This window comes from Serratia sp. JSRIV006 (assembly GCF_019968685.1).
Classification (GTDB): Bacteria; Pseudomonadota; Gammaproteobacteria; order Enterobacterales; family Enterobacteriaceae; genus Chania; species Chania fonticola_B.
This window is the reverse complement of the sequence record NZ_CP074137.1, coordinates 3,103,067-3,218,409: the sequence shown is the minus strand read 5'-3', so window position 1 is coordinate 3,218,409 and position 115,343 is coordinate 3,103,067. Positions and strand designations below refer to the sequence as shown.

At 52.0% G+C, this 115,343-nt stretch carries 105 protein-coding genes and 1 pseudogene (2 of these 106 running past the window's edge); 64 read left to right on the top strand and 42 right to left on the bottom strand.

Annotated elements, in window-relative coordinates; genetic code table 11:
• Both grxB and mdtH read right to left on the bottom strand, forming a co-directional pair.
• Nucleotides 1–82, bottom strand: the start of a protein-coding gene (grxB, locus tag KGP16_RS14870; protein ID WP_021806674.1) for a glutaredoxin 2. It extends 566 nt beyond the left edge of the window; only the first 82 of its 648 coding nucleotides appear in the window; the start codon lies at nt 80–82; its stop codon lies off the left edge, out of view.
• Nucleotides 83–251: 169 nt separating this feature from the next.
• The gene (gene mdtH / locus KGP16_RS14865; RefSeq protein WP_021806673.1) at nt 252–1,457 is read right to left on the bottom strand and encodes a multidrug efflux MFS transporter MdtH; all 1,206 of its coding nucleotides are present in this window, start codon (nt 1,455–1,457) and stop codon (nt 252–254) included.
• 334 nt (nt 1,458–1,791) lie between these two features.
• On the opposite strand from mdtH, the gene rimJ reads away from it, so the two are divergent.
• From rimJ to KGP16_RS14825, 7 genes are all read left to right on the top strand, one after another.
• Nucleotides 1,792–2,376, top strand: coding sequence for a ribosomal protein S5-alanine N-acetyltransferase (gene rimJ / locus KGP16_RS14860; RefSeq protein ID WP_021181129.1), 585 nt, complete (start codon nt 1,792–1,794; stop codon nt 2,374–2,376).
• A 10-nt stretch (nt 2,377–2,386) separates the two neighbouring features.
• Complete coding sequence (locus tag KGP16_RS14855; RefSeq protein ID WP_024486701.1) at nt 2,387–3,031, top strand: YceH family protein; 645 nt, start codon at nt 2,387–2,389, stop codon at nt 3,029–3,031.
• Nucleotides 3,024–3,941 (top strand): Gfo/Idh/MocA family protein, encoded by a 918-nt coding sequence (locus tag KGP16_RS14850; protein ID WP_223499912.1) that lies wholly within the window; start codon nt 3,024–3,026, stop codon nt 3,939–3,941. Before KGP16_RS14855 ends, KGP16_RS14850 begins: the two co-directional genes overlap by 8 nt.
• A gap of 119 nt (nt 3,942–4,060) precedes the next feature.
• Complete coding sequence (murJ, locus tag KGP16_RS14845; protein WP_037376007.1) at nt 4,061–5,596, top strand: murein biosynthesis integral membrane protein MurJ; 1,536 nt, start codon at nt 4,061–4,063, stop codon at nt 5,594–5,596.
• A gap of 889 nt (nt 5,597–6,485) precedes the next feature.
• Nucleotides 6,486–7,625: a glycosyltransferase gene (locus tag KGP16_RS14835; protein WP_223499911.1), complete on the top strand. Its 1,140-nt coding sequence runs from the start codon at nt 6,486–6,488 to the stop codon at nt 7,623–7,625.
• Nucleotides 7,626–7,640: 15 nt separating this feature from the next.
• Nucleotides 7,641–8,003: a hypothetical protein gene (locus tag KGP16_RS14830; protein WP_059201000.1), complete on the top strand. Its 363-nt coding sequence runs from the start codon at nt 7,641–7,643 to the stop codon at nt 8,001–8,003.
• A complete protein-coding gene (locus KGP16_RS14825; RefSeq protein ID WP_223499910.1) occupies nt 7,996–8,250 on the top strand; it encodes a hypothetical protein in 255 nt (84 codons plus the stop codon). The genes KGP16_RS14830 and KGP16_RS14825 overlap by 8 nt, the downstream gene beginning before the upstream one ends.
• Before the next feature lie 496 nt (nt 8,251–8,746).
• Here KGP16_RS14825 and argS read toward each other — a convergent pair whose 3' ends face one another.
• Nucleotides 8,747–10,477: an arginine--tRNA ligase gene (gene argS, locus KGP16_RS14820; RefSeq protein ID WP_059200999.1), complete on the bottom strand. Its 1,731-nt coding sequence runs from the start codon at nt 10,475–10,477 to the stop codon at nt 8,747–8,749.
• An 847-nt stretch (nt 10,478–11,324) separates the two neighbouring features.
• Between argS and KGP16_RS14815 the strand changes: the two genes are divergently transcribed.
• From KGP16_RS14815 to KGP16_RS14805, 3 genes are all read left to right on the top strand, one after another.
• Nucleotides 11,325–11,894 (top strand): VOC family protein, encoded by a 570-nt coding sequence (locus tag KGP16_RS14815; protein ID WP_223497797.1) that lies wholly within the window; start codon nt 11,325–11,327, stop codon nt 11,892–11,894.
• Nucleotides 11,895–12,127: 233 nt separating this feature from the next.
• The gene (gene cutC, locus KGP16_RS14810) at nt 12,128–12,877 is read left to right on the top strand and encodes a copper homeostasis protein CutC (RefSeq protein WP_037376006.1); all 750 of its coding nucleotides are present in this window, start codon (nt 12,128–12,130) and stop codon (nt 12,875–12,877) included.
• A gap of 745 nt (nt 12,878–13,622) precedes the next feature.
• Nucleotides 13,623–14,120: a hypothetical protein gene (locus KGP16_RS14805; protein WP_223499908.1), complete on the top strand. Its 498-nt coding sequence runs from the start codon at nt 13,623–13,625 to the stop codon at nt 14,118–14,120.
• A 59-nt stretch (nt 14,121–14,179) separates the two neighbouring features.
• Here the strand turns inward: KGP16_RS14805 and cmoB are convergent, their stop codons facing one another.
• From cmoB to KGP16_RS14780, 5 genes are all read right to left on the bottom strand, one after another.
• A complete protein-coding gene (gene cmoB / locus KGP16_RS14800; protein ID WP_021181137.1) occupies nt 14,180–15,151 on the bottom strand; it encodes a tRNA 5-methoxyuridine(34)/uridine 5-oxyacetic acid(34) synthase CmoB in 972 nt (323 codons plus the stop codon).
• Nucleotides 15,148–15,891, bottom strand: a complete 744-nt coding sequence (gene cmoA, locus KGP16_RS14795) for a carboxy-S-adenosyl-L-methionine synthase CmoA (protein WP_021806664.1) — start codon at nt 15,889–15,891, stop codon at nt 15,148–15,150. Before cmoA ends, cmoB begins: the two co-directional genes overlap by 4 nt.
• A 95-nt stretch (nt 15,892–15,986) precedes the next feature.
• Nucleotides 15,987–16,382: an MAPEG family protein gene (locus KGP16_RS14790; RefSeq protein ID WP_021806663.1), complete on the bottom strand. Its 396-nt coding sequence runs from the start codon at nt 16,380–16,382 to the stop codon at nt 15,987–15,989.
• Between the two features lie 101 nt (nt 16,383–16,483).
• The gene (locus tag KGP16_RS14785; RefSeq protein ID WP_021806662.1) at nt 16,484–17,299 is read right to left on the bottom strand and encodes a DUF72 domain-containing protein; all 816 of its coding nucleotides are present in this window, start codon (nt 17,297–17,299) and stop codon (nt 16,484–16,486) included.
• Between the two features lie 246 nt (nt 17,300–17,545).
• The gene (locus KGP16_RS14780; protein ID WP_223499907.1) at nt 17,546–18,118 is read right to left on the bottom strand and encodes a hydrolase; all 573 of its coding nucleotides are present in this window, start codon (nt 18,116–18,118) and stop codon (nt 17,546–17,548) included.
• A gap of 201 nt (nt 18,119–18,319) precedes the next feature.
• Here KGP16_RS14780 and KGP16_RS14775 point away from each other — a divergent pair, with 201 nt between their 5' ends.
• From KGP16_RS14775 to ruvB, 7 genes are all read left to right on the top strand, one after another.
• A complete protein-coding gene (locus tag KGP16_RS14775; protein ID WP_021181142.1) occupies nt 18,320–18,550 on the top strand; it encodes an FmdB family zinc ribbon protein in 231 nt (76 codons plus the stop codon).
• An 82-nt stretch (nt 18,551–18,632) separates the two neighbouring features.
• The gene (gene aspS, locus KGP16_RS14770) at nt 18,633–20,417 is read left to right on the top strand and encodes an aspartate--tRNA ligase (RefSeq protein ID WP_021806659.1); all 1,785 of its coding nucleotides are present in this window, start codon (nt 18,633–18,635) and stop codon (nt 20,415–20,417) included.
• A complete protein-coding gene (gene nudB, locus KGP16_RS14765) occupies nt 20,417–20,863 on the top strand; it encodes a dihydroneopterin triphosphate diphosphatase (RefSeq protein ID WP_021181144.1) in 447 nt (148 codons plus the stop codon). Before aspS ends, nudB begins: the two co-directional genes overlap by 1 nt.
• 21 nt (nt 20,864–20,884) lie before the next feature.
• Nucleotides 20,885–21,628 (top strand): YebC/PmpR family DNA-binding transcriptional regulator, encoded by a 744-nt coding sequence (locus KGP16_RS14760; RefSeq protein ID WP_021181145.1) that lies wholly within the window; start codon nt 20,885–20,887, stop codon nt 21,626–21,628.
• A gap of 67 nt (nt 21,629–21,695) precedes the next feature.
• On the top strand, nt 21,696–22,217 hold the full coding sequence (gene ruvC / locus KGP16_RS14755) for a crossover junction endodeoxyribonuclease RuvC (protein WP_021181146.1): 522 nt from the start codon (nt 21,696–21,698) through the stop codon (nt 22,215–22,217).
• Nucleotides 22,218–22,373: 156 nt separating this feature from the next.
• On the top strand, nt 22,374–22,988 hold the full coding sequence (ruvA, locus tag KGP16_RS14750; RefSeq protein ID WP_094981360.1) for a Holliday junction branch migration protein RuvA: 615 nt from the start codon (nt 22,374–22,376) through the stop codon (nt 22,986–22,988).
• An 18-nt stretch (nt 22,989–23,006) separates the two neighbouring features.
• Nucleotides 23,007–24,014 carry a Holliday junction branch migration DNA helicase RuvB gene (gene ruvB, locus KGP16_RS14745; RefSeq protein ID WP_021806657.1) on the top strand — a complete coding sequence of 336 codons (1,008 nt, stop codon included), beginning with the start codon at nt 23,007–23,009 and terminating at the stop codon, nt 24,012–24,014.
• A 42-nt stretch (nt 24,015–24,056) separates the two neighbouring features.
• Here ruvB and znuB read toward each other — a convergent pair whose 3' ends face one another.
• Nucleotides 24,057–24,842 carry a zinc ABC transporter permease subunit ZnuB gene (znuB, locus tag KGP16_RS14740; protein WP_021181150.1) on the bottom strand — a complete coding sequence of 262 codons (786 nt, stop codon included), beginning with the start codon at nt 24,840–24,842 and terminating at the stop codon, nt 24,057–24,059.
• A complete protein-coding gene (gene znuC, locus KGP16_RS14735) occupies nt 24,839–25,597 on the bottom strand; it encodes a zinc ABC transporter ATP-binding protein ZnuC (RefSeq protein ID WP_021181151.1) in 759 nt (252 codons plus the stop codon). Before znuC ends, znuB begins: the two co-directional genes overlap by 4 nt.
• A gap of 78 nt (nt 25,598–25,675) precedes the next feature.
• Between znuC and znuA the strand changes: the two genes are divergently transcribed.
• From znuA to lpxM, 3 genes are all read left to right on the top strand, one after another.
• Nucleotides 25,676–26,617 (top strand): zinc ABC transporter substrate-binding protein ZnuA, encoded by a 942-nt coding sequence (gene znuA / locus KGP16_RS14730; RefSeq protein ID WP_094981408.1) that lies wholly within the window; start codon nt 25,676–25,678, stop codon nt 26,615–26,617.
• Nucleotides 26,618–26,638: 21 nt separating this feature from the next.
• The gene (mepM, locus tag KGP16_RS14725; protein ID WP_037376005.1) at nt 26,639–27,961 is read left to right on the top strand and encodes a murein DD-endopeptidase MepM; all 1,323 of its coding nucleotides are present in this window, start codon (nt 26,639–26,641) and stop codon (nt 27,959–27,961) included.
• Between the two features lie 192 nt (nt 27,962–28,153).
• The gene (gene lpxM / locus KGP16_RS14720) at nt 28,154–29,122 is read left to right on the top strand and encodes a lauroyl-Kdo(2)-lipid IV(A) myristoyltransferase (protein WP_037376004.1); all 969 of its coding nucleotides are present in this window, start codon (nt 28,154–28,156) and stop codon (nt 29,120–29,122) included.
• A gap of 221 nt (nt 29,123–29,343) precedes the next feature.
• Here lpxM and KGP16_RS14715 read toward each other — a convergent pair whose 3' ends face one another.
• The 4 genes from KGP16_RS14715 to KGP16_RS14700 all read right to left on the bottom strand — a co-directional run bounded on the left by KGP16_RS14715 (nt 29,344) and on the right by KGP16_RS14700 (nt 33,245).
• Complete coding sequence (locus KGP16_RS14715) at nt 29,344–29,496, bottom strand: Hok/Gef family protein (protein ID WP_021181155.1); 153 nt, start codon at nt 29,494–29,496, stop codon at nt 29,344–29,346.
• Nucleotides 29,497–29,788: 292 nt separating this feature from the next.
• A complete protein-coding gene (locus KGP16_RS14710) occupies nt 29,789–30,670 on the bottom strand; it encodes a leucine-rich repeat domain-containing protein (RefSeq protein ID WP_223499906.1) in 882 nt (293 codons plus the stop codon).
• Nucleotides 30,671–30,745: 75 nt separating this feature from the next.
• Nucleotides 30,746–32,188 (bottom strand): pyruvate kinase, encoded by a 1,443-nt coding sequence (gene pyk, locus KGP16_RS14705; RefSeq protein WP_021181157.1) that lies wholly within the window; start codon nt 32,186–32,188, stop codon nt 30,746–30,748.
• Nucleotides 32,189–32,378: 190 nt separating this feature from the next.
• Nucleotides 32,379–33,245, bottom strand: coding sequence for a MurR/RpiR family transcriptional regulator (locus KGP16_RS14700; RefSeq protein WP_037376120.1), 867 nt, complete (start codon nt 33,243–33,245; stop codon nt 32,379–32,381).
• A 392-nt stretch (nt 33,246–33,637) separates the two neighbouring features.
• Between KGP16_RS14700 and zwf the strand changes: the two genes are divergently transcribed.
• The 4 genes from zwf to KGP16_RS14680 all read left to right on the top strand — a co-directional run bounded on the left by zwf (nt 33,638) and on the right by KGP16_RS14680 (nt 39,799).
• Entirely contained in the window at nt 33,638–35,113 is a 1,476-nt protein-coding gene (gene zwf, locus KGP16_RS14695; RefSeq protein WP_021181158.1) for a glucose-6-phosphate dehydrogenase, read from the top strand.
• 343 nt (nt 35,114–35,456) lie between these two features.
• Nucleotides 35,457–36,098 (top strand): bifunctional 4-hydroxy-2-oxoglutarate aldolase/2-dehydro-3-deoxy-phosphogluconate aldolase, encoded by a 642-nt coding sequence (locus KGP16_RS14690; RefSeq protein ID WP_021181159.1) that lies wholly within the window; start codon nt 35,457–35,459, stop codon nt 36,096–36,098.
• A 322-nt stretch (nt 36,099–36,420) separates the two neighbouring features.
• Nucleotides 36,421–37,707 carry an HlyD family secretion protein gene (locus tag KGP16_RS14685; protein WP_223499905.1) on the top strand — a complete coding sequence of 429 codons (1,287 nt, stop codon included), beginning with the start codon at nt 36,421–36,423 and terminating at the stop codon, nt 37,705–37,707.
• Nucleotides 37,700–39,799, top strand: coding sequence for a peptidase domain-containing ABC transporter (locus KGP16_RS14680; protein WP_223499904.1), 2,100 nt, complete (start codon nt 37,700–37,702; stop codon nt 39,797–39,799). The genes KGP16_RS14685 and KGP16_RS14680 overlap by 8 nt, the downstream gene beginning before the upstream one ends.
• Before the next feature lie 445 nt (nt 39,800–40,244).
• Here KGP16_RS14680 and KGP16_RS14675 read toward each other — a convergent pair whose 3' ends face one another.
• The 6 genes from KGP16_RS14675 to KGP16_RS14650 form a co-directional block, all read right to left on the bottom strand.
• Nucleotides 40,245–41,819 carry a TcdA/TcdB catalytic glycosyltransferase domain-containing protein gene (locus KGP16_RS14675; RefSeq protein WP_223499903.1) on the bottom strand — a complete coding sequence of 525 codons (1,575 nt, stop codon included), beginning with the start codon at nt 41,817–41,819 and terminating at the stop codon, nt 40,245–40,247.
• 48 nt (nt 41,820–41,867) lie between these two features.
• Nucleotides 41,868–42,044, bottom strand: a complete 177-nt coding sequence (locus KGP16_RS14670; RefSeq protein WP_173409193.1) for a hypothetical protein — start codon at nt 42,042–42,044, stop codon at nt 41,868–41,870.
• Between the two features lie 286 nt (nt 42,045–42,330).
• On the bottom strand, nt 42,331–46,473 hold the full coding sequence (locus KGP16_RS14665) for a non-ribosomal peptide synthetase (protein WP_223499902.1): 4,143 nt from the start codon (nt 46,471–46,473) through the stop codon (nt 42,331–42,333).
• 4 nt (nt 46,474–46,477) lie between these two features.
• Nucleotides 46,478–50,293: an AMP-binding protein gene (locus KGP16_RS14660; RefSeq protein WP_223499900.1), complete on the bottom strand. Its 3,816-nt coding sequence runs from the start codon at nt 50,291–50,293 to the stop codon at nt 46,478–46,480.
• Complete coding sequence (locus KGP16_RS14655) at nt 50,290–50,760, bottom strand: toxin-activating lysine-acyltransferase (protein ID WP_209523624.1); 471 nt, start codon at nt 50,758–50,760, stop codon at nt 50,290–50,292. Before KGP16_RS14655 ends, KGP16_RS14660 begins: the two co-directional genes overlap by 4 nt.
• A gap of 20 nt (nt 50,761–50,780) precedes the next feature.
• On the bottom strand, nt 50,781–52,310 hold the full coding sequence (locus KGP16_RS14650) for a hypothetical protein (protein ID WP_179247580.1): 1,530 nt from the start codon (nt 52,308–52,310) through the stop codon (nt 50,781–50,783).
• 820 nt (nt 52,311–53,130) lie between these two features.
• Here KGP16_RS14650 and KGP16_RS14645 point away from each other — a divergent pair.
• The 9 genes from KGP16_RS14645 to mdtI all read left to right on the top strand — a co-directional run bounded on the left by KGP16_RS14645 (nt 53,131) and on the right by mdtI (nt 61,731).
• Nucleotides 53,131–55,941 carry a sigma 54-interacting transcriptional regulator gene (locus KGP16_RS14645; protein WP_223499898.1) on the top strand — a complete coding sequence of 937 codons (2,811 nt, stop codon included), beginning with the start codon at nt 53,131–53,133 and terminating at the stop codon, nt 55,939–55,941.
• A 137-nt stretch (nt 55,942–56,078) separates the two neighbouring features.
• Complete coding sequence (locus KGP16_RS14640; RefSeq protein ID WP_371822638.1) at nt 56,079–56,495, top strand: PTS sugar transporter subunit IIA; 417 nt, start codon at nt 56,079–56,081, stop codon at nt 56,493–56,495.
• Between the two features lie 5 nt (nt 56,496–56,500).
• Complete coding sequence (locus KGP16_RS14635) at nt 56,501–56,986, top strand: PTS sugar transporter subunit IIB (RefSeq protein WP_021806650.1); 486 nt, start codon at nt 56,501–56,503, stop codon at nt 56,984–56,986.
• Nucleotides 56,987–57,018: 32 nt separating this feature from the next.
• The gene (locus KGP16_RS14630) at nt 57,019–57,765 is read left to right on the top strand and encodes a PTS sugar transporter subunit IIC (protein ID WP_021806649.1); all 747 of its coding nucleotides are present in this window, start codon (nt 57,019–57,021) and stop codon (nt 57,763–57,765) included.
• Entirely contained in the window at nt 57,765–58,625 is an 861-nt protein-coding gene (locus KGP16_RS14625; protein WP_161629439.1) for a PTS system mannose/fructose/sorbose family transporter subunit IID, read from the top strand. The genes KGP16_RS14630 and KGP16_RS14625 overlap by 1 nt, the downstream gene beginning before the upstream one ends.
• Before the next feature lie 10 nt (nt 58,626–58,635).
• Nucleotides 58,636–59,760: a DgaE family pyridoxal phosphate-dependent ammonia lyase gene (locus KGP16_RS14620; protein WP_094981349.1), complete on the top strand. Its 1,125-nt coding sequence runs from the start codon at nt 58,636–58,638 to the stop codon at nt 59,758–59,760.
• Complete coding sequence (locus KGP16_RS14615; RefSeq protein WP_223497791.1) at nt 59,747–60,493, top strand: KDGP aldolase; 747 nt, start codon at nt 59,747–59,749, stop codon at nt 60,491–60,493. Before KGP16_RS14620 ends, KGP16_RS14615 begins: the two co-directional genes overlap by 14 nt.
• A 553-nt stretch (nt 60,494–61,046) precedes the next feature.
• On the top strand, nt 61,047–61,415 hold the full coding sequence (gene mdtJ, locus KGP16_RS14610) for a multidrug/spermidine efflux SMR transporter subunit MdtJ (protein ID WP_021181165.1): 369 nt from the start codon (nt 61,047–61,049) through the stop codon (nt 61,413–61,415).
• Entirely contained in the window at nt 61,402–61,731 is a 330-nt protein-coding gene (gene mdtI, locus KGP16_RS14605) for a multidrug/spermidine efflux SMR transporter subunit MdtI (RefSeq protein ID WP_021181166.1), read from the top strand. The genes mdtJ and mdtI overlap by 14 nt, the downstream gene beginning before the upstream one ends.
• A 63-nt stretch (nt 61,732–61,794) precedes the next feature.
• Here mdtI and KGP16_RS14600 read toward each other — a convergent pair whose 3' ends face one another.
• Entirely contained in the window at nt 61,795–62,139 is a 345-nt protein-coding gene (locus KGP16_RS14600) for a RidA family protein (RefSeq protein ID WP_021806645.1), read from the bottom strand.
• 133 nt (nt 62,140–62,272) lie between these two features.
• Between KGP16_RS14600 and KGP16_RS14595 the strand changes: the two genes are divergently transcribed.
• From KGP16_RS14595 to rnd, 5 genes are all read left to right on the top strand, one after another.
• Nucleotides 62,273–64,174, top strand: a complete 1,902-nt coding sequence (locus KGP16_RS14595; RefSeq protein ID WP_021181168.1) for an ATP-dependent DNA helicase — start codon at nt 62,273–62,275, stop codon at nt 64,172–64,174.
• 72 nt (nt 64,175–64,246) lie between these two features.
• A complete protein-coding gene (tsaB, locus tag KGP16_RS14590) occupies nt 64,247–64,948 on the top strand; it encodes a tRNA (adenosine(37)-N6)-threonylcarbamoyltransferase complex dimerization subunit type 1 TsaB (RefSeq protein WP_037376119.1) in 702 nt (233 codons plus the stop codon).
• Between the two features lie 105 nt (nt 64,949–65,053).
• Nucleotides 65,054–65,644, top strand: a complete 591-nt coding sequence (locus KGP16_RS14585; protein ID WP_046808505.1) for a Slp family lipoprotein — start codon at nt 65,054–65,056, stop codon at nt 65,642–65,644.
• A 230-nt stretch (nt 65,645–65,874) separates the two neighbouring features.
• Nucleotides 65,875–67,563 carry a long-chain-fatty-acid--CoA ligase FadD gene (fadD, locus tag KGP16_RS14580; RefSeq protein WP_021806642.1) on the top strand — a complete coding sequence of 563 codons (1,689 nt, stop codon included), beginning with the start codon at nt 65,875–65,877 and terminating at the stop codon, nt 67,561–67,563.
• A gap of 89 nt (nt 67,564–67,652) precedes the next feature.
• On the top strand, nt 67,653–68,774 hold the full coding sequence (rnd, locus tag KGP16_RS14575) for a ribonuclease D (protein ID WP_039996064.1): 1,122 nt from the start codon (nt 67,653–67,655) through the stop codon (nt 68,772–68,774).
• A 234-nt stretch (nt 68,775–69,008) separates the two neighbouring features.
• Here rnd and minE read toward each other — a convergent pair whose 3' ends face one another.
• From minE to minC, 3 genes are read right to left on the bottom strand one after another with little or no spacing between them, the layout of a single operon-like run.
• A complete protein-coding gene (gene minE, locus KGP16_RS14570; protein WP_021181173.1) occupies nt 69,009–69,278 on the bottom strand; it encodes a cell division topological specificity factor MinE in 270 nt (89 codons plus the stop codon).
• A 3-nt stretch (nt 69,279–69,281) separates the two neighbouring features.
• Nucleotides 69,282–70,094, bottom strand: a complete 813-nt coding sequence (gene minD / locus KGP16_RS14565; RefSeq protein WP_021806640.1) for a septum site-determining protein MinD — start codon at nt 70,092–70,094, stop codon at nt 69,282–69,284.
• A gap of 25 nt (nt 70,095–70,119) precedes the next feature.
• Nucleotides 70,120–70,812 (bottom strand): septum site-determining protein MinC, encoded by a 693-nt coding sequence (gene minC, locus KGP16_RS14560; RefSeq protein WP_021806639.1) that lies wholly within the window; start codon nt 70,810–70,812, stop codon nt 70,120–70,122.
• 135 nt (nt 70,813–70,947) lie between these two features.
• Here minC and KGP16_RS14555 point away from each other — a divergent pair, with 135 nt between their 5' ends.
• The 4 genes from KGP16_RS14555 (at nt 70,948) to KGP16_RS14540 (ending at nt 73,747) form a co-directional block, all read left to right on the top strand.
• Entirely contained in the window at nt 70,948–71,220 is a 273-nt protein-coding gene (locus KGP16_RS14555; RefSeq protein WP_021181176.1) for a YcgL domain-containing protein, read from the top strand.
• Between the two features lie 87 nt (nt 71,221–71,307).
• On the top strand, nt 71,308–72,342 hold the full coding sequence (locus KGP16_RS14550) for a lytic transglycosylase domain-containing protein (RefSeq protein ID WP_223499896.1): 1,035 nt from the start codon (nt 71,308–71,310) through the stop codon (nt 72,340–72,342).
• 89 nt (nt 72,343–72,431) lie between these two features.
• A complete protein-coding gene (locus KGP16_RS14545; RefSeq protein WP_021181178.1) occupies nt 72,432–73,088 on the top strand; it encodes a fumarylacetoacetate hydrolase family protein in 657 nt (218 codons plus the stop codon).
• Between the two features lie 212 nt (nt 73,089–73,300).
• Complete coding sequence (locus KGP16_RS14540; protein ID WP_021181179.1) at nt 73,301–73,747, top strand: YcgN family cysteine cluster protein; 447 nt, start codon at nt 73,301–73,303, stop codon at nt 73,745–73,747.
• 26 nt (nt 73,748–73,773) lie between these two features.
• Here KGP16_RS14540 and KGP16_RS14535 read toward each other — a convergent pair.
• A pseudogene (locus KGP16_RS14535) lies at nt 73,774–74,451 on the bottom strand (site-specific integrase); the annotation flags it as partial.
• Nucleotides 74,452–74,796: 345 nt separating this feature from the next.
• Here KGP16_RS14535 and KGP16_RS14530 point away from each other — a divergent pair.
• From KGP16_RS14530 to KGP16_RS14520, 3 genes are all read left to right on the top strand, one after another.
• The gene (locus tag KGP16_RS14530; RefSeq protein ID WP_223499895.1) at nt 74,797–75,600 is read left to right on the top strand and encodes a hypothetical protein; all 804 of its coding nucleotides are present in this window, start codon (nt 74,797–74,799) and stop codon (nt 75,598–75,600) included.
• Nucleotides 75,597–76,466, top strand: a complete 870-nt coding sequence (locus KGP16_RS14525; protein ID WP_223499894.1) for a hypothetical protein — start codon at nt 75,597–75,599, stop codon at nt 76,464–76,466. The genes KGP16_RS14530 and KGP16_RS14525 overlap by 4 nt, the downstream gene beginning before the upstream one ends.
• A gap of 166 nt (nt 76,467–76,632) precedes the next feature.
• Nucleotides 76,633–77,166, top strand: coding sequence for a hypothetical protein (locus KGP16_RS14520; protein WP_223499893.1), 534 nt, complete (start codon nt 76,633–76,635; stop codon nt 77,164–77,166).
• 132 nt (nt 77,167–77,298) lie between these two features.
• Here KGP16_RS14520 and KGP16_RS14515 read toward each other — a convergent pair whose 3' ends face one another.
• From KGP16_RS14515 to nhaB, 4 genes are all read right to left on the bottom strand, one after another.
• Nucleotides 77,299–77,736, bottom strand: a complete 438-nt coding sequence (locus tag KGP16_RS14515; protein WP_094981347.1) for a universal stress protein — start codon at nt 77,734–77,736, stop codon at nt 77,299–77,301.
• 140 nt (nt 77,737–77,876) lie between these two features.
• Nucleotides 77,877–78,776: a Kdo hydroxylase family protein gene (locus KGP16_RS14510; protein ID WP_021806635.1), complete on the bottom strand. Its 900-nt coding sequence runs from the start codon at nt 78,774–78,776 to the stop codon at nt 77,877–77,879.
• 669 nt (nt 78,777–79,445) lie between these two features.
• Entirely contained in the window at nt 79,446–79,976 is a 531-nt protein-coding gene (gene dsbB / locus KGP16_RS14505; protein WP_021181182.1) for a disulfide bond formation protein DsbB, read from the bottom strand.
• A gap of 122 nt (nt 79,977–80,098) precedes the next feature.
• Entirely contained in the window at nt 80,099–81,673 is a 1,575-nt protein-coding gene (gene nhaB, locus KGP16_RS14500; protein ID WP_021806634.1) for a sodium/proton antiporter NhaB, read from the bottom strand.
• Between the two features lie 243 nt (nt 81,674–81,916).
• Here nhaB and fadR point away from each other — a divergent pair, with 243 nt between their 5' ends.
• Complete coding sequence (gene fadR / locus KGP16_RS14495; RefSeq protein ID WP_021181184.1) at nt 81,917–82,636, top strand: fatty acid metabolism transcriptional regulator FadR; 720 nt, start codon at nt 81,917–81,919, stop codon at nt 82,634–82,636.
• A gap of 67 nt (nt 82,637–82,703) precedes the next feature.
• Here the strand turns inward: fadR and KGP16_RS14490 are convergent, their stop codons facing one another.
• On the bottom strand, nt 82,704–84,239 hold the full coding sequence (locus KGP16_RS14490) for a SpoVR family protein (protein WP_223499892.1): 1,536 nt from the start codon (nt 84,237–84,239) through the stop codon (nt 82,704–82,706).
• Nucleotides 84,240–84,765: 526 nt separating this feature from the next.
• Between KGP16_RS14490 and KGP16_RS14485 the strand changes: the two genes are divergently transcribed.
• Together KGP16_RS14485 and dadX are read left to right on the top strand one after the other, a co-directional pair.
• The gene (locus KGP16_RS14485; protein WP_021806631.1) at nt 84,766–86,070 is read left to right on the top strand and encodes a D-amino acid dehydrogenase; all 1,305 of its coding nucleotides are present in this window, start codon (nt 84,766–84,768) and stop codon (nt 86,068–86,070) included.
• Between the two features lie 23 nt (nt 86,071–86,093).
• Complete coding sequence (gene dadX / locus KGP16_RS14480; RefSeq protein ID WP_059200982.1) at nt 86,094–87,170, top strand: catabolic alanine racemase DadX; 1,077 nt, start codon at nt 86,094–86,096, stop codon at nt 87,168–87,170.
• A gap of 2 nt (nt 87,171–87,172) precedes the next feature.
• Here dadX and KGP16_RS14475 read toward each other — a convergent pair whose 3' ends face one another.
• The 3 genes from KGP16_RS14475 to KGP16_RS14465 form a co-directional block, all read right to left on the bottom strand.
• A complete protein-coding gene (locus tag KGP16_RS14475; protein WP_021806629.1) occupies nt 87,173–88,366 on the bottom strand; it encodes a multidrug effflux MFS transporter in 1,194 nt (397 codons plus the stop codon).
• 122 nt (nt 88,367–88,488) lie between these two features.
• Nucleotides 88,489–89,049 (bottom strand): 3'-5' exonuclease, encoded by a 561-nt coding sequence (locus tag KGP16_RS14470; protein ID WP_021181189.1) that lies wholly within the window; start codon nt 89,047–89,049, stop codon nt 88,489–88,491.
• Between the two features lie 295 nt (nt 89,050–89,344).
• The gene (locus tag KGP16_RS14465; RefSeq protein ID WP_037375999.1) at nt 89,345–89,827 is read right to left on the bottom strand and encodes a hypothetical protein; all 483 of its coding nucleotides are present in this window, start codon (nt 89,825–89,827) and stop codon (nt 89,345–89,347) included.
• A gap of 324 nt (nt 89,828–90,151) precedes the next feature.
• Between KGP16_RS14465 and KGP16_RS14460 the strand changes: the two genes are divergently transcribed.
• Nucleotides 90,152–92,269, top strand: a complete 2,118-nt coding sequence (locus KGP16_RS14460; RefSeq protein ID WP_218519267.1) for a TonB-dependent siderophore receptor — start codon at nt 90,152–90,154, stop codon at nt 92,267–92,269.
• Nucleotides 92,270–92,314: 45 nt separating this feature from the next.
• Here the strand turns inward: KGP16_RS14460 and KGP16_RS14455 are convergent, their stop codons facing one another.
• Nucleotides 92,315–92,491, bottom strand: a complete 177-nt coding sequence (locus KGP16_RS14455) for a GhoT/OrtT family toxin (protein WP_021181193.1) — start codon at nt 92,489–92,491, stop codon at nt 92,315–92,317.
• Between the two features lie 358 nt (nt 92,492–92,849).
• Between KGP16_RS14455 and cspA the strand changes: the two genes are divergently transcribed.
• From cspA to KGP16_RS14420, 7 genes are all read left to right on the top strand, one after another.
• Nucleotides 92,850–93,062: an RNA chaperone/antiterminator CspA gene (gene cspA / locus KGP16_RS14450; RefSeq protein WP_024485401.1), complete on the top strand. Its 213-nt coding sequence runs from the start codon at nt 92,850–92,852 to the stop codon at nt 93,060–93,062.
• Between the two features lie 412 nt (nt 93,063–93,474).
• A complete protein-coding gene (locus tag KGP16_RS14445) occupies nt 93,475–94,035 on the top strand; it encodes a fasciclin domain-containing protein (RefSeq protein ID WP_021181194.1) in 561 nt (186 codons plus the stop codon).
• 60 nt (nt 94,036–94,095) lie between these two features.
• Nucleotides 94,096–94,650 carry a sigma-70 family RNA polymerase sigma factor gene (locus KGP16_RS14440; protein ID WP_021181195.1) on the top strand — a complete coding sequence of 185 codons (555 nt, stop codon included), beginning with the start codon at nt 94,096–94,098 and terminating at the stop codon, nt 94,648–94,650.
• On the top strand, nt 94,647–95,309 hold the full coding sequence (locus KGP16_RS14435) for an anti-sigma factor domain-containing protein (protein WP_223499891.1): 663 nt from the start codon (nt 94,647–94,649) through the stop codon (nt 95,307–95,309). Before KGP16_RS14440 ends, KGP16_RS14435 begins: the two co-directional genes overlap by 4 nt.
• 97 nt (nt 95,310–95,406) lie before the next feature.
• Nucleotides 95,407–95,658 carry a hypothetical protein gene (locus KGP16_RS14430; RefSeq protein WP_021806622.1) on the top strand — a complete coding sequence of 84 codons (252 nt, stop codon included), beginning with the start codon at nt 95,407–95,409 and terminating at the stop codon, nt 95,656–95,658.
• A 247-nt stretch (nt 95,659–95,905) separates the two neighbouring features.
• Entirely contained in the window at nt 95,906–96,340 is a 435-nt protein-coding gene (locus KGP16_RS14425; protein ID WP_094981341.1) for a DUF2570 family protein, read from the top strand.
• Between the two features lie 518 nt (nt 96,341–96,858).
• The gene (locus tag KGP16_RS14420; RefSeq protein ID WP_094981339.1) at nt 96,859–97,146 is read left to right on the top strand and encodes a hypothetical protein; all 288 of its coding nucleotides are present in this window, start codon (nt 96,859–96,861) and stop codon (nt 97,144–97,146) included.
• Between the two features lie 155 nt (nt 97,147–97,301).
• Here KGP16_RS14420 and KGP16_RS14415 read toward each other — a convergent pair whose 3' ends face one another.
• Together KGP16_RS14415 and yeaG are read right to left on the bottom strand one after the other, a co-directional pair.
• Nucleotides 97,302–98,570 carry a YeaH/YhbH family protein gene (locus KGP16_RS14415; RefSeq protein WP_037375997.1) on the bottom strand — a complete coding sequence of 423 codons (1,269 nt, stop codon included), beginning with the start codon at nt 98,568–98,570 and terminating at the stop codon, nt 97,302–97,304.
• A 117-nt stretch (nt 98,571–98,687) separates the two neighbouring features.
• Nucleotides 98,688–100,622, bottom strand: coding sequence for a protein kinase YeaG (gene yeaG / locus KGP16_RS14410; protein ID WP_021806619.1), 1,935 nt, complete (start codon nt 100,620–100,622; stop codon nt 98,688–98,690).
• Between the two features lie 493 nt (nt 100,623–101,115).
• On the opposite strand from yeaG, the gene KGP16_RS14405 reads away from it, so the two are divergent.
• Nucleotides 101,116–101,820 carry a MipA/OmpV family protein gene (locus tag KGP16_RS14405; RefSeq protein WP_305802312.1) on the top strand — a complete coding sequence of 235 codons (705 nt, stop codon included), beginning with the start codon at nt 101,116–101,118 and terminating at the stop codon, nt 101,818–101,820.
• 120 nt (nt 101,821–101,940) lie between these two features.
• On the opposite strand, the gene KGP16_RS14400 is transcribed toward KGP16_RS14405, so the two are convergent.
• Nucleotides 101,941–102,816, bottom strand: a complete 876-nt coding sequence (locus KGP16_RS14400; RefSeq protein WP_046808300.1) for a D-hexose-6-phosphate mutarotase — start codon at nt 102,814–102,816, stop codon at nt 101,941–101,943.
• Between the two features lie 84 nt (nt 102,817–102,900).
• Nucleotides 102,901–103,896 carry a glyceraldehyde-3-phosphate dehydrogenase gene (gene gapA, locus KGP16_RS14395; RefSeq protein WP_021181204.1) on the bottom strand — a complete coding sequence of 332 codons (996 nt, stop codon included), beginning with the start codon at nt 103,894–103,896 and terminating at the stop codon, nt 102,901–102,903.
• Nucleotides 103,897–104,243: 347 nt separating this feature from the next.
• On the opposite strand from gapA, the gene msrB reads away from it, so the two are divergent.
• Nucleotides 104,244–104,657: a peptide-methionine (R)-S-oxide reductase MsrB gene (gene msrB, locus KGP16_RS14390; RefSeq protein ID WP_021181205.1), complete on the top strand. Its 414-nt coding sequence runs from the start codon at nt 104,244–104,246 to the stop codon at nt 104,655–104,657.
• 64 nt (nt 104,658–104,721) lie between these two features.
• Nucleotides 104,722–104,994, top strand: coding sequence for a YeaC family protein (locus tag KGP16_RS14385; RefSeq protein ID WP_021181206.1), 273 nt, complete (start codon nt 104,722–104,724; stop codon nt 104,992–104,994).
• Between the two features lie 41 nt (nt 104,995–105,035).
• Here KGP16_RS14385 and KGP16_RS14380 read toward each other — a convergent pair whose 3' ends face one another.
• The 4 genes from KGP16_RS14380 to sppA form a co-directional block, all read right to left on the bottom strand.
• The gene (locus KGP16_RS14380) at nt 105,036–106,316 is read right to left on the bottom strand and encodes a glycoside hydrolase family 18 protein (protein ID WP_223499890.1); all 1,281 of its coding nucleotides are present in this window, start codon (nt 106,314–106,316) and stop codon (nt 105,036–105,038) included.
• 242 nt (nt 106,317–106,558) lie between these two features.
• Nucleotides 106,559–107,191, bottom strand: coding sequence for a bifunctional nicotinamidase/pyrazinamidase (gene pncA, locus KGP16_RS14375; protein WP_021806615.1), 633 nt, complete (start codon nt 107,189–107,191; stop codon nt 106,559–106,561).
• Nucleotides 107,192–107,209: 18 nt separating this feature from the next.
• Complete coding sequence (gene ansA, locus KGP16_RS14370) at nt 107,210–108,226, bottom strand: asparaginase (RefSeq protein ID WP_021806614.1); 1,017 nt, start codon at nt 108,224–108,226, stop codon at nt 107,210–107,212.
• Nucleotides 108,227–108,318: 92 nt separating this feature from the next.
• Complete coding sequence (gene sppA, locus KGP16_RS14365; RefSeq protein ID WP_021806613.1) at nt 108,319–110,172, bottom strand: signal peptide peptidase SppA; 1,854 nt, start codon at nt 110,170–110,172, stop codon at nt 108,319–108,321.
• A gap of 193 nt (nt 110,173–110,365) precedes the next feature.
• On the opposite strand from sppA, the gene KGP16_RS14360 reads away from it, so the two are divergent.
• The 5 genes from KGP16_RS14360 to KGP16_RS14340 form a co-directional block, all read left to right on the top strand.
• Complete coding sequence (locus KGP16_RS14360; protein WP_059200975.1) at nt 110,366–110,917, top strand: NAD(P)H nitroreductase; 552 nt, start codon at nt 110,366–110,368, stop codon at nt 110,915–110,917.
• 171 nt (nt 110,918–111,088) lie between these two features.
• Nucleotides 111,089–112,132, top strand: a complete 1,044-nt coding sequence (gene selD / locus KGP16_RS14355) for a selenide, water dikinase SelD (protein ID WP_021806611.1) — start codon at nt 111,089–111,091, stop codon at nt 112,130–112,132.
• Nucleotides 112,132–113,250, top strand: coding sequence for a tRNA 2-selenouridine(34) synthase MnmH (gene mnmH / locus KGP16_RS14350; protein ID WP_223499888.1), 1,119 nt, complete (start codon nt 112,132–112,134; stop codon nt 113,248–113,250). The genes selD and mnmH overlap by 1 nt, the downstream gene beginning before the upstream one ends.
• Entirely contained in the window at nt 113,250–115,175 is a 1,926-nt protein-coding gene (locus KGP16_RS14345) for a DNA topoisomerase III (protein WP_021806609.1), read from the top strand. The genes mnmH and KGP16_RS14345 overlap by 1 nt, the downstream gene beginning before the upstream one ends.
• On the top strand, nt 115,172–115,343 hold the 5' portion of the coding sequence (locus KGP16_RS14340; RefSeq protein WP_223499886.1) for a DUF1496 domain-containing protein. 110 nt of this gene lie beyond the right edge of the window; 172 of the gene's 282 nt are visible here — the first part of the coding sequence; the start codon lies at nt 115,172–115,174; its stop codon lies off the right edge, out of view. The genes KGP16_RS14345 and KGP16_RS14340 overlap by 4 nt, the downstream gene beginning before the upstream one ends.

The window sequence follows — 115,343 nt, the reverse complement described above, 5'->3', positions numbered from 1 at the left end:
AACGCACCGGCAAATCCTTGAGGCCGAATATCATGCGGGCCTTTACGCAGAACGGGCAGTGATCGTAAATAAACAGTTTCATGCTTGCTCCTGTTGTCGGGTTTAGCAGCCAGTCTGGGCCGCTGCGCAGGTTGTTGTGGGATGATGCTCCATCATAAGCCTTTCTGCGCCGTTTTTTGTACTATCAGGATAGCAACTTTGGCAGATTAGGTCGCCAGAGACTGGGCGCAAGGGAGGCGCCCGGGCAAAAATCAGCCACCACGGAGGATTGCGGGGGCCGCAGTACGCGGATTAAATTGCCAGTACAAGGCAAACAGCGTGATAAAGCCCACCAGCCCCAGCAGGAACCAGGGCAACTCCGGCATGCCCATCGCATTGCCAGTGTCATACATCCAGCCACCGCCGGTATAACCCAATGCGCCGCCGAGTGCCAACCCCAGGCGGCTAAAGCCCATGTAGCTGCCGCGTGCCCGTGAGTCGGCCAGCGAGGCGCTCAAGGTCTCACGCGCCGGTTCAGCGATGATCGATCCCAGATAGAAGCAGCAGATCAGAGTAAACACCGCTTGCAGGCTGGTGGCAAAGCCGACAGGCAATAGGCTGAGGGTCATCAGCAGCAAGCCGGCCATCAGGCGTTGTTCCAACCGGAAGTGTTTTTCGCTCCAACGTGCCAGCGGGTATAGCAATGAAAGCGATAGCGCAGCTTCTATGGCGTACATCCATTTGACCGCCGCCGGCGAACCGGCGATTTCGTTGACCACGATTGGCAGCATCAACATTACCTGTACCGATAACATGTAATAGCCGGTCAACGTCAACACATAGGTCAGGAAGCGGCGATCGCGCAGCACGCGCATCATGCCATCTTTCATCGGTGCGCGTATGGTGGAGATCCGGTAGTTGGGTAACAGCCAGGCATTCCAACCGGCGGCCAGTACGAAAATACCCGCGCCCACCCAGCAGACGAAATGAAAATCGTACTGCAGCAGCCAACTGCCGATTAACGCACCGATCACGGCACCGGCGCTGTCTTGCATCATCAGCAGCGAATAGAAACGGCTGCGCTCATGTGGGCGGGTCAGCTTGATCACCAGCGCGGTACGGGGCGGATCGAACAGGGTGCCGCCAATAGCGGACAGCGCGCAGGAAAACCACAGTATCCAGGGTTGATCGGCCATCGCCATGGTGGCAAAGCCCGCAGCGCGCAGCAGCATACCGGTGACGATCATCGGTTTGGCGCCAAAACGGTCGGCAATTGCCCCGCCAAAGATCCCCAATCCCTGCTGAATGAGCTGGCGTAATCCCAGAGCCAGCCCCACGACCACGGCCGCCCAGCCAAGTTGATCGACAAAGCGAATAGAAATAAGTGGGAAGACGACGAAAAAGCCTAAAACCACCAACAGGTTATCGAACAATAAAAAATACTTACCCAAGCTCCGAGCTTGCGATACCAGAGACATGCTTCACCACGAGCAGTTAAAAGGAGAGAAAGACTACCCGGTTATTCTCTACCCAATACATGATGGCTGATAGGGGGGAGATAGATAATATTTTTTAATCGTCAATACGTTACCTGAGTGGCAAAACTACACTTAAAACTGGGCAAAACGGCTAACTGGCGATTTACTGAGCGCTCAGGGGCTTACCTGCCGGGCGGGCTACGGTTATATTACCGGGGGAATACGCGGTTTTACGCCGATAGTCTGCCATGAGTCATGCGAGATAACGCCTGGGCCCGTAGACGTTGACCCAATCAATACTTCTTATCGAACCGTTCAGACCGCGGGGGAAATGATGTTTGGCTATCGCTCTGCATCACCGAAAATACGCCTTACCACCGACCGGCTGGTTGTCCGTTTAGTTCACGAACGTGATGCCTATCGCCTGGCCGAATACTATGCCGAAAACCGGGCGTTCCTGAAGCCCTGGGAGCCGGTGCGCGATGATAGCCACTGTTACCCTTCCGGCTGGCAAGCTCGCCTGGGTATGATCACGGAAATGCAAAAGCAGGGCAGTGCCTACTATTTTATCCTGCTCGATCCGGAAGAACTCCATGTGTGCGGCGTCGCCAACTTCAGCAATGTGCTGCGTGGATCGTTCCATGCCTGCTTCCTGGGGTACTCCCTGGGTGAGAAGTGGCAGGGGCAGGGGCTGATGTACGAAGCGTTGCAAACGGCCATCCGTTATATGCAGCGCCAACAGCGGATGCATCGCATCATGGCCAACTATATGCCGCATAACCAACGCAGCGGAGCGTTGCTGACCCGGCTCGGTTTTGAACGCGAAGGCTATGCCAAGGATTACCTGCTGATCGACGGACAGTGGCAGGATCATGTACTCACCGCATTGACCAATAAAGAGTGGCAACCACCACGCTGAGGCCGTACCAATGAAATATGAATTAAATGCCAAAGAAGCCCGAGTGATTGGCTGCATGATGGAAAAGCAGGTGACCACCCCTGACCAATATCCGCTTTCCCTCAATGCCATAACGCTGGCCTGCAATCAAAAAACCAACCGCGAGCCGGTGATGGACCTGTCGGAAAGCGAAGTCCAGCAGCAGCTTGATTTACTGTTAAGAAGGCACTTCCTGCGTACCTTAAGTGGTTTTGGTAATCGGGTAGTGAAGTATGAACAGCGTTTTTGCAACTCCGAGTTCGGCCAACTGAAACTGTCACCGGCCGAAGTGGCGGTGATTGCTACCCTGTTATTACGCGGCGCGCAGACGCCGGGTGAACTGCGCACCCGCACCAACCGGATGCATGAATTCAACGACGTCAGCGAAGTGGAAGAAGTGTTGCAACAGTTGACGACCCGTGAGGATGGGCCGTTCGTGGTGCGTTTGCCGCGTGAGCCAGGCAAGCGTGAGAGCCGGTTTATGCACCTGTTCAGCGGCCAGATCGATGCGGCTCCGGCTGAAGCTGAGGAGGCCAATGCGGGTGAATTGACTGAACGGGTGGTGCGTTTGGAGGCCGAAGTTGCCGAATTGAAACAGCAGGTGCAGCAGCTACTGGCGCGGGGTTCACATGAGTAAACTACGTATCGGAGTAGTGGGTTTAGGCGGTATCGCGCAAAAGGCTTACTTGCCCATTCTTTCTCAAGCGGTGGACTGGCAGCTTGTTGGCGGCTTTTCACCGAATCAGCAAAAAGCCCAGCCGGTATGCGACAGCTATCGTATGCCCTATTTCTCTCGCCTTGATAGCCTGGCGAAACAGTGTGATGCGGTGTTCGTACACAGCAGCACTGCCAGCCATTTTCAGGTAGTGGGTGAACTGTTAGCGCAGGGCGTACACGTCTATGTGGATAAACCACTGGCGGAAACGTTGGAGCAGGGCGAACAGCTGATCGAACTGGCCGCAAAGCAGGGCGTAGCATTGATGGTGGGTTTCAACCGCCGTTTTGCGCCGCTGTATCGCCAGTTGAAACAGCAAATGCAGCTACCGGCCTCGATCCGCATGGACAAACACCGCGCTGATAGCGTCGGGCCAAATGACCTGCGATTCACCCTGCTGGATGATTATCTGCACGTGGTGGATACCGCGCTGTGGTTAGGCGGCGGTAGCGCCAGCTTGCAGAGTGGCCAGTTGCGCGCAAACGAAGCGGGCGAGATGCTTTACGCGGAACACCACTTTGTCTGCGGTGACACCATCGTTACGACCAGTATGCACCGGCGTGCTGGCAGCCAACGGGAGAGCGTGCAGGCAGTCACCAACGGTGCGGTCTATCAACTGAACGATATGCGACAATGGCTGCGGGAAGACCCGCAAGGCGTGCTCGAGAAACCAGCCCCAGGCTGGCAAACCACGCTGGAACAACGAGGTTTTGCCGGTGCAGTTCACCATTTTATTCAGTCCATCAGCAACCAGACCGCGCCGGAAACTGCCGGAGAACAGGCCATTTACGCCCAGCGATTGATCGAGAAAATGCTGCGTGATGCCAGTTAACCCCATGTAACATATGGCGGTAGCTATTAATGGCGTGGAGCCGTAGACTAACGCCACTCAACTGACGCCTGCCGATGCAGGCGTTGATATTTACCCGTCGTACTCATCAGAAAAACCACATGAATCTACTTAAATCACTGGCAGCCGTTAGCTCGATGACCATGTTTTCACGGGTGCTGGGCTTTGCGCGTGATGCCATCGTGGCACGCGTTTTTGGGGCAGGGATGGCTACGGATGCTTTCTTTGTGGCGTTCAAGCTGCCAAACCTTTTACGCCGCATCTTTGCGGAAGGGGCTTTCTCCCAGGCGTTTGTGCCGATCCTGGCGGAATACAAAAGCCAGCAGGGTGAAGAGGCAACGCGCACCTTTGTTGCCTACGTTTCCGGCCTGTTGACGCTGGTGCTGGCGGTAGTGACCGTGCTTGGCATGCTGGCCGCGCCCTGGGTGATCTTTATTACGGCTCCGGGGTTTACCGATACGCCGGATAAGTTTGCCCTGACCTCGTCGCTGTTGCGTATCACCTTCCCTTATATCCTGTTGATTTCGCTGGCCTCGCTGGTGGGGGCGATCCTCAATACCTGGAACCGTTTCTCCATTCCGGCCTTTGCGCCAACGCTGTTGAACGTCAGCATGATTGGCTTTGCGTTGTTTGCCGCGCCGTACTTCAATCCACCGGTGCTGGCTTTGGCCTGGGCGGTGGTAGTGGGGGGCGTGCTGCAACTGGGGTATCAATTACCGCACCTCAAGAAAATTGGCATGCTGGTATTGCCACGCCTGAAGCTAAATGACGCGGGCGTATGGCGCGTGATGCGTCAGATGGGGCCCGCAATCCTGGGGGTTTCGGTCAGCCAGATTTCGCTGATCATCAACACTATCTTTGCCTCTTTCCTGGTCTCCGGCTCGGTGTCGTGGATGTATTATGCCGACCGCCTGATGGAGTTCCCGTCCGGGGTGCTGGGCGTAGCATTGGGCACCATCCTGCTGCCGTCCTTGGCGAAGAGTTTTTCCAGCGGTAATCATGAACAATATAACCGCCTGATGGACTGGGGCCTGCGTCTGTGCTTTGTGCTGGCTTTACCGAGTGCCATCGCGTTGGGCATCCTGGCCAAGCCGCTTACCGTCTCGTTGTTCCAGTACGGCAAGTTCTCCGCCTTTGATGCGGCGATGACCCAGCGTGCGCTGGTGGCCTACTCGGTTGGCTTGATGGGCCTGATCGTGGTGAAAGTGCTGGCACCGGGTTTCTACTCGCGCCAGGACATCAAAACCCCGGTGAAGATTGCCATCATTACGCTGATCCTGACCCAGGTGATGAACCTGATATTTATTGGCCCACTGAAGCATGCCGGGCTTTCGCTGTCGATTGGTCTGGGGGCCTGTCTGAATGCTTCGCTGCTGTATTGGCAACTGCGCAAGCAGGATATTTTCCAACCGCAGCCTGGCTGGGCGATGTTCTTGTTCAAGCTGGTAGTCGCCGTGCTGGTGATGGCTGCGGTACTGCTTGGCGTGATGTGGCTGATGCCGGAATGGGATCAGGGCAATATGCTGGCTCGCTTACTGCGTCTGTCGGTCGTGGTGGCTGCGGGGATTGTTGCCTACTTCGCGGTGTTGGGGATCCTCGGGTTCCGTCCTCGAGACTTCGCTCGGCGGGTAGACTGATACCCCACCGCTAATCATCAGATAAAAAAGGTCGCTAACGCGACCTCAGACTGCTTACTAACTCTACTTTTTCAGGTGGGGTTATTCTTTTTTAGCGACCGCAGGTCGCGATCACGATATTTTTCCATAAACACATCAGTTGACCTGTCTTCTCGTCTATAGAAGCCTTCTGCTTTTCCTGAACCTCGTTCAGCCACATATAAAGACGATAAAGAAGCGCCAACAGCACCAGGTTCTTCTGCGCCTTGCTGTTCTGCGTATACTGCTGCCTCTGCTCACACTGTAGGAGCTGAACGGTAATACTGATAGCGGTTGCGGTCCGTTATGCCCTATATCAGCAGTTCTTCTGCCGGGCACACATACACCTCACGCGCCTCGTCATACCCGAAGTACTTTTTCTGGAAGTTATTTAGGCCTTTGTGTGGTCTGCGATAGCCGGGTACCAACGTGATATCCATTTCCTGCGTCAGATGGCACACCGCCGAGGTAAAATAACCCGCATCTACACTATGTTGATCATGTAGAAACCAGACTTTTGAAGACTTTAAATCTTCGATGGAAAACAGGGGGTTAAATAAGCTAATAGCTGCGAATATGACTCACGCCGGGGGCTAAATCGCTTTGCTTAAAATAGTGTATTTTGACCAATATTAAATTAGGTATGTGTTTATGAAGCATGGCGAGCTTGAAGTTAGAAGGATAGTGATTTTATAAGTCAGAATAGCTGTTACTGATGTGTTCATTGTTAGTGAAAAAACGCAATAACATGAAGTGCATCACGTTTTTGACTTTAAAATGCGCTTTTAGGTGTATTTTACACGGCGTTATTGATAATGATAATAGATATCATCTACGGAAGGCGATAGGGATCAGTAAAAGGGAGGCTTGAATGAATGACTTTGAAAGCAACGTGACAGTGGCCGCGGCGATTATTGTCAAAAATGAAGAGCGCTGTATTGCTCGCTGCATCGACAGTTTACTTCCACTTTTTCAAGAAATAATCGTTGTTGATACAGGGTCAACAGACAATACGCATAGAATATTAAATGGCTATTTAGTGGATGGAGTTAAAATATTTTATACGGAATGGGAAGATAGTTTTTCAAAGCCAAGAAATCTTGCTATAAGCAAATCATTATCTAATTATATTTTTTTTGTTGATGCAGATGAGTATGTTGTTTCTCCAAAGCATGAAGTTTCAAAAGTATTTGATAAAATAAATAATAACAACAATAGAAACATTATTGCGGTTTGTCCAAAAATTAAAAACCATGATGGTGATATATCAAATACTATACGAAGAGGATTTGCTAATAATGGAGAGTTTTTCTATTTTGGATATGTCCACGAAGAGTTAAGGCGAAAAGACAGAAATAGGATAATTGACATCAGTGTTGATATTATGATTAATCATGATGGTTATACTCATGATGTTGTAAAATCCAAGGGGAAATACAATAGAAATAAACGGCTGAATATAAAAAACTTATCTAAAGAGCCTTTGTATCTTCGCTGGAAATTCTTTTACTACCGAGACTGCTTCGAGGGGATTCCACCCGATGAAATTTATAAAGACTTAGCGAAAGCAATAAAATGTGAAGAGTTAGAACCGTTAAGCATGACAAATATAAAGATGGAAGCCTATACCTTTTCCATCCTTGATCTGATGGCGAAAGCAAAGCTAAGTATGATGGATAATGATAACGAATTTTATGAGGTGATCGAGCTAATGGATACTATCATTCCTTATAATAGCAATAGTTTTTACTATAAACTTATTTATGAGTTATTTAAATGGAAATACAAGTGTAGAATATCAATCAAAGAAATTCTAGAGTATAAAAGAAAAAATAAAAAAGTCCATGAGGGAATGGTTCATTCAGAGGGATTACATATTGATGCTGCGCTTTCATTTTATCTTAATGAGATTGGTATGGTGAAACAGGCAAGAAAGCTATTGCTAAGTGTTAGGGATAATGGATTTTCCACGGAAATTGTTAATCAATACTTGAACAGTAAAATACACTAAATTATGAGAATGATAATGGTAAGTAAAAGAATTTACTTTATTTACAGACCCAGTCCGACATTTGGTCGCTCTCCTATCCAAGGTGCCGGTGGCGGTTTGTTCGGTTTTTACAAAGAAGATAAATACATTACAGCTTTGCAGGATTATCTAAATAAAAAAAATCTCAACTGGCTCGTTGAGCGGGATGATACTGAAGCAGATATAGAGAAACTTATAGAGCAAAATGCTCATTTGCTGGTTTGCGCACCCGGATTACGCTTCCAGTTCTATCGTAATGGTTTTGATAGAAAAAATATTATTTATCTTAGTGCAATGGAATATGTGAGTAACAATATTAATCCTGTTGTTAAACGAATAAGGGAAATAAATAATGAATAAATATCATGATTTAGTTTTAAGAGAAATAACAGATGAAATTGAATTGATATCCGTTAGTGGCAGTGGTGGTGGCAGTGGGCAATGGGAAACTGGAGCCGCAGGGGTTTGGGCTGGAGTTATGGATGGGTTAGGTTATAGTTGTTCATTACCTGGTGGATTTTATGGTCCAGGTACTTCTGTAGCAACAGGTTCCGGAACTTGTGTAGGAGGTAACATGGGATCGTCTGACCCCATATGGGGAAATTGAGAGGAGCCTAATCAAACAAACGTAAACTGATAGGATTATATTAAAAATGATTAACGGAATGCCATTGTAAATAAATTCTAATTCTACTTTTTGCAATACTAGCCCGGCATTTTTCCGGGCTAACCACCAACCTGACTATTGGGGAAGATAAACACACTAAGATATCCTGCGATATTGAGCAATTAGGCTAAAACCGACTGGGCTTATTGAAACACGCGCCAACAGCGTGGAGGAACAAGACTGATGATAGTATCAATTGTACATATCAGAAGTCCTTTGGGGTGTCATTAGCATCAAGGATCATGAGTTCAAATTGGTACTGATGAGTGAGAGTTTTTTTATATGGAAGCCAGTCCCGTTATTTGCACTGGCTTTAGTAGAGTCAAGTTCTGACCGTCAGATAAGAACTTTGCCAGCAACCTGAGAAGTCGGTAACGAGAACTTTTTCAGATTGATGACAAAGGCTAGATGGGAGCACATGCAGCGTCCCTACATGTTACATGCGTTCGACGGTTTCGATCCCGAGCGTATCCAGGCCGGTTTTCAACGTCTTGGCGGTCAGCAGGGCCAGCTTCAGGCGGCTCTGACGTGCCTCTTCGCTTTCGGCGTTGAGGATCTGGCAATGCTCGTAGAAGCCAGAGAACAGCCCCGCCAGATCGTACAGATAGGTACACATCACGTGCGGTGTACCTTCACGGGCGACCACGGTAAGGGTTTCTTCGAACTGTAGCAGGCGAGTTGCCAGCGCGACTTCACGCTCTTCGGTCATCACCAACGGTAGCGTCAGGTTGCTTTCATCCACGCCAGCACGCTTGAACACCGAGGCAACGCGGGTATAGGCATACTGCATATACGGCGCAGTGTTGCCCTCGAAGGTCAGCATGTTATCCCAATCGAAGATGTAGTCCGTGGTGCGGCTTTTCGACAGATCGGCATATTTCACCGCACCGATGCCGACCGCGTTCGCCACGTTCTGCATTTCATCGGCAGGCATGTCCGGGTTCTTCTCGGCAATCAGTTTGCTGGCACGTTCAACGGCTTCATCCAGCAAATCGGAAAGTTTGATGGTGCCGCCTGAACGGGTTTTGAACGGTTTGCCGTCTTTACCCAGCATCATGCCGAACATGTGGTGTTCCAGCGAGACGGAGTCTGGCACGTAACCTGCTTTGCGCACGATAGTCCAGGCTTGCATCAGATGCTGATGCTGGCGCGAGTCGATGTAATAGAGAACACGATCGGCACCCAGGGTCTCGAAACGGTATTTGGCGCAGGCGATATCGGTAGTGGTATACAGGTAACCGCCGTCTTTCTTCTGGATGATGACACCCATCGGATCGCCGTCTTTATTTTTATACTCGTCCAGGAACACCACGGTAGCGCCTTCGCTTTCTACCGCCAACCCCTTCGCCTTGAGATCGGCAACGATGCCCGGCAGCATGGCGTTGTACAGGCTTTCGCCCATCACGTCATCTTCGGTCAGGGTGACATTCAGACGGTTATAGGTCAGTTGGTTCTGCGCCATGGTGATATCCACCAGCTTGCGCCACATCTTCAGACAGTATTGGTCGCCGCCTTGCAGTTTGACCACGTAACCACGGGCGCGCAGAGCGAAATCTTCGTCTTCGTCGTAGTTTTTCTTGGCTTCGCGGTAAAATTGCTCCAGATCCGACAGCCCCATATCGCTGGCATGCTCGTTTTGCATCTTTTCCAGGTAGGCGATCAGCATGCCGAACTGGGTACCCCAGTCGCCCACATGGTTGGCGCGTATCACTTTATGGCCCAGGAATTCCTGAGTACGGGCAGCGGCATCGCCAATAATGGTGGAGCGCAGGTGACCCACATGCATTTCTTTCGCCACGTTGGGCGCAGAATAGTCGATCACGATGGTTTGCGGCTTAACGGGGGCAATGCCCAGCTTCTCTGCGCCCAGGGTGGCATCGGCCTGGCGGGCAACCCATTCGCTGTTCAGGAAGATATTGATAAAGCCTGGGCCGGCGATTTCCACTTTGCTGCTGATGTCACCCAGGTCAAGCAGTTGGACTACTTTCTCTGCCAGTTGTCGTGGCGGCATACCAAGAGTTTTGGCAACGGACATCACGCCGTTGGCTTGGTAGTCACCAAACTGTGCTTTCGCGGACTGACGAACCTGAGCTTCGCAATCGGCAGGCGCACCTGCGGCAATCAGCGCCTGGCTGACTTTATCTGATAGAAGAGCCTGAATATTCACCGGGTTACCTTAAATGACAAACGAGGGCCGTGCAGTACGCCCTCCGGATCAAAAGGTGGTTTTACTCTATTGGTTTGCAAAACGCCTTGACGCACAACTTGCAATCCAGCAGGGACGACGCCACGTATCGCAGGCGACGCTCAACCACAAAACAGCCTGCAATTGTACCCGATTGACGGCACCGCGTCAGTAGTTGACGCGGGCTGGCATGGTGAAAGATAGGGAAAAGTGAAGACCAAAAAGGTAAGTAGGTGAATCAAATCGTCCGCTGTCATTGGTTTGATGGGAGCGGATTAATGGACGCTTTAACGCTTTTTATTGCCTCGGCCAGAACGTAACACACTATTCTGGCGAGTTTTGAAATGGCGATAAATCGCGTAGCCAGCAATGGCTATTAAAACAAGGGATATACCTAACAGGGTCATGTTTATTTATCCAAAATCAAATGCTCTCCTAACCTAACTTATTAACGCCACCTAATCAATTGTAATGCCTCTGTTTAGGATTTCTCGCATCATTATTATTTTTTTTGAATAAAAACATAGTGTTAAATTTTACTCTGGCTGAGGTGTCAGTTTCATTGTCAGCGATTGGCCTTGTGGAAACTAAAACGATTAAACATTAATCATTCTTAATGGTTTTGATGCGAATTAATGGAGTGCGATATAAGAAGATTCTTGATTGTTTCTTTCCTCATGAAGGATAGTTCGGTCTTAAATAGGTCGTTGCGCACCAAATGCAACATTATCTTTATCCTCTAGGTTTTTATTCTCTGATCCATAGCCTCCAGGAGATTCGACGTGTAGATTATTGGCCTGCCAAAGATCCTGGAGAACCTGAGAAACTTATGACTACCTTGTCATCGATCGCCGAACTTAACGACCTGACGCTGGATTTACCTCGCTTTGAACTGGCTCTGGAGCAGTTTGCACAACGGCTCCATCTTGAGCTGGCAACATTCAGCGCAGACCATATCTCGCTGCGTTGCCATCAGAACAGCACCGCCGATCGTTGGCGGCAAGGGTTACTGCAATGCGGATCGCTACTTTCGGAAACGATGATTAACGGCAGGCCGATTTGCCTGTTTGATCTCCATGAGCCGTTGAAGGTTGGCCCTTGGCAGATTGACTGTATCGAGCTGCCATACCCCGGTGAGAAGCGCTATCCGCATGAAGGATGGGAACATGTAGAGCTGGTGCTAAGCGGCGATCCCGCTACCCTGTATGCCCGCGCCCTGGAACATCTGGCGGACGAAGCCTTGCTGCTACCTGGCATCAAACTCAAGCAGAGCTCACCTAAAGGTGAGGGCGAACGCCTGGCCAATCCGACCTTGGCGATCAGCGATGGCAATGTCACCATCAAATTCCATCCGCATCATATTCGTGACATCGTGGCCAGTGAACGGGTGAAACCGTAGCGTGTCGTTTGTTGCCGATTTCGAATGGGGTGTCAGGGAGAAAAATGATGCGTTCGCGTTATTTATCCGACTTAACGCCGCCACTGTGACTGCGATCGATCCATTAATCAAAATTGAGTGCCATAGTTAGCACCTTGTGCCATTAAGACTTTTATCAGATTGTCATCCTGTGGCCTGTAGGGCGGCGGGTAAACGTTTGCTGTAGCATTTTTGACCGTTATCTGGGGGTAACAATAATGAAGCTGGAAGTTTGTTGCTATAGCGTCGACTGTGCCATGACAGCAGAGCATGCGGGCGCTGACCGCATAGAATTGTGTGCCAGTCAGAGTGAGGGCGGGTTGACGCCGAGCTTTGGATCGTTGCGGCTGGCTCGGGAGCGGGTAACGATACCCGTTCATCCAATAGTGCGGCCGCGCGGGGGCGATTTCTGCTACAGCGCCGTCGATTTCGAGATTATGAAGAACGACGTGGCGCAAATCCGCGAGATGGGTTTTGCCGGTGTGGTCATCGGCATGTTGGACGATGAAGGGCATATCGATCTTGCGCGGATGCGCGAGGTGATGAAATTAAGCGGTAATATGGCGGTGACCTTCCATCGCGCGTTCGATATGTGTCAAAACCCGATGGTGGCGCTGGAACAACTGACGCAGCTCGGCGTGGCGCGCATTCTGACCTCTGGGCAGCAGCAGAATGCCGAGTTGGGCTTACCGCTGTTACGCGACTTGGTGCATGCCAGCAACGGTCCGGTGATCATGGCCGGTGCCGGTGTCCGTTTGAGCAATATGCATAAGTTTGTGGATATCGGTATTCAGGAGTTGCATAGCTCGGCTGGGCATACGGTGCCTTCCACCATGCGTTACCGCAAGGCGGGTGTCACCATGTGTGCCGACAATGAGTTTGACGAATTCAGCCACTACTGCGTGGACGGGGAAACGGTAGAGGCGATGAAGAACGCGTTGGCCATGCTGACTCCTGTCGAATGAGATCGTAGGGAGCCGTATGCTGAGAGCGTTTAGCAATGGTCCAACGTTGTGAGCCTGGTTTGAAGCCCCGAATATTCGGGGCTTTTTGCATTTGTGCGCAAAAAAAGCCCTGAACAGGGTAGAGGTGCTCAGGGCAAACAGGTTCATACTTCTCTGGTGTTGGCGCGATACCAACACTTTAACTTTAGTTAACGATGAGCCACTGCCTTAAGTTTAAATGTTGATAAAATGTAACCGGCTGTTGTCGCTTATCGCAGACTCTCCACCCAGTGACAAATGGCCGAGAGTATTTGCACGGTGCCGCCGATATTGAATATGACGGCAATCCCTATGCCGGTCATTATGGTCAGCAATGCCATCAACAGTCTGTCAACACCTCGCATTAATCATCCTTATGAATTTGTTGAGTTTTTCCAGTCTACTAAAAGCGTTCAGTCTTCAACGCTGAGCCTCGATAGGATTTCCCCACGATTGTATTGCCAGCGCTGACACACATGACAGGAGGCGACACGTTGATGTGTAGACGATACCGTTTGATGGTGCTGTTACTAAACAAGTTCAACCGCTTTTGGTCAGGAGGATACATGAGAGTTTATGTTGTGTGGTTAATGCTGGTTTGTTGTTCATTATCGGGCTGTGTTGCGGCTTATTATCGTTAACGGAGGAGGGGGAGATGCGTTATTTACTGATTGTCGGCCTTGTCATGTCGTTAACGGCCTGCGCAACGCTGTATTACAGGTGAGTGATGAGACATTTATTTATTTTGCTGGCCTTGGCATTGAGTGGTTGCGTCTCGGTGTATGGGCCAACTAAAACCGGTAACCAGCCCGGCAGTGCGGCTGAAACTGCCGCTGGCGAGCCGACTGCTGGTGCGAAGCCCACCTTGATAGGCAACCGTAAGCCAGATGAGCTGTTAACCCGTACTGAGGAAATTTTTGCGCAGAAAGGGTTAGTGGCCACGGTTGTCGATCCGCATCTGGGGATCGTTGGTGCGACGGGCAATGACGCTGAACTGGCCAGCCTGTATCTGACTTGTTCAGACCAGCCAGGGCCATCTAATCTGAATGTTACCTACCGGATCCTGGTGCAGACTTTTAGCGCTGGAGAAGGGACTAACGTGATGGTGCAAGTCAATGGCGTTGCGGGGCTGGTGGCTGCGGATGGTAACGATAAGGTCAAGCCCTTCGAATGTTCATCCAGCGGGGTGTTTGAAAAGGATCTGCTACAGGCTTTGAGAAAATAACGGTGGCAACTAAAAGGGCGTAGCATTGCTACACCCTTACATAATGAGTTGGTTATGGCTTACGGTTTTTTGGCGATCAGCACGGCGCGGATCGGTGCCGGGTAACCTTCAATCGTTTTGGTTGGATCCTGGGGATCGAGGAACTCGGCCAGTGACTCGCTGGTCATCCAGTCGGTGCGGCGCTGCTCTTCGGTGCTGGTTGGGCAGATATCGGCAATGCTGACGTCGACAAATCCGCATTTTTCCAGCCAGCACTTCAGCGCTTCGGCAGACGGAATAAAGTAGACGTTACGCATCTGCGCGTAGCGGTCGCCCGGCACCAATACCTGATGGCGATCGCCTGGCACGACCAGCGTTTCCAACACTAGCTCGCCCTCGGAAACCAGCTGGTTCTTCAACTGATACAGGTGATCCAGCGGGGAACGGCGGTGATAGAGCACGCCCATCGAGAAAACGGTGTCGAAAGCGGCCAACTCGGGCAGTTGTTCGATACCCAGCGGCAACACATGGGCGCGTTGATCGCCACCCAGCAGTTTTCGCACCGCTTCGAACTGGCACAGGAACAGCTGCATTGGATCGATACCGACCGCCAGATGTGCTCCAGCACCGACCATGCGCCACAGATGGTAACCGCTGCCGCAACCCACATCCAGGATGGTACGGCCAGCCAGCGGGGAAATATGCGGCAGCACGCGATCCCACTTCCAGTCGGAATGCCATTCGGTATCGATATCAATGCCGTAAAGCGAGAACGGCCCTTTACGCCACGGCATCAGCGTACGCAGCATTTTCTCAATGCCTTCGAGCTGGCCAGGTGACAGCGGTTGTTCCATCTCGGCACGTACGCCATGCAATAAATCCAACTGGGTCGGCGTCAGGGAAGGCAGGTGCTCTACCGAATTGAACCACTGCTTGAACTTGCCATGCAGCGATTCGCGCTGCCAAGCGGTGATTTGGGCCGGCAGCGTATCCAGCCAGTGGCTCAGCGGGCTTTTGGCGATGCGCTGGTAGAAGTCTCCAAACTCGATCATGCGGTTTCTCCTGATTTCAGGGCGATCAATGAGCCGAAGTTGAAGCATTGGAACCAGACTTCTGCATGTTCAAAACCGGCTTGCCGAAGGCGCGCTTTATGCGCTTCGACCGAATCGGTCAGCATCACGTTTTCCAGCATGCTACGCTTTTGGCTGATTTCCAATTCGCTGTAGCCGTTGGCGCGTTTGAAATCATGGTGCATGTTGAACAACAGTTCACCGACGTCCGCATCCTCAAAGCTGAATTTCTCTGACAGCACCAAGGCACCGCCCGGACGTAGCCCACGATAAACCTGTTCGAGCAGGCGCAGCCGGTCAGCCGGTTCAAGAAACTGTAGGGTGAAGTTCAACACCACCATCGAGGCATTTTCGATGGTAATGTCTAAAATGTCCGCCTCAATGACGTCGACGGGCGTATCGGCGCGAAAAGCATCAAGATGGCGGCGGCAGCGCTCTACCATCGCGGGGGAATTATCGACCGCAATAATCTGACAACCTTCGACGCTGATGTTCCTGCGCATCGATAGCGTGGCCGCGCCGAGCGAGCACCCCAGGTCATACACCCGGCTGTGCGGCTGGACAAAACGTTCGGCCAGCATGCCAATCATCGAAATGATATTGGAGTAGCCCGGAACGGAGCGCTGGATCATGTCTGGGAAGACTTCAGCAACGCGCTCGTCGAAGGTCCAGTCGCCCAGTTTGGCGATCGGGGCGGAAAAAAGAGTATCGCGGTTTGGCATAGCGGCAAATCAGGTCAGAATTCGAAGGGGCGTATACTAACAGAAAAGCGGCGCAGGCAGAAGCAGGCGGCGTGGCCGCCTGAACAGAGGGGATATCAGTGTAAACTAAAGATAATGTCCCACGGCAGATAAACGATATTGGCTATCACCATCAGTATCAAAGAAAGATAGGTAGCCGCCATACCCGAACGGCGCCAGCGGACTTCACGGTTACGTAAACCGTAGTAGTGAACCAGCCGGCCTGCCATCAGCAGCAAACCACACAGATGCACCATCCAGACTTCAGCACCGTTCATCTCCATGATCACCAACAGGATGGCGGCGATCGGTATGTACTCCACGGCGTTACCGTGTACGCGGATCGCGGTTTGCAGCTCGTAGAACCCACCGTCACCGTAGGCAACCCGGTACTGCATTCTCAACCTGACCACGTCAAAAGAGAGTTTGATCAACAACAATGCGCCAAGCACCACATAGAGCGCGCTTACCATTCTTAACTCCATTCGTAACCAAATCTGGCAACGAGCATCATAACTGCCATCCTCGCGGCTGTCGCGAGGAAATATCCGATAGGACCCATCAGATTAATAGGTTAAAACAAGGCTTCTTGCTCAGGCCAGTCCGGAGGCATCGCTAAATTCGGAATTATGCCGTGTAGCCCTTGCCAGATTTTCTGTGCCTGCTGAGGAGAATCGCTGTTATCTGGCGTGTGAATAAACAGATAAGGCTGATGTTGTTGCGCCCAGTCAGGCAGCCTCTGTTGCCATGAATCAAACCAGCGCTGATTGTCCGCCAGCACGTCACCGCCGATAAAGCGGATCAACGGGTTGTCAGCCGTTATCACTGCATGTACCGGCAGCTTGGGCTTTTTCTGCTGCGCATCGCGGATCGCTGGGCTGTGCGGTTTGGCATGGTGCAGCGGGCGGCTATCGAGGATGGTCCGGTTAATGCCGCGTTGGTGCAAACCCTGATTCAGTTGGCGCTCTGCGTCACCCTTGGCGAAAAATTCCAGATGACGGACCTCGACTCCGTAGGTGAACTCCGGCGGTAAGGCATCAAGAAATGCCCACAGAACACCCAGATGCTCGGGTGCAAAGGCGGCGGGCAACTGCAGCCACAGTTGTCCGATACGCCCTTCGAGGGGGCGCAGGCAGTCATAAAATGCCTTGATATCGGCCTCACAGCCACGCAGTGCTGCTTTATGGCTGATCGCTGACGGGAATTTAAAGCAAAAACGGAAATCATCGCCGGTCATATCGCGCCAGCGATGCACAATTTCCGCCTTTGGCAGGGCATAGAAGGTGGTGTTACCTTCCACGCAGTTGAAGTAGCGGCTGTAGTCTGCCAGATCGCGCAGGCCGATACGGTTCCAGGCTGGATGTTGCCATTGCGGTAGTCCGATATACATCAAACGCTCATCTTCCCTGTTTTACATTTTGGCAACAACGGTAGCGTCATCCTGCCTTGCTTTCAAGTGCCTAAAACTGCGTTCACCACCGCAACACCTGAGCTTGAGGCGGGTGGAGGTCAATGCAGGTTAGCCGACCGTTGAGCGCAGGGATGCGCGATACGAGCCTCCATGGACGGATTTACGGCGTGTCGGCGTCCTGCATGACTTCCACCTGTTACTCTTTATCAACAGCTAGATGAGCTTTTACAGCGCAGCAAGGATCTCACTGGTGCTACGCACACGGGCAATACGCGGGAAGATATTATCGAAGGCGAATTGGTGCATCTCGGCGCTGTAGGTGCTGCACATGTCTTCGGCGATCACCAACTCGTAACCATGTTCCCAGGCCGCGCGCGCGGTAGACTCCACGCCAATATTGGTGGCGATACCGCCCAATACCAGCGATTTGATGCCCCGACGGCGCAGTTGCAGGTCCAGGTCGGTGCCATAGAATGCTCCCCATTGACGCTTGGTGATCAGCACATCGCTGTCTTGTACCGCCAGCGCTTCGGGGAATTCCCACCAGGAGGCTGGCAGCCCGCCGACCGGAGACGGTGAAGGCTTATCTACCGGTTGCTTGAGCGCTTCGGCAAAGGAATCAGACCAGCCGACGCGCACCAGAAACACGGGGGCATTCAGCGCGCGGAAACGCCCTGCCAGACGGGCCGCATGGGTGACGACTTGGCTGGCACTGTGCGGACCAGCGGCGTAAGGTAGAATGCCGTTTTGTAGATCGATCAGGACCAAGGCGGTGGTTTGGGCATCAAGTTTCAACATTGGGAGCGTCTCTGGGTTAAAGTGGATTTAAGGTTGTGCTACCGGCTTTTGAAAGACGACGGAGACATAGGCTACGTGATAAAACTGCTGCCAGTTAATGGGAAATTTGTTAACCGATGTGTTGTTTGCTACCGCTAGGTGCGATTTAGCATTGCAACAATGCCGTGTTCGCTCTTATCTGGCGCATGAATTTCCTTTATAATGACCGCCTTTTTTCACCAATCTTTAATCCAGCGATCTATGCCGATTTATGAATATGCATGTGGCTCATGCCAACATCGATTAGAGAAACTACAAAAATTTTCCGACGCGCCGTTGACTCAATGTCCGGCGTGTGGGCAGCCCGCACTGACCAAGTTGATCTCTGCCAGCGGTTTCCAGTTAAAGGGCACCGGCTGGTATGCAACAGACTTCAAACCGGGTGATAAATAACAATTCGTCAGATAATAGCCGTGCGGAAACAGCAACTGCTGCCAACCTCCGGCCGAATCGGCTTAAGTCAAAAGGATAGCGTATGCGTACTGAATATTGCGGGCAGTTGAATCTGGCCCACGTCGGCCAGGAAGTCACTTTGTGTGGTTGGGTCAACCGCCGCCGCGATCTGGGTGGCCTGATCTTTATTGATATGCGTGACCGCGAAGGCATCGTGCAGGTGTTCTTCGATCCGGATCAGAAAGTGGCCTTCGACAAAGCCTTCGAACTGCGTAACGAGTTCTGCATCCAGATCGTCGGTACCGTGCGTGCGCGCCCGGAAAGCCAGGTCAACAAGGATATGGCGACTGGCGAAGTTGAGGTGTTCGCTCATCAGCTTGAGATCATCAACCGCTCCGAACCGCTGCCGTTAGACTCGAATCAGACCAACAGCGAAGAAGCGCGTCTGAAATATCGCTACCTGGATCTGCGTCGCCCGGAAATGGCCGACCGCCTGAAAACCCGTGCCAAGATCACCAGCTTTGTGCGCCGCTTTATGGACAGCCACGGCTTCCTGGATATCGAAACCCCAATGCTGACCAAAGCCACGCCGGAAGGTGCCCGTGACTATCTGGTACCAAGCCGCGTACATAAAGGTAAATTCTACGCGTTGCCACAGTCCCCACAGTTGTTCAAACAGCTGCTGATGATGTCTGGCTTCGACCGTTACTACCAGATCGTCAAGTGTTTCCGTGACGAAGACCTGCGCGCCGATCGCCAGCCGGAATTCACCCAGATCGACGTGGAAACCTCTTTCATGAGCGCCGAGCAGGTGCGTGAAGTGATGGAGCAACTGGTGCATGAACTGTGGCTGGACGTGAAGGGCGTCGATCTGGGTAAATTCCCAATCATGACCTTTGCCGAAGCGATGCGCCGTTTCGGTTCCGATAAGCCAGACCTGCGTAACCCGCTGGAGCTGGTGGACGTTGCCGACCTGGTTAAAGACGTTGAGTTTAAAGTGTTTTCTGGCCCGGCGAACGATGCCAAAGGCCGCGTGGCCGCGATTTGTGTTCCGGGTGGCGCGCAGCTGACCCGTAAGCAGATCGACGAATACGGCGCTTTCGTGAATATCTACGGTGCCAAAGGTTTGGCATGGCTGAAGGTTAACGATCGTGCTGCGGGTATGGAAGGCGTGCAAAGCCCGATTGCCAAATTCCTCAGTGCCGAAGTGCTGGAAGCGATCCTGGCGCGCACCAATGCGCAAACCGGCGACATTCTGTTCTTCGGTGCCGACAGCTTTAAAATCGTTACCGACGCCATGGGCGCGCTGCGCTTGAAAATCGGCCGCGATCTGGGCCTGACCAAGCTCGACAGCTGGGCACCGCTGTGGGTGGTCGATTTCCCAATGTTCGAAGAGGACGGCGAAGGTGGCCTGGCGGCGATGCACCATCCGTTTACCGCCCCGCGCGATATGAGCCCGGAAGAGCTGCAAAAAGATCCTACCTCAGCTATCGCCAATGCCTACGATATGGTGCTGAACGGCTATGAAGTGGGTGGTGGTTCCGTGCGTATTCACCGCAGTGAAATGCAGCAAACCGTCTTCGGTATTCTTGGCATCAACGAACAAGAACAACGTGAGAAGTTTGGCTTCCTGCTGGATGCGCTGAAGTACGGTACTCCTCCGCACGCCGGTTTGGCCTTCGGTCTGGATCGTCTGGTGATGTTGGTAACCGGTACCGAGAACATCCGTGATGTTATCGCTTTCCCGAAAACCACCGCGGCAGCCTGTCTGATGACCGATGCACCAAGCTTCGCCAACCCGGCTTCGTTGCAGGAACTGGCGATCAGCGTAGTGAAGAAAGCCTCAGCCGAACAAGAGAGCGAGTGATGAATTACAAGCGGCCCGAGTCTATTCTGGTGGTGATTTATGCAAAATCCAGTGGCCGGGTGCTGATGTTACAGCGGCGTGACGATACGGAGTTCTGGCAGTCGGTCACCGGCAGCCTTGAAGACGCCGAATCGCCGCCGCATGCCGCACAGCGCGAAGTCATGGAAGAGATTGGCATCGATATCGCAGCAGAGGGTCTGCCGTTGTTCGATTGCCAGCGCTGTGTGGAATTTGAACTCTTTGTCCATTTGCGACACCGCTATGCGCCGGGAACCACGCGTAATAAAGAGCACTGGTTCTGTCTGGCGTTACCTGATGAGCGCGATCCGGTCTTGACCGAACATCATGCTTACCAATGGCTTGAGGCGTCCGAGGCGGTCAAACTGACCAAGTCCTGGAGTAATCAGCAGGCGATTGAAGAGTTTGTGATCCATTCTGTCCAGTAGTTCTTTTTGGAGATATTTTTTATGGCAGGTCATAGTAAATGGGCCAACACCAAACACCGCAAAGCTGCACAAGATTCCAAACGCGGTAAGATTTTCACTAAAATTATCCGTGAGCTGGTGACTGCAGCCAAATTGGGCGGCGGCGATCCGGGTTCGAACCCGCGTCTGCGTGCGGCTATTGATAAAGCGCTGTCCAACAACATGACGCGCGATACCCTGAACCGTGCTATCGCCCGTGGCGTAGGCGGCGATGATGATACCAATATGGAAACCATCATCTATGAAGGTTACGGCCCTGGCGGCACTGCGGTAATGATCGAATGCCTGAGTGACAACCGTAACCGTACCGTGGCAGAAGTGCGCCATGCCTTCACCAAGTGTGGTGGCAACCTGGGTACCGACGGTTCCGTGGCCTATCTGTTCACCAAAAAAGGCGTGATCACCTATGCACCGGGTCTGGATGAAGACACGGTGATGGAAGCCGCATTGGAAGCGGGTGCTGAAGATATCCAGACCTATGACGACGGTGCCATTGACGTCTTCACCGCCTGGGAAAATCTGGGTGAAGTGAAAGACGCGTTGACCGCGGCAGGCTTTGAGGCAGACTCGGCGGAGGTTTCCATGATCCCGTCCACCAAAGCGGACATGGATGCTGAAACGGCGCCTAAGTTACTGCGCTTGATCGACATGCTGGAAGACTGTGACGACGTGCAGGAGGTTTACCATAACGGTGAGATCTCCGACGAGATCGCTGCAACGCTGTAATGCAGGTGAATGATGGCGTTGCCAACCGGCAACGCCAGGCAACAATCAATGCAGGGTGGTGGTAGCAATGGCGATCATACTGGGTATCGATCCCGGCTCGCGCGTCACCGGCTATGGCCTGATCCGCCAGCAGGGCCGCCAACTGACCTATGTTGCCAGCGGTTGTATTCGTACCGTGGTGGATGATATGCCAACGCGCCTGAAGCTGATTTATGCTGGCGTGAGCGAAATCATCACCCAGTTTCAACCGGACTTCTTCGCCATCGAACAGGTGTTTATGGCCAAGAACCCGGACTCGGCGCTGAAGTTGGGGCAAGCGAGGGGCGTGGCGATCGTTGCCGCCGTCAATCAAAACCTGGAAGTGTTTGAGTATGCGGCGCGTCAGGTGAAACAGACGGTGGTCGGTACCGGTGCGGCGGAAAAGTCTCAGGTGCAGCATATGGTTCGCTCACTGCTGAAGCTGTCTGCCAATCCTCAGGCGGATGCCGCGGATGCGTTGGCTATCGCCATTACCCACTGCCATCTCAGCCAGAACGTGCTGCGTATGAGTGAAGGGCGGTTGAATCTGGCGCGTGGGCGTTTACGTTAGGGGTCTGTAACGTAGAGGCTGCATGCTGGCCCGCCGAGGCATGGCCATTTTGTTATCGTTCGGAGGCTGGATATTCATCCAGCCTTTTTTATGGTATAAGCTGTATCAATACTGCGTGGCAGTGCGCCACGTACAGGGATCCATTCAGGAGGGGTAATGATAGGTCGTCTCAGAGGAATTATTCTGGAAAAGCAGCCACCGCTGGTGTTACTTGAAACCAATGGCGTCGGGTATGAAGTGCATATGCCGATGACCTGCTTTTACGAGCTGCCGGAACTGGGGCAAGAGGCTATCGTGTTTACCCAATTCGTGGTGCGTGAAGATGCACAGCTGCTGTATGGGTTCAATGATAAACAAGAGCGTGCGCTGTTCCGTGAGCTGATTAAAGTGAACGGCGTGGGGCCAAAACTGGCACTAGCGATCCTCTCCGGCATGTCTGCCCAGCAGTTTGTCAGCGCGGTGGAACGTGAAGAGATCACTACGTTGATCAAATTGCCAGGCGTGGGTAAGAAAACCGCCGAGCGTCTGGTCGTCGAAATGAAAGACCGCTTCAAAGGCCTGAACGGCGATCTGTTCAACAACAGCAGCGAAATCCCTCTACCGACCAGTGCGGCCAAAGCGGCGGAGATGGATATTGAAGCCGAAGCGGCCTCAGCACTGGTGGCCTTGGGCTATAAGCCGCAGGAAGCCAGCCGCATGGTCAGCAAGGTTGCCAAGCCGGGTGCGGATTGCGAGGCATTAATCCGCGAAGCATTACGTGCCGCACTGTAGGCCGGAAAGGGGTAGACCATGATTGAAGCCGACCGCCTGATCTCTGCCGAGCCGTTCAATGAAGAAGAGGTGCTGGATCGTGCGATCCGCCCTAAGCTGCTGACGGAGTACGTTGGCCAGCCGCACGTGCGTGAGCAGATGGAAATCTTTATTCAGGCTGCCAAACAGCGCGGCGATGCACTGGACCACCTGTTGATCTTCGGGCCGCCTGGGTTGGGTAAAACCACCTTGGCCAACATCGTGGCTAATGAGATGGGCGTTAACCTGCGTACCACTTCTGGTCCGGTGCTGGAAAAGGCGGGGGATCTGGCGGCAATGCTCACCAACCTGGAGCCCCATGACGTCCTGTTTATCGACGAAATCCACCGTCTTTCGCCGGTAGTGGAAGAGATCCTGTATCCAGCGATGGAAGACTATCAGTTGGATATCATGATCGGTGAAGGTCCGGCGGCGCGCTCAATCAAGCTCGACCTGCCACCGTTCACCCTGGTTGGAGCCACCACGCGGGCCGGTTCCTTGACCTCTCCATTACGCGATCGCTTCGGCATCGTGCAGCGTCTGGAGTTTTATCAGGTGGCCGATCTGGAGCATATCGTTTCCCGCAGTGCCAACTGCCTGGGGCTGGATCTGTCTCCCGATGGGGCGCATGAAGTGGCACGTCGCGCCCGCGGTACGCCGCGTATTGCCAACCGTCTGCTGCGCCGCGTGCGCGACTTTGCCGAAGTCCGTGCCAACGGAGTGATCAATGGTGAAGTGGCCATGCAGGCATTGGATATGCTGAACGTCGATGCGGAAGGTTTCGACTATATGGACCGCAAGCTGTTGCTGGCGATCATCGACAAGTTTACCGGTGGCCCGGTGGGGTTGGATAACCTGGCGGCGGCAATCGGTGAAGAGCGTGAAACGATAGAAGACGTGATCGAACCCTTCCTGATCCAACAAGGGTTTATTCAGCGTACTCCGCGTGGCCGAATGGCGACCAATCATGCCTATAAGCACTTTGGTATCGAGCGAGAAGAGAAGTAGCAATCCAGGAGTTACGCCAGGGGAGACCCTGGCGTAATGAGATCAAGCCTGCTGCTTTTTCGACAGGCTCAGTACAAACAGCACCGCAGCGCTTAACACTACCGAGGGCCCAGCTGGCGTATCGTAGAATGCCGAGAAGGTTAGCCCGCCGGTGACCGCAATTATCCCTATCAATACCGCATAACCGGCCATTTGTTCAGGAGTGCGGGCAAAACGCCGTGCGGTTGCGGCTGGGATAATCAGTAGCGACGTAATAATCAGCGCACCGACAAATTTCATGGCCAGCCCGATGGTCAAGGCGGTGACCAGCATTAAAATGGTGCGTGCGCGTGGCAGGTTAACGCCGTCGACATGAGCCATCTCCGGGCTGATGGTCATCGACAGCAGATCGCGCCATTGCCACCAGAGCACCAACAGCACAATCACCACGCCAGTACCGATCATCCAGATATCGCCGATCGTCACCGACAGCAAATCCCCAAACAGATAAGCCATCAGATCTACGCGCACGTTGGACATCAGCGCGACCACCACCAGACCCAGCGATAGCGCACTATGCGCCATAATGCCGAGCAGCGTATCTATCGACAACTGCGGGCGGCGCTCCAGCCAAACCAGTACTAAGGCTAACAGCAGCGTGACGGCAATCACGGCGTAAAACGGATTGACGTCCAGCAATAAGCCGAAGGCAACGCCAAGCAGCGATGCATGTGCCAGCGTATCGCCAAAGTATGACATTCGGCGCCAGACCACAAAGGAACCCAACGGACCCGCCGCCGCAGCCAGCAGCACACCGGCCAGCCAGCCGGGCAATAACAGTTCAATCATGCCTCACGGCCCCCGGTTTTTTTCAGCACAATTCTGCCTTGCAGGTCGTGACGGTGATTATGGTGATGGCGATAGATCGCCAACTGCTCAGCGCCCCGGTTACCGAACATGGCGATAAACTCCGGGTGCATTGACACCACTTCCGGTGTGCCAGAGCAGCAGATATGTTGGTTCAGGCACAGGACGTCGTCGGTTTTGGCCATCACCAGGTGCAGGTCATGGGAAACCATTAGCACCGCGCAGCCCAGCTCTTTGCGCAATTGGTCGATCAGGTCATATAACGCCAACTGGCCGTTAACGTCCACCCCTTGCGTGGGCTCATCCAGCACCAGCAACTGCGGTTGATTCAACAGCGCTCGTGCCAGCAACACCCGCTGGTTTTCGCCGCCGGACAGCTTTTGCATGGGCTGATCCAACAGGTGCGCGGCATGCACGCGTTTGAGCGCGGGCAAGATATCGGCCTTTTTCACCCCGGGTTTGAGCCGCATAAAGCGGTTGACGGTCAAGGGCAGGGTGGCATCGAGATGCAGCTTTTGCGGCACATAGCCAATGCGCAGCCCCGGCAGACGTTCCAGCGTGCCTTCCGTTGGGGCAATTAAGCCCAGCACTACGCGAACCAGCGTTGACTTGCCGGCTCCGTTAGGCCCGAGGAGCGTCAGAATACGACCCGGTTGCAGGTTAAGAGAGATATTTGTCAGTACCCGCCGGGTACCAAAAGAAACAGAGATATTTTTTAGCGTTGCCAGTGTAGACATATCGTGATTACATTTTGCAGAACTAACCGAATGTTATAATATCACGCTTCTTTGCTGAAAACGACGGGATTACTGATGATGGTACAGAAAAATAAATGGCTGCAACGCACTCTGCTGGCGACGGCTTTGGTAATGGCTGGCAATGCGACGGCCGCCGTAGTGACCTCTATCCGCCCGCTGGGCTTTATCGCATCCGCTATCGCAGATGGGGTCACGCCTACCGAGATTTTATTACCGGACGGTGCCTCGCCTCATGACTTCGCCTTACGCCCGTCGGACATTCAGCGGCTGCGTAGCGCCGACCTGGTGCTGTGGGTTGGGCCAGATATGGAGGCTTTTCTGACCAAATCTTTGACGCAACTGCCCGCCAATAAGCAGTTGGCGATCGGTGAACTGCCTGCGGTACAGCCGTTGTTGATGAAAGGCGATGACGATCATGACCATGATCATGCAGCCGAAGCGCATAGTCATGCGGATGGCGACGAGGGGCACGACCATCATCACGGTGACTATAATATGCACGTTTGGCTGTCGCCAGAGGTGGCAAAAGTGACCGCGATCGCGATTCACGACAGATTATTGGAACTTATGCCGCAAAAGAAGGACAAATTAGACGCAAACCTGCGCCAGTTCGAGGATCAGCTAGCGCAAACTGATAAAAATCTTGTTAAGATGCTAACGCCTGTGCAAGGTAAGGGATATTTTGTTTTTCATGACGCTTATGGCTACTTTGAAAAACACTTTGGCTTGAGCCCACTGGGCCATTTTACCGTTAACCCCGAAATTCAACCTGGCGCACAGCGTTTACACCAAATTCGAACACAGTTGGTTGAGCAGAAAGCAGTCTGCGTTTTTGCTGAGCCACAATTCAGACCGGCCGTAATTAATGCCGTTGCCAAGGGGACCAATGTGCGTTCTGGAACGCTGGACCCGCTGGGCACCGGCATCGCACTGGGGAAAGACAGCTACGGGAACTTCCTGACAGCGCTGTCCAACCAGTACGTGAGCTGCCTGAAGTAAAGATTATGAGGATATTATTGAGTGCAGAAGATAGTCCGAACTATCACTCTGGCGTATAACAACCTGCCTCGGCCCCATCGCGTAATGCTAGGGTCGTTGACAGTCGTTACGTTGGCCGTCGCTGTTTGGCGGCCTTCCGTTTATCACCCAGAACATAACCCTATCGTTAAAAGCGTCGAGTTGGAAGCCAACCAGTTAAGGGCATTGCAGCCCGAAGCCAGTGAACCTATTGATGCCGACCAACCCACCCCCGATGATGACATCCCTGAGGATGAGCTGGACCAGAAGGTCGCCGGAGAGGAAGGTGTGCATGAATATGTGGTTTCTACCGGTGATACGCTCGGTAGTATTCTGACTCAGTACGGCATCGAAATGTCGGATGTCTCACTGCTGGCTTCGCAGAACCGCGATTTGCGTAACCTGAAAATCGGCCAGCAACTCTCCTGGACGCTTACCGAAGATGGCGATCTCAAGCGCCTGACCTGGGAAGTTTCACGCCGTGAAACCCGCACCTATGACCGTGTGGGCAATTCCTTTAAAGAAACCAAGGAAACTCAAAAGGGCGAATGGCGCAACAGCGTGTTGACCGGCAAGCTGAACGGCAGCTTTGTCAGCAGCGCCTCGGCGGCTGGCCTGAGCCGTGCCGAGATCAATGCGGTAATCAAAGCCCTGCAGTGGCAGCTTGATTTTCGCAAGCTGCGCAAAGGCGATCAGTTCGCGGTGTTGATGTCGCGCGAAGAGTTTGACGGCAAGAGCGAGCAAAGCCAACTGTTGGGCGTGCGTATGCGCAGCAGCGGCAAAGACTACTTCGCCATCCGCGCCGATGACGGCAAGTTCTACGATCGTCAGGGTTCCGGGTTGGCGCGTGGCTTTATGCGTTTCCCGACCATGAAGCAGTTCCGTATTTCTTCCAACTTTAACCCACGCCGCGTAAATCCGGTGACCGGGCGCATTGCACCGCATAAAGGCGTCGACTTCGCCATGCCGGTCGGCACGCCAGTGTTGGCGGTGGGTGACGGTGAAGTGGTGATCGCCAAGCGCAGTGGCGCGGCAGGTAACTATGTGGCGATCCGTCATGGCCGCCAATATACCACGCGCTATATGCACTTGAAAAAGCTGTTGGTCAAGCCAGGGCAGAAGGTGAAACGTGGCGATCGCATTGCGCTTTCCGGTAACACCGGCCGCTCTACCGGCCCACATTTGCATTATGAAATGTGGACTAACCAGCAAGCGGTTAACCCATTGACGGCTAAGTTGCCTCGCTCGGAAGGGCTGATGGGCAAAGATCGCAGCGATTACCTGGCACAGGTGAAGGAAGTGGTGCCACAGCTGCAGCTGGATTAACCATCGCTATCCCTTATGATTTCCCATCGGCCTGATTTCGGGCCGATGTTTTTTTATTAATGCCTGCTCAAGATAACGATAGCTGCATTTTGTCAGTGAACGGTGCTGGTTTTAACCTGACTCACCCGCCTGACTGCAACTAGGTATATAGTTTATATCTTCCGAGCAGGTGCGTTGAATAAAGAGCAGGTCATGCAAAACGAGAAGAAATCGAACGTAGAGTTCATCCCACAATTTGATAAAGCCTTCTATCATCCGCGCTACTGGGGCGTTTGGTTGGGAACCGGGCTGATGGCCGGTATTTCTCTGGTCCCTGCTCGAATGCGAGACCCATTACTGGGTGCGATTGGTAAACTGGCTGGCAAGGTTGCTAAAGGGGCACGACGCCGCGCCCGTATCAATCTGCTTTATTGCATGCCGGAACTGCCAGAACAGCAACGCGAGCATATTATCGATGAGATGTTTGCTACCGCGCCGCAATCGATGATCCTGATGGCGGAACTGGCCTGTACCAAACCGGAGAAAGTACTCAAGCGCGTGCGTTGGCACGGTGAAGAAGTGCTGGATAAAATCCGTGAGGAAGGCCGCAACGTGATTTTCCTGGTGCCGCACGGCTGGGCCGTTGATGTGCCAGCGATGCTGATGGCTGCGCGCGGGCAACCCATGGCAGCGATGTTCCATAACCAGAGCAACCCATTGGTCGACTATCTGTGGAATAGCGTGCGCCGCAAGTTTGGTGGCCGTATGCATGCCCGCAACGATGGCATCAAGCCTTTTATCAGTTCGGTGCGCCATGGTTATTGGGGCTATTATCTGCCTGACCAGGATCACGGTGCCGAGCACAGTGAATTCGTGGATTTCTTTGCGACCTATAAAGCCACATTGCCTGCAGTCGGCCGCTTGATGAAAGTCTGCAAAGCGGCGATCGTGCCGCTATTCCCGGTTTATGACGGTAAAACCAGCATGCTGGACATTTATATCCGTGAGCCGATGGATGATCTGGCCGAAGCCGACGATGTTCGCATTGCGCGCCGCATGAACGAAGAAGTGGAAAACCTGGTGGGCCCTAATCCAGAGCAATATACCTGGATTTTGAAGCTGCTGAAAACGCGCAAGGAAGGTGAGATTGAACCTTACTCGCGGGACGATTTATATCGTTAATGTCGCTTATCAACTCTCTACCGGGCGTTACACTCTGCTAAATAAGCGCAGTATGCGGCGCCCCTACGCTCTAACCTGTTCGTTTCCTACAATTTCAGCAGCTTTTGGCAAACTGTAACGACGGGCTATAACCTGTCCTTTTGGTTTGTAGGAGAAGGGTGCTCCTAGATCTACACGCCAACAACCAACGGGCGGGAGCAGGCCCCCGCCGTTGGGTTGCCTTACCGTTCGGATTCGTAGGCCAAAATGGCCGCAACCTCCGTGTTGCCCGATCGAATACGCAGCTCACAAAGTTTGCTGCGCGTTAGCCATACCAGCAAAATAACGGTGGTACAGATAACGACCAGTTTGACGATGTTTCCTTTATTCAACATTGTGTTTCCTTCTCCTTGCCTCTCGGCAGGTAAGAAGCTAACCTAACGTTGTCTGGCGTTAGAGTTGGCCTCGGGTTGATGTTATCGACTCGGGGCTTTTCTCTTTGTATCCATCACCTTGGCTTTTGGCTCCAGATACAAAGATCCAGAGCACCCACGCGTAGTATATTCATCACACCCGTCTGGCTCGTGTCTGTTTTATTCCCAAATACCAACTCTGCGCAGCGTTACGCAATGCTCTGCAACGGCCTGAAAAACCCACTGTTCACCGTTGCAGATTTTAGTCAGGCAATTAGCAATGAACCATACAGCCCTGCTGGATTAGCGGTTCAAGCACCGCTGGATAATGGTCGAAGTCATTCCAACGCAGGTCCAGTCGCCGTAGGTTTTTCATTTGCGCCATGCTGGTCGGTAATTGACTTAATCGGTTGGCACGCAAGTCTAATGAAACCAGTGAACTCAATGCACCCAAGTCTTCAGGCAGCTGGGATAATTGGTTGAAACGCAGATTGAGCGTAGCTAACTTGGGCAATTGGCAGAATTGATCGGGTAAGTACGCAATGGCGTTGTTTTCCAAATCTATCACCTGTAACTCTGACAGTTGAGCGATCTCGCTGGGCAGGGTAGTGAGACGGTTTTTCATCAGGTGTAATTCACGCAACTGGTCCAATAAACCGATCTCCGAGGGTAATGCGGTGATGGCATTATTGTAGAGACGCAGCTCTTGTAGCGCCGTCAGGCCGCACAGTGCCGTAGGGAATTCCACTAGCTGATTATCCGTCAGATTCAGATAACACAACGCTTGCAGCTGGCGCAGCGAATCGGGTAGCTGGCTGAAACCGTTATCACTCAAATACAGATACTTTAATTCACGCAATTCCCCGATTTCGGCGGGAATTGATGTTGCCTGGTTGTGACCAAAATCGAACATTTGCAACTGGCGGAGCAAACCGATTTCCGTCGGCAGTTCGGCAATCTGGTTGCAGGAAATGTTGAGCACTTTCAGGTCACGATGGTGAAAAATCTGCTCGGGGAAGCGGGTCAGGCAATTATTGTACAGGCTGATTTTTTGCAGGGAGGTGCCGCTGAGATCTTCACTCTCCAGATTGGCCAATTGCCGCCCATCAAGATCCAGCGAGCCACGAGTATATTGCTGATGATGTTGATGTAGCATGAAGAGGTTCCCCAAATAGCAATAAAAAAGCCAGTCAGCGTAAACCGACCGGCCTTAACATTAAATGCGCGGTAATCAGTCTACGCGCAGGATACGGCTGGTATTGGTGGTGCCCACGGTGCTCATGACGTCACCTTGGGTAACCAGCACCAGATCGCCAGACACCAGGTAACCTTTATCACGCAGACGGGCGATAGCGTCATTAGCGGCGGCAACGCCATCGCTGTGGCTGCCAAAGTAGACCGGGGTGACACCGCGATACAGCGCCGTCAGGTTCAGCGTGTGCTCATGGCGAGACATGGCGAAGATCGGCAAGCCGGAGCTGATACGTGACATCATCAGCGCGGTGCGGCCAGATTCGGTCATGGCGATGATGGCGGTAACCCCTTTAAGGTGGTTAGCGGCATACATGGTCGACATGGCGATGGCTTCTTCGATATTGTCGAACTGCACGTCCAGACGGTGCTTGGACACGTTGATGCTTGGGATTTTTTCTGCACCCAGGCAAACACGCGCCATGGCGGCTACCGTTTCGGCTGGATACTGGCCCGCAGCGGTTTCGGCAGACAGCATGACCGCATCGGTACCATCCAGCACGGCGTTCGCCACGTCCATCACTTCGGCGCGGGTCGGCATCGGGTTGGTGATCATCGATTCCATCATCTGCGTGGCGGTGATCACCGCACGGTTCAGCGTACGGGCGCGACGGATCAGTTTCTTCTGGATGCCCACCAGCTCCGGATCGCCGATTTCGACGCCCAGATCGCCACGGGCAACCATGACCACGTCGGAGGCCAGGATGATGTCATCCATCGCTTCGTCGCTGCATACGGCTTCAGCACGTTCAACTTTCGACACGATTTTGGCGTTGCAGCCAGCGTCACGTGCCAAGCGGCGAGCATAGTTCAGGTCTTCGCCGGTGCGCGGGAAGGAGACAGCCAGGTAGTCGACGCCAATTTTGGCGGCGATCAGGATATCGGCTTTGTCTTTCTCGGTCAGGGCTTCGGCAGAGAGACCACCGCCCAGTTTGTTGATGCCTTTATTGTTCGACAGCGGGCCACCTACGGTGACTTCGGTGAACACTTTCATGCCCTGAACTTCCAGCACTTTCAGCTGTACACGGCCATCGTCCAGCAACAGGACATCGCCAGGCACCACGTCCGCAGGCAGGCCTTTATAGTCGATACCGACTTTTTCTTTATCGCCTTCCCCCTTGGTCAGGTTGGCATCCAGCAGGAATTTATCGCCGATGTTAAGGAAAATCTTGCCTTCCTTAAAGGTGGAAACGCGGATTTTTGGCCCTTGAAGATCGCCCAGGATAGCGACATGACGCCCCAGCTTGGCCGCAATCTCACGCACTTTATCTGCCCGTGCCTGATGGTCTTCTGCATTGCCGTGGGAAAAGTTAAGCCGAACTACGTTCGCACCAGCAGCAATAATCTTTTCCAGATTATTGTCGCGGTCGGTAGCCGGACCCAGTGTGGTAACGATTTTGGTTCTTCTGAGCCGTCTGGTCATGTATTACTCCGTTGACTTGTGACGCAAGTATTGGTGTTGCTGAACGTCAGATAACGAAACCGGATGAGGGAGCCGACGCTTTTCGCCTACCCAATTTTCATCAGGGTTATCTGTATGAACGAGCTATCAGGGTACAACTATAATCCCGCGGGTCAACTTGTGATCTGACCGGCGGTTTTTAAAACCGTTTTCAGTCGAAACTGTTGGGGACGATCCCTTTATCAAAGCGCGATTCTTTCAACGCTTCCTTGACCCGCTTCAAGTTATCTCTGAATTTAGCCCCTCGACGCAAGGTAAATCCGGTGGCCAGCACGTCAATCAGGGTTAACTGTGCAATTCGGGACACCATTGGCATATAAACATCGGTATCTTCCGGCACGTCCAGCAGTAGGGGGAGGGTCGCAGCCTGGGCCAGTGGAGTATCTTTCGAGGTGATGGCGATGACCGTGGCGTCATTCTCTCGTGCCAGATGCGCCATCTCGACCAGATTCTTGGTGCGCCCGGTATGGGAGATCAGTACCACGACATCCCCCTCGACGGAGTTCATGCAGCTCATGCGCTGCATGACGATATCGTCAAAATAGACCACCGGAATATTGAAGCGGAAAAATTTGTTCATGGCATCATGCGCCACGGCGGCAGAGGCCCCGAGCCCGAAGAACGAGATTTTTTTTGCCTGGGTAAGCAGATCAACCGCACGATTGATTGCGGTAATGTCGAGATTTGCCTTTACTGTATCCAGGCTGGCCATCACCGACTCAAAGATCTTACTGGTGTAAGCGGCAACGGTGTCGTTTTCTTCGACATTGCGGTTTACATAGGGCGTACCGTTAGCCAGGCTTTGTGCCAGATGCAGTTTGAAGTCGGGGAACCCTTTGGTTTCCAGGCGGCGGCAAAAGCGATTAACGGTCGGCTCACTGACATCGGCCAGTTTGGCCAGCCGGGCGATGCTGGAGTGAATAGCGGTTTGTGGGGAGGCCAGGATCACCTCGGCGACTTTCCTTTCCGATTTGCTCAGGAGCTCCAGATGGCTCTGGATTTTTTCCAGCGTATTCATATAACGGGAGTCACTCATGGTTTATACCTGCCGGACACCGGCTTTCACGGGTGATCCATCGGGTATGTCGATTTCAATCAAAGGAGAAATCAATCCGGTTTAATGAAAATATACTACGTGCTGGTAAGCGTTGGCAGTGTCGACAAGGGATAAGCTGGCTTTTTTCACCAGAACATGACCTGTGTCTAACTTTCATAATGGTAAAAGAGTGTCAAAAAAGACAGAAAATTACAGTTTTCCCTGTTGCCAACAGCGTTCGCGCTGCACCAGGGATAACGCCGTAGTTTCTGGGGCTTTTTTTCTGCTTTTGATCCGGGTTTACTGGCCGTAGCGAAAGAGAGTACATTAGTAATGTAAGAAAATTACAAATATCCTGCATCGAGGAGATGAACATGGCGGTAACCTCTACAGCCCAGGCCTGTGACCTGGTTATTTTCGGCGCGAAAGGCGATCTGGCGCGTCGTAAACTGCTGCCTTCCCTGTACCAGTTAGAGAAAGCCGGTCACATCCACCCGGATACCCGTATCATCGGGGTAGGCCGTGCCGAGTGGGATAAAGAAGCTTATACCAAGGTGGTCAAGGAAGCCCTGGGCACCTTTATGAAAGAAAAACTGGACGATGAGCTTTGGGCCACGCTGAGCGCACGCCTGGACTTCTGTAATCTGGACGTCAACGACAGCAAGCACTTCGCTGAATTGGGCAAGATGCTGGACCAGAAACATCGTACCACCATCAACTATTTCGCCATGCCGCCAAGCACCTTTGGCGCCATCTGCAAGGGCCTGGGCGAGGCCAAGCTGAATAAAGAGCCGGCGCGCGTGGTGATGGAAAAGCCACTTGGTACTGACCTGGCATCCTCACGGGTGATCAACGATCAGGTTGCTGAGTACTTTAACGAATCCCAGGTTTACCGTATCGACCACTATCTGGGCAAAGAGACTGTACTGAACCTGCTGGCGTTGCGCTTTGCCAACTCCCTGTTTGCTTCCAACTGGGATAACCGCACTATCGATCACGTGCAGATCACCGTGGCGGAAGAGGTGGGTATTGAAGGGCGCTGGGGTTACTTCGATCAGGCCGGGCAGATGCGCGACATGATCCAGAATCACCTGTTGCAGATCCTGACCATGATCGCCATGTCGCCACCGGCGGACCTGACCACTGACCGTATCCGTGATGAGAAAGTGAAAGTGCTGCGCTCGCTACGCCGTATCGATCAGACCAATGTCCGGGAAACCACCGTGCGCGGCCAGTACACCGCAGGCTTTGTGCAGGGTAAAAAAGTGCCGGGCTACCTGGAAGAGGAAGGGGCAAACAAGAGCAGCAACACCGAGACTTTTGTGTCCATCCGCGTCGATATCGACAACTGGCAATGGGCCGGGGTGCCGTTCTATCTGCGTACCGGTAAGCGTTTGCCGACCAAATGTTCAGAAGTGGTGGTGTACTTTAAAAACCCACCACTGAACCTGTTCCGTGACTCCTATCAACAACTGCCACAGAACAAGCTGACCATTCGCCTGCAGCCGGACGAAGGGATCGAAATCCAGGTACTGAACAAGGTGCCGGGGCTGGATCACAAACATCGTTTGCAAACCACCAAGTTGGATCTGAGCTTCTCGGAAACCTTTAACCAGGAACACGTGGCCGATGCCTATGAGCGTCTGCTGCTGGAAACCATGCGTGGTATCCAGGCGCTGTTTGTGCGCCGTGACGAAGTGGAAGAGGCCTGGAAGTGGGTTGACTCAATCATGGATGCCTGGAAAGCGGACAACGAAGCGCCTAAGCCCTACCAGTCTGGGACTTGGGGGCCGGTGGCTTCCGTCGCGATGATCACGCGTGATGGCCGTTCGTGGAACGAATTCGAATAAGCAGCAATTAACCTGTTCCCTCTCCCTCACCCTAACCCTCTCCCAAAAGGAGAGGGAACCGATCGAGCTCGCCGCTGCCTAGGTATTCTTTCTGAGGCCAGAGGTAGATTGAGACCGATTTATTATTGGAGCGGTAGGGGGCTTATTGAGAGCACCGTTCAGCTCCCTCTCCTTGGGGAGAGGGCTGGGGTGAGGGGCTGGTAACACGTCAACAGAATTAGCCTAGGTGACCGGCGTCAGCCTGTCTGCTGGCTTTTAGCGGTGCGATCGGAATCTGCAGCGATGCGGAGCCCTGTGGCAGGGGCGTGCCATACACCAACCGAAAGTAATGGAGAGAATGACGATGAAAAACTGGAAAACCAGTGCAGAACAGATCCTGACGGCAGGCCCCGTAGTTCCGGTGATTGTGATTAACAAACTGGAACACGCTGTGCCGTTGGCTAAAGCACTGGTTGCAGGTGGCGTGCGCGTGCTGGAAGTGACGCTGCGTACCGCCTGTGCGATGGACGCGATTCGTGCGATCGCCAAAGAAGTTCCTGATGCCATCATTGGTGCGGGCACGGTGATCAATCCGCAGCAGCTGCAAGAAGTGACCGAGGCTGGCGCTCAGTTTGCCATCAGCCCTGGCCTGACCGCCGATCTGCTGAAAGCTGCTACCGCAGGCAGCATTCCGTTGATCCCGGGTATCAGCACCGTTTCCGAGCTGATGTTGGGGATGGATTATGGCCTGCGCGAGTTTAAATTCTTCCCAGCGGAGGCCAACGGCGGCGTCAAGGCGCTGCAAGCCATTGCCGGGCCGTTCTCACAGGTGCGCTTCTGTCCAACGGGTGGCATCACGCCGAACAACTATCGTGACTATCTGGCACTGAAAAGCGTGCTGTGCATCGGTGGTTCCTGGTTAGTGCCTGCGGATGCGCTGGAAAGCGGCGACTATGCACGTATCACCGAATTGGCGCGTGAAGCCGTCAAGGGTGCTACCGCCTAAACCCGCGTTCGCTCCTGCTGATGCCAATCCTCTGTGATTGGCATTTTTTTTGCCTGTAAATACCACAACTTCACATATTGCGGTGGTTGCTATCAACTTACTGAATGGATTCCCTGATGAAGCGGGCCTAAAGCTATGGGGCGTGAAAAAGATTGAATTATGGCAGATCGCTATATATGATAATGAGAATGGTTATCCTTACGATGCTGTTTGCAAAATGAGTCAGCATATCTAACCCGCTGGGTACATTTCTGGCAGTATCTTAACGTATATATTTTCGGGTCAGGATTGGCTTGAAATATTTTTCCGGTAAATAGATTTTATGCGGGATTTATTCAGACAGGAAGTCACAGAACATCAACGGGCCAAATGGGCTGGCAAAGCGTTATTGATAACGGGTATGCCTGCTTGGTGCTTCGGCGTTTTATCACTATTCTTTCTTCTTGTTTTTCTTGCCTTCCTTATATTGGGTAGCTACACCCGCCGCATCAATGTGTATGGAGAAATAACTACCTTTCCTCGCTCGGTAAACGTGTTTGCGCCACAACAGGGATTCATCGCAGAGCGATTTGTCGGCATTGGCGATGTGGTCAAAAAGGGTCAGCGCCTATATCAACTAGATGTCAGCCGTGTGACGGATACCGGTAAAGTCAGCGCCAATACGCGTTTGGCGCTGGAAAACCAGGTACAGCATGTCGATAGCATTATTTTGAAGCTACAAGACAATAAACGTATGACGTTGGAGAATCTACACCAGCAAAAGCAGCAGTATCAAGCGGCCCATTCGCAATCCAAACAGTTGCTGAATAACGCACGTGAAGGGGTCGGCTTTGCTCAAGATAACATGCGCTCATATAAGGAATATCAACGACGCGGCCTGATAACCAAAGATCAGCTTAACGGGCAGACTTATTCATTTTATCAGCAACAAAGCCTGTTCCAAAATTTGTATAGTCAGCATATCCAGGAATCACTGCAAATCACTAATCTGGAGAGTGATATTGTTACGCGCGCAGCGGATTTTGATAACCAGATTTCTCAGTACCAGTTTCAGCGTAATGATTTACAGCGTCAATTGGCTGAAGCAGATGCCAGCGGAGCGTTGATAGTTAACGCACCAACCGATGGTCGTATCGAGTCTCTAAGCGTTACGCCAGGACAAATGGTCAATAGTGGCGATAGTTTGGTGCAGATTATCCCTCGTAGCGATGCGATTTATCAGTTAGTGCTGTGGTTGCCGAACAGTAGCGTACCCTATGTCTCTGCGAATGATGCCATCAACATTCGCTATGACGCCTTTCCCTACGAAAAATTTGGACAATTTCCCGGCAAGATCGAAAGCATTGCTTATGTTCCTGCCTCCGTTCAAGAAATGTCCACTTACAGCAGTTCCCCCGTGCATCAAACGGCCGCGCAGACCGCATCTTATTACAAAGCCATCATCGCGCTGGAAAAAATGCACATCAGTTATCAGGGCAAAGTGCTGCAGTTGACTAACGGTATGTATGCCCAGTCGACGCTTTTCCTGGAGAAAAGGCCCTTATATCAATGGATGTTTTCGCCTTTTTACGATATGAAAAAAAGTCTGATGGGACCGATAAATGACTGATTCTTATTTCGCGACGCTGACTGGAAGATTGAACTTGGCACTTGGTAGAAAGGTGCCGCAGATCCTGCAAGCGGAGGCATCTGAATGCGGTTTGGCTAGCTTGGCGATGGTGTGTCATTACCACGGGTTGCAAATCGACCTGTTCAATCTGCGCAACCGCTACGGCTTTTCTTCACGTGGGGCAACGATGGCCTCATTGATCGATATAGCAAATGCACTGAGGTTACAATCGCGCGCACTGTCACTGAACATCGACGAACTTAAGGTGTTGAAAATGCCCTGTATCCTCCATTGGGATATGAAGCACTTCGTTGTGCTGGTCAGTATCAGCCGCGGACGAGCGGTGATCCACGATCCGGCTTTCGGGCGTAAGGTGATGGAATTGCATGAGCTCTCGCGGCACTTCACCGGGGTAGCACTCGAACTGTGGCCTGACAGCGAATTTCAACCAATCAAGCAGCAGAGCAGGTTACGTTTTCGCAAGCTCATGGCCAACGTGCGCGGCCTCAAGGGGGCATTGTTTAAGATCTTCTGTCTTTCGATAGTGATTGAAGCCATCAACCTGTTGCTGCCAGTTGGCACGCAGTTGGTTATGGATCATGTCATCCTGGCTGGTGACCATGACCTTTTGGCTTTGATATGCATAGGATTGTTGTGCTTCATTTTATTCCGTACTGGCGTATCCATGCTGAGAACGTGGATTTCCATTGTTATGGGGGCGCTGATAGACGTACAGTGGAAAGCGGGGGTTTTCGATCATCTGCTGAAACTGCCTCTTTCTTTTTTCGAAAAGCGCAAGCTGGGTGATATTCAATCCCGCTTCGGTTCGCTGGATACAATCAGAACCACCTTTACCACCAGCATCGTTAGCAGCATTATCGATGGCATCATGTCAGTAGGCGTGTTTATTATGATGTTGCTTTATGGCGGTTGGCTAGTGTGGGTAGTGCTCGGCTTCACGGCGGTATACATCATCTTACGGCTATCGACATACCAATATCATCGGCAACTGTCGGAAGAGCAACTGGTAAAGGGCGCGCGGGCAAGTTCTCACTTTATGGAGACGTTGTATAGCATTGGTACCTTAAAAGCATTGGGATTATCCGAGACTCGGGCACAGTTTTGGTTAAACCTGAATGTGGAAACGATTAACGCTGGCATCAAGTTAACCAAGCTGAATATGATGTTTGGCGGGCTTGGCGCGTTTATTGCGACCTGCGATCAGGTGATCATTCTGTGGTTAGGGGCTGCGTTAGTGATCGACAATCAAATGACGCTCGGGATGTTTGTTGCTTTCAACGCTTATCGAGGCCAATTTTCTGACCGTGCCAGCAGCCTGATCGACATGATGCTCCAGTTGCGTATGCTAAGTTTGCATAATGAAAGGATAGCGGATATCGTATTATCGCCGCCGGAACAGCAAATGCCAATTCGCCAGCTATTTGCCAAAGGCCAGGCGGTGGAACTTCAGATTCGAAATCTGCGTTATCAATACGATCGTCAAACCAAGCCTATTATTGCCGACTTAAACCTCAGCATAGCAGCGGGTGAAAGTGTGGCGATCGTCGGTCCATCCGGTGTGGGTAAGACCACGTTGATGAAATTGATGTGCGGATTGCTGACGCCGGATGAAGGCGCGATTCTGGTTGACGGTCTGGATATCAGTAATATCGGTGTGAATAATTATCGCCAGTGTATTGCCTGCGTGTTGCAGGATGACAAGTTGCTGGCAGGTTCGATTGCTGAAAATATTTCGGGATTTGATGCTGAGTGGGATTTTCAGCGAATTGAGGCTTGTGCCCGCCGATGCAATATGCATGACGATATTCAAAATATGCCAATGGGATACGAAACGTTAATTGGGGAGTTGGGGGGCAGTTTATCTGGTGGACAGAAGCAGCGATTGTTGATCGCGCGTGCACTTTATCGCAGGCCAAGTATATTGTTTATGGACGAGGCAACTAGCCATTTGGATCTGAAAAACGAGCTGCATATTAATGATGCTATTGCGAAAATGAATATTACCCGCGTTATCATCGCGCATCGCCCTTCGACGATTGCCTCAGCGGATAGAGTCATTACGTTAGTGTGAAAATAGAGATGGTGTGATCAAATACTTTTATCTCTATGTGTAAATATTAATTTAAGGTGGCGTAAAGCTATGAAACCCTATGTATTAATAATTTCACATAATCCTGATAATACAAGCGGTATCATTTATGCTAAACAGTGGTGCGGGTGAGGCATTGAGCTTCTTGGCCAATAACGGCTGAACTTGGCTATTATTTATAATGCATTTAAACGTATGTAAGTGATCTAAATAACATGTTTTCGGTGGTTTATTTATTGAACTATCATCTTTAAAATGTTATCTTTTCTATTCCATTAATAGGAAATGGAGGTTTTATGTTTTTAGTTCTAATGGTCTTACAGTTCGTTGTCGCTTTTTTCGCATATGATTATTGTGAAAAAAGATTAGATAAATTAAATAGTAAATAACCTAAACAAGCAGGGTCGTCATTTTTCGACTCTGCTTTCTATTTCATCCACGATGAAGCTAGGCCTGACTCTGTTTCCATCGTCTGTTCGGTGAAGGATAAGTGAGTATTTAAAAAACCTAATAATGCAGACTCCGGTATATCTTGTGGTAATTCTAAGGTGTCAATTATTGTTAAGAAAATTGCTCTTAGTAGAACCCCAGGGCCTGAGATATTCAACGTTAGCCTCGAATTGTTTTTGTATCCATCAAGAGCATAATTGAAAATAAAGTCATTCTGGATGTTGCTTTCTACCAACAAAAATATTTTTCTATAATTTTCATTTATAATCTTTAGCGAGAGGTCTATTGCTGCTGAATTACTGTTGGCGACTATAACGTTACTAAAAAACACATTGTTCTTTTTTTTATGTCTGCTGAGTAGAGGTATGTCGAAAGGGATTCTTATTTCTTTCAAACTGCAGAATATACTGTTATTTCCAGTGTTGCGTAAATCCTTTTTCATGGCATTGAACAATGCTGAGCTATCGAAGCAGTCATTGCTCTCAAACATTTTTCTTTCTTTATGTTCTATCTCCCAAAATTTTTCAAATGTCATTGTGTTTTTCATTGCCTCTATTTTTTCATTGTGTTGATCATGCAGGTTATTATCAGTTAAATATCTGTCAGTATGTGGGAAATCAATGTTTATTTTAGGTAGCGTATCGATATCAATGTAAATTCCACCGAACTCTGATAGAACCAGTAGTCTTATCACATCCGATGCTGCGGCGAGATTAGTTCTATAGAATATTTCAAAATTGTAAATTTTAAGTCTCCCTCTGTTTTCATATTTACTAATTAGGGTGTTAATATCCATTATTTTTATGTTGCGATAGCTTGACTTGATGTTAATAAATTCCTTACGTGCTTTATTTATATAACGACTCGAGAATTTTTTACCTGATACATCAGTAAGATATTCTGCTATTATTTCGTCATTAAATATATTTCTCTCCTGTGAAAAGTACCAACATTGGCGTTGTGCTCGCAATGCTTCGTCCTTTGAAGTTTCATCGGGACGCAATGTTGCTTTTTTTGCTTTCAATAGCTCACCTGCTAAGAGTGTTTTGGGATCCATCCATAACATAACACGATAGTCATTATTACGCTTTGCCCATAACTCAACATGCTTGAGTTGAATTTTTGATATTTCACCAATCCAAATAAAGTGAATTAATTTGTTGTTTAATTCTTTGTGTGTATTTGAGTTAAAAGCGAGTTGGTATAAGACTAATAGCTTTTTTTTCAGGATGTACATAGGAATGTCATGAAAATTATTTTCTATAGAAATAAGTAACTCATCGATAAAAATAAGACTTTTCAAAATATTGCTGGTGATCTCTGACTCATAAGCGATAGCTGCATGGCTAAATGTTTCGGCGATGGAGTTTATGTTGGCTTCTTTACTGTTGTACGATGACTTAGATATAATTTCAACGTAAACAGTTTCAAGTATGTCTAATAGGATTAATAGTTCATTACTGTGTTTCCCTTTTATTTCATTAGGTTTAATTTTATAGCTATAAAAAAATTTTTCTCGCAGTGTGGCTATTTTATCGCTTAGCTTTTTCATTTGTCATAATGCCCTCCTTTAAGGAGGGCATTCTCAATGGTTAAATGTTCAGTTCTGGTTAAAATGGCTGTTATTTGAAGAGCCATTATTACTAGGTACTCTTGAGCCTATAATGGTTCCAGCATTTGTGCTCGGGCTGTTATTGCCTAAACCAGATGCTCCAGCAAGAATACCGCTGTAACCACCAGAAACGTTTTCAAGAAATTCCTTATCTAATTCTTTCATGTTAATCTCTCTCTATTTAGTGTGTTATTTCGTGGGTTGGTGTGCATAACCCGCATGTTGCAATGCTCTGACTGAATTGGTTTTTTACATAAGGATTAGATTTATCGAATGTTCGATTTTCTCTAATTAAGTAAAAACCAAGCGAAATCAGACACGGATAGGATTGATTTTTTGGTACACCTCCTGTTATAAGATAGTATTTGATAATATTAAAAACCAAATGTGTCAAATAAAAATAGCTGCAAAATATTTGGTATGTTCTCTATCGCATTTCTCCTATCAGACATTACAAATTGAGCAATAGAGATTTCAACGTATTATGAAGCAATGTGCTGTCAAGAATGCTGTAATGCGTTTCTGCGCAACAGGTGATACTAACATTATGAGATGATTGTGCTCTCCACCTCTGTGAAAGGTCGGGTTGTTTACGTAATCGTTCTTGGTTAAGCCATAACGTCAACGGAATGTTGAGTTTCGGTAGTTCACCTGCGCTATCAGTCAGTTCGAACGCTTTTTTTATCGCCAAACAAAAGGCTTCAGCATGCTCAAGCGTAATTTTTTCAGCAAGGACAGACTGATTCAAAACGAAGTGCCCCCTGACTTCGTCGATAGTATTGCTCTGAGGTGGCGTTTTTCCAGGCTGGTATAAACGACGAGCTATACCGAGAGAGTCGAAAAGGTTTAGATAACACTGTGCGACGCTAAAGTGACGTTTCTTCGACGGGGATGACGACGGTAAACTGCTGTCGATGACGACAGCATGCGCAAATGACTCGCCTTGCTGTGTGGCTAAGGCTGCCATATGGATGGCTAATTGACCGCCCAACGACCAACCTGCGATCACTGCCGATGCACGTTCGCTTTGTGGAATGCTAGCTAAATGTTCGGCAGCCAACTGCTGCATGGTCACGGAGACGCTGTCTCCTGGCCCCGCCAATCCCGGACTGGCGATCGTTCTGACGTTGGCATAAGGAGACAACTTCCGTATCAATCTGCTGTATTGGTGAATTTGTCCGCCAGCACCATGTACCAAATACAGCGTAGGTAGTGAAGGACGGTTTACTGTCTCGGACAGTACCGACAGCGCTAACGGGCTATTCTGATGAATGCGTTCGGCAAGAGACGTTAGCTGTTGGTAGCTAAGAATTTCGGCAAGCGTCAACTCGACGTTCAAGGCTCGTTTAATTTTCCCCAAGAAGGTAATGCCGGACAGCGAACTGCCGCCATTGCGGAAGAAACTAGCGTGGGGATCTATCTGATTGGGCTCGCAACCCAGCGTTTCTGCCAGTAGCATCTGTAGATGCTGCAACTCAGCCGCGATTGTTGGAGAGATTGGGCCTGGTTGGGCCTGTAAGAGAACGTCGTTCGAGGATAATAATGAACGATCCAATTTTCCATTGTGCGAGAGTGGGAAGTGTTCGATGACGTGGTATCGCGTTGGCGCCATATAGGCAGGTAGCGCGGAGGCCACATGTTCTCGCAGTTGCACTTCCGCTTGCGCACTCGATTTTCCCTCTGGCGTCAATACTATATAAGCTTCTAGGTGACGTATGCCACTGTCTGGATCGTTGCAGCATACTACGCATGCTTCCGAAACCAGTGCGTTGTTTTTAATAACGAACTCGATATCGCCCAGTTCGACACGGAATCCTTGTAATTTAACCTGTTGGTCTTCGCGGCCAAGAAATTCGATATAGCCGCAGCGATTCCAACGACCGCGATCGCCTGTGCGGTACAGACGGCCACCGAGCTCTGAGCACGTAATAAAACTGGCGGAGGTGGTTTGCCGATCGCGCCAATATTCGCGTGCTACCCCAGTGCCACCGATATAGATATCACCCGTTGCGCCATAGCCGCACGGCTTATGATTTTCATCCAATACCCACATGTTCTGGTTGGGCAGAGCTACACCATAAGGTATTGCTTTTCTGAATTGTGTATCTCGCGTAAGAGGATGATAAATCGACCAGATCGCCCCTTCAGTCGCACCGCCCAAGCTGGTGATGCACGCGTTAGGGCATAGTCTGTGCGCTTGTGCGATCAACCGTGGCGAAATGCGATCTCCGCTCAACCAGATTTGTCGCAATTCAGGCAAGGAAGCGATGTTTTCCTGCTCACAATATTGCATCAGCATTTGCAATATGGCGGGGACAGAGTTCCAGATGCTAATCTGGTTTTGCCGTATTGCAAACAGCCATGAGGCTGGTTCTTTGGCGTCTTGCGCCGACAAACTGATGACCGTGGCACCTGCTAACCAACTGCCGAATAGGTCATAAACCGACAGGTCGAAAGCCAAATCCGCGATGGCTAATATGTTGTCCCGAGGAGAAACATGGAACAGCCAGTTCATAGTTAACAGGGTGTTGGTGACGGCACCATGCTCGATTGCCACGCCTTTCGGCGTTCCTGTTGTCCCCGAGGTGTAAATGACATAAGCGAGATCATGCGCTTTCCCTGGAGTGAAATGAAATTCATCATGCAAGCGGAATGTGGAAAATATCGTATCCAGATCCTGACAATGGGTATCCAACGGATAGCGAGAGTGCCGATGTGATGCGTTATTGATAACCCAATTGCAGCCCGACAATCGGATAACGTCAGCGACGCGTGCGTCCGGCAGTCCCTCTGCGAGAGGCAAATAAGCGCGGCCTGACAGAAGGATACCGAGCGCCACGATGGCTTGCAGCGCACCACGAGGGAGATCGATAGCGATCAGTGCTTCCTGAACAGTGTGAGTTTCCAGCCAATATGCGACTGTACTAGCATGATGAAGCAGTTCATCGTAGCTCCACACGCGCTCACCTTCGATCAATGCTGGCAGGGCTGCATGTTCGTTACCAGCGCGCCACAGCTGCTGTGATAGGTTTTGGTGAAGAAACTCCGGCATCTCCACGCCCGTAGAAAGCTTGCGCAATTGCGCGATATCGTCAGTTGGCGTTAGGGAGTAACGGCCGACGGCTTGCATGGGATCGTGTGAAATTTGCTCCAGCAGTAGCGCGTAAGCCTGCGACAATGCTTTGATGCGCTGAGGTGCGAACAGCTTGGCGTTGTATTGCCATTCAAATTGAATGCCGTCCATGGTGGAGATGACTTCCAGCACCAGATCAAATTTAGGTGGGGCATAATTTCTCGGCAGCGTATCAACCTGTGCTGAACCAAAAATCAGTTCGTTGCTTTTGCGATGTTGGCAAACGAACATGATCTGGAAAATGGGATGAAATTTGCCGCGTGCAGGTTTCAATTGTTCAACCAAATAGGAGAAAGGCAGTCCCTGATGCTTAAACGTGCGGGCAAATTTATCGGCGCTTTTTTGCAATAAAGTACTGAATTTGTCGTCTGTGTTGATATGAAATTGGTGAGCTACAGTGTTAACGAAACTTCCAACGGCAGAGTTTAATGCCGGTTCGTTTCTGTTGGCGACCGGGCTGCCGATGACCACTCGTTCCGAAGCCGACTCCCTGGCGATGAGCAGAGCGAAGGCTGTGTGCAGCAATGCAAATAGTGACGTACCGGCGCGTTTAGCCTGTTGCGTCAAGGCTTGCTGCAAATCGCCAGCCAGCGTTTCTCTGACGATGTTTTGCGCTTTATCCGTTGCAGTAATGGCAATGTCATAGTCCAATGTGTGTTTTTCAGGAGCATAGCGCAGCTCATCAAGCCAAAACTCAAGGCTATCATTGACGTTTGCGACGGTTAGAAAAGGATCTTCAAGGAAGCGGAAAAAAGCATGGCTGTCGTCATACTGAGGACGATGTTCTTCATCAGAACAGTAGTCACGGCTGAGTTCGTCAACCAGTAAGTTGGCAGTCCAGCCATCCACTATGCAATGGTGGAAGGTCAAAAACAGATAGTGGTGCTGCGCGTTTTTTCTCAGGATACGGCAACGCAGTGGGAGTTCTGCGCCAAGATTGAACGGAACGCTGCATTGTGCTTCCAGAGCGGACATCACGCTGTTTTGCTGCGCCTCTTCATCAAGCGTGTTGATATCTTCCAGGCAACGTTCAAAAATGGTCGTATCGGGGGAAACGATATCGACGGCGATGTTTTCACCGTCAAGCTGATAGCGACCGCATAGCGCAGCATGACGTTTAAGCATTTTTTTCAACGCGGAAATCAAGCGTGCGGGCTCAAAGGTTCCGATGATCTCCTTGGCTATCGGGATATTATACATGGGGCTATTTTTCGTGAAGTTTTCGTATAGCCAGAGGTATTGTCCCGCATAACGGTTGACGAGATAGTTCGGTTTTTTCCCTTCATCCTGCGCGGATTTAGCCGCTGTGCATGTAGAAAGAAATGCTGCTATGTCTGGTTGCGCGGCATTGATTTCGGTATCGGTGATATTGCTGATTTCCAGATGCTGTGGCGATAGCTTGCCGAAGTTGGCACCTTTTTTTGCCATTTCCATCAGATGTATCAGGCCTGCTACGCTCATAAACTCACTCCTTCCCTAAGGGGGGTACGTCTTGCTTGTCACTGCGTCCATGACATGGCTGCTGCTTGCTGTTCGCGGCAATTAAATTGAGCCAGTAAGACAAGTCGCAAAGTTGTACCCCAGGGTTCCTTTGTTGTACCGCAGCGAAAGCGGTTTGGTGATCGGTACTCTCTCTATCGTCGATGCCGAGACTCTTAAGTACGCAACCTCGCAGCCTCTCATTGGTGGTATCAAATCGAATATGGGGAAAGTATCCCAACTGTGCTGAAAGGGCGATCAGTTCGATTAAGCCATCATCGATGAACCTAAGACTGTGATCGGCTTTGCGCAGCAACAGCAGCTTTTCGTGCCGATATCCGTTCAATAGATCTTGCGTGATCTTGGTACTGCTTGAAGCGTTACACAGAAAGATCATTTTTTGCACTTTCCCCGCCAGTGCGTGCAACAATAGAGGTAGGGTGTTGAGCCAGCTTGCATATTGCAAAGGTGCTTCCGGCACGTTAAATACTGCGGCGGCCAGCAGTTGACCTGTGTAGCAATGAGCATCTTCCTGCGACGTGAGAATGCGCGCGTTATGTTCGGAGGGGAGGGTCTCCAGCAAACGGCGTTCGTCTAGGCCTTCGGGCTGTTGGAAAAACAGCACGGGGCTTGTCGACGAGTTCGCATTGACGGATAGACAGCGGCTGATGGCGCAGCGAATATCCAGATGGTGTTGACTTAGCCCATAACGTAAGAGTGCCAGCTGTGTAATATGTTGGCAAAATTCTGCGAGGCTCGGGTGTTCAAAGATATCCCGCAGGTTCAAATCGAACTGACAGTAAGCGTTAAGTGCATTAATGATTTTTATCGCTTGCAAGGACTCACCGCCGAGAGTGAAAAAATCGCCATCTTCACTGCCCAACGTCCTCAGCCAAATTTCCTGGACTAATGCGTTGAACGTCGTTGAGTGCAACTCATCTTTCAGCGTTGATTCCACGGAGTGCCGTTCAAGCGTGCGATAATCGATCTTGCCGTTAGGTAGTTTTACCAGTGGCGTTTGATGGTGTATGAAGCTTTTGGGAATGTGCGAGTTGGGCAGCATCCCGAACAGCGTGCGTCGGCCAAGCTCATCCAGCGGTTGCGGGCTGTGATAATGCGCGTAAAGCACCGCGCCAGTGTCCCCACTTTTTGCCAACACGGCGACTTCGACAACGCCTGGGAGTCTGCCGATGCAAGCTTCTATTTCGCGCATGTTGACTCGCTTGCCTGCGATTTTTGTTTCGTGAACTTTGCGCCCAAGGAATAATAACTGCCGGTCCTGATCCAAGCAGGCGATATCACCGGTGCGATAGGCGAGTATTTGTCGATCGCCCATCTCAATCGTCACGAATTTTTCCGCGCTCAGTGCTGGCTGATTTAGGTACCCCAAGCAGACAGTAGCCCCGGCGATTAACAGTTCGCCGCTGCACCCCAGTGGAACCGTTGCGAGATTCTCGCCGACGATCGCTACGAATACGCCGCTGAGCGGGGAGCCGATTGTAATGGCGGCATCATCGTTTTTGACCTCTGCGGCTGTAGCCACCACTGTTGCCTCGGTCGGGCCATAGGTATTGATTAACCGCCTACCGCAGGGAGGCTGTAAGAACCAGAGCTCCTTGGCGCGTGCCGAAAGGCTTTCCCCTCCGACGATCACTGTTTTGACCGATGCCGGCAATTGCAGTTCTCCTCCGAGTGCAAACAGTAACTCGTTAAAATAGGCGGTGGGGAGATCCAACAGGCTAAGGCGATGCGTTGCGCAGAATTCTAACAAGTCAGGAAAACTGTGCGCCGAGGCGTCGGGAGCTATATACAGACTGGCGCCAACTGCTAACGTCATAAAAATTTCTTCTATGCTGGCGTCAAAATGCAGAGGAGCAAATTGCAAGACGCGATCGTGCGCTTCAATGTTGTAGCGTTCGATTGCAGCGGCGGTGAAAACGTTAAGCGCCCATCTGCCGCAGATAACACCTTTGGGTACCCCGGTGGTGCCGGATGTAAACATGATATAGCCGATCCCGGCGGGAAACTCGGTATTGTTGGCAGGCATCCGACGATGGAAAAAGGCGCAATGCGTGAAAACCTTTGGTACAGCCAGCGCCAAACTTTGCCAGTGGCACGAGGCGCGGAGCAGTGAATGGCGATTCAACGTGCGCTCGGTTATCAAAATGGCATCGTCAAATTGCTCTAGCAAACGACGATATTCTGCGTCATCGGCGTTCGAGTTCAGATTAACGAACGGCATATTCAATTGCAGTGAGGCCAGCATAAAGATCACTGCCTCTGGCCCTTTGGGCAGGTCGATCAACAGAGCCGTATTTGTTGCGCGGACAGGGGCCAGCAAATTGGACCAGATGCTCACTTGCTGCTGCAAAAGCGCGTAAGACAGTTCCCTAAGAGACTTTGAAGGATGTTCCGGCGTACAAATAGCGAGGTTCTGTGGTGCATGAGTAGCCGTGCGTTCAATGCGTTGCATGACATCAACGACATCGCTATCGTGTTCTTTACCGTACAAAGAAAGTGGGAAATGCTGCCTTAGTTGTCGAACAGAGGCGTTTTCTTGTTCGCTGTGCAGCAATGAGCACAGCTTTTGTACCGCCAGGCTGTGTCGTGCCAGGCTAGCTCGATCATAAAGACCCGAGTCGGCGTCGATTTCCAAGCGAAGTGTCTGGCTATTGATATCGGGACGTAAATTGAATACCAGATCCTGAGCGCCTCCCGAGCGTATGTTGCGTACTACGCTGCGCTGCGTGGGAGAAAACGAAGCCGATGCCTCGAAGGGAATGATATTGACCACTATATTGAACAACGGCAAGTGGCTGGCGTTGCCCCGCATGCTTTTTATCTCTTCATAGCGAAATGCCTGATGTTTTTTGATCTGTTTAAGTTTGCGCTCTACTTCATGCGCCAACTGTAGCCCGGTAGCGGTTTCTTTAATGTCTATGGCCAGCGGGAGTACGTTGGTTTGGCAGGTTAATGCTTGGCGTGCAAGATGCCCCTTGCGCGCCATCATGGGGATGCCGATCACCGGTGCGCTTTCGCCAGTGCAAAAATACAGATGGACCATCACAGCAGCCAGGATCTTCGCCATCCAGGAAGGCTGGTTGGTTTGCAGTGAGAAGAGACTAGCCGAGCACAGAAAAGACTCTGTGTGACGGATAACCCGCCCCGACGGCATGTTGGTACGTGCTAGTGTCGTTGGGACTGGTAGCTGGGAACAGGTCTTATGCCAAAATTGTTTGTCCGCCTGATAGCCCGCTGAAAATTTGTATTCGGACTCTGCTTTGAGCAGTTCATTGAGTGTTGGAGTTTCGGATAACCTCTGTGGCTGCAAGGGCAAATTTCTGTAGGTTTCAGCGACTTGATGAATCAGCAGATAGGCGCTATAGCCATCAAGCAGCAGATGATGACTGCAGAAATACCATAGAAAATGGTTTTCACCCAGCGACAGGATTTTTTGTCTGAATAGTGGTGGTGTATTCAACAAAAATGACTGCCCGGCATCTTCCTCCATTAGCGCAAGAGCAACGGCCATGCTATCGTCATGATGCGATAGGTCCACTAACTCCACCGCAGCTTTACACACTGTGGTGCATTGATAAGGAACCCCATTATCTTCTGCAAACATTGTATAAAGCGTTGGCGTTTGGCTGAACACCCAATCAATGGCGTCCTTCATTCGCGCGATATCTAGCGGGTGACTTATTTCAACATATTCAGCGATGTTATAAATAGACTTGTCGTTGCTGATCTTGTTGCCGTAATAAAACCCAACCTGCGGATCCAGTAATTTATTTTTGATCATGTCTCATCCCCCGACTTTGTCGTTGTTATTTTTTTCACAACCATCAGCTTTCCGGATCTTTTTGCACGCCAAAAAACGGTGTCGTTATCTATTATCGGTGCTATGCCTGCAAGATAGTCCATGCACAGTCGGGCACTACCAGGTTGGCAACAAAAGTCCAAAATGCATAGCGCACCTCCTTCGTTCCATTCGGAGCTATGGGGGATGAATGAGGGTTCGCTGATGAAACGTGCCAATGTGTCTTCTCTAAAATAGGCCCAGGTAATATATCCTAAAGGGTTGTCCAGATGATCGAACAGGATCTTGAACTGGTTCTGATTGATGGCTTGTTGAGTCCATAGTTGCAGTGTTTTGACATGATACAAACTGTAATTGCTATTCATTAGCATGCAACTAAGGGCAAAACCCAAGTTTTCATATTGGTTGAATTCACTTCTACCGTGGCAGTTTTCTTTGACAAAGCTCACTAAATCTCTCCTTAGACTTATTATTGCAACACATTTATCGCCTGGCGCTCGAAGCGCATTTGGTATGTCTGCAATTGTTCGGTGATCTTATCTATTTCACCGTGCCAACCTGCTATTTCCTGATAGATGGTTTCACGGTTCATAAAGGCACGAGAACCCAGCCTCCTGCTGACGGTATCTTTCATCTCTTTATGCAGTTCAGTTCTGCTTTTGCCCTTTGACCGCGATTCGTGGAGATATTTCTCACATAGTAGATGGAAAGTTTGCGAGAATCGCTCCTCCGCTGTCGCAGAATTTTGTGTAGAAACGCCGTTTGCGGAAGCGTCGACCAACTGGTGTAGCAGGGTGATAGCCGGATGCGTATTTCCCTGGCCCAGACCTTGCCGCTGGGTGAAGATGCCAGCGGACAAGTCAAATATGTTTTGCAGGCGCACGCCGAACGCTATCAAGTCATCGGTAAGTATCAAAGTTTGTAAAAACGTTTTATCAAAACCCGCTATTGCGAGATTCTCTAGCAAACAAGTCTGCCCATAGGTGAAGTTGAAAGAAGCATTAATACCCTGTTGTGTTGCAGCAAGAAATTCTGGGCCGAACCGGTACTTGGCCAGATAAAAGCCAAGATCCAGTACGCCTTGCAGCAGTAACGGCGCATCCTCGTTCAGCTTTTTGTGCTGAATATAGCTGCGGCCAGCCTCTTGTCGTTCACCGGGAAACACGCTGCGCATGCCATGAAAATCGAGCAGTCGACCTTGCATATCGCAATTGGATGGCGATGTCATCATCACCAGATGACGACTGCGACAATAGGCGATCTGGGTAGCAAGACGTTGGGCCAGTTCACAAAGGCCATATAAGGCCCGTTCTTCTTGCGGCAACGTAAGCCATTGTTCTTCATCTAGCGTCAAAGGGCGCGGTAATAGAGAGGGAACGACCGTGATCAATTTCTCCACTCGGATAGCATCCGCTGGCTGCGAGAGCATTGCTGCATGGGGTTGGTAGTACGGAGCGCGGCAAAAATGGGCGGGGCGAATCACGGGTTCGCGCACCAATAAAGCCCGACGTTCATGCACCGTTGACGACACCGATGGCGCATTTTTAACACTGATATTGTCAGCCAGTAATATCGCTTTATTGGGTACAGCACCATATGGAAGCAACTTGGCCATTAAGTTTCCCCATAGCGCTTCTAGCACTGCCCCCGTCAACGTTAGTTCACCATTGACCTGTTTGGACCCTCTACCGACCAATGCATTGGCACCGATGCCTTTAACCTGCCAGCGGCCATCGAAACCGCAGCGAGCACCGCCGCCGTTGCGTGAGATAGCTCCTCCGCCATAGCGTTCGGCATAAAATAATTTTTCATCTGCTAAAAGCGGGGTGCAGGGATCGAAAAGAGAATGCTGTTTATTATCTTTGATAAGATAACTGGCTGCCGTTTTCAGTTCTGCCAATTCATCATCGTCTAAAACATTGCTCCAAAGGAGTTGGGTATCTATCTTTTTTGCCGTAAAGGGAACTAGACACTCATTAAGTGCAGAGAGGCTGATCATTTTAATTTCCTTATTATCATTTTTCCAGCATCTGAGGACTTCGCTTAGTAACCTGTTACTGTTGCAACTCGGCAGCTAATGAAATTGACGAAGTTCACTTTGTTATTGTGCTTACGTGCCGTCAATCAAAGATATGATTTATCGCCATCAGAACCATGGGGAAACGACAGTTCAATCCCTGGTTAATGTTCACATGTAGACTCCTTTCTTGTGAGAGGTGACATACAAAAGAAAATGCCATATTGAAAAGCCATAAATTTTCGATGTCATAACTGCAATCACGTATTTAAGCGTTTTCTGTTTCTGCAATAGTAAAACAAAGATCTTTCGATAATGAGTATGGGAATGATAATCATGCTCATTTACGTATAAAAGTTACAGCGCTTAATCTGAAAAGTCAATAGGGTATTCTCATTATTGTTTCCAAGGTCCGTTTGGAAAACGGAATATCCAGCAACCTGGGCTTCCTCATAAAATCAATACTGGGATATATATTGCTGAAGGGAGGGGTAATACTTATAACTATAACTGGTATCTATAATTACTAGCGATTGGGGTCTTGATGAAAGGAGTAATGGTGATAACGTTCCCTCAAGGGAAGCGCGTGTGACCTGAATTTTTCGCATTTTAAGGCTGCTGAAGTTGTCCGAAGGCTCGGACAAAAATCTGAACTTTATTGCCTGTAAATGCCACAACACCACCATTTCGCGGTGGCCGTCTTCCACAACCCTGTATTAGGATGACCTGTGGCGAGATGGCTCGTCAGCTTGCCAATTACCGTCTATTTCTTCTTTATAACTAATAATAACAACAGGTTAAAATGAAACGTAAAGATGCGGTTCGCCAGGAGCTGGAACGTCTTACCCTTACGCTTAACCGGGAAACGCTTGAACAAAGCGCTGGCGGTTTTGCCGCGGAAACCATCGCTTTTAACCTGGGATTGGCACGTAACTCTGTCAGTAAAGAACTTAACGAGCTACACGCTGAGCGATTGGTCATCAAGATTAAATCCCGTCCGGTGCTGTTTTTGCACCGGGCAGTCTGTGAGCAGTTGATTGAGCAATCTTTGCCAGATGACAGGCTGGAAGCCAAAGATTTACTGGCGCTATTACCCGCCAAAGCCTTGCCGCAGCCAGCCAGTGATGATCCTTTTCATACGGTGATTGGCTATGACCGCAGCCTGCGGTTGTCGGTAGAGAAGGGTAAGGCGGCGGTGCTTTATCCCGGTGGATTGCATGTGTTGCTTACTGGGCCTTCCGGGGTGGGGAAAACCTTCTTTGCCGAGGTGATGCACCAATTCGCCATGGTGCAACAGCCCCAGCGCCAAATCCCGTTGGTGTATTTCAACTGTGCCGAGTACGCCCATAACCCGGAGCTGCTTTCATCCCATCTGTTTGGTCACAAACAGGGCGCGTTTACCGGCGCGATTGAAAGCAAACGTGGCCTGATCGAACAGGCGGACGGTGGCTTTCTGTTACTCGATGAAGTCCACCGCTTGCCCTACGAAGGGCAGGAGAAACTGTTTTCGATCCTGGATAAAGGTGAATATCGGCCACTGGGTTCAAGCGAGAAAGCCCGACCCATCAGCGTACGGCTGATCTGCGCTACCACCGAAAGCCCAGACTCAACACTGCTACGCACTTTCCTGCGGCGTATTCAGGTATCGATTGCCATACCGGCGTTGCGGGAGCGCTCATTGGAGGAACAGGTAGAAATCATTACCGGTTTCTTACAGCTCGAGAGCCGCAAGATTGGCCGCATTATCCGTTTGGATAAGGGGTTGCTGCTCTATCTGCTGGAGAAGCCGCTGAGCGGCAATATCGGCCAACTTAAAAGCGATATCCAGTTTCTCTGTGCCCAGGCCTGGGCCAGCGGTATGGGGCACAGTAGCCCGAGGCTGTTGCTGGATAAGCGGCTGATGGATGTCCCGCACTCTGCTAGCGCAAGCAGTCGCCTGCTGGTTGATGCGCTATTTGGTCAGCAGGAGTATCTGGATATCAGTTCACAGCCTCTTGAGCAGCTTAAGCAGCATCTGAGCGCCTTGAGCAGCGAGCAGGACAGCGATCTGTTTTACACCTATCTGACGCGCGAATACGTCAACCTGCGCAATAGCAACGTGCCGCCGCAGGAAACCCTGTCGATCCTGAAGAACAAGCTACGCACCATTTTTGAATATGGGCTGTACAGCCGCAACGGTGGGGAAAGTGAGGAGCGCTATTATGGCGGTCAGGTCGAGCAACGCATTACGTTGTTGATTGGCTGCATTGAACAGGTGTTGGGTTTCCCACTGCCACAGAATATGGCCGGTCATCTGCGTAAACACCTGCTGGCGCTGCTTTCCTATGTGCAGAAAGGCCTGATCCCCAACCTGTACTCCTCTAGCCTGATCCTGGATTACTGCAAGGATGAGTACGATAACGCCAACCAGCTATGCCGCAAAATCAATGAAATCTTCCATATCCAATGCCCATCGACGGAAATCGTCTACCTGTGTCTGTTTTTGAAGGAGTGCCGCAGTTTCCGCCAGCGCAAGGAGGTTAGCCCTGACTGCGGTGCCATGTTGATCGGCCACGGCACCACCACGGCCAGCAGCATGGCGCACTATGTCAATCGGGTACTGGAATGTGAGCTGTTTACCGCCATCGATATGCCGTTCGAGCAGTCGGTGCATGACACATTGGAATTACTGATCGCCACACTGCGGGAAAAGCGCTATCAGCGCTTGATCCTGATTGTGGATATCGGCTCGTTGGTGCACTTTGCCAGCACCGTCAGCAAACTGTTCCACATTGATGTGCTGCTGATCCAGAACATCACCATGGGGGCGTTGCTGGAGATTGGGCTGGATCTGACCTATGAAACCAGTGATTTCGCCCCCTTGATGGAACTGATGGCCAGCAAAGGGATTGCCCATCAGCTTTACGACCAGCGTGAAGATGAGATCGGCAAGGTGTTGGCAATCTCCTGTATTACCGGGATGGGCACGGCGGTGAAGATCAAGAAAGTGCTGGAGGAAAGCTTCGGTGAGCTGATGGCGGAAGACACCCGCATGGTATTGGTGGATTACAACGAAGTGCGCAGCCTGGAGCGATTGCGTCATGCGATAGGCGGTAACGAACGTCTGGTGGGTATCGTGGGGACCTTCCAGCCCGGCTTGCCGGATATCCCGTTTATCGCGTTGGAAGAGCTGTTCTCCGAACAGGGGCCGGAACTGGTGCTCAGCCTGTTGAACCCGGACCTTGGCAGCGCCGAACGCCAGTTGCAGGTCGAGCGCTGTTCAATGCGTTTTATCAGCGCGCTGACGCTGGAGAGCATCATCAACCATATTTCCGTGCTCAATCCTCAACGTATCCTGCAAGAGATCGAAGCGGTGTTGCATCAGATTTGTCGCACGCTGGATTTACAGCCATCAAGGCAAGTGACACTTCGCTTCCTGATCCACTGCTGTTGCATGGTGGAGCGTATCGTTTTAAGCCACAAACCGTTACAGATTGCCCTGGATGCCCAGCAGGATATCGACCAACAGGCGTTTTCTGTCATCAAAGACGCGTTTTCGCCGATTGAACGTGCCTATTCTATCCGCCTGTCCGATGCGGAATATTTTTATATCTACGAGCTTCTCTACCGCTAGACCCTGCCATAGCGGGCCTTCACGGCCCGCTCACCACTGACCTCCCTCCGGTGTGCCACAAAATTGGCACAGGCATTGCTATATCTCTAGGGAACGGAAATTTTCAATGACTTTCAATAGATTGCCAGGAGGCCATTTTGGCTGCATTACCACAGATTTTACTACTGACCCACGGCGGCTGGGGCCAACAACTGCGTGAAAGCGTCCGCATGGTGATTGGCGAAACCAGCGGGATATTCGATATCGCGCTGATGCCGGTCGACACGCTGGCGGAGTTCCATAAACGCGTTGAACAACAGGTGAAAACCATGCCGGAGGGTTCATTGATCCTCACCGACTTTATCGGCGGCACTACCTCCAACGTGGCGGCTCGCTTGAGCCGTGACTACGCCATCGGTGTGATTTCCGGCCTGAATGCCACCTTGCTGCTGGCTGCCATCGATTTACGTGAGCAGGGCAATTTTCTCAACCATCTCGACGAGTTGGTTGAACTGGGGCGCAACAGCTGCCTCGACGTAGTTAAACAAATTAAATCAATAACATCAGGGGAATAATCATTATGGCCAACATCGTTTTATGCCGCATTGACAGCCGTTTGATCCACGGCCAGGTCGTTACCAAGTGGGTTGGGCAGTCGCAGGCCAACCGTATCGCGGTAGTGAGTGATGAGCTGGAAGCCGATCCGTTTATGAAAAGCATCTATCTGATGGCCGCTCCGCCGAATGTGAAAGTGGATTGCTATGGCAACCAGAGTTTTGCGGCGGCTTGGCGGGAGAATCAACTGGGGGAGGGCAACGTATTGGTCTTGTTCCCGAACCTGGTTACGGTGCAACAGGCGGTGGTCGACGGGTTTGACGTCAAAAATATCCAGGTGGGTGGCCTGGGTGGTGGGCCGAACCGTAAAGCGGTATTCCAGAACATTACGCTGGATGAGGCAGATGTGGCGATCCTGCGTGACTTACAGCAACGCGGTGTGACGGTGTTCTTCCAGACCATCCCGGAAGACAAGCCGCAGGCACTGGCAGATATTTTGAAGAAGTTCTGATATTCGGCATCTGATCGATTAGGAGCAATACCATGGATAACTTGACCGTTGCCATTTGTATGGGGCTGTATTATTGGTTTGCCCGCCTGCGCTTGGGCTACACCCTCTCGGGGATGTTGGTGCAACCCATCGCCATCGCGGTATTCGTCGGCTTCCTGCTGGGGGATATGAAAACGGCGATGATTATCGGCGCCGGGATGCAGTTGGTGTATCTGGGCGTCACCTCTACGCCGGGTGGGAACGTCCCTTCAGATCCGGCGCTGGCGGCCTGTATCGCGCTGCCGATCGCCGTGAAAGCGGGGATGGATCCTAACCTGGCGATCGCGTTGGCAATCCCGTTTGGGGTGATTGGCGTGTTCGTTGACCAGTTACGCCGTACCGTGAACGCCGTTTGGGTACATATGGCCGATAAGCACGCGGAAGAGGCCAATATCAGCGGGATCATGCGCTGTGCCTTCCTGTATCCGGCACTGCTTGGCCTGGTGATCCGCTTCCCGGTGGTGTTTGCCGCCAACTATTTCGGCCAGGGCGTGGTCGAGAAGTTCCTGGCGTTGATGCCACATTGGCTGACCCACTCGTTCGAAATCATGGGCGGCATCCTGCCTGCGCTGGGCTTTGCGATCACCATCATGGTTATCGGCAAGAAAAGCCTGCTGCCTTACTTCATTGCCGGGTTCTTCGCGGTGTTGTATCTCAAGGTCGACATCATGGCGATGGCCATCTTCGGTACCTGCGCGGCATTCCTGGTTAAAAACATGGCCAAAGGTGAGGGAGCCTGATCATGAGCAGCGACATCATGCAACACGAGCTGGTGGAAAGAGCACGCCAAACCAACGTGCTGACCAAGCGGGACATCACCAAAGCCTGGTTTATTTACTGGCTGGGAGCCGAAGTCTCCAACTCTTATGAACGTTTACAGAGCCTGATTTTCTGCGCCTCAATGACGCCGATTATTAAAAAGCTCTATCCGCAGAAAGAAGAGCAGGTTGAGGCGCTGAAACGCCACCTGAACTTCTTCAACAGCGAACAGACCTTTGGTGCGGTGATCCAGGGCGTTGCCATCGCCATGGAAGAACAGAAGACCCGTGGAGAGCCGATTTCCGATTCGTCCATCACCGGGATTAAAACCGGCCTGATGGGGCCGCTGGCCGGAATTGGTGACTCGGTGGTCTGGGCGGCGATCATGCCGCTGTTGATCGCCATCTTCATACCCTTCGCGGCCAACGGCAGCGCCATGGGCGGCATCATGCCGGTGGTGTTGTATACCGTGATCACCATGGCGATCAGCTACGGCTTGGCCCACAAAGGCTACACGCTAGGGCGGGAATCGATCATCGGGCTGCTGCAAGGGGGCAAGATAAAAGAGCTGATCTACGGGGCCAACGTGCTCGGGCTGATCATGATGGGAGCGCTGTCTGCCAGCTACGTCAAGATCACCTCGCCGCTGAAAATCAGCGCGTTGGAAGGTTCTGAGGTGGTAGTGCAACAGATCCTGGACTCCATCGCCCCCGGCCTGTTGCCGCTGGCTGCGGTGTTCTCGATCTACTTCTATCTGGTCAAAAAAGGGCCGCGCTATACCACCATTCTGCTTTCGGTAGTGGTACTGAGCGTGGTGTGTTCCCTGTTAGGCATTTTGTAATGGAGCAGCGATGAATATTTATCAACGGCTCGGGCTGAAACGGGTGATCAACGCCAGCGGCAAGATGACCATCCTTGGTGTTTCTTCGGTGCCGAAAGAAGTGATGGCGGCCACGGCCGAGGCGGCGTCGGCCTTTGTGGAAATTGATGCGCTGGTGGATCGCGTTGGCGAACTCATCTCTCAGCATACCGGTGCGCAAGACAGCTATGTGACCTCCTGCGCCTCCGCCGGGGTGGCTATTGCGGTCGCGGCAGCCATTACCCGGGGGGAGCCGGAGCGGGTGGCACTGATGCCATGTAGTGAAGGTTTGGCGAATGAAATCGTCATGCTACGTGGCCACAATATTGACTACGGTGCGCCGATCACCACCGCTATCCGGCTGGGCGGCGGTAAGGTGGTTGAGGTGGGGCAAAGCAATCTGGCGGCCCGCTGGCAACTGGCAAAGGCCATCACGGCGCAGACGGCGGCGCTGTTTTACGTCAAGTCGCATCACTGTGTGCAAAAGGGCATGGTTGCGCTGAGCGATTTTGTCGCCGTGGCCCGTAACGCCGGGTTGCCGCTGATTGTGGATGCGGCTGCAGAAGAGGATTTGCGGGCCTATGTGGCGGCCGGGGCCAACATGGTGGTGTATAGCGGGGCCAAAGCGCTGGACGCACCAACCTCCGGTTTTGTCACCGGCGACCAGCATTGGATCGCCTGTTGCAAGGCCCAGCATAACGGCATTGCGCGTGCGATGAAGATCGGCAAGGAGAACATGGTGGGGCTGGTGATGGCGCTGGATCATTATCAGCAACATCAACCGGACTGGAGCCGCCAATTACCGGCATTGCGCGAATTGGCACAGCAGATTTCCGCGCTGCCGGGCCTACAGGCGGAGATCGAACAGGATGAAGCCGGGCGAGCGATTTATCGAGTGCGGGTAAGCGTGGACGCCTCCAGGCTAGGATTAACCGCCTATCAGGTGGAAGAGCAACTGCGCACTGGCGAGGTGGCGATTTACACCCGCCATTACTGGCTGAATCAGGGCGTCTTCAGCTTCGATCCACGGGCGCTGCGCGACGACGACTTTGCGTTGATTGTGGAGAGGTTGACGGAAATTGTGCAACAGGCCAGGGGGCAACATGCAACAGCTTGATTTTTACCAGGGGCGAGTGGCTATCAACGTGCTGGCCAAAGATATCCCTAACGCATTACAGGTACACCATGCCGCTGAAGGACATGCCGCTATTGGCGTGATCTCGGCGCAGTTCACCAACGTCGAACAGGGTGTGGCCGAGGTGAAGCGCTGGATGGAGCACATCCCGGCTATTTCCGTTGGCTTGGGGGCAGGGTCGGCGGCACAGTTTTATAAGGCGGCAATGATTGCGGCGGCCACCGCGCCTGCACACGTCAACCAAACCTTCACAGGCTGTGGTTTTGCCGCGGGTGCATTGGCGGCCCGTGGCATCAGCAATACCTGCATCAATGCCTTGATCTCGCCAACCGGCACGCCAGGGAAGGTGATCATTTCCACCGGAGTTCACAGCAGCCAGGGCGAGCCTGCCGTGGTGAGCTGTGACAGCGCGGTACGTATGATCCTCGATCTGGGTGGTCATGCGGCCAAATTCTTCCCGATGGGGGGGTTATCGTCGCTGGCAGAACTGCGCGCATTGGCGGAAAGTTGCGTGCGCAATGGCATGACCATGATCGAACCCACCGGCGGGATCGATACGCGAAACTTCCTGCCAATACTGGAAACCTGCCTTGACGCAGGAGTCGCAAAGGTGATGCCACACGTTTACAGTTCCATCATCGATCCACTCAGTGGAGAGACCCGTGCCGAAGAGGTCGAGTTGCTGCTGGAAGGCATCAAACAGATCCTGCGCTAAGGCGCGTAGCGCCTGAATTTGCCGCACTTACCGGCTAGCGAAATTCTCACAAGGCTCAGGTGTCAATCTGAGCCTTTTTTTAATTTTTAAAAACATTAAGGCTCTTATTTATAACTCATTTTTTTTCGCTAAATGTGAAAACGGCGGTTTGCTTTCTGATTTTCGCTATGGTAAAACTAATGCAGTTGAAAATTTTACATTCATGAGGATATTGGGCAAATCGCACGGTGTGCGGCTGAAGATAGAGAATAATTATGATGAAACTTAATGGAACGCCTCTCAGAACATCTTGTTGCCAACTTTTCCTTTCTGCCATTCTTGCCAGTGAGCATCACTGGTGCAGCGAGCTATAGCGTCTTTCTCCCTTTACCGGTGCTGATGACTGGGTTCACTTCCCGTCTTTTGGCGTTGCCGGGCAAACTTCTTTAATACGTTTGGGTAGGTTTATCCCCAGAGATTTCTATATCTCAAGCGCCGCCGTGCGCCTGTTTGATGAGATAGATTGGGATAAATACGCCTTAGCGTGCGTGATTCGCCGTTTGGGAGAAAAATTATGATTTATTGGATCTTTTTAGGCTTTGCCATTACCGCCGAAATAATCGGCACTCTGTCCATGAAATACGCTAGCGTCAGCGGCGGTATGACCGGACATATCGTCATGTATGTGATGATCACCCTGTCTTACATCATGCTGTCATTAGCGGTAAAACGCGTGGCCTTGGGCGTTGCTTACGCCTTATGGGAAGGGATCGGCATCCTGTTTATTACCCTGTTTAGCGTGATGCTGTTTGATGAGCCAATCTCGGCGCTGAAAGTGCTGGGTCTGGTGGCGTTGATTGCCGGGATCCTGCTGGTGAAATCCGGCACCCGCAAGCCACGAAAACAGGTCAGCCCGCGAGGTAACAACCATGCAACAGCTTGAGTTGTACCACATTGGGTTTCTGGCCTTGGCCATCGTACTGGAGATTGTGGCCAACATCTTTCTGAAGATGTCTAATGGTTTTAGCAGGGTTTGGCTGGGGCTGCTGTCCCTGGTATCGGTATTAGGGGCGTTCAGCGCGCTGGCGCAGGCGGTGAAGGGGATCGATCTTTCGGTCGCTTATGCGCTGTGGGGCGGTTTCGGTATTGCCGCCACCATCGCTGCCGGTTGGATCCTGTTCGGTCAACGGCTCAATGCCAAAGGCTGGATGGGGCTGGCCCTGTTATTGACGGGTATGGTCATCATCAAACTGGCTTAACGGCCAAATAAAAACCGCAGGTAGCTACTCTTGGATTAAGGGTATGACCTGCGGTTTTTTGTTTTACAGCGCCGCGATGATCTTGATTTCAACTTTGTATTTAGGATTCATCAGACGCGCTTCTACGGTACAACGTACCGGCGCGCTGCCTGCAACTACCCAGGCATCCCAGGCGGCATTCATGGCGGCAAAATCATCGCCGTTGGCCAGGAAAATGGTGGCGTCTAAAATCCGGCTCTTGTCCGAACCCACTCGCTCCAACAGCACATCGATAGCGGCCAAGGCGTTGGCGGTTTGCGCCGTAGCGTCATCGTCCAGATTTTCCGGGACGCTGGTGTAATAAACGGTGTCATTGTGGATCACCGCTTCTGACCAGCGCTGTGCCGGATCAATTCGTTCGATATTCATGCAATTATCTCCTTATCATCAACGTCATAAGCGTATCACAGCCAGCAATGGATGTGTGTGTGGATAAAGTCGGTGGTAGCGGCGTGGCAGGCTTGGCATAATCACCGCTGAATGATACCGGCAGAGAGATAGCGTGGCAGACGATTTCGCACCAGAAGGCGCATTGGCGCAGGCAATTAAAGGGTTCAAACCCCGTGAACCGCAAAGATTGATGGCAGAGGCGGTAACGGAAGCCATCAATTTCAAACAGGAACTGGTCGTCGAGGCAGGAACCGGCACCGGTAAAACCTACGCCTATCTGGCACCGGCGCTGCGTTCAAAGCGCAAGGTGATTATTTCCACCGGCTCCAAAGCCTTGCAGGATCAGCTTTACGCCCGAGATCTGCCCACCGTGGCCAAGGCATTAAAATACAAAGGCAAGCTGGCGCTCCTCAAGGGGCGTTCCAACTATCTGTGCCTGGAACGTCTGGAGCAGCAATCCATGGCTGGTGGCGATTTGGCTGGCCAGACGCTGATCGATTTGGTGCGGCTGCGCAGCTGGTCAACCCTGACGGAAGAAGGGGATATCAGCTCCTGTAGCGATGTGGCGGAAGACAGCTTTGTCTGGCCGCTGGTGACCAGCACCAACGATAACTGTCTGGGCAGTGATTGCCCGCTGTATAAAGAGTGCTTCGTGGTCAAGGCACGGCGCCGGGCAATGGATGCCGACGTGGTGGTGGTTAACCATCATCTGTTTCTGGCGGATATGGTGGTCAAGGAGGGCGGTTTTGCCGAACTGATCCCGGAAGCGGACGTGATGATCTTCGACGAAGCGCATCAGATCCCGGATATCGCCAGCCAATACTTCGGCAAGCAGCTCACCAGCCGTCAACTGATGGATCTGGCTAAAGACATCACCATTGCTTACCGTACCGAGGTGCGCGATAGCGCACAGTTGCAAAAGAGCGCCGATCGCCTCAGCCAGAGCACGCAGGATTTCCGTTTGGCGCTGGGAGAACCGGGTTTTCGCGGTAACCTTCGGGAGGTGCTCACTCAACCTAACGTCCAGCGTGCCTTGCTGCTGCTCGATGATGCGTTGGAACTGTGTTACGACGTGGTCAAGCTTTCCCTTGGCCGTTCGGCGTTGCTGGATGCCGCCTTCGAGCGTGCGACGCAGTTCCGCGCCCGCCTTAAGCGGCTCAAAGAGGTCAACGAACCCGGCTTCAGCTATTGGTATGAATGTAACTCGCGCAGTTTTGTGTTGGCGCTCACACCATTGACGGTATCAGACCGCTTCCGCGAGATGCTGGACGAAAAGCCGGGCAGTTGGATTTTCACCTCGGCAACGCTGTCGGTGAATGAGCAAATGGGCCATTTTACCGATCGTTTGGGGCTGAATAAGGCCAAAACCCTACTGCTACCCAGCCCGTTTGACTATGCCAATCAGGCGTTGCTCTGTGTGCCACGTTTCTTGCCCTCGCCGAATCAACCCGGTGGCGCACGTCAGTTGGCCCGAATGCTGCGGCCAATGATTGAGGCTAACCAGGGCCGCTGTTTCTTCCTGTGCACTTCGCATCAGATGATGCGTGAGCTGGCCGAAGAGTTCCGCGCCACCTTGACGCTGCCGGTGCTGTTGCAAGGGGAAACCAGCAAGGGTCAACTGTTGGCGCAGTTTGTCGAAGCGGGCAATGCGTTACTGGTGGCAACCAGCAGCTTCTGGGAAGGGGTCGACGTGCGCGGTGATGCGCTCTCTTGCGTGATTATCGATAAGCTGCCGTTTACCTCGCCGGACGATCCGTTGCTGAAGGCGCGCATTGAAGATTGCCGTTTACGCGGCGGTGACCCGTTCAATGATGTGCAACTGCCCGATGCTGTGATTACGCTCAAGCAGGGAGTTGGCCGTCTGATCCGCGATACCGACGATCGGGGCGTGCTGGTGATTTGTGATAACCGCCTGGTGATGCGTCCTTATGGTGAAGTGTTTCTCAACAGCCTGCCACCAACGCCACGTACCCGCGATCTGGCACAGGCTATTGCCTTCCTCAAGGGTGAATAGGCGCGACTTCTGGGGTGTGCTACAATGCGCGCCCTGTATGAAACCACTGATATTTCCCGCCTGAGGTTTGGCATGTCCACGCGAATTTTAGCGATCGATACGGCGACGGAAGCATGTTCTGTCGCTATCTGGAATCAAGGCGAAGTTCACGCCCTGTTTGAACTGTGCCCACGCGAGCATACCCAGCGCATTTTGCCGCTGGTGCAGCAGGTGCTGGCCGAAACCGGATTATCCCTTTCACAACTCGATGCCTTGGCCTTTGGTCGTGGCCCTGGGAGCTTTACCGGCGTGCGTATCGGCATTGGTATTGCCCAAGGGTTGGCGCTCGGCGCCGAACTGCCGATGCTCGGGATTTCTACCTTGCAAACCATGGCGCAAGGTGCCTGGCGCATGACTGGCGCGCAACGAGTGTTGGCGGCGATCGATGCCCGTATGGGCGAAGTCTATTGGGGCCAGTTTGAACGCCAGCCTGATGGCCAGTGGCTGGAAAGCGCAGGGGAAGCGGTGCTGTCTCCACAGCAGGCTCTGGAGCGAGCGCAACATTTGCAAGGCGATTGGGCCCATGTGGGGACCGGTTGGCAAACCTACCCAGATTTGGTTGCAGGTTCCTCGCTGCACGTTACCGACGGGCAAATGCTGTTGCCGCAGGCCGAAGATATGCTGCCTCTGGCGCTACAGGCTTGGCAACAAGGCCTGGCGGTTAGCGTGGAGAATGCCGAACCGACCTATTTGCGTAACGAAGTCACCTGGAAGAAGCTACCGGGACGCGAATAGTTTCCTATAGTTAATCTAAAGTTGCCGCCGATAGAAAACAGCTCCGCTTGCAACTTGCACTGATGAACGTTGTCGAAGTTACAGCTAATTCAGGAGATTGCGATGATCTTAACCCGTACTGTGAGTAAAAAGCTGTTAACGCTGGCAATCGCAAGCAGCGTGTTGGCGCTCTCTGGCTGTGTGACCATTCCGGATGCCATCCAAGGCACCAGCCCTACGCCGGTCGATCGACTGTCGGTGGTGCAAAACGCACCGAAACAGTTTACCGGCGCGGAGGCTCGCTTCGGCGGTACCGTGGTTGCGGTGGCTAATGAACGTGGGCGTACCATTCTGGAGATTGCGGCGGTGCCGCTGGATTCTGGCGCTCGCCCGATATTGGGGGAGCCTTCGCAAGGCCGTTTGCTGGCTTCGGTTAACGGCTTCCTCGATCCGGTCGACTTCAGAGGACAACTTGTTACCGTGGTTGGGCCGATTACCGGCCTGCGGGATGGTAAGATTGGCATGACGCCTTACCGCTTTGTCACCATGGATGCGACCGGTTTCAAGCGTTGGCGCATCGCTCAGCAGATTGTGATGCCGCCACAGCCAATGGGGCCGTGGGGCTGGCATAATGGCCCATGGGGCCCAGGTTGGGGCGGGGGTTATGGCTGGTATAATCCAGGTCCGGCGCAGGTGCAAACTTTCGTTACGGAGTAAGGACGCAGATCTGAGGCTTCGGCAAGTAGGATAGTTTTTATACTTTAGGGCGGCTTAATGGCCGCCTTAACTTTTTTTGTTGTGCGGTTGCGTCGGCAATTAGTGACGCACATCGCAACCTGAATATTGTTTAAAACCCAAACTGGTACGCTGAGTTAAAATATTGTTAAAGTTTGGCTGCAATTTTGGGGGCTACGATGATAATTAGTAATGATTTCAGGAGTAATAGCTTGGAAAAGGTCTGGTTAAAACGTTACCCGGCGGATGTTCCGGCAGAAATCGATGCCGATCAATACTCATCCCTGATCGAAATGTTTGAGAATGCGGTTGCCCGTTACGCGGATCAACCCGCCTTTATCAACATGGGTGAGGTGATGACCTTCCGCAAGCTGGAAGAGCGCAGCCGAGCATTTGCCGCCTACCTGCAAAACGAGTTGGGGCTGAAGAAGGGCGACCGTGTGGCGCTGATGATGCCCAACCTGTTGCAATACCCGATCGCTCTGTTCGGTATTTTGCGGGCGGGGATGGTGGTGGTTAACGTCAACCCGCTGTATACCCCTCGTGAGTTGGAACATCAACTGAACGACAGCGGTGCCAGCGCGATTGTCATCGTTTCCAATTTCGCCCACACCTTGGAAAAGGTGGTGTTCAAAACCCAGGTTAAACACGTCATTCTGACCCGCATGGGCGACCAGCTTTCTGCAGCCAAAGGCACGTTGGTCAACTTTGTGGTGAAGTACATCAAGCGGCTGGTGCCCAAATACGACCTGCCGGATGCCATCTCGTTTCGCAGCGCGTTGCAGCGTGGCCGCCGCCTGCAATACGTGAAGCCAGATATTATCAATACCGATCTGGCCTTCCTGCAGTATACCGGCGGTACTACCGGCGTGGCGAAAGGGGCGATGCTGACCCACCGCAACATGCAGGCCAATCTGGTACAGGCCAAAGCGGCTTATGTGCCGTTACTGCGTGAAGGGCAGGAGTTGGTGGTTACCGCCTTGCCGCTGTATCACATCTTTGCGTTGACGGTGAACTGCCTACTGTTTATCGAGTTGGGCGGCCGTAGCCTGCTGATCACCAACCCACGTGATATTCCGGGGCTGGTGAAGGAGCTGGCAAAATACCCGTTCAGCGCCATGACCGGGGTAAATACCCTGTTTAATGCGTTATTGAACAATGAAGATTTCCAGAAGCTGGACTTCTCCACGCTGCGGCTTTCCGTTGGCGGAGGGATGTCGGTGCAGAAATCGGTGGCGGAAAAGTGGGAAAAGCTGACCGGCCATCATTTGCTGGAAGGCTATGGGCTGACGGAGTGCTCTCCGCTAGTCTCTGGCAACCCGCATGATTTGAAACACTATAGCGGCAGCATTGGCCTGCCGGTGCCATCTACCGATATCCGTTTGGTGGATGATGAAGGCAAAGATGTGCCGGTCGGTCAACCCGGTGAACTTTGGGTTAAAGGGCCGCAAGTTATGTTAGGCTATTGGCAACGCCCTGACGCGACGGACGAAGTGTTGCGCGATGGCTGGCTGGCGACTGGGGATGTGGTTACCGTGGATGATGAGGGCTTTATCCGCATCGTTGACCGTAAGAAAGATATGATCCTGGTTTCTGGTTTTAACGTCTACCCGAACGAGATCGAAGAGATCGTTAGCCAGCACCCTAAAGTGCTGGAATGTGCGGCCATTGGGGTACCCAGCGATGCTTCCGGTGAAGCGGTGAAGATTTGTGTGGTGAAGAAAGATCAGACACTCACCAAAGAAGAGTTGCTAACCCATTGCCGTCGGCACCTGACAGGGTATAAAGTGCCAAAAATTGTTGAGTTCCGTGACGAGTTGCCGAAGTCGAACGTCGGCAAAATCTTACGACGGGAACTGCGTGACGAACAGAAAAAGCCCAAGGCTGACGATGCCGCCTAGGCCAATCGTTGCTCCCCTTTTCAACAGCGCCGGTGAATAAGCCGGCGTTGTTGTGTTTGAATCCTAAAAATGACCAAGAGAATGATGTTTTGAATTATCAGTTGATCACTACCGACGCCGGATTGCAGCAGGTCTGCGAGCAGGCAAGAAACTACGCCCAGGTGGCGCTGGATACCGAGTTCGTCCGCACGCGTACCTATTATCCGCAGTTAGGCCTGATCCAGTTATATGATGGTGAACAACTTTCCCTGATCGATCCTCTCCCCATCAAGCAGTGGCAACCCTTTATCGACCTGCTGGCCGATACCGCCGTCGTGAAATTCCTGCACGCTGGTAGCGAAGATCTTGAGGTGTTTCTGAACGCCTTCAAGACGCTGCCGACACCGATGGTCGATACCCAAATCCTGGCGGCCTTCAGCGGCCATACGCTGTCCTGTGGCTTTGCCAAGCTGGTGACGGAGTACATGAAGGTCGATCTCGATAAGAGTGAATCGCGTACCGACTGGTTGGCGCGGCCATTGACCGAGCGCCAATGCGTTTATGCCGCAGCTGATGTGTTCTACCTGTTGCCGATGGCCAAGCAACTGGTGCAGGAGACCGAGGAGGCGGGTTGGACCGCTGCAGCCGATAACGAGTGCCGTTTGCTCTGCCAACGGCGCAGTGAAGCGCTGGCGCCGGAATTGGCCTATCGCGAAATCACCAATGCCTGGCAGTTACGTCCGCGTCAGTTGGCTTGCCTGCAAAAACTGGCCGAGTGGCGTTTACGTCAGGCGCGTGAACGCGATCTGGCGGTGAACTTTGTCGTGCGTGAAGAGAACCTATGGGCCGTGGCGCGCTATATGCCGGGTTCGCTGGGTGAACTGGAGGCGCTGGGGCTGAGTGGTCCGGAGATCCGCTATCATGGTAAAACCCTGGTGGCGCTGGTGGCGGAGGCTAACGCTCTCGAAGAATCAGCCTTGCCGGCACCGTTGAGTAACCTGGTCGATCATCCTGGCTATAAGAAAGTGTTCAAGGAGATTAAGGCTGCCATTACGTTGGTAAGTGAGCAGAGTGGCCTTAGCGTCGAACTGCTAGCTTCGCGGCGGCAGATTAACCAGTTGCTGAATTGGCACTGGAAATTGAAAGAGAGCGAGTCACAGCCTGAGTTAATCAGTGGTTGGCGTGGTGAGCTATTGGCCGCGCCGTTGCAGGCGATCCTACAGGATTATTAATCGTTAAAGATCGGGCGGGGCAGTTTAAATCAAACTGTTCCGTTTTATCTCGCTAAAAATAAGGCGAAGAAAATATTAATCGCCAGCCTTCACCATAAAGAAAGTGGTGTCAAAAAGAACTGAGAGTCGTCTCAATAGTGCGGAGTTTTTATTTTTGCACGCGCGTTTATAACTGGACGAATATACAGTTGCCCCCTGTATAAAAATATACAGGGGGCACTCATTGCATCGCAATCATTTAGGTGTTTCTTCCGATTCCGGTAGCGTCACGTTAAGTTCAAGTACCGAAATATCGTCCCCTTTCTGCTCGAATTGCACGTGCAGCATTTCGGGGTCGATCTGAATGTATTTACAAATTACCGCTAGAATATCGCGCTTTAAATCAGGCAGATAGTGGGGTTCGCTGTCCCCACGACGACGTTCTGCGACGATAATCTGTAGCCGTTCCTTGGCTACACTGGCTGTCGATTTTTTGCGGGACAGAAAGAAGTCTAACAGAGCCATGGTTTATCCCCCAAAAAGGCGTTTCAGGAAGCCCTTTTTCTCTTCTTCGATGAAGCGGAACGGGCGTTCTTCCCCTAACAGGCGGTGAACGGTATCGTCATAGGCCTTACCGGCATCGGACTCACTATCAAGAATAACAGGTTCACCCTGGTTAGAGGCACGTAATACCGACTGATCTTCCGGGATCACGCCAAGCAGCGGGATACGCAGGATTTCCAGCACGTCTTCCATGCTCAACATGTCGCCACGGCTGACGCGGCCTGGGTTGTAACGGGTTAGCAGCAGATGTTCCTTGATCGGGGATTCCCCTCTCTCGGCACGGCGCGATTTGGAAGCCAGAATGCCCAGGATACGGTCGGAGTCACGTACTGAAGACACTTCCGGGTTGGTGGTGATGATGGCTTCATCGGCAAAGTACAGCGCCATCAAGGCACCGGATTCGATCCCTGCGGGTGAGTCGCAAACCACAAACTCGAAGGCCATCTCGTCGAGATCGCTGAGTATTTTTTCCACGCCTTCACGGGTCAGGGCGTCTTTGTCACGGGTTTGCGAAGCGGGCAGAATGTAGAGGTTGTCGGTGCGCTTGTCTTTGATTAACGCCTGGTTCAGCGTGGCGTCACCTTGGATAACGTTCACGAAATCGTAAACGACCCGGCGTTCACACCCCATGATGAGGTCAAGATTACGCAGACCGATATCAAAGTCGATCACCACGGTTTTCTTGCCTTTCTGGGCCAAGCCGGTCGCAATGGCCGCACTTGATGTGGTCTTGCCAACGCCCCCTTTACCCGATGTAACAACAATAATGCGTGCCATGAAATGGATTCCTTGTCAAAAGGGCTTAATTTAAAGGTTGTATGGTTAAAGCATTATCCAACAGGCTGAGCCTTGCTGCCTGCCCGAGGTACTCGGACGGGATCTGATCGCTCAACCAGTACTGCCCTGCGATAGAGACTAGCTCAGCACCCAGGTGCGTGCAAAAAATCTGACACTGGGTATCGCCAGAGGCGCCAGCCAGTGCGCGGCCACGCATGCTACCGTAAATATGAATATTGCCGTCGGCAATCAGTTCTGCACCGGCGCTGACGCTGCTGGTGACGATCAAATCGCTGTTACGGGCGTAAATCTGTTGGCCTGAACGGACTGGAGTACTGATGATGCGCGTTTTGGCTGGGGCATTATCAGGGACCGGCGCAATCACCGGAGCCTGCGGGGCCGCCTTCTGGCCTTTGCCTTCATTGAGCAGTGGCAAACCGGCGCGGGCGATGGACCGCTTCTGCCGCTCATCTTTGCAACCGCTGATGCCGACCACGCGCAGCCCAGCCGCAGTGACCGCCCGTTGAATTTCTTTCCAGTCTGCGTCGCCGTTAAGCGTAGCAACATTAATAACAACAGGGGCATTTTTGAGAAAAGCGGGCGCTTGTTCCACCTTTTCTTGCAGTGCCTGGCGTATTACCTCGGGTTCGCAATTATGTAAATGAACCACCGATAGGGTAAAACTGCTGCCTTTTAGCTCAATTGGCGATTGTGACATCTATCCTGACTCAGTCTCAGCAACTTAAATCCCCGGAATACCACTCGGGGTGCGATATTCCGAAGTACTATAAGCATGTTATAGTCAGAGTTATATCCAGGCAAGACGCTGCCTCAATTAAATAGAGTTTTAAAAATGTTTTGTGTCATCTATAGAAGCGCCAAGCGCGATCAGACTTATCTTTATGTCGAAAAAAAAGACGATTTCTCTCGGGTGCCGGAAGATCTGATGAAAAGTTTTGGCACTCCGCAGTATGCCATGATGCTGTCGCTCGACGGGCGTAAGAAATTGGCCTCAGCGGATATCGAGAAGGTGAAAGAAGCCCTAAAACAGGAAGGGTTTTATCTGCAGTTCCCACCTCCGGTGGAAAACCTATTAAACCTTCATTTGTCTGACGCCAAAAAATAACCGGGCGTCGATTTTCAACCCTGTGTTAACGCCAGCTTTTAAGCATCATCTGCATCTGGCGGCAGGTCGTCACGGGTAGGGAAAATCATGAAGAAGATGTCGATGATGCTAACGCTGGCCCTTTTAGCTGGCTGCGTTAAACCGGTGGGGGCGGCTCCTGTGGCAGCGCCTGTTGCACAGCCTGCCGGGAGTACGCTGGCCGAAACCGGGCGTGATCCCGCGGAGTTCCCGGCCTATGTGGAACAACTGAAGCGGCGGGCCATCAAGCAGGGTATCCCAGCGGCTACCGTTGGGGCTGCCTTTGCCAACGCGCATTTTGTCGATAGGGTGATTAATGCCGATCGCAATCAGTTGGAAAAGAAAATCACGCTGGATGATTACCTCAGCCGGGTGCTGCCTGCTTGGAAAATCCAGCGGGGCCGCGAGATGCGCCAGCAATATCAGCCACGGTTGGCGCGAGTGACTGCGCGCTATGGCGTCCCGGAGCAATATATTGTCGCGCTATGGGGTATGGAAAGCGCCTTTGGCAAGATACAGGGTAAGGAAGACGTTGTTTCTGCCCTGGCGACGCTGGCGTTTGAAGGCCGGCGCGAAACGTTCTTTACCAAACAGCTGATGGCGGCCTTAAAGATTATTGACCAGGGCCACGTTGATGCGGGCAACCTGAAGGGATCCTGGGCGGGAGCGATGGGGCAGAGCCAGTTTATGCCAACCTCGTTTTTGACCTATGCCGCAGATGGGGATGACGACGGTAAAATCGATATCTGGAATAATCTCGACGATGTGTTTGCCTCTACCGCCAACTACCTGGCTACCGAAGGCTGGCAACCTGGGGTTGGTTGGGGCCGTGAAGTCAAACTGCCCGCGCAATTCAACGCTGAACAACTAGGGTTGAAAGACTCCCAGGGGCATAGCGAAGAGCAGTGGGCGGCCAAAGGGGTGGTGTTAGCAGAGGGTTCACCCTTGCCAGTCTCTGGCCTGCGTAGTTGGGTGATCGCTCCAGATGATATGCAAGGACGCACATTCTTGGTTTATGATAACTTCCGTACTCTCATGCATTGGAATCGTTCGTATTATTTCGCGATCAGCGTGGGAATGATGGCCGACGGTATCGGTCAATAGGTCGGTAACTACCCGGTGCCTGGAATGGCACCCCGTATGTATCATGGGCTGAGGTTATCTGGCCCCTACACTGTGGTTGGAGAGGCGGTATGTATCAACATAGAGACTGGCAAGGAGCGTTGCTTGATTTCCCGGTAAGCAAAGTGGTTTGCGTGGGCAGCAACTACAGCGATCATATCAAGGAGATGGGGAGTGCAACTCCGCCTGAGCCGGTGTTGTTTATCAAACCTGAAACGGCATTGTGTGATATTCGTCAACCGGTAGCAATCCCCAAGGGGCTGGGGTCGATTCATCATGAAGTCGAGTTGGCGGTGTTGATTGGTACCCCGTTGAAGCAGGCTAATGAAGATCGCGTGGCCCGTGCCATTGCGGGCTATGGCGTGGCGCTGGACTTGACCTTGCGCGATCTGCAGGCCGGGTTCAAGAAGGCGGGTCAACCTTGGGAAAAAGCCAAGGCATTTGATGGCTCCTGCCCGATCTCCGGTTTTATTCCGGTGGCTGAATTTGGCGATCCGCAAAATGCCGAGTTGTCTTTGTCGATCAATGACGAACTGCGCCAGCAGGGCAATACCCGCGATATGATCAATCCCATTTTGCCGCTGATCGCCTATATGAGCCGTTTCTTCACGCTGCGTGCGGGCGACATCATTCTGACCGGGACTCCTCAAGGGGTCGGGCCAATGGTTTCTGGCGATATGCTGAAAATCTCGCTTAACGGTAAGACCCTCAGCACCCGAGTGATTTAATCCCGCTTTATTTTTCTGCCTGCCGGGCCTTCCGGGTGTTGCAGGCAGAAACCTCTTTGGTCACTTACACTGTTATTATCCACGTTGGATGTCATTGCGGCAGGCTGGGGCAGCCGGGGAAACGTTTCCTTTTGCGCTGAGTGTCTATATAGTGTGCCCCCTTGAACCTGCTTGCAGGTGATTTGTTCATTTACCTATTTTCGGAAGTCGATATGTCACAACTCCCTTTTTGGCAACAGAAGACGCTGGACGAAATGTCTGAGGCAGAGTGGGAATCGCTGTGCGACGGATGTGGGCAATGCTGTTTGAACAAGCTGATCGATGAAGATACCGATGAGATTTACTTCACCAACGTGGCCTGCGATCAGCTCAATATCAAATCCTGCCAGTGCCGCAACTACGAGCGCCGCTTTGAGCTGGAAGAAGACTGCATCAAGCTGACGCGCGAAAACCTCACCACGTTCGACTGGCTACCGCCAACCTGCGCCTATCGCCTGATCGGCGAGGGCAAACCCTTGTTCGACTGGCACCCGTTGGTCAGCGGATCAAAAGCGGCAATGCACGGTGAGCGTATTACCGTACGTCATATCGCGGTGCGTGAAAGCGAAGTCGTGGATTGGCAGGACCATATCCTCAACAAACCTAGCTGGGCCAGGTAACAGGATGATATTGAAAGGGATTTCTATCACTTAAAAGATGCTTGGGGCATCTGTGGGGCATTGCTCGTAAAGTTTGCGTTTAAAATGCTCAGTTGGTCCTGGTTATTGTCGCTCATCCACTTCCCGTAGACAGTATAAACCATCTGTGCAGAAGAGTGGCCCATTTGCGCCGCGACGAAGTTTGGATTCACCCCGGCGCTTAATGCCCAGCATGCGTATGTATGCCGTGATTCGTACGCTTTGCGGTGTCGTATTCCTGCTCTCTTTAAAATGAAGTTCCAGGTAGAGCCAAAAGAGCCAGGGCCATACCAGTCTCCACCTTTTCCATTCCGCGCAGTCAGCCTTGGCACAAACACAAAAGTGCATTCATCAATGCGGGTTCTACCAAACTCGCGTAGATGGACGCTGACCTTGTGCTGCTTGCCGAGCCTTGTGTATGCCATCTAGCTCTTTAGCGCCTGAATGGCCGCGTCAGTAAGGTTTATTGTCCTAATGCCGCTGTCAGTTTTTGGCGGAGTGAAGTGGCCTTTCATCGCGATGTTTCGGCTTATTGTGATCGTCCAATTCTTTGTATCGATATCCTCCCATGCAAGTGCGCTTATCTCGCCATGCCTCATCCCTGTATTCACGGCTAGTACCCATAGGTTTCTAATCTGCTCAGACGGAACCGCATCAAGCAGCCTGCGGTACTCATCGCGGGTAACCCACCGCAGAAAGGCTTCATTCGCGACGAGTACGACGCTGTACGCGATGATTACTTCCAGCGGCGCGAAGCCAGGATCGCTGCGGAGAAGGCCAAGCGCGAAGCGGTCAGAGGCTAGCCCACTCAGGTGGGCTTTTGTTGGGAGCGGCTAGACTTGCTGATTTGCGTTGGGGGCACTTACCATGTTGCGCTAGCGATCGATAGGCAAAACCGTTTTGTTCAAAATAAAAGCAAATGATACTGTTTATATATACAGTATTTTTTGCTGTTCAAATTTACAGTAAGGACAAATTGCATTTCTACTCTAAAATCAATCTCATAATGACGCCGATTTAGGGACGATTAGATGCAAGCGGCAATCGAAGTTCTAAGCCAGGCTAGCTTTAAATCTATACTTGGGCGGCCAGCAGAGGGGCAGATGGCGTTAACATATCTATGCCTTGTTGATTGGCCTGATGGAAAAGAGCGGCAGTCGTATGTGAAGATTTTTGAACGTGAAAAAGGGATCGGGATATTTAATGAGATACTCGGTTACCTATTGACAAAATCTTCTGATCTCCCGGTGCCACCAAAGGCTGGGATTCTTATTCTGCCAGAAGGAATCCTTAAGATGCTAGGGGTTCCTGTGTCTCCCATCGCTTTTGTGACTTCTAAAGTTGCTGGTAACTCACCTAGTAGCTATCACAACATCGGCGATATGGTCAGTTATGAAAGCTTACGATCCATCTTGGATGGATGGGGGCATTTGCATAAGACGATTGCATTCGATGAGTGGGTGGCAAATCAGGACAGGAATCTTGGAAACTTGATTATCGACTCAAATGGTCAGGTTACGTTAATCGATCATAGCAATATACCTGTAGGATTGCTTTGGCAACCGGTTGATTTATATGTTGATATTGAACCAGTGAATAAACTTGAACTAGCTTTGCGTTCTGAACCCACGCTACCTCAAAAAATGGGTATAGTTGACGGAGCAAGTGGTCAAGACCAGGCGCTGGGCGTCGCTCTAGACGAGATATTGTTCTGGAGTGATAAGTTGCTTGATAAAAATGCTAAAGAGGCTTTGGTTTTGTTCTTATCACAAAGGGCTATCTTTTCCAGGGCAAGGTTAAGCAAAAGGCTTGGTGTATTGGCGGGGGTCGCATGATTAATTTTGATTCAATATTGAATGAGTATGCCCACAAGCCTGTAGTCATGGGTGAGTGGTGTACGATTCAGTGGAACCCTGATGTTGCCACGGGTGAGCGGCTGAACATTGGCGTTTGCTTTCGAGATAGTTCAGGTGCGTCCTTCGTGCAAACCTTAGAATATTTCGAACGGATTGCATGTCTATACTCGCTAGGAATGGTGTTTCACCTAAGACTTGCCTGTGAGTTAGCTAAAGAGGTTGTGCTTTCTGGTGGCGCATTCACTGCTAATCCATGTGGTAGCATTAGCTTCAGTAATAACGGCTATGCTCAAGGGGACTCAGTTGATGAAATAATGTCATCTTTATTTGCAAATGTAGTCCCCCTGGCCGTGAAGGTAGTCAAAAAGAAAGAAAAAGTTTTTTCTCCAGTGAGTAGAGATCGACTGTATAACATCATGGATGGCTATCTAAAGCAGCATCTTGAATATGCAGAATATTTTGAGATGAGAGATCCATCGCCCTTAAAGAGGGTGAGCTTGGGTAACCAGACTCAACCAATCTATCTACCATATAAATCGAATCGTTCTTTGGGGACGCTTGCTTCGGCTGCATATGCAGACGAGAACGTAGCAAAATGCCATCTGTATGATGCACAAAGAGATATATCCTTGGCATTGAATAGTTATGGTGAATTTAAAAACGGAGTGATTTTCATCCTGTCGCCCAATAATGACTTAAAAATTGAAAAGCGAGATCAGGTTGATTTGGAAATTGACAAGTTTTGCTGGTACCTAAAAACGCAGGCTATAGGAACAGAAGTCGATAGCGATCCTGAATCTTTGTCAGATAGAGCGATCCAGTGGTATCGAAGACATGCTGCGTAAGTAGAAACCCGCCTCCCGGTGGGTTTTTTTACTATCTGGCTAGTGTATCTGTCGAATCATCTGCTTTTGCACCGGCATCTTGTTGAACTCCGTTAACCGGGTTTTTGCTTCCCATTGCCGTCACCTTTGATAACATCTACCAATTACTTACCTATGGGAATGGGATATGAGGAAGCTATTGGCTATTGGCGTAATGACCAGCGTGGTGATGCTTTTGGGATGTGGCGAGGAAACCGCATCGGATAAGGTGATGAAATTTATAGAAACAAAAGATACAGGGTTGCTCTCGAAATCAAAGACATCGATGTGTACTGCTGAGTGGTTAAAGAGCGCTCACTTTTTTGATGAGAATACATTACCGACCACCAACGATTACTATCAGGTCAGTAAATATTTATATGGTAAAATAAAGTATAGCATTGTTTCTGAAAGAAAAGTTGGTGACTCATACATTGTTACTGTCAAATTGACGTACCCTAAAGCAATTGGAGATGCCAAAGCATTCATTTGGGCCGAAAGCGAATATGCAGATGAGCGAGATAAAAAAAATTTAGATAATCTCAAGGCATTATATGAGCGTGGTGGGTTGAAAGATTTGGAGTACGAGGAAGATGCTGGTGAGTGGATAGTTCTGAATGATGGAATCGATCCAAAACTATCCGAAGGTGCAGTTAAAGCGTGTTCTGCATCGAAAAATTAGAGAAGTCTCGCTAAGTTAAGAGCCCACTCCATAGGTGGGCTGACCTGCGCTCAACGGTCGGCTAACTGCAATGACTCCCACCTGTCTCAAGCTTAAGGTGTCGCGGTATCAAAGGCAGCCTGTGCAGTAGCCTTATCGCACCACCAGGACCGAGGTTTTGGCATATCTGACGACCGATGACGCCGTTGTGCCAAGCAAGAAGGTAGTGATACTAGGCCTTCGCGAACCGACAACGATCAAATCGGCGTTGATCTCATCGGCAAAATTCAAAATCCGATCCCGTGGCGCGCCGATCTCTACCGAACAGTGCACTCGGCCTTCCGGAATATCAAAAGCAGTAACGGCTTTCTTTAACTCCGCCAGTGCAATCTGTATCCGCTCATCATCGCTGGGCAGCAACCGCTCGGGGTGCGATAGCCCATATTCATAATAAGAGAGCATAGGGGAGAGGACGGCGAAAAAATGGATATGCGGGTAATCGATGTTTGCCAGTGAATTAATCGTGGGAATGACTTTCTGTGTTAACTCGATTTCAGCCAAATCAATGGGCGCTAATATAGTCTTGTACATACAACCTCCATAATGAGTAGGTGATGTGCATACTACTGCGTGATTAATATACCAAATTTGCTGCCCAAATGGGGTGACACAGATCGAAGTTATGGCCGATCCAGCGAATAACCCGCGGATCGGCTGAAAAGACAGGCTTTCTATATCAATGGCTTGTGTAACAACGCTTGCAAGACGTTCAGCGGCGCATGCTGCGGGGTTTTCATGGCGCTCACCGGTAAAATAAAGGTCTGTTCCAGCATATACTGCCCGGCCATGGCGGCATGGGGAGTTTGATCGGAAAAACAGATCCAGCTGCTTCCTGGGGGGAATTCAACCGCCTGCTGGGGGCCGCTTTCCTGATAGTCTTTATCTGCCTTCATCGCATCATGCATTTGCAGCATCAGATGATCGTAGTGACTACGGCGCGTTTTGGTAATACCCACTTTATCCTGCAACCAACTGGCAAAGGGCGAATAACGCTTCAGGCGTGGCAGAAAACGTTGCGCCAGCTCAGGGAACGGCTCCCCGACGCGCCACTGGCGGCTTTCACCATGAGGGTTGATATTGGTGAAGATGCGTAAAATACGATTGCCATAATTGGGGCGCGAAGGGAACGCATCGACATGCAGGCGGCGGTCGTCCTTGCGCCATGAAGTCGAGGCTGTCCATGCAGAGATCGGGTGCAGACGCAGGCTATTGGTGGGCATTTGCACTGCGTGCCGATATTCGGGCAGGACGGAATTGATCAAATGCTGGCAGGCTTGATAGTGCCGAGCCATTAATTTATGTACCGCTTCGCGTTTGGCCTCAAGGGCAACCCCTGTCAGCTTTTGCTGTTCAGGCTGATAGCTAATATTCTTGCGTTTGGGATCGACCAACTCTGGAGTGAGTAAGGTTTTTTCCGCGTCGGTCAGATTAAAGGCCAGATGAGGGAAATAGAGTACCTTGCCGCTTTCCAACTCGGCTACGGCATCCAAAGTAGCAGAATAGGTGGCATTCCAGTCTAAATAGGGCAGCGTCGTGATGGCCGATTGCGGATTGATTTTATTTTCTAACATAGTGATCCCTTGCTCAAAATACTCTGTCTATCTTTTTGGCTGCGACTGTTCAGTGTTTGAGCGCCTGCTGCCCTGGTAGACGTAGGCGTTTTATCATGTAGAGCATAGCCGAAATCGTGTGCTAACCGGGCGGTCAGGTTAAACAAAAGTTAAACGAGAGAGGAAATAAATCAGGGTGGATGAGGGGAGTGGCTTATATATGTCATCATTTTATTAGTACCCGCCCTAAAGTATTAATACGGTGAATGAAAAACGGCCAATCAGTGATTAAGTGTAGCCAATATATCTGTGCTTGAAAGGGATGAATTACCAAAGGTTGGACGGTATATCAGCGGGGAATCGCAACAAAACTTAATGTTATGTAAATTACGACGTAATCGCCTGGTGTACGCTTCTTTTTAAACAAAATCTTAGGTAGCTTGTCGGCACCTCCGCCTATGATGAGAATGTGATGATGAAGATGGTACGCCTGTTTGCCGTGGCCGGAGTACTGATCGTGCTCGTGTATTACTTTACCCATACTTGATGTTGCTTACCCACCACACACGATGCCATTGATTATCCAAACGGCCGCAGCATGCAGCGGCCCTACTCGGTAAGCCTGGTGATAGGGTGTCATTAGCAACAAAAAACGGCGCCCTTAGGCGCCGTTTTTGCGATGTTCTAGCGTTAGCGGCCAAACAGATCGCGTTTACGTTGGCGGACAAATTGGCTGAGCAGAACCACAATCCCGATCAGCAAATAGGCAGCAAAAATCCCCACCAACCATTGTGGCATTTCCAACGACAGGAACTGCCACTGACGCACCGAGCAGTCACCGGACGCGTGGAACACCGCTGGCGCCCATTTGTCTAGTGGCAGCCAGGAAGGGAAGCTGACAAAGAAATCACAGGTATTAAACGGCGATGGATGCAGTTGGATCATAGTGTGTTTCCAGGCTAACTGCAGGCCTTCCCAGGCGCTGTATATCCACAACAGGATCGCCACATAGCGTAGCGGCGACTTCGGTGCCAATGCACCAAGCAGCGACGCTCCCAAAATCCCGAATAGCGCGACGCGTTCGTAGATACACATTACGCAAGGCTGTAACAGCATCACGTGCTGAAAATAGAGGGCGGCCAACTCCAGTACCAATGCAGTCAGAGCCAACAACAGCCAAGCACCGCGCCCCTGCGAGCAGCGGTTAAAGAATTGCAACATATCTATATTCTTCCATGCAGTAAGCAATTGAACCGGCAGTGTAAACCAATTCATCCCCGCTGCCAGCTATCTAACGACGATTCAGTGAAAAATATCGTCGTTTGCGGGGACGGTTATGGCGGCTAATGTGCAGCGATTGGGGCCGTTGCGTCAAGCGGTAGCGGCATTAGCCACTGCCATTGGGTAAACAGGTCCGTTACCGGTGCCAGAGTATGCTGCACACACAGCAGGCCAACCAGGGTCAGCACCACCGTGTAAGGCAATGCCATCCAGACCATGCGGCCATAAGACAGACGTACCAACGGTGCCAGAGCAGAGGTCAGCAGGAACAGGAAAGCAGCCTGCCCGTTGGGTGTAGCTACCGAAGGCAGATTGGTGCCGGTATTAATCGCTACCGCCAACAGTTCGAACTGTTGCAGAGAAATTGCTCCTTCCGCCAATGCTGCCCGAGCTTCGTTAATGTAAACCGTCCCGACAAAAACGTTATCAGAAACGGAAGAGAGCAGACCGTTGAACAGATAAAACAGGGAAAGCTGTGAGCTCGGCGGTGCCTGTAGCACATAGTGGATCACTGGAGTAAACAGCTGCTGTTCAATGATCACTGCCACAACGGTGAAGAACACCGTCAGCAGCGCGGTAAAGGGCAGGGCTTCCTGGAAAGCCTTGCCGATCGCATGCTCATCGGTTACGCCGCACAGTGAGGTCGCCAAAATGATCACCGAGAGGCCAATCAGGCCCACTTCCGCCAGGTGGAAGGCCAAGGCAATCACCAACCAGAGGCCGATTAACGCCTGTACCACCAACTTCATCTTTTCCTGGCGGCTACGCTTGGCCGTTGCCTGGCGATCGAACTCTTTCAGTACGCTACGCACCTGATCCGGCAGTTTGGTGCCGTAGCCAAAAACTGCAAAACGTTCAACCAGCAGGCAAACCAACAGACCGCAAATAAACACCGGCAGCGTGACAGGGGTCATACGCAGGAAAAATTCGCCAAAGCCCCACCCGGCGCTTTTGGCGATGATCAGGTTCTGCGGCTCGCCTACCATGGTCATCACGCCCCCGAGAGCGGTGCCCACGCCGGCATGCATCAGCAGGCTGCGCAGAAAGCCACGGAACTGTTCCAGCGTCTGTTTATGGTCGGCATCTTCCAGGCGGCTATCGTCACTAATATCGGTCTTCTGATTGGAGGCGACGTTATGGTAGATAGAATAAAAACCTGTGCCGACGCTAATCACCACCGCTACCACGGTCAGGGCATCCAGGAAGGCAGAAAGCAGTGCCGCGGCAACGCAGAAGGACAGCGATAGCAGCATCTTTGAGCGGATGTTCAGGAGCAGTTTGGTAAATACAAACAGCAGCAACTGCTTCATAAAGTAGATGCCTGCCACCATAAACACCAGCAGCAATAACACCTCAAGATTACTGGCAATTTCCGCGCTGACGTGTGCGGGGCTGGTCATGCCGATCAACACTGCCTCAATGGCCAGTAGTCCACCGGGCTGTAACGGGTAGCATTTCAGCGCCATAGCCAGCGTAAAGATGAACTCGATAACCAGTAACCAGCCCGCCACGAAAGGGCTGACCAGGAAAAATACCAAGGGATTGATCACCAGAAAACTGATGATGGCCAGTTTGTACCAATCGGGGGACGCCCCGAGAAAGTTCTTTACCAATGCCGAGCGTATTGTCATATCCATGCTTGTTTTTGCGAAACCTCAAAGTGAGTTGGCTCGTCATACCCTAACAACGGCAGTGGGCCTGATGCAAATAAGGAAGTCCTAATAGACTGAAATTTCGGCGAAGTGGTTTTTTTCATCTTTTTGCCAGCTTATGCACACTTTCGTTTAATGTTTTTGGCTCGCGCTATGTGATGCCCCGGCGATCTGGTATGATCTGCCGATTACAATTACTGATTATCGTCGTTACGGAACATCAAACACATGGTTATAAAGGCGCAGAGTCCTGCCGGTTTCGCGGAAGAGTATATTATTGAAAGTATTTGGAATAACCGCTTCCCTCCCGGCTCTATTTTGCCCGCGGAACGTGAGCTTTCAGAACTGATTGGCGTCACGCGCACCACATTACGTGAGGTTCTGCAGCGACTGGCCCGTGATGGCTGGCTGACTATTCAGCACGGCAAACCGACCAAAGTGAACAATTTTTGGGAAACTTCCGGCCTTAATATTCTGGAAACCCTGGCCCGGCTCGATCACAACAGCGTACCGCAGCTGATTGATAATCTGCTGTCGGTGCGGACCAATATTGCCTCGATCTTTATCCGTGCGGCGGTGCGTAACCACCCGGAGCAGGCGCAGGAAGTGTTGGCGAAAGCGGCGCTGGTTGACGATCAGGCGGATGCTTTCAACCAGCTCGACTATGAAATTTTCCGTGGCTTGGCCTTTGCCTCGGGCAACCCGATTTACGGCCTGATCCTCAATGGGTTGAAAGGGCTGTATACCCGCGTTGGCCGTTATTACTTCTCCAACCCGGAAGCGCGCAAACTCGCACTGACCTTCTACAACAAGTTGTCGAGCCTGTGTCATGAGAAGATGTACGATCAGGTGATGGATTGCGTGCGTAATTACGGTAAAGAGAGCGGGGCTATTTGGCAGAGTATGCAGGGCACTATGCCAAGCGATCTGACCGAAGCGCGTCGTTAATTCGCGTCATACCCGTAATCAGTTAGTTGAAGGGGCGCTGCATGCGCCCCTTTGTCATATTGCAGCCTTATAACGCGTTGGGTCTTGGTGGGCATCGGTCCAGAAACTCAACGCTGCCATCTTCGTTTTGCTGCTCCAGAATAATGTCGAATCCCCACAGACGATGCAGATGCTTCATCACCTCACGGCGGCTTTTATCCAATGGCGCCCGGTCCTGCGGAATATAGCGCAGCGTTAATGAACGGTCGCCACGCAGATCCACATTCCAGACCTGAATATTGGGCTCGTGGTTACTCAGGTTGTACTGAGCCGACAGCTCCTGGCGTATCGCGCGGTAGCCCGCTTCGTTATGGATCGCTGAAATCTCCAGGTAATTATTGCGATCGTCATCCAGCACGGTAAACAAGCGGAAATCACGCATCACCTTCGGTGACAGGAACTGGCTGATAAAGCTCTCATCCTTGAAGTCACGCATGGCGAAGTGCAGGGTATCCAACCAGTCTTTGCCGGCGAAATCCGGGAACCAGTAGCGATCTTCCTCGGTCGGCGACTGGCAGATCCGTTTGATGTCCTGGAACATGGCAAAGCCAAGCGCGTACGGGTTGATGCCGCTGTAGTATTGGCTATTGTAAGGTGGCTGGTAGACCACATTGGTATGGCTGTGCAAGAACTCGAGCATAAAGCGATCCGTCACGCGCCCTTCGTCGTACAGGTGGTTAAGGATGCTGTAGTGCCAGAAGGTGGCCCAGCCCTCGTTCATCACCTGCGTCTGTTTTTGCGGGTAGAAATACTGGCTTACCTTACGCACGATGCGCAGTACTTCACGCTGCCAGGATTCCAGCAACGGGGCGTTTTTCTCCATAAAGTAGAGAATGTTTTCCTGCGGCTCCCGCGGAAAACGCACGGCCTGTTCCGGCAGGGCTTCGCGATCGACTCGCGGCAAGGTTTTCCACAGCGAGTTGACCTGGCTTTGCAGATACTCCTCACGGCTCTTTTGGCGGGCTTTTTCTTCCACCAGCGAGATTTTTTGTGGCCGTTTGTAGCGATCGACCCCGTAATTCATCAGCGCATGGCAGGAGTCCAACAGCTTTTCTACCTCTTCCACGCCATAGCGTTCCTCACACTCGCTGATGTAATGGCGGGCAAACAGCAGATAATCGACAATCGAACTGGCGTCGGTCCAACTGCGGAATAGATAGTTATTTTTGAAAAACGAGTTGTGCCCATAGCAGGCATGAGCCATAACCAGTGCCTGCATGGTGATGGTGTTTTCTTCCATCAGATAGGCAATACACGGGTTGGAGTTGATCACGATCTCATAGGCCAACCCCTGCTGGCCATGCTTATAGCGCTGCTCGGTTTCGATGAACTTTTTACCGAATGACCAGTGGGTATAGTTGATCGGCATCCCGACGCTGGAATAGGCATCCATCATCTGCTCGGAGGTAATGACCTCGATCTGATGCGGATAGGTGTCGAGCCGGTAATGTTTGGCAACCCGGTCGATCTGTTCCAGATACACCTGCAACAGGTCGAATGTCCAGTCCGGTCCATCGCTCAGACGTTTATCTTCCTTAACCTTTTTCTGTGTCGAAGTAGTCATCAGCGCACCCTCGTTATGAACGGCGTCGGCTCTTTTGGCAGACCCTTTAACAATGATAGTCCAAGTCGTAATAAATCGTTTGAAATCATCCGTGCTGAGTACTGATAACCACTTGCGGTTGCTACGCGTAAACCAGCTTTGCGGCCTGTGGTGGCACTCAACCAGGCATTCGAACCGCGAGGCAGAGGAAACTGATGCCCAATGGGGGTGGTTGGAATTATTAACCTGCAATATTTAATTAAACAGATTTATATTCCAAATTGGGTGGGTTGTCATTCCCGGTGCCACTGGCGATTTTCGCTGATGTGTTTGGGGGCCGAATAGCCTGTTTTATCGGCAAAATGCGCTTTAACAGTATCTTATCGTTATTTTATGTCCGCTATTGCCAAAGCCGGGCGCATCAACGATAAAATAATTGTGAATATTGTCACGATTAATAAACGATTTGTTGAGTAGTTTTTTCCACTGAGTTAATTTCCTGTTATTGGTAGATTGTGCTTTATCGATCCTTGGGCTGGAGTCAGCGATGAGAGTGGTTATTTTAGGTAGCGGAGTGGTAGGGGTTGCCAGTGCCTGGTACTTGGCAAAAGCGGGTCATGAGGTGACGGTGATCGATCGTCAACCCGGGCCAGCCTTGGAAACCAGTGCGGCCAATGCCGGGCAAATATCTCCGGGTTACGCCGCACCTTGGGCAGCTCCTGGGGTACCGTTGAAGGCGATTAAATGGATGTTCCAGCGTCACGCGCCGTTGGCAGTCCGCCTCGACGGCAGCAGTTTCCAACTGCGCTGGATGTGGCAGATGCTGAAAAACTGCGATACTGCCCACTATATGACTAACAAAGGCCGTATGGTGCGTCTGGCGGAATACAGCCGTGACTGCATTAAAGCCCTGCGCCAGGAAACCGGCATCCAGTACGAAGGCCGTCAAGGCGGCACGCTGCAACTGTTCCGCACCCAGCAGCAGTTTGACAGCGCTGCCAAGGACATTGCCGTGCTGGAGGATGCCGGGGTGCCTTACAAACTGCTGGAGGCCAGCCAGTTGGCGACGGTCGAACCGGCGTTGTCGCAGGTTGCTCACAAGCTTACCGGCGGATTACAGCTGCCGAATGATGAAACCGGGGACTGCCAACTGTTCACCCAGCAGTTGGCCAAGCTGGCGCAGCAGGCCGGAGTCAACTTCCTGTTTAACCGCAACGTTGAACGCTTGCTGGTGGAAGGAGATAAAATTACCGGCGTGCAGTGTGATGGTGAAATCATGACTGCCGATAGCTATGTTGTGGCGTTCGGTGCCTATTCTACCGCACTACTGCGCGATCTGGTGTCCATTCCGGTTTATCCGTTGAAAGGTTACTCATTAACCATCCCGATAACCGATGAAGCGGCAGCGCCGTTCTCTACCGTGCTGGACGAAACCTATAAAATTGCCATTACTCGCTTCGATAAGCGCATCCGCGTGGGCGGTATGGCGGAGATTGTTGGCTTCAATACCCAGTTGGAGCAGAAGCGGCGTGAAACGCTGGAAATGGTGGTACGCGATCTGTACCCGAACGGTGGGCGAGTTGAAGAGGCCACATTCTGGACGGGGCTGCGCCCGATGACGCCAGATGGCACGCCGATTGTGGGGCGCACCTCGCTGAAAAATCTCTATTTGAATACCGGCCATGGCACCTTGGGTTGGACGATGGCCTGCGGCTCCGGCCAGTTGCTTGCCGACTTGATCTCTGGGGTTACCCCGGCCATTGCTTCAGACGATCTGGCGGTGGCGCGTTACCGCGCAGACTTTCGGCAGGGGCCTGTTGTTCCATTGAATGACGTGCACCCGGCACGCTGAAACCCAATCTGATAGGAGAGCCCATGCCTCGCCCGATTACCGCTACGCTGCATTTGGCCGCGTTGACCAATAACCTGCAGGTAGTTCGTCGTTTTGCACCCTCGGCTAAAATCTGGGCCGTGGTTAAGGCCAACGCTTATGGCCATGGTTTGCAGCACGTCTGGCGCAGCCTGGCCGAGAATAGCGATGGTTTTGCCTTGCTCGATCTGAACGAGGCAGTGTTACTACGCGAATCTGGCTGGCAGGGGCCGATTCTGTTGCTGGAGGGCTTTTTCCAGCCATCAGACCTTATGCTGATCGATCGTTACCGGTTAACCACGGCGGTGAACAGCGACTGGCAACTACAGGCGATTGCCGAAGCGCGTTTACAGGCCCCTTTGGATGTTTATCTCAAGTTGAACAGTGGGATGAACCGCCTAGGGTTTGCCCCGGAGCGGTTGCACAGTGCTTGGTTAACTGCAAAGGAGTTGCACAATATTGGTTCGATAACGCTGATGAGCCACTTTGCCACCGCCGACGGTGCTGAAGGCGTAACGGCACAGATGGCCGTGATTGACCGCGCCACTGCTGCGATTGATCTGCCGCGTTGTCTGGCCAACTCGGCGGCCACCTTGTGGCACCCGCAGACGCAGGCGGAATGGGTGAGGCCGGGGGTTATACTTTATGGCGCATCACCCAGCGGCAACTGGCAGGACATCGCCGACACTGGTTTGCAACCGGCGATGACGCTGAGCAGCAAAATCATTGGCATCCAACAGCTGCAAGCGGGAGACCGTGTGGGGTATGGCTGGCGTTATGCCGCTGGTGGGGCGCAGCGTATCGGCGTCGTGGCCTGTGGTTATGCGGACGGCTACCCTCGCCATGCGCCCACCGGCACTCCGGTCTGGGTGGACGGTGTTCTGACACATACCGTAGGTTCGGTTTCCATGGATATGATGACGGTGGATCTGACACCGTGCCCGCATGCAACCATTGGTACTGATGTCGAACTGTGGGGGAGGAAACTGCCGGTCGATGATGTGGCTGCCGCAGCCGGAACCTTGGGTTACGAGCTGCTGACAGCCTTGGCGGCACGGGTGCCTATTGTTATTGAGAAATAAGCTCAGCCGATTTTTTTCAACTGCCCTTTGATTTGCTTGCTGCGCTGCCGTGCGTGTAGCGCCAGCAGGCAACCTACCAACATCACCAACGCCAGCGACAGTTTCGGCTGCAGCGGCAACGCCATCGCGATCAGGCCCAGCGCGGCCCCTCCGGCCATCTGAATAAAACCTACCAGTGCTGAAGCCACGCCCGCTTCGTTAGAGTAAGGCTCCAACGCATAGCTGGTTGACGGCCCCATGACAAAAGCCAATCCGGCACAGGCGCAGGCCACGGGCAGGATATAAGCCAACCAATGGCTTTGTGCAGCTTCACCCAGTAGTGCCACCCCCAACACTAAAGCGAGACAGCCTAACCCCATCAGTATGCCGCCGGTCGCCAGGCAGAAAGGGCGGCCAATCTTGTGAATGATGCGGTTGGCGACAAAGCTGACCAGCATGATCCAGAAACCGTTGGCACCAAATACCAAAGAGAACTGCAGCGGTGATAGCCCGGCGGTGCCCATCAGCACGTTAGGTGCCAATGAAACATAAGTTAGCGCCATCCCCATCGCCCCGGCGTTGACCACTGCAAAGGAGATAAAACGGCGATCGCCAAGAATGCGCAGATACTGGCGTACCGGCAGCCCTTTGACGGCAACGGTAGTAGCGGGGCGGGTTTCCGGCAGGAAGAAGATGACCAGCAATAATACCACCGCGGCATAACCGACCAGGAACCAGAATGGGGCGCGCCAGCCGAAGGCTTCTGCCAACAAACCACCGAGCAGCGGGGCCAGTGCAGGAATGATATTCAGCGTGCCGTTGAGAAAACCGAAAGCGCGTGCGGCGTCATCGCCATTCATCCGATCGCGCACGCCACTGAATGCTACAACGGCGGTACAGCAAACGGCCACGCCTTGCATCAGGCGTGAAGCGACAAAGATATCTGCCGTTGTCGCCAGCGCAGCCATGGCTGCGCCCACCATATAAATCAGGATCCCGGCGATAGCCACAGGCTTACGACCGTAATTATCCACCAGCGGACCGGCGATCACCTGGCCAAGACCCAACACCAGAATAAACAGCGAAATGGTGGATTGGATCAAGGCTTCGCTGCTGTTAAGGCCCAGGGCAATGGCAGGAATGGTGGGCAGATAGAGATCGATTCCCAGAGGGCCGAGCAACACCAGGCTAAGCAGGAGAAAGAGAAATTTTTGCATAACAAAAATGGCACATCCGAATGACAAAGAGAACTAGAGTAGAGATCCCAACCGCAAATGGGAAGCGATAACGTATTGATGAAAGACAGGAAACCGTTTGCGCTTGATTTTACCTGGCGCGATCATTTTGCTGCGGGCTGGCGGTAATAAAGCGCTGAAATGGTATCTGCAACGTAGCGCGCCTGGTGTTTGGCATCATCCAGCGCCCGGTGTGGTGTGCCTTCAAACGGACGCTGTTTCTTGGGGTTGAAACCATGCAACTCTGCCAGCGTAATGATAGTGCGGGCGTCTTGGGTATCCCAGAACTTCCAGGGGCAGGGCATTGCCAACTGGTGGTAGGCATGTTCCAGGATCGAGCAGTCAAACTCTTTGCCATTGCCCCAGACTTTCACCGTATCGGTGCTGTGCATATGAATAAAACGGCTCAGGTTGGTCAAGACCCGCTTGAGACTTTCGCTGCCCCCGAAGGCCAGTTTACGAGCTTCGTCTGACTGTTTTGCCCACCAGGCCACGGTATCCAGGCTGATTGTCCGACCCGGTTGTTCCTGCTGGCTGTTCACTGCCGCTTCAAATTCTGCTCCTAACTCACCGGTCTTGGGGTTAAAAAACACCCCGGCAACCACCAGGATCACCGCGCTCGGGGTAATATCCAGCGTTTCAATATCTAGCATCAAATGGTTCATGGGGTCTCCAGGCTGAACAAGCTAGTGATGGTACTGCATACAGTCTGGCAGAATATCCAGTGACTTTGAAATAGGCGAAAACGGTCTGATCACGGTATGATGACTTTAGTCATGTTGCAGAGTTGGTAGCTAGCGTTGAGAACACTTATTTTTATTCTATGTATGATCGGCTATCTGCTGGTATTAGGCTATTTTGGCGTTTACGTTACCGATAAAATCTGCGAAAACGCGCAAAACTTAAGTAAACTCTGCCGCATGGTGGATATCTCTGAACCTCACATCCCACCGTCATCCGTCACCCCAGATAGTCGCGGGTGACTAATAGCGTCAATATCGCCGTTATCCCGATTAACACGGCCCATTGGCGCCATCCAAAGCGCGCCAACCATTCCTGTTGCACCTGGTTAGCGTTGAATTGCCTAACGGTTAGGGTACCAGCCAGTAACATTGTCATGACGACCCAAACCAGGCTCAGGCTGGCGGCGGAGAACTCAGTGTGCAAGATATTGGCGTAATACAGGCGCATGGACATAAAGTAGATCAGCAATACCCAGCTGAACCCTCTTCGTTTCTTCAGGATCTGGCTGAGCAGAAAAGCGATAAACAGGCTATGAGCCATGGAGATTAACGGTGATTCAAAGGGGTGGCGAACGCAAGTGTTGTATACCGCCAGATAGAGATTAAAGACCAGTAACGCATACACTGTATAAACATACCAGCCATAGACCACTTTCAGTCTTCTGGAGGGGGCTGAGATGGGATTTGCTGTTTGAGTCATGCACTCTCCTTGAGTTATCCAGATTTATAGCATTTAAAAGCTAAATGAAAACTAAACGGCTCAGGAGCATAACCTGCTGAGAAAAAGGTTTTTATCAATATGACGTACCAATCATAAGGCAATAAACCCGCCTGAAACGCCCAGCACCAGAGTGTATTTTGCTACTTGAATTCATTGATGGTAAAGATAATAATTATCATTGTTATTAGTATTTGTTATCTAACAACATCTGAGCACCGTGACTTCTGTTCGCCAAACTGGCCAGCGTTGCCAGCGCGGTTCGTTTTCGGTGCAATTTCAATAGATCCCATGGGGAATACAGGTATGCCTGCGTTTTTTCCTGCCAGTCGTTCTTATCTTTACTGCTCGTTAGCGATTTTCCTGCCACTGACCTCATTTGCTGAAGATACCCTCGTGGTAACGGCAAAACCCGCCGATACGGCGGAAACGGCAACGCATGGCTATGAGGCCAGCACCAGCCAGGGGGCCACTAAAACGGATCGGCCCCTGATACTCACTGCGCAATCCGTCTCCGTAGTAACACGCCAACAGATGAGCGACCAAGGGGCTTTGACGGTTAACGATGCGCTGAAATATACCCCAGGCGTATTCACTAACTTCTCTGGTGGCGCGACGCGTTACGATACTATCGCTCTGCGCGGTTTCCACGGTGGCGACGTCAATAACACCTTCCTGAACGGCCTACGACTGCTTAGCGACGGCGGCAGTTATAACGCTTTGCAGGTCGACCCTTGGTTCCTGGAACGCATTGACGTGATTAAGGGCCCGTCCTCCGTGATGTATGGGCAAAGCATCCCTGGTGGGTTGGTGGCGATGACCAGCAAACGGCCGCAGTTTGCCAGTGAAAACCACGTCAATGTGATGGCGGGTAACAACAATACCAAAGGCGGTGCATTTGATTCGACGGGGGCACTGAGCGATCGGTGGGCATACCGTTTGACCGGCATTACCCGCACCAGTGACACCATGTATGACCATCAGCGTGAAGAGCGCTATGCGATTTCGCCTTCGTTGCTGTGGCAACCGGATGAAAATACCTCATTATTGTTGCAGGCCAATCTGCAAAAAGATCCTTCCGGTGGCTACCACAGCGCGGTGCCGTCGGACGGCAGCATATATACCACCAGTGGGGACAAGCTGGGCCGGGGATTTTTTGACGGGGAAAGCAGCCGCAATGTGTTTAAACGTTGGCAGCAAATCTACAGTTATGACTTCTCGCATAGTTTTAACGACGTCTGGTCATTCCGTCAAAACGCCAGCTACACCCACTCCAACGTTGAGCTGGAGCAGGTTTACCAGATTGGCTGGAACGCCGACCGCAGCGAGTTGAACCGTTGGTACAGCGGCTCCAATACGTCGTTGGATGCTTATGCCGTGGATAACCAACTGGCGGCGGAGTTCGCGACGGGTGCGTTGGAACATAAGGTGATGCTGGGGCTGGATTATCAACGTTTTACCAATAACCTGTGGGAAGAGTCTGGTTCGGCCACGCCGTTGAACCCGTTCACCGGCGTTTCCGGCGGGCCAGATATCACTATTCTCAGCCATACCGATTCTAAACGGCGTTATGAGCAGACCGGCGTCTATCTGCAGGACGAAGTCAGCCTCTATAACTGGTATCTCAATCTTTCCGGGCGCGTTGACCGTTTGGAAACCAAGAATACCGTGCTGAATACCGATTCTACCGATGCCCGTACTGACGACCACTTTACGGGCCGAGCCTCTTTGCTGTACCACTTTGACAGCGGTTTCTCGCCGTATATGAGTTACAGCTCCGCGGTGACACCTGCGGTCCTGGCCGATAAAGAGGGGCATCTGCTCAAACCGACCACCAGCGAGCAATATGAGGCCGGGCTGAAGTATCAGCCTCCTGGTAGCAGCTCGATCTACAGCATTGCCCTCTACGATCTGACGCAGAATGACGTAGCCAACCGCGTGGTGAAGGACAGCTACTATGTGCCTGCCGGTAAGGTACATTCACAAGGGATTGAACTGGAGGCCCGTAGTCAGGTGAGCGAGCGCCTGAATATCATTGCCGGTTACAGCTACAACAAAGTGAAATTCAAAGACGCCGTTGACGGTAACGATGGCAATACGCCATACCTGGCGCCTAATCAGATGGCTTCTTTATGGGGGCAGTACAAGGCTGGGCTGGGTATCAATCTGGGGGCTGGCGTGCGTTATATTGGCAAACAGTGGGCGGATAATGAGAATACTCTGCGTATTCCTTCGGTCACGCTGCTGGATGCTTCGGTGCGCATGGATCTGGACAGCGTAAAACCGTCGTTGAAAGGGGCTTACGTGCAGCTGAACGCCAATAACCTGACGGACCGGGAATATGTTGCTGGCTGCTATGGCACTGGCTACTGCTATTGGGGAGCGGGGCGTTCAGTTATCGCTACCGTGGGGTATGACTTTTAACGGCTAAACCGTACTCATCCCGCTGAACGTTAGCGGGATGAGGTGCTAAAACAGCGAAAACAACAGCACAACGGGCAGGCTGAGTGGCCAGGTCAGGCCGATGATCAGCGCGCTAAGCAGGCGGATGGGGAGGGTATCGCGGCTGACCAGAAAAGTGACAATCATCGAAACCAACAGGCCAATAAAATAAACGTATTGCGTGACTTCCCACAGCGATAACATGAAAACCATCCCGGTAATTTTTACCGCTCATTTTAGGCGGCTCCCCGCAAGTAATCAATGTGTTAATGCGGTGTAAAAGGGTGGAGGGGGTGTCTTGTCGCACAGGTGAAAAAGCGCCTTATCGAAATTAATTATAAATAGCCCTTGCTAATAACTCTGGGTTATGAGTAAATAGCGTCATCGGTTTGAAGTACAGACCTTATGAAAGCAGTTTTAGTAAAGTAGTTCTCAGTATTAGCGATATCCGACAGATACCTCTTCTTCCGCGAATTTCCTTCTAGTGCCCCCATAAGTTTCCACTGAATTGCAGACCTCATTCGCCATTATGGCGGCCTAAAAAATAATGAAGGAAGTATCTATGTCTAATAAAATGACTGGTTTAGTAAAATGGTTTGACGCTGGTAAAGGTTTTGGTTTCATTTCTCCTGCTGATGGCAGCAAAGACGTGTTCGTACACTTCTCTGCAATCCAGGGTAATGATTACAAGACGCTTGATGAAGGCCAGCAGGTTGAATTCAGCATCGAAAATGGCGCCAAAGGCCCATCAGCAGTCAACGTTACAGCAATGTAATGTGACTCGGTAGTGTGGTTGAAACTTGCAATAGCGATGATGGTGTAGACCGGAGCAGACAAGCGATATCGACACTACCACATCAATCCCGGCCTGGTGCCGGGATTGAATATATCCTCCTAGCCATGAGGGTAGACAGAAAAGCCAATTTCACCAAAGTTTGCTTTTCTGTTGTGAAAAAGCCGTGCTTAGGCTGTGCAATGCTGGAGTGTTCGATGGACGCTTGCGCCGCATCATGACAGCCGGGAAAGCGACCGGCACTACTTTTAACCCTGGCGTTTACGCCGGGGTTTTTTACATCCAGTTTCCCCGCTCGAAAAATATTTTCAGATTACTGCATCCAATATTCTCGTTCACTACGTATATGGCTATGTGAGGACATCTTCCCACATCACCCTTCGAGGATATGACCATGAAAAAGCTTCTCTGTACTGCCCTGTGTTCATCACTGTTGTTCAGTAGCGTCTCAATGGCTGCCATGATGTCCGATACGGTAATGGTAGGTGGTGCCGCCATGTACCCCAGCAAAAATATTGTCGAGAATGCCCTTAATTCCAAAGATCACACCACGCTGGTTGCTGCGGTGAAGGCGGCTGGCCTGGTTGACACTCTGCAAGGCGCAGGTCCGTTTACGGTGTTTGCTCCGACTAATGAAGCCTTTGCCAAACTGCCTGCCGGGACGGTCGATACCTTGCTCAAACCTGAGAATAAGGCGGCGCTGACCGGCGTGTTGACCTACCATGTGGTTGCCGGCCGCTATGATATGAAACAGTTGGAGAAGAAAATCAAGGAAGGGCACGGCACGGCCGAGCTGAAAACGGTCAATGGCCAACCGCTGTGGATTATGAATAATGGCCCCCACAATATTCAGCTCAAAGATGGCCAAGGTCATATTGCCAACATCAGCACCTATGATGTCTATCAGAAAAATGGCGTGATCAACGTTATCGATAGCGTTCTGTTGCCAAAATAAATCCCGTCTATACTAGGTGTAGGCTGCCAAAAGGCTGCCCGCACCTTGATAGGACAGGACATGACCAAAGCACTTCCCGAACAGCATGTCGAATTGATGCAGGCCGTTGCGCTTGGCGACCGCAACGCATTTGAACAACTTTATCGGCAGACCTCGCCGCGCTTGTTTGCCGTTGCTCTGCGTTTACTGCGCCGTCAATCCTGGGCCGAAGAGGTGCTGCACGAAAGCTTTATCAGCGTGTGGAATCGCGCTGCCAGCTATGATCCCAATCTCAGTTCCCCCTTGACCTGGCTGACGCACATTGTGCGCAACAAGGCTATTGATTGGTTGCGCAGTGCTGGAGGCCGGGCGGGGCAAACGGAAGAGGAGTGGCTGGATGACCTGGGGGCGAGCACGGAAGAACCCGCTAGTCAGTTGCTGCTGGGTGAGGAGGCTGGAAAGCTGGCCGAGTGCCTGAATCATCTGAACGTTGAACAACGTCAGAGCATTGTGTTGGCTTACTACCAAGGCATGTCTCATGGCGAGGTTTCGGCACATCTGCAACAACCGCTTGGCACGATCAAAAGCTGGATCCGCCGGGCACTGGATCATTTGAAAAACTGTGTGGGCCTATGAAAAGCAAAGGTGAGTATGACTCGGCGTTAGCCGCAGAATATGCCTTGGGCACGTTGCGCGGGCCTGCGCGGTTGAACTTTGAACAGCGTATCCAGCGGGAGCCGACGCTGGCCGCCTTGGTGGCACGTTGGCAAACGCTGCTGGCTCCGTTGGATCTGGCATTGACCCCAGTATTGCCACCGGAACGCGTGTGGAAAAAGATCAAACTTGGTTTGCCCATTGAGGTCGCGCAACGACGTAAACGCTGGGACTACCTTGGCTGGGCACTGGCTGCCGGTTTGGCCGCGTTGTTGCTGGTGCCGCGTTTTATCACCCAGCCGCAGGATTTTGCTCCGGCGGTGGTGCTCAATGCAGGTCAGCAGGGCAGTGGGCAATGGATTGTCAGCATGGACAGTGGCAAACGCCATCTGAGACTAACCCCGCTTAACCCGCAAACGCTAGCCGTAGCCAATAGCCTGCAACTGTGGGCGATCCCGCCGGGTGAAAAGCCGCGTTCCTTAGGGTTGGTTGCTGCAGAGAAGCCGACCGAGCTGGCAGTGAACTCGATGACGCTGGCGCAGGGCATGACCATTGCCATCAGCCTCGAGCCAGCGGGTGGCTCACCTACAGGGCTTCCTACCGGTCCGGTGCTGTACAGCGGCCAGTTAACTTCGCTCTGATCTGATTGATATTCCTGCCGATGATTTTTCGCTGAAGGCGACGATAATCCCATTTACGACCATACTAAAGTTATCAACCATCGTTACCGGTGACTTTATGATATGGATCGAGCAAGGGTTGTACTTGAGAGTGGTGCAGATGGAAAATGCACCCAAGCCTTATCCGTTGGATAGCGGATTCAGCCTGTATACGGCCTATCGTGCATTGGGGATGTATAATCCTTCGGAAACCGCCGATGCTTATTTCATCCTCTCGAACGATCGGGATGAGATCTGGTTTATCTGCAACCGCCATCTTAGGACGGTGGGCCTGTTTCCTGATATCCACGATTTTAGGTATTTGTTGTGACTTCGAAACATCGTCACCTTATGGCTGCCTGAACCATTTTGTGAATCACCAAAAATCTCGCCTCGGTGAGATTTTTGCCATTTGAGTCCTAACGATTAGTTGTGGCATGGCTAGTACAACCCTCGCGAATACACCTCATCCTTCTGCTTTGAGATACTGCTTATCTAAAGCCGTGTTTTGGCTTCAACGGAGGAATTCAAATGCAGATAAATAGACAAGGTGTTACCGATCGCGAGGTGTTGCTGTCATGAGCCTGGCGGGGTTAATTCAGTTTTCCAAAGGTCATTGGCAACTATTGTTGGTCTGCTTGCTTGCAGCCCTGTTGTTCAGCATGCGTCAACGCATCGAAGATTTGAATAGGGACATCGATCAGTCTCAAAAAGATAACGAGGCGTTGGGCTCCGCATTAATCGGCAGGGATGAAACCATTCAGGCGCTGAAAGGTGCGGCGGATGCCGATCGTCGTGCTACCGAACAACAGCTCAAGATTGAACAGCAAAAGAGAGTAAAGGCCGATGCTGAAAATAGAACGTTACGCAAAGCGTTGGAGGATAACGACTGCGGTCATCAGCGGTTGCCTGCTGATGCTCTCGATATCCTGCGCGGAGCGACCAAAACCAGTGCCACCGGCTCCGCAACTGATCTACGTATATCCGCCAGCGGTATTGCTACAGCAGTGTGAGAAGACACCGTTTACCGGGGAGACTTTCGGGGATGCCGTCATGGCCTTACAAGTGAGCCAGAGTGAGCTTGATATCTGCGCCTCACGGATCGAAGCGTTGATCACATGGCAGGCCGAGCGGTTATCGGTCGGCGGATAATGTGCTGGTTTGGTATTCCTGCCTCAGAGAAAAAGCTTGACTTAAATTAACTTGACGTTAATGATAATGCCTATCATTACCTATTGATGATTCTTGATATAGCGTAGGATGATTTAACAACCCGTCGGGTCTTAACCATAGGGAGTGGTTATGATTAAGAATAAAAAATTCACTATATCAATATGTGTTGGCATCTTGATCTATGCCTTGTCTTATTTCCTTTCCAGCAAGTATAAGGGCCGCTTTGCAGTTACAGACGTCCCTAGTTTTATTGTCTTGCTATTTTTTATTATTGGTCTCTGTGTGGTTGTCAGGTTTGTCATAAGGAAATTTTTCAAACTGGATTGGTGATCTCTATTTCTATTAAAAAGGAACGGTTATGAGAGCATTAACAATAGAACAACTTAATGTGGTTTCAGGTGGATTAAATCCAGAGCCAGGATATGGGGCACAAGCCAATGGATTCCAACCTAATATATCAGCAGGTGATAATGGGATGGGCTTGGGGAAAGACCCTCTGTCCAATACTATTGGTGGGGCTCTTATAGCAGGGGCGGGCTCCTTGCTTGGACCAATGGGAACCATTGGTGGTGCAGTTCTTGGGGGGATGCTGGGAGGTGGGGCATTTAACGGTAGTGCATCAAGCTCAGTGGGAATGGGGAACTAAATAGCCATTCGTTTTATGCATTTATCCAATCATTCATCAAAATTATGATAAACGTGGTCCGTCAGAATATAAATGTACTGTGATGTTGGTTATCTTCATTCAATACCGTAAAAAAACGGCCAGCTAACTTTCGTTGCTGGCCGTTTTCTATTAGATCACGCCGTTTGCTTATGAAACAGTTCCCTGAATACCGGATAGATATCATCCGGCTCGCGGATATGCTGCATGGCAAAGTTTTCAAACGTCGCCTGCAGATGTTCATATTCACGCCACAGCGTCTGGTGAGCACGGCGGGTAATTTCGATATAGCTGTAGTAACGCACCATCGGCAGAATGTTTTTTGCCAACAGTTCATGGCACAGTGGCGAATCATCAGCCCAGTTATCCCCGTCCGAAGCCTGAGCGGCATAGATATTCCACTGTGCAGGATCGTAACGCTCCTCGACCACTTCGTTCATCAGCTTGAGGGCGCTGGAAACGATGGTGCCGCCGGTTTCCTGTGAGTAGAAGAACTCCTGCTCATCCACTTCTTTAGCCTGGGTATGGTGACGAATATAGACCACCTCAACGTTCTTATAGGTTCGGCTGAGGAACAGATACAGCAGAATATAAAAGCGTTTGGCCATGTCTTTGGTTGCCTGATCCATCGAGCCTGATACGTCCATCAGGCAGAACATGACCGCCTGGCTGGAGGGTTCAGGCCGACGTTCGTAGTTCTTGTAGCGCAGGTCGAAGGTGTCGATAAACGGCACGCTGTCGATTTTCTTGCGCAACTCGGCAATCTCCTTACGCATGCGCTCTTCTTCCAGCAGTTGCACCGGTTCGGTGTTCTCCAACTGGGCAAGGCTGTCTTCAAGCTCATGCAAAGCACGCCGCTTACCGGCGGTCATCGCGGTTCGACGCGCCAGCGAGTTTTGCAGCGAACGCACCACGCTGATATTGGCCGGTACGCCGTTGGCGGTGTAGCCTGCACGGTGGGTTTTGTATTCGGTCAGCTGTTTGTACTGATTTTTCTTCAGGTTGGGCAGCGCCAGATCCTCGAACAACAGGTCGAGATACTCATCTTTGGAGATCTGGAAGACAAACTCATCCTGGCCATCCCCATCCTGGCTGGCATTGCCCTGGCCACCACCACCACCGCCGCCGCCTTGTGGGCGTTCAACGCGGTCATTTTGTACGAAGTGATCGTTACCGGGATGAACGCGATGGCGTTTACCGCCGCGCCCTTGATGGAACATTGGCTCGTTGATATCGCCACCGGGGATCGATACCGATTCCCCGCTGTCCACGTCGGTAACCGAACGCTTGTTGATGGCTTCGGCAATCGACTGTTTGATTTGCGACTTATAGCGACGCAAGAAGCGCTGGCGGTTCACCATGCTCTTGTTTTTGCCATTCAGCCGTCGGTCAATGAAATACGCCATACATCCCCCAAACAACGTTGCCAACTTTCTCTACCTTGGGTGTTTCAGGCTGTAGCCGTTAGGCTACAACCCGAAATCCTCAGGTATAGGCTATCTATGACGTCAGCGGTCGTCGGTTTATGAAGATTTTCTCACCCGCAGATACCATTCGCACAGTAGACGAACCTGCTTGCGGGTGTAGCCTTTCTCCATCATCCGGTCGACGAAGTCATCGTGTTTTTTCTGCTCATCCGTTGAGGTTTTAGCATTAAAGGAAATGACTGGCAGCAGCTCTTCGGTGTTCGAGAACATTTTCTTCTCGATAACCGTACGCAGCTTCTCGTAACTGGTCCAGTTCGGGTTCCGGCCGCTGTTATTGGCACGGGCACGCAGGACAAAGTTGACGATTTCGTTGCGGAAATCTTTCGGGTTGCTGATACCCGCTGGCTTCTCGATTTTCTCCAGTTCAGCGTTCAAGGACTCACGGTCAAACAGCTGGCCGGTATCTGGATCACGGTACTCCTGATCCTGGATCCAGAAGTCTGCATAGGTCACGTAGCGGTCAAAAATGTTCTGACCGTATTCGGAGTAGGATTCCAGATAGGCGGTCTGGATCTCTTTGCCGATAAACTCGGCGTATTTCGGGATCAGGTAGCCTTTCAGGTGCTCCAGGTATTTCTCCGCCAGATCCTGCGGGAACTGCTCACGCTCGATCTGCTGTTCCAGTATATAGAACAGGTGTACCGGGTTAGCCGCGACTTCGGCATGGTCAAAGTTGAACACCCGAGACAGAATTTTGAAGGCGAAACGGGTCGAAAGGCCGTTCATACCTTCATCCACCCCGGCATAGTCACGATATTCCTGATACGACTTGGCCTTCGGATCGGTGTCTTTCAGGCTTTCACCATCGTAGACACGCATCTTCGAATAGATGCTGGAGTTGTCTGGCTCTTTCATACGCGACAGTACGGTAAAGCGAGCCAGCGTTTCCAACGTGCCAGGGGCACAAGGCGCGTGGGTCAGTTCGCTGTTATCCAGCAGTTTGTCGTAGATTTTAATCTCTTCCGACACCCGCAGGCAGTAAGGCACCTTGACGATGTAAACACGGTCGAGGAAGGCCTCGTTATTTTTGTTGTTGCGGAAGGTCACCCATTCCGATTCGTTAGAGTGCGCCAGGATAATCCCGCTGAACGGCAGGGCAGAGATCCCCTCGGTACCGTTGTAGTTACCTTCCTGGGTGGCGGTCAACAGAGGATGTAGCACCTTGATTGGCGCTTTGAACATCTCCACGAACTCCATGATCCCCTGGTTGGCGCGGCACAGTGCGCCGGAGTAGCCATAGGCATCCGGATCGTTCTGCGCATGGTTTTCCAACTTACGGATATCCACTTTACCGACCAACGCAGAAATATCCTGGTTGTTCTCATCGCCCGGTTCGGTTTTGGCGATGGCAATTTGTTCAAGTATTGAAGGACGAACCTTCACCACTTTGAATTTGGTGATGTCCCCGCCGAACTCATGCAGGCGTTTAGCGGCCCACGGCGACATAATGGTGCCAAGATAGCGCGTCGGGATGTTGTATTCTTTTTCCAGAATAGTGGCATCCTCCTGCGGGTTGAACAGGCACAGCGGATGGTCATTGACCGGGCTGCGCTCGCCGTTGGCGCTCAGGGTGTAAATCGGCACACGCTGCATCAAGGCTTTCAGCCGTTCTGCCAGCGAGGATTTACCGCCACCCACCGGGCCCAACAGATAAAGGATTTGTTTCTTCTCTTCGAGGCCCTGGGCAGCGTGTTTCAGGTAAGAAACTATCTGTTCGATAGCTTCTTCCATGCCGTAGAACTCCTCGAATGCCGGATAGCGTGCGATCACGCGGTTGGAGAACAGGCGAGACATACGCGACTCAAGCGCGGTATCGACCATCACTGGTTCACCGATAGCCATGAGTAGACGTTCTGCCGCATTGGCATAGGCACTGCGATCTTGCCGGCAGATGGAAAGAAATTCCTGCAGTGTGAACTCTTCGTCCTTGGCAGCTTCGTAGCGCTGGCGATAGTGGTCAAATATGTTCATGGCGATGCCCGTCCTTTCGTTATTAGCACAGGTTAAAAAAGGAGCTGGTGTTGGTATTCTGGCTCCCGAAAGCGTGAAGCTATGACTGAGTACAGCAACCCGTATGCCAACTTGGTGCGCTTATTCTCGCGAGTTGCGCTGTATTGCCACTGGGCTCAGCCTAAATTCACCTTCTGATTTTAAGCTTAGTTGCATACTGGAAAATTTCCTGCAAGAGAAAGGGTCTTTTTTAAGTCATTTCAATGACTCAGTTAGGGCGGGGGACGGCAAATGCCTTGTCTGGCGCGGGTTGCGGCAAAAAACGTCATCTTTTTGCCATCAATAATTCATCTTTGGGTTCTAAGTTATTCGATCTTGGTTGTTTTCTATTGTAAAGATCCGGCAGGCTGGTCGGTTTTCACATAAACTATAGTCGTTAATTACATCTTGTTATCTATGGAAAAAGCCAGTGAAGATATCTAAACTCAAAACGCTAGCAATTATCGCTTCCGCAATGGTTTGTGCGCACAGTGCTCAGGCAGGAAGCTGGTCACTCGGTGCTTCAGCGCTGGTTAGCCCAGATCCTTATCGTGGTTATCAGGATCGTGTCTATCCCGTTCCTATTATCAATTACGATGGCGATGATTTTTACTTCCATACGCTGTTGGCCGGTTACAACCTGTGGAAAGATCAGCAAAATCAGCTGAGCCTGATCGCCTATTACTCACCGTTGCACTATAAGCCAGGCGACAGTGACGACGACCGCATGAAGCAGTTGGACAAGCGCCGTAGCACCATGATGGCCGGTGTGGCCTTTACACACAGGGCCGAGTGGGGGTCGATCCGTACGGCTTTCTCTGGCGATATGCTGGACAACAGTAACGGCCTGGTGGGCGATATTGCCTATCTCTATAAGTTCCAGGTGGATTCCTGGAGCTTTGCTCCTGGCATCGGGGTAAACTGGAACAGCTCAAACCAGAACCAATATTACTATGGCATCAATGGTGATGAGTCCCGCCGTAGTACCTTCAACACCTATAAGCCGAGCGATAGCTGGTCGCCATACGTCGAATTGAGCACCAACTATAATATCAACGCCAACTGGAATGCCTTCTTCACGGGGCGTTATATGCGCCTGGACAGCGAAGTTAAAGACAGCCCAATGGTTGATAAATCTTATACCGGCATGTTGTGGACGGGTGTGACTTACACCTTCTAATGGCTGGTTGCACTATCATGGTGCACTAGGTGCATCGAAAAGGGGCGGAAACGCTCCTTTTGCACATCTGTAGAGCGGTGGATGAAGAGAAGAGGGGCGAAATGATTCGCCCCAGTTTGATCAGCTATTTTTAATGCTGCGGATTTTCATCGCCAAACGGGCAGGTTGCTCCCCAGAGGCGATCAGCGGCTTGCTTACGCGCCCGGTTTCCACACACACCATGGTTTTGTAACCGTCGTTTGGCATGTCGGCCATGCTGCAGGAAAGCTCGACGCCTGGGTTCCAAGCGATCACATCACTCATATAGTGATGATTGACCTCGATGGTGCGTTGCAATACCGGGTCTTTGATCAGACTGCAAGGCGTGGCCTGCGTGTAAACGCGATCGGTTTGCCCGGTAAACTCCAGCTCGCCAACCTGACGTGCCTCGATCCCCTTAGCCACCTTATCGATATAATGCTCTCCCAAACCGGCAACTTTCACCTTGTCGATGTCGCCGATCTGGAAATAGCTGTGCAGAGCGGCGGTAGCCTGGTAGTCACCGTGTGATTCCAGCTCCATCTCGCACTCTTCACCCAGCTTGAAGCGGGCGATCAGGGTGAAAGCATGTGGCCACAATTTGCGGGTTTGTTCGTTATCTTGCAGCGTGAAGGTCAGGATCACGCCGTTTTCATCTTCATCGTGCGCGGTAAGCTGCCACGGCTGATTACGGGCAAAGCCGTGGGATGGGCTACCTGCCGGGCCAAACCAAGGCCAGCAGATCGGTACGCCGCCGCGGATCGCCACGCCGTTTTTGAATGGCGTATTGTTGCTCAGCCAAAGCACCGGTTTATCACCGCTTGGCTGCCAGGCCAGCAGGTGAGCCCCTTGCAGAGTAATGGCCGCACGGACTTTCGGGTGAGAAACCACCACCACGGGCAGTTCGTCCAGTTGGCGTTGGCTGATAAAAGGGGTGATTTGTTCGCTAACGGGTAGGGTGAAGATTTTTTCGTTCATGTTGTTGCCTTCTTTTCGCCGCAAAAAACAAATAAAAAGGGCGACACTAGTGTCGCCCTTGATAATCAACTGCGCATCAAGCCATTACTTGGAGATGTGAGCGATCAGGTCCAGTACTTTGTTTGAGTAGCCAGTTTCGTTATCGTACCAAGAAACCAGTTTCACAAAGGTGTCGCTCAGCGCGATACCGGCTTTAGCATCGAATACAGAAGTCAGTTTCTCGCCGTTGAAATCGGTAGAAACCACTTCGTCTTCGGTATAGCCCAGCACGCCTTTCAGCTCGCCTTCTGAAGCGGCTTTGATAGCAGCACAGATTTCTTTGTAAGAAGCTGGTTTTGCCAGACGGGCAGTCAGGTCAACCACAGACACGTTCGGAGTAGGAACGCGGAACGCCATACCGGTCAGTTTGCCGTTCAGTTCTGGGATGACTTTACCTACAGCTTTAGCAGCACCGGTAGAAGAAGGGATGATGTTCTGGGATGCGCCGCGGCCGCCGCGCCAGTCTTTGTGAGACGGGCCATCAACGGTTTTCTGAGTTGCGGTAGTCGCATGCACGGTGGTCATCAGAGCTTCAACGATGCCGAACTTGTCGTTGATTACTTTAGCCAGTGGTGCCAGGCAGTTGGTGGTACAAGAAGCGTTGGAAACGATTTCTTGGCCAGCGTAAGACTTGTGGTTCACGCCCATAACGAACATAGGGGTGTCATCTTTAGATGGGCCAGTCAGAACAACTTTCTTAGCACCTGCAGCGATGTGTTTACGTGCAGTTTCGTCAGTCAGGAACAGGCCAGTTGCTTCAGCAACGACGTCAACGTTGACTTCGTTCCACTTCAGGTTAGCCGGATCTCTTTCTGAGGTACAACGGATGGTTTTGCCGTTAACAACCAGGTGGCCGTCTTTAACTTCTACAGTACCGTCGAAACGGCCGTGAGTAGAGTCATACTTCAGCATGTAAGCCATGTACTCTGCGTCTAACAGGTCGTTGATTGCAACGATTTCGATGTCAGAACGTTCCTGAGCAGCACGGAAAACAATGCGACCGATACGGCCAAAACCGTTGATACCTACTTTGATAGTCATATATTCCACCAGCTATTTGTTAGTGAATAAAAGGTTGGTTGTAAAATTACAAAAACCTTACCGAGCGTCAAGCGGAATCGTGTCAATTCTTGCTGCAAGTCAAACCAGAGGCCCGGTTTTGCACACAAATCGCACATTCCATTTACGTTTGTCCTTCCATCGATATGGGGGCAAACCGCCAAGTATAAAGTCAGTACGTGCAAGATATGTGATCGAAGTCACATATGGTGGCAGCGTAACCTTTATGCCGTACAGTTTAGGCTAAAAAGGCCTGCAGCGTTGTTAATTTTTTGTTATTATTACTCATTGTTTTCGTTGACATTATCCACATTGCGGGAATAGCACAAATGGCTAAAGAGACAACCCCTAAGACACCGCTCACGGAACTGAATGAAATCCAACGTTATGTGACGCAAGAGCGTGGCACCGAAGCCCCCTATAGCGGTAAATTACTGCATAACCAGCGTGAGGGCGTGTACCACTGCCTGTGCTGTAACGCGCCGCTGTTCTTCTCCGCCAGCAAGTTTGATTCGGGCTGCGGCTGGCCCAGCTTCTATCAGCCCGTTTCGGACGATGCTATTCGTTATCTTGATGATAATTCACATAATATGCATCGAGTCGAGATCCGCTGTGGTAACTGCGACGCGCATTTGGGGCACGTATTCCCCGATGGTCCGCAGCCGACTGGCGAACGCTACTGTGTCAACTCCGCGTCACTGAATTTCACCGACGACGAGAATGGCGAGCAGACGGCAGGTTAAGCTGTAACTAAACCAACAAAATCGATTCAGCTAATTATTCATTCCCGGGTGAGGACATGCTCTGATGGAAGTAAAAGATCTGATTGCGGCCATGACGCCGGAAATCTACCAGCGGCTGGTGCTGGCTGTGGAACTGGGCAAATGGCCTGATGGTGTGGCACTGACGCCAGAGCAGAAAGAACACAGCTTGCAGGCGGTGATGCTGTGGCAGTCGATGAACAATGCAGACCCGCAACACATGAGCATTGGCACCGACGGGCAAATCGTGATGAAAAGCAAACAGGAGCTGAAGCAGCAGTTTATGGCCGAGCCGTTGGCCAAGCTGAAGCCGCAGTAATCTGTTGCTGGCAGGGCGATGTTGCCATCGCCCTGAAGGTTTTACTGCTTCTGCTGGCCCAAGCCTAAGCTTTCGGCTAACTGGTGGGCCAGGCGGTTGTTATCGTCCGCGCCATACTCCCAGAACATCGCCCCTCCCAATCCTTTGCTCTTGATGTACTCGGCCTTGATGGCTACCGAGCGCGGGTTTTCATAGCTTATCGCGAACAGTGGTTTGCCTGCGGATGACTTCATCATCAGATAGGGCACCTTGGCCTCGCTATCCCAATGCGCGGTGAAGCGCCGTTGTGGGTCTTTCAGCATCTTGTTCACAATATCGTTGTACTTGATGTAACTGTCTTTATCCAAATCCACGCCCAGCGACTTGAAGACGTCTTTTTCACGTGTGGTGAAATAGGGCTGGGTGACGGGATGCTTGGCCGCATCTGCCACATCCCAATCAATACCCGGCTCGGTGGCGCGTTTAGGTACCCGGCCATAGAAACCGATCCCCAGATTGAGCTGAGTTGGCTTCAGCCCGGCGGCCAGATAGTTGTTGACCACAAAGTCGGCGCTGTACTTGTCGGCGGCGGCCACGGTTGGCCATTGTTTGGAGTCATAGAGATTGGAGTTGAAATACTGGGTACCGTACGCCATGTCGTAGGTCATCAGATTGATGTAGTTCAGATAGGGCGCGATAGCCTTAACGTCTACCCATTCCTGCGGACTTTTGACGTTAGCCCCGACGGCGATGGTCAGCAGTTTTTCTTTACCCAACGCCTGATGCAGTTCGCTCAGTAGGGAGGTGAAATTGGCTCTGTCAGTGGGCTGGCTTTCCACCAATCCCCAGGCACCGTTAACCGGGTATTCCCAATCCAGATCGATACCATCTAGCTGATACTTGGCAATCACCTCCTGCACCGAACGAATAAACACCGCCCGGCTTTCCGGTGTGGCTGCCGCGCCGGAGAACCCACGAGCTCCCCATCCGCCAACGGACAGCAAAACCTTCAGCGCCGGATTTTGCAGGCGCAATTCGGGTAATAGCTTTAAGTCTGCTTCGACTTTAGGGGAGAGATAGATTTGGTGTAGGCGGGAGGGATCTTTCAGTGCCGGGTTGGTTTCCTCTTTTTCAGCGTTATAAATCAGGCCAAAAGAGTAGTTGAGGTGGGTGATCTGGCTGACGTCAAGCTGGTTGATATCACCGCCCGGCCCGGCGGTTACGTCGCCACCGCCGTTGAAGTAGCCGACAGAGAGATAAGGTGCCGCGTGAGCCATGCCCACGCCAGCCACACCGAGTTGCACCGCTACCAGCAAGGGTAGCAGTTTACGGGTTAAAGCCATGTTGTCTCCTTTGGTCAGCAAGGCCGACCTGAACCGCCTGGGGCGGTATCAATAAAGCCGGGCTCGGTAGGCCCCGGATGCGTATAACTTATTGATGCCTATGCATCAGAAGCCATAACAGCAAAAGAGACGGGAGGGGACAAGGTGAGCGCGCAGAAGAATGGTGAGAATGTGAGCAGCGTCGAAAATAAAGCGGTTGGCAGAGGATATGGGGCGCTGAGGTCAAGCAGCCCCAAAAACCGTTAGCGTTGAGTAAACTGTGACAGTGTAACTAACTGTGCGCCAGCCGACTGCATTTCTGCCAACGCCTGCTCGCTGTCATCGGGGCTTAAATTGACACCGCGGCAGCCATCGATGATGACCTGGGTCTGATAACCTAAACGCAAGGCATCTAACACGCTGAACTTGACGCAATAATCGGTGGCCAGCCCCATCACGGCGAGATGAGTGATGCCTCGTTCCTTCAGCCAGCCATCGAGCGCCGTTTGTGCCCGGTGGCCATTATCAAAGAAAGCACTATAGCTATCGATATCCGGGTTCTCGCCCTTACGGAATATCGCTGCGATGGGTTGCTTATCAAGCTGAGGATGAAGTTCTGCGCCAGGGGTACCCTGAACGCAGTGCTCCGGCCACCAAACCTGAGGCAGGCCTTCCAGTTCTCCAAGCGTACCAATCTGTGCGTTGGAGTTAATCGCAAAACTGCGATGATCCGCCGGGTGCCAGTCCTGGCTGGCAATCACCGTTTCGTTACGGGCCAGGCTGGCTGCGATAGCCTGATTGGCGACGTCAATGGTGGCATCACCTTCTGCCACGCCTAAGGCGCCGCCGGGGCAAAAGTCGTTTTGTAAATCAATCAGCAACAGAGCAGTTTTCATCAGAGTTCCCACTTCGGATTAGCCCGCAGCGCTTAATTCGCCACGCAGGTCTTGTTGCATCAGGCTGCGGATCTCTTCTGGGGTTAACGGCTGGCTCAACAGGTAATGCAGCTTGGTCAGCGCGGCTTCCACCGTCATATCAAAACCGCTGATGACGCCGGCATGAGCCAAGGCATTACCGGTCGCATAGCCCTCCATATTGACCCGGCCAGAGATACATTGTGTCAGGTTCACCACTACGATGCCACGCTCGGAGGCATCACGCAATTCATCCACCAGTTCGGCCTTTTGCGGCGCGTTACCGACGCCGTAAGAGCGCAGGATCAAGGCTTTGACCGGTTGCAGCAGGAAGTTACGCACCACGGCACCGGAAATTCCCGGATAAATCGTCACCACGCCGATGGGTTGTGGCGTGATGTTATGCACGATCAATTCCCCGTTGCACACTGGGGAGGCGATGCCGGTCTGGCGACGTATGTGGATGCCTGCTTCCAGCAAGGGGGGCAGATTGGGGGAGGCAAAAGCATCAAAGCCGTCGGCATGTGCCTTGGTGGTGCGGTTGCCACGAAACAGCTTGTTGTTGAAAAACAGGCTGACCTCGTTCACCGGGTGATTGGCGGCCAGATAGAGGGCATTCAACAGATTGGTTTGGCCGTCGGAGCGCAATTCTGCCAGCGGGATTTGCGACCCGGTGACGATCACCGGCTTATCCAGGTTCTCCAGCATAAAAGACAGGGCTGAAGCGGTAAACGCCATGGTGTCGGTGCCGTGCAGAATAACAAAGCCGTCATAGCGCGAGTAATTCTGTTTGATGTCGTCGGCGATATGCTGCCAGTCTTCGGGGGTCATATCCGAAGAGTCGATCAACGGGGCATATTCATGAATGGTGAAATCCGGCATCTCTGGGCGATGGAACTCGGGCATCAGTGCCAGCTGGCGCTGTAGGTGGCCGGAAACCGGGATGTATCCCTGTTCGGAACGCTGCATACCGATAGTGCCGCCGGTATAGGCGACGTAAATGGATTTCTTTTGCATGGCTTCGATCTTGTGGCTGTCAGATAGGCTGAATTATAGGGAGATAGCAGGAGAAAAAAAGCCCGGCGGGTGCCGGGCTAGAGATTTATTTGTTAACGGACCTCTCCGCAAGTCAGGCATATGGCATAACGATGCTGCGGATCGTTCAGGTTATTAAACAGGCCAGGCTGTTCTTTCACCGCCAGCGCCACCGATGCCAACGGGGCTGGCAGCATTGACTGGATCGCCTCAGGCAGCATGGCGTGGATAGAAACGCCAAACTGGCTGAGCAGCATATCCGTCATACTAGGGGCATCGATAAACCAGTTGAGTTGCCACTGTGGCAGCTTGGCCAGCTCTGCTGCCTTCTTCACGGCGTCGTCAAAGTCGCCCAGTTGGTCGATCAGGCCATTTTTCTTGGCGTCGCTACCGATCCAGACGTGACCTTGAGCAATTTGATCGACCTGCTCTGGCGTCATCTTCCGGGCGGTTGCCACCAGGTCGATGAAGTTTTTATAACCGTTCTCGATGTTCAACTGCATCATCTGCGAGAACTCTGGCGGCAATGCTTTCGTCACGGCCAGGTCGGCCAGTGGTGACGTCGCGACGCCGTCGGTATGTACCCCAACGCTGTCCAAGGTGTTCTCATAGGTGTTGATCACACCGAAGATACCGATGGAGCCGGTGAGGGTGCTCGGGCTGGCAATGATGTAATCTGCCGGGGTCGACACCCAGTAACCGCCAGACGCGGCCATTCCACCCATGGAAACCACTACGGGTTTACCTGCGGCGCGAACCGCTGCCAACTCGGAACGGATCACTTCTGAAGCGCTGACGCTACCTCCAGGGCTATTGACGCGTAGGATAACGGCTTTGATTTTCGGATCCAGACGCGCCTGACGCAGTTGTGAGGCCGTGGTGTCGCCACCGACCGATCCTGGCGTCTGCGGGCCATCCATGATCGCGCCATTGACAAAGATGACGGCGATCTCACCGCCCTGATCCGGTGACGGCTGCGGCTGGTAATCGTATATGCTGACCGCATTGAAATCATTGCTCTGCTTGTCCCAACCGAAGGTTTTCACCAACTGTGTTTCTATCGCAGTGCGAGAGGCCAGCTCATCGACCAGTTTGCTGTTCAGGGCGAACTGCGCGGTGTCGCCACCCGCCGCCTTTAAACCACTGAGAATATCTGCTGCGCCTGGGAACAACTGATCTGGCGTAAGTTGACGGTTAGCCGCCACCGTATCCAGATAGTTTTGCCACAGCCCGCCAACCCAACGGCTATCGGCTTCCCGCGCAGCCGGTGACATATCATCACGGATCAGCGGTTCTACGGCCGATTTATAGGTGCCCACGCGGAAAATATTGGTGGTGACCTTCAGCTTCTCCAACAGGGATTTGTAATAAAGGTTGTTGGTGGCGAAACCATGCAGATCGACGGCACCCTGTGGTGACAGGTAGATCTTGTTGGCGTAGCTGGCCAGATAGTATTGCGTTTGGTTATAACTGTCGCCGATGGCAAAGATCGGTTTACCACTGTCGCGGAACTCACGTAGTGCCTTGCCGATGTATTGCAGGGAAGGCTGATCCGCCCCGGCAAAATCATTCAGCTGCAACACCATACCGGTGATGTTTTTATCCTCTTTGGCCTTGCGAATGGTATCCACCACGTCAAACAGTGAGTTTTCCTGCAGACGGTTGCTGGAGGCGCCCAACAGTTCGCGTCCCCACTGACGAACCCGGTTGTTTACCGAAGGTTGATCGACCACCACGCCGCTGAGATCGACCAGCAGTGCGCCATGCGGTGTTACTGCCGAAGAATTGCCTTGGAGTGAAAGATAAATACCGACCCCGACCAGGATCAAGAAAATCAGGAACAAGTTCAGGATAAGTTCCCTGACGAAATTCAGCAGACGCCATGTCCATCTGAAAATACCAGCAATAATTCGCCCCAATGTGCGCATGTGCTCTCCAACAAGAGTCTAGAATGTTCCGCTATCCTAATGAGCGGCCGAAGAAATGTCAGCTTTAAATCATCTGCCATTTATCCCCCTGCAGCCTGAGTGGCAACGGGTATAGACAGTATTACAGAGGCTGTAACTCTATGTAGAGCTATGTTAACGTGATTTAAACGAAAATTGTTATCAGGAGTTAATGATGGATGCTCTGGATCTTTTACTCAATCGCCGTTCTGCGTCACGCCTGACCGCACCGGCACCCGCAGGTGAAGTACGTCAGAATATCATCAACGCCGGGCTGCGCGCGCCGGATCACGGTACGTTACAGCCGTGGCGTTTTATCCTGATCGAGGATCAGGGTCTGCAACGTTTCAGTGAATTGCTGCAAGCCGCCGCCAGACAAGATGAACTGGATGAGAGTGCGGTAGAAAAGGCCAAACAGGCACCTTTTCGTGCACCATTGATTATCACGGTGGTTGCTCATTGCAGTGAAAATCCGAAAGTGCCGCGCTGGGAGCAGGTTGTCTCTGCCGGTTGCGCGGTGCAGGCGATGCAAATGGCGGCTTTGGCGCAGGGCTTTAATGGCATCTGGCGCAGCGGTGCCTGGACAGAGCATCCGTTGGTGCGCGAAGCCTTCGCCTGCCGCGAGCAGGACGAGATCGTCGGTTTCCTCTATCTAGGCACGCCGCAGTTAAAAGGTTCAACTAAAGTGGTCGCTCCGGACAGTACGCCTTTCGTCCGCTACTTCTGATCCGCCATGCGGGAGCTCGCCGAGAATGCGCGATAACCCGCAGTTTTGTACTGTTTCTGAGCAGGTCGCACGCATAATGCCAACCTGCTCTTATCAATCCCCTCGGCAAGCGCTACCCTATATCCCATTGTGATATCCTTACGTTCGTTTGTTACCCAGAGGGAGTGGACTATGACATCGCCGGCCATTCGTTTGACCCAGTACAGCCACGGCGCTGGCTGCGGCTGTAAAATCTCACCCAAAGTGCTTGAAACGATACTGCACAGCGAGCAGGAAAAGTTTATCGATCCCCATCTGCTGGTGGGTAATGAAACGCGTGATGATGCCGCAGTGTATGACATCGGTAACGGCGTGGGCATTATCAGCACCACTGATTTCTTTATGCCGATCGTCGACGATCCGTTTGATTTTGGCCGTATTGCGGCAGCCAACGCCATCAGCGACGTGTATGCCATGGGCGGTAAACCGATCATGGCCATCGCTATTCTTGGCTGGCCGATTGCCAAGCTGCCCGCAGAGGTTGCCCAACAGGTGATCGACGGTGGCCGCTATGCTTGCCAGCAGGCGGGGATTGCATTGGCGGGTGGCCATTCTATTGATGCCCCAGAGCCGATTTTTGGCTTGGCGGTAACCGGCATCGTCAAAACCGAGCTGGTGAAGAAAAACAGTGCGGCGCAGGCAGGCACCAAGCTATTCCTGACCAAACCGCTGGGCATTGGCGTGCTGACCACCGCAGAGAAGAAAAGCAAACTGCTGGCCGAACACCAAGGCTTGGCTACTGAGGTCATGTGCCAGTTGAACAAGCCTGGGGCAGACTTTGCCGAAGTGGCAGGCGTAACGGCGATGACCGATGTTACCGGCTTTGGCCTGCTTGGCCACCTTAGCGAGATGTGCCAGGGCTCCGATCTGCAGGCAACCGTATGGTTCGAATGCGTGCCGAAACTGCCGGATGTTGAACGTTATATCAGCGAAGGCTGCGTACCGGGCGGTACCGGGCGTAACTTTGAAAGCTATGGTCACCTGGTTGGCGCCATGAGCGATCTGCAACGTCAATTGCTGTGCGATCCGCAAACCTCCGGCGGTTTGCTGCTGGCAGTATTGCCGGAAGCCGAAGCCGAAGTGCAGGCGATAGCGGCCCGTCATGGCATCACGCTGAACGCGATTGGTGAATTGCAGGCCGCACAGGCGGGTAAACCACTGATCGAGGTTGTCTAGTGTCAACGGTGCAGACTCGACAGGATACGCAAGACTACCAGCGCCTTTTTCTACAGGATGTGCCGCTGATTGACGTGCGCGCGCCGATAGAGTTTACGCAGGGGGCATTCCCCTGTTCAGTTAATCTGCCGTTGATGAGCGACAGTGAACGTCAGGCGGTGGGCACCTGCTACAAGCAGCATGGTCAACAAGCTGCGATCGCTCTTGGGCACAGCCTGGTCAATGGTAAACTGCGTGAGCAGCGCACGCAGACCTGGATCGAACAGTGTGCCCGGCAGCCAGAAGGTTATATCTACTGTTTCCGCGGTGGTCTACGCTCGCAATTGGTGCAACAGTGGCTGAGAGAGGCTGGTGTTGACTATCCACGCGTGGTAGGCGGTTATAAGGCGCTGCGCAATTTTTTGCTCGGTGCGCTTGAGGCCGCCGCTGCGTTGCCTATGCTGATCGTTGGCGGTAACACCGGTTGTGGCAAGACGCTGCTGATTAATGAATTGGCAGCCGGTATCGATCTCGAAGGGATCGCTCATCATCGCGGTTCGTCTTTTGGCCGTACGCTGGTGAAACAGCCCACCCAAATCAATTTTGAGAATCAGCTGGCTACGTGCATGTTGAAGAAACAGCACGGTGGCTGCCGCCATTGGGTGCTGGAGGATGAAAGCCGGATCATCGGTTCGAATAATCTCCCATTAGGGCTGTTCAATGGTATGCAACAGGCTGCCCTGGTGGTGATTGACGATCCGTTTGATGTGAGAGTGGCACGCCTGCAAGATGAGTATATCGACCGGATGCGCATTGCCTTTGAGCAAGCCTATGGCGAGCAAGACGGCTGGCGGCAATATGATGAATATTTGCACCATGGCCTGTTTGCCATCCGCCGCCGCCTGGGACTGGAACTGTTCCAGCAGTTGACGCTGCGTCTCGAATCGGCGCTGCAGGTACAACGGCTCACTGGCCAAAGCGAAGCGCATCAACAATGGCTGGTGCCGCTGCTGCAACACTATTACGATCCGATGTATCGCTACCAATTAGAGAAGAAAACCCAACGTGTGATCTTTCGCGGTAATTACGCGCAAGTCAGAGAGTTCCTGATGACGTATAGCCAGAATAACGGTGAATAATGCGACTGTTTATAGCCGAAAAACCGAGTTTGGCCCGCGCCATTGCTGATGTCTTACCCAAGCCCCATCGTCGGGGTGACGGCTTTATTGCCTGTGGCAGCAACGATGTGGTGACCTGGTGCGTTGGGCACCTGTTAGAACAGGCCCAGCCGGATGCTTACGACAGCCGTTACGCGCGCTGGTCGTTGGCCGACTTACCGATAATCCCGCAGAAGTGGTTGTTGCAGCCGCGCCCTTCGGTCAGCAAGCAGCTGAACGCGATCAAAAAGCTGCTGGCAGAAGCCGACGAAGTGATCCACGCGGGTGACCCGGATCGGGAAGGGCAGTTGCTGGTGGATGAGGTGCTGGATTATCTGGCATTGACGCAGGAAAAGCGCCAGAACGTGCGGCGTTGCCTGATCAACGATCTTAACCCACAGGCGGTGGAGCGTGCGGTACAGCGTCTGCGTGATAACCGTGACTTTATCCCGCTGTGCGTTTCCGCGTTGGCGCGTGCGCGTGCCGACTGGCTTTACGGCATCAACATGACCCGGGCTTATACGCTGCTAGGGCGTAACGCGGGCTACGACGGCGTGCTGTCGGTTGGGCGGGTACAGACGCCGGTACTGGGGCTGGTGGTGCGGCGCGATGAAGAGATCGAAAACTTCGTCTCCAAAGACTTCTTTGAGGTGAAAGCGCATATCGTCACGCCGAAGGAAGAACGCTTTGTCGCCCTGTGGCAGCCGAGTGAATCTTGTGAGCCTTATCAGGATGAGGAGGGGCGTTTACTGCACCGGCCGTTGGCCGAACACGTGGTTAAACGCATCGAAGGCGCACCGGCGCTGGTCACCTCGTATAATGATAAACGGGAATCAGATACCGCTCCGCTGCCGTTTTCCCTTTCAACGCTGCAGATTGAAGCGTCGAAACGCTTTAACCTCAGCGCCCAGCAGGTGTTGGACGTTTGCCAACGGCTGTATGAAACCCACAAGCTGATCACTTACCCGCGTTCTGACTGCCGTTATCTGCCAGAGGAACACTTTGCAGGGCGTCATGCCGTGTTGAACGCCATCAGCGTACATCAGCCGGATCTCTATCCACAGGAAATAATCGATAGTGAACGCCGTAACCGCTGTTGGGACGATAAAAAGGTTGATGCGCACCACGCGATTATTCCCACGGCGCGTGCCAGCAAGGCCAGCCTGAGCCAGGATGAACAAAACGTTTACAGTTTGGTGGCCCGGCAGTATCTGATGCAGTTTTGCCCGGATGCGATGTTCCGCAAGTGCGTCATCGAGCTGGATATCGCTGGCGGCAAGTTTATCGCCAAGGCACGTTTCCTGGCCGAAGCGGGCTGGCGCACCTTGCTGGGCAGTAAAGAGCGTGATGAGGAAAACGAAGGTGCACCGCTGCCTGTTGTCGCCAAAGACGATGAATTACTGTGCGAGCGTGGCGAAGTGGTAGAACGCCAGACTCAACCGCCACGGCCTTTTACGGATGCCAGCCTGTTGTCGGCCATGACCGGGATTGCGCGTTTTGTGCAGGATAAAGCGCTAAAGAAAATCCTGCGAGCGACCGATGGTTTAGGGACAGAGGCAACGCGCGCAGGCATTATCGAGCTGCTCTTCAAGCGGGCGTTCCTCTACAAGAAAGGGCGCTATATTCACTCCAGCGAAACCGGGCGGGCACTGATCCATTCATTGCCAGACCTGGCGGCACGCCCTGATATGACGGCGCAGTGGGAGTCTACGTTGACGCAAATCAGCGAAAAATCCTGCCGTTATCAGGACTTTATGCAACCGCTGGAAGGCACGCTGCAACAGCTGATCTATCAGGCTAAGCAGAGCCGGGCCAGTATAGCGTTTCGTGGCTTGTCGCCTGCACCGTCAGCCGGGGCGAAAAAGCGTAAAAAAAGTGCCGGAAAGGCACGGGAGAAAAGTGAATGAGCCGCATACCCTTGTTGATTGGTTGTTTGGCATTGTTTTCCACCGGCGTATTGGCCAATCGTGGTAACGTCGATGTCGTCGTGCCGGTTTCCCCTGAAATATGGGGCACCGCACGTACCACGGCAACGCCGCCGCCTTGCAACCGTTGCTGCATTTATCAGAATCAAA

Bases quoted from the DNA above. Each gene is read 5' to 3' on its own strand.
- mdtH (WP_021806673.1), bottom strand. From the start codon at position 1,457: ATGTCTCTGGTATCGCAAGCTCGGAGCTTGGGTAAGTATTTTTTATTG.
- rimJ (WP_021181129.1), top strand. From the start codon at position 1,792: ATGTTTGGCTATCGCTCTGCATCACCGAAAATACGCCTTACCACCGAC.
- KGP16_RS14855 (WP_024486701.1), top strand. From the start codon at position 2,387: ATGAAATATGAATTAAATGCCAAAGAAGCCCGAGTGATTGGCTGCATG.
- KGP16_RS14850 (WP_223499912.1), top strand. From the start codon at position 3,024: ATGAGTAAACTACGTATCGGAGTAGTGGGTTTAGGCGGTATCGCGCAA.
- murJ (WP_037376007.1), top strand. From the start codon at position 4,061: ATGAATCTACTTAAATCACTGGCAGCCGTTAGCTCGATGACCATGTTT.
- KGP16_RS14835 (WP_223499911.1), top strand. From the start codon at position 6,486: ATGAATGACTTTGAAAGCAACGTGACAGTGGCCGCGGCGATTATTGTC.
- KGP16_RS14830 (WP_059201000.1), top strand. From the start codon at position 7,641: ATGGTAAGTAAAAGAATTTACTTTATTTACAGACCCAGTCCGACATTT.
- KGP16_RS14825 (WP_223499910.1), top strand. From the start codon at position 7,996: ATGAATAAATATCATGATTTAGTTTTAAGAGAAATAACAGATGAAATT.
- KGP16_RS14815 (WP_223497797.1), top strand. From the start codon at position 11,325: ATGACTACCTTGTCATCGATCGCCGAACTTAACGACCTGACGCTGGAT.
- KGP16_RS14805 (WP_223499908.1), top strand. From the start codon at position 13,623: ATGAGACATTTATTTATTTTGCTGGCCTTGGCATTGAGTGGTTGCGTC.
- cmoB (WP_021181137.1), bottom strand. From the start codon at position 15,151: ATGATCGAGTTTGGAGACTTCTACCAGCGCATCGCCAAAAGCCCGCTG.
- cmoA (WP_021806664.1), bottom strand. From the start codon at position 15,891: ATGCCAAACCGCGATACTCTTTTTTCCGCCCCGATCGCCAAACTGGGC.
- KGP16_RS14790 (WP_021806663.1), bottom strand. From the start codon at position 16,382: ATGGTAAGCGCGCTCTATGTGGTGCTTGGCGCATTGTTGTTGATCAAA.
- KGP16_RS14785 (WP_021806662.1), bottom strand. From the start codon at position 17,299: ATGTATATCGGACTACCGCAATGGCAACATCCAGCCTGGAACCGTATC.
- KGP16_RS14780 (WP_223499907.1), bottom strand. From the start codon at position 18,118: ATGTTGAAACTTGATGCCCAAACCACCGCCTTGGTCCTGATCGATCTA.
- KGP16_RS14775 (WP_021181142.1), top strand. From the start codon at position 18,320: ATGACCGCCTTTTTTCACCAATCTTTAATCCAGCGATCTATGCCGATT.
- aspS (WP_021806659.1), top strand. From the start codon at position 18,633: ATGCGTACTGAATATTGCGGGCAGTTGAATCTGGCCCACGTCGGCCAG.
- nudB (WP_021181144.1), top strand. From the start codon at position 20,417: ATGAATTACAAGCGGCCCGAGTCTATTCTGGTGGTGATTTATGCAAAA.
- KGP16_RS14760 (WP_021181145.1), top strand. From the start codon at position 20,885: ATGGCAGGTCATAGTAAATGGGCCAACACCAAACACCGCAAAGCTGCA.
- ruvC (WP_021181146.1), top strand. From the start codon at position 21,696: ATGGCGATCATACTGGGTATCGATCCCGGCTCGCGCGTCACCGGCTAT.
- ruvA (WP_094981360.1), top strand. From the start codon at position 22,374: ATGATAGGTCGTCTCAGAGGAATTATTCTGGAAAAGCAGCCACCGCTG.
- ruvB (WP_021806657.1), top strand. From the start codon at position 23,007: ATGATTGAAGCCGACCGCCTGATCTCTGCCGAGCCGTTCAATGAAGAA.
- znuB (WP_021181150.1), bottom strand. From the start codon at position 24,842: ATGATTGAACTGTTATTGCCCGGCTGGCTGGCCGGTGTGCTGCTGGCT.
- znuC (WP_021181151.1), bottom strand. From the start codon at position 25,597: ATGTCTACACTGGCAACGCTAAAAAATATCTCTGTTTCTTTTGGTACC.
- znuA (WP_094981408.1), top strand. From the start codon at position 25,676: ATGGTACAGAAAAATAAATGGCTGCAACGCACTCTGCTGGCGACGGCT.
- lpxM (WP_037376004.1), top strand. From the start codon at position 28,154: ATGCAAAACGAGAAGAAATCGAACGTAGAGTTCATCCCACAATTTGAT.
- KGP16_RS14715 (WP_021181155.1), bottom strand. From the start codon at position 29,496: ATGTTGAATAAAGGAAACATCGTCAAACTGGTCGTTATCTGTACCACC.
- KGP16_RS14710 (WP_223499906.1), bottom strand. From the start codon at position 30,670: ATGCTACATCAACATCATCAGCAATATACTCGTGGCTCGCTGGATCTT.
- pyk (WP_021181157.1), bottom strand. From the start codon at position 32,188: ATGACCAGACGGCTCAGAAGAACCAAAATCGTTACCACACTGGGTCCG.
- KGP16_RS14700 (WP_037376120.1), bottom strand. From the start codon at position 33,245: ATGAATACGCTGGAAAAAATCCAGAGCCATCTGGAGCTCCTGAGCAAA.
- zwf (WP_021181158.1), top strand. From the start codon at position 33,638: ATGGCGGTAACCTCTACAGCCCAGGCCTGTGACCTGGTTATTTTCGGC.
- KGP16_RS14690 (WP_021181159.1), top strand. From the start codon at position 35,457: ATGAAAAACTGGAAAACCAGTGCAGAACAGATCCTGACGGCAGGCCCC.
- KGP16_RS14685 (WP_223499905.1), top strand. From the start codon at position 36,421: ATGCGGGATTTATTCAGACAGGAAGTCACAGAACATCAACGGGCCAAA.
- KGP16_RS14680 (WP_223499904.1), top strand. From the start codon at position 37,700: ATGACTGATTCTTATTTCGCGACGCTGACTGGAAGATTGAACTTGGCA.
- KGP16_RS14675 (WP_223499903.1), bottom strand. From the start codon at position 41,819: ATGAAAAAGCTAAGCGATAAAATAGCCACACTGCGAGAAAAATTTTTT.
- KGP16_RS14670 (WP_173409193.1), bottom strand. From the start codon at position 42,044: ATGAAAGAATTAGATAAGGAATTTCTTGAAAACGTTTCTGGTGGTTAC.
- KGP16_RS14665 (WP_223499902.1), bottom strand. From the start codon at position 46,473: ATGAGCGTAGCAGGCCTGATACATCTGATGGAAATGGCAAAAAAAGGT.
- KGP16_RS14660 (WP_223499900.1), bottom strand. From the start codon at position 50,293: ATGATCAAAAATAAATTACTGGATCCGCAGGTTGGGTTTTATTACGGC.
- KGP16_RS14650 (WP_179247580.1), bottom strand. From the start codon at position 52,310: ATGATCAGCCTCTCTGCACTTAATGAGTGTCTAGTTCCCTTTACGGCA.
- KGP16_RS14645 (WP_223499898.1), top strand. From the start codon at position 53,131: ATGAAACGTAAAGATGCGGTTCGCCAGGAGCTGGAACGTCTTACCCTT.
- KGP16_RS14635 (WP_021806650.1), top strand. From the start codon at position 56,501: ATGGCCAACATCGTTTTATGCCGCATTGACAGCCGTTTGATCCACGGC.
- KGP16_RS14630 (WP_021806649.1), top strand. From the start codon at position 57,019: ATGGATAACTTGACCGTTGCCATTTGTATGGGGCTGTATTATTGGTTT.
- KGP16_RS14620 (WP_094981349.1), top strand. From the start codon at position 58,636: ATGAATATTTATCAACGGCTCGGGCTGAAACGGGTGATCAACGCCAGC.
- KGP16_RS14615 (WP_223497791.1), top strand. From the start codon at position 59,747: ATGCAACAGCTTGATTTTTACCAGGGGCGAGTGGCTATCAACGTGCTG.
- mdtJ (WP_021181165.1), top strand. From the start codon at position 61,047: ATGATTTATTGGATCTTTTTAGGCTTTGCCATTACCGCCGAAATAATC.
- mdtI (WP_021181166.1), top strand. From the start codon at position 61,402: ATGCAACAGCTTGAGTTGTACCACATTGGGTTTCTGGCCTTGGCCATC.
- KGP16_RS14600 (WP_021806645.1), bottom strand. From the start codon at position 62,139: ATGAATATCGAACGAATTGATCCGGCACAGCGCTGGTCAGAAGCGGTG.
- tsaB (WP_037376119.1), top strand. From the start codon at position 64,247: ATGTCCACGCGAATTTTAGCGATCGATACGGCGACGGAAGCATGTTCT.
- minE (WP_021181173.1), bottom strand. From the start codon at position 69,278: ATGGCTCTGTTAGACTTCTTTCTGTCCCGCAAAAAATCGACAGCCAGT.
- minD (WP_021806640.1), bottom strand. From the start codon at position 70,094: ATGGCACGCATTATTGTTGTTACATCGGGTAAAGGGGGCGTTGGCAAG.
- minC (WP_021806639.1), bottom strand. From the start codon at position 70,812: ATGTCACAATCGCCAATTGAGCTAAAAGGCAGCAGTTTTACCCTATCG.
- KGP16_RS14555 (WP_021181176.1), top strand. From the start codon at position 70,948: ATGTTTTGTGTCATCTATAGAAGCGCCAAGCGCGATCAGACTTATCTT.
- KGP16_RS14550 (WP_223499896.1), top strand. From the start codon at position 71,308: ATGAAGAAGATGTCGATGATGCTAACGCTGGCCCTTTTAGCTGGCTGC.
- KGP16_RS14545 (WP_021181178.1), top strand. From the start codon at position 72,432: ATGTATCAACATAGAGACTGGCAAGGAGCGTTGCTTGATTTCCCGGTA.
- KGP16_RS14540 (WP_021181179.1), top strand. From the start codon at position 73,301: ATGTCACAACTCCCTTTTTGGCAACAGAAGACGCTGGACGAAATGTCT.
- KGP16_RS14530 (WP_223499895.1), top strand. From the start codon at position 74,797: ATGCAAGCGGCAATCGAAGTTCTAAGCCAGGCTAGCTTTAAATCTATA.
- KGP16_RS14525 (WP_223499894.1), top strand. From the start codon at position 75,597: ATGATTAATTTTGATTCAATATTGAATGAGTATGCCCACAAGCCTGTA.
- KGP16_RS14520 (WP_223499893.1), top strand. From the start codon at position 76,633: ATGAGGAAGCTATTGGCTATTGGCGTAATGACCAGCGTGGTGATGCTT.
- KGP16_RS14515 (WP_094981347.1), bottom strand. From the start codon at position 77,736: ATGTACAAGACTATATTAGCGCCCATTGATTTGGCTGAAATCGAGTTA.
- KGP16_RS14510 (WP_021806635.1), bottom strand. From the start codon at position 78,776: ATGTTAGAAAATAAAATCAATCCGCAATCGGCCATCACGACGCTGCCC.
- dsbB (WP_021181182.1), bottom strand. From the start codon at position 79,976: ATGTTGCAATTCTTTAACCGCTGCTCGCAGGGGCGCGGTGCTTGGCTG.
- nhaB (WP_021806634.1), bottom strand. From the start codon at position 81,673: ATGGATATGACAATACGCTCGGCATTGGTAAAGAACTTTCTCGGGGCG.
- fadR (WP_021181184.1), top strand. From the start codon at position 81,917: ATGGTTATAAAGGCGCAGAGTCCTGCCGGTTTCGCGGAAGAGTATATT.
- KGP16_RS14490 (WP_223499892.1), bottom strand. From the start codon at position 84,239: ATGACTACTTCGACACAGAAAAAGGTTAAGGAAGATAAACGTCTGAGC.
- KGP16_RS14485 (WP_021806631.1), top strand. From the start codon at position 84,766: ATGAGAGTGGTTATTTTAGGTAGCGGAGTGGTAGGGGTTGCCAGTGCC.
- dadX (WP_059200982.1), top strand. From the start codon at position 86,094: ATGCCTCGCCCGATTACCGCTACGCTGCATTTGGCCGCGTTGACCAAT.
- KGP16_RS14475 (WP_021806629.1), bottom strand. From the start codon at position 88,366: ATGCAAAAATTTCTCTTTCTCCTGCTTAGCCTGGTGTTGCTCGGCCCT.
- KGP16_RS14470 (WP_021181189.1), bottom strand. From the start codon at position 89,049: ATGAACCATTTGATGCTAGATATTGAAACGCTGGATATTACCCCGAGC.
- KGP16_RS14465 (WP_037375999.1), bottom strand. From the start codon at position 89,827: ATGACTCAAACAGCAAATCCCATCTCAGCCCCCTCCAGAAGACTGAAA.
- KGP16_RS14460 (WP_218519267.1), top strand. From the start codon at position 90,152: ATGCCTGCGTTTTTTCCTGCCAGTCGTTCTTATCTTTACTGCTCGTTA.
- KGP16_RS14455 (WP_021181193.1), bottom strand. From the start codon at position 92,491: ATGTTATCGCTGTGGGAAGTCACGCAATACGTTTATTTTATTGGCCTG.
- cspA (WP_024485401.1), top strand. From the start codon at position 92,850: ATGTCTAATAAAATGACTGGTTTAGTAAAATGGTTTGACGCTGGTAAA.
- KGP16_RS14445 (WP_021181194.1), top strand. From the start codon at position 93,475: ATGAAAAAGCTTCTCTGTACTGCCCTGTGTTCATCACTGTTGTTCAGT.
- KGP16_RS14440 (WP_021181195.1), top strand. From the start codon at position 94,096: ATGACCAAAGCACTTCCCGAACAGCATGTCGAATTGATGCAGGCCGTT.
- KGP16_RS14435 (WP_223499891.1), top strand. From the start codon at position 94,647: ATGAAAAGCAAAGGTGAGTATGACTCGGCGTTAGCCGCAGAATATGCC.
- KGP16_RS14430 (WP_021806622.1), top strand. From the start codon at position 95,407: ATGATATGGATCGAGCAAGGGTTGTACTTGAGAGTGGTGCAGATGGAA.
- KGP16_RS14425 (WP_094981341.1), top strand. From the start codon at position 95,906: ATGAGCCTGGCGGGGTTAATTCAGTTTTCCAAAGGTCATTGGCAACTA.
- KGP16_RS14420 (WP_094981339.1), top strand. From the start codon at position 96,859: ATGAGAGCATTAACAATAGAACAACTTAATGTGGTTTCAGGTGGATTA.
- KGP16_RS14415 (WP_037375997.1), bottom strand. From the start codon at position 98,570: ATGGCGTATTTCATTGACCGACGGCTGAATGGCAAAAACAAGAGCATG.
- yeaG (WP_021806619.1), bottom strand. From the start codon at position 100,622: ATGAACATATTTGACCACTATCGCCAGCGCTACGAAGCTGCCAAGGAC.
- KGP16_RS14405 (WP_305802312.1), top strand. From the start codon at position 101,116: ATGGTTTGTGCGCACAGTGCTCAGGCAGGAAGCTGGTCACTCGGTGCT.
- KGP16_RS14400 (WP_046808300.1), bottom strand. From the start codon at position 102,816: ATGAACGAAAAAATCTTCACCCTACCCGTTAGCGAACAAATCACCCCT.
- gapA (WP_021181204.1), bottom strand. From the start codon at position 103,896: ATGACTATCAAAGTAGGTATCAACGGTTTTGGCCGTATCGGTCGCATT.
- msrB (WP_021181205.1), top strand. From the start codon at position 104,244: ATGGCTAAAGAGACAACCCCTAAGACACCGCTCACGGAACTGAATGAA.
- KGP16_RS14385 (WP_021181206.1), top strand. From the start codon at position 104,722: ATGGAAGTAAAAGATCTGATTGCGGCCATGACGCCGGAAATCTACCAG.
- KGP16_RS14380 (WP_223499890.1), bottom strand. From the start codon at position 106,316: ATGGCTTTAACCCGTAAACTGCTACCCTTGCTGGTAGCGGTGCAACTC.
- pncA (WP_021806615.1), bottom strand. From the start codon at position 107,191: ATGAAAACTGCTCTGTTGCTGATTGATTTACAAAACGACTTTTGCCCC.
- ansA (WP_021806614.1), bottom strand. From the start codon at position 108,226: ATGCAAAAGAAATCCATTTACGTCGCCTATACCGGCGGCACTATCGGT.
- sppA (WP_021806613.1), bottom strand. From the start codon at position 110,172: ATGCGCACATTGGGGCGAATTATTGCTGGTATTTTCAGATGGACATGG.
- KGP16_RS14360 (WP_059200975.1), top strand. From the start codon at position 110,366: ATGGATGCTCTGGATCTTTTACTCAATCGCCGTTCTGCGTCACGCCTG.
- selD (WP_021806611.1), top strand. From the start codon at position 111,089: ATGACATCGCCGGCCATTCGTTTGACCCAGTACAGCCACGGCGCTGGC.
- KGP16_RS14345 (WP_021806609.1), top strand. From the start codon at position 113,250: ATGCGACTGTTTATAGCCGAAAAACCGAGTTTGGCCCGCGCCATTGCT.